This window comes from Rhizobium sp. P32RR-XVIII (assembly GCF_012641395.1).
Lineage (GTDB): Bacteria > Pseudomonadota > Alphaproteobacteria > Rhizobiales > Rhizobiaceae > Rhizobium.
This window is the reverse complement of the sequence record NZ_JABAIH010000008.1, coordinates 57,672-173,014: the sequence shown is the minus strand read 5'-3', so window position 1 is coordinate 173,014 and position 115,343 is coordinate 57,672. Positions and strand designations below refer to the sequence as shown.

Genomic DNA, 115,343 nt, shown 5'->3' with positions numbered 1-115,343 from the left:
ACGATGCCCTGGGCATTCGTCATCTGATCGGCGTCAAGGCCGTACAGCTTCCCGGCAGCAACCGCTGTTCCGAAGGCGGCAACGAGACCGGTCGGGTGAAAGCCGGACTGGTTGAGTTCGCCCTTCGCGACGGCGCCGATACGGGCGGCGACTTCGATGCCGAGGATATAGGCCAGAAGAAGGTCGCGACCGCTCAGATCGAGGTCGGCCGCCAGAAGAGCCGTCGGCAGACAACTGGACGTCGGATGCACCACGCTGACCAGATGCGTGTCGTCGTAGTCGATTCCGTGGATGAGCACGCCGTTCAAGAGTACGGCGTCGCGTATCGAAAGCCTGTTTGCGAAACCGATCGCGACACTGGATCCGCCTCCGAAGCGTAAGAGCGCCTCCAGTGTCACCTGTGCGAAATCGTAGCGGGAAGAGGCGAAGGCGATGCCGATACCGTCCAGAATGAGGTGCTTGGCGTATTCGCGCGCCTCCTCCGGGATATCCGCCCATGTGAGAGCCTGAGCGAAGGCGCCGAGCTGCTGCGAAATGGATTGATTTTCATCGCTTCGGTCAGCGAGACTGATGTCGTTCATTCCTGGAACCCCTGCGGTCGTTTCGCTACTTCGGAAATGGCAATGATCACATCTGCCGGCGATGTTGCCATCGCCGCCATATATCTTAAGCTACTGGATTTTATAGGCTTTCTTCCAGCGGTCGATGAAGCTGGCATAGTCGTCGATCAGCTTTTGGTCGTAGGGTACGACGATCAGGTTCTGCTCGCCCCCGACGTCGTCGATCAGCTTCGAAAAGGTGTAGAAGCCACCGACGTCGCTCGGCTTCACGTCGGAACGGATCGGCGTCAGCTCCTGCTCGCCGAGCGTGATTTGTCCGGTGCGGGAGAGGAAGAAATCGGCCATCAGTTTGGCGGCATTGACGTTCTTTGCTGCCGCGGTCACGGCGAGGCTGCGCGGAATGACCGTCGTTCCCTCCGATGCGAATTTCCAGCCCAGAACGTCCTTCATGTTCGGGTCGGTACCGAGCGCGTGCCAGAGCGCATTCGGCGAGACGAGATAGGCAAGCGAGTACTCGCCGGAGACGACGTTCTCGAAGACGTTACCGACGCTCTGCTGCACGCGGGACGCCGGTCCTACCGCATCATAAAAGTCGAAGGCGTTCTTTTCGCCGACATGCTGTGCGTAAGCCCAGCCGGTCGAATAACCGGTGCTTGTCAGCTGATAGGCAAAGGTCGCAATCTTGCCGTTGAAGATCGAAGGATTGGCAAGCACCTTCTCTTTGAGATCGCCGTAGCCGGAGGGAACCATGTTTTCCGGCAGGATCGCCTTGTTCCAGAAGATGACGCTGGGATCGGTCGTGATCGCGTAGAGACCCGAGACTGGCTTGCTCCAATCCGGATAGTAGGAGGCTTCCGGCGAGGCGTAGGGCTTGATCTCGCCGCGTTTGATCAGGTTTGCCCAGCCGTCGGGCGAGGACGTGATGATCATGTCCGCCGTCGCGCTGCCGGTCCCCTTTTCGGAGAGGTAGCGCTGGATCGGATCGCCTGCGCCGAGCTCGACATATTGCACGTCAATCCAGGGGTAGAGTTCCTTGAACTTGCTGATGTAGGCAGGCCAGCTATCGACATGGATGTTCGAGTAGATGAGGATCTTTTCCTCTTTCTTGGAAGCATCGACGATCGACTGATAGTCCTTCGGATAGTATTGTGGGATTCCGTTGGGGTATTCGGCATGCGCTGCCGTCGAAAACCATAGGCCGGACACGGCGGCAAGAACGATCTGCTTGAGATTTTTCATTTACTTCCTCCCAGAAGTTGTTCACCCACTCCCGTTCGCATTCAGGCCGGAGCTGGCCTTCTCGACTGTTTCATGTCTTGTGCACGGAAGATCGTCGCGCTGGCGGCATCGATGGTTATGGCAACTTCGTCACCGCTGACCTGGCGTGCGGATTCGACCCTCGCCAGCGTTTCGCCGATCGCGATTTCGTAGAGAAATTTTCCGCCAAGATAGCTCCGGCCGGTCAAGCGACCCTTGATGGGCTCGCCCTCGGAGCAATCGCGGTGGGCCGCATTCGCTGCCAGCAATTGAATGCGGTCCGGCCTCACCGCCACGAGCACGCTGTCGCCGACACCGATGCCGTTGCGAAGGTTTGCGCGAACGCTTCCCCCGCCGGCTAGCGTCACTTGTCCGTAGCCCGGCTCGCCGTCGGCGGCCATGAGCGCGCCGGGAAGGAAGTTGCTGGAGCCTATGAAATCGGCAACGAAGGGATGTGCCGGGTTCTCGTATATTTCCATGGGCGTGCCGAGCTGGACGATCTTGCCTTCGCTCATCACCGCGATCCGGTCGGAGAGAGCCATGGCTTCCGCCTGGTCGTGCGTCACATAGATCGTGGTGATCCTGACCTGCGACTGCAGCCGCGAGAGCCAGATGCGGGCTTTTTCGCGAAGCTTGGCATCGAGATTGGACAGCGGCTCGTCGAGCAGCAGCATCGCCGGCTGATAGGCGAGCGTGCGCGCCAAAGCGACGCGTTGCTGCTGACCTCCGGAAAGCTGATGCGGGAAGCGATCCATCATCTCGCCCATCTCGACCAGATCGAGCGTCTGGCGCACGCGCGCGGCAATCGCGGCCTTGCCCATCCTGCGCAGTTTCAATGGGAAGGCGACGTTGCCGAAGACGCTCATATGCGGCCAGAGCGCGTAGGACTGGAAGACGAGCCCGCAATTGCGGGCTTCCGGCGGAAGATAGATGTCTCGCGCCTGATCGAAAAAGACGGTCTCCCCCAGCCGGATTCGGCCGCCATTCGGCTTGTCATGGCCGGCGATCGCCGACAAGGTCGTCGTCTTGCCGCATCCCGACGGGCCGAGGAGCGTCAGAAACTCCCCGTCCTCGACGCGGAAATCGATGTGATCGATTGCTACTGCCGGGCCGAAGCCGCGATAGAGTCCTTCGACGGAGAGGCTAGGCAACGACGTCCCTCCGCATTCTCGCTTTCAGGACGAGCATGAGCGTGGCGACCACGGCGATCTGCAGACAGCAGAGAGCGGCGACCGGGCCGACCCGGCCGTTGCCGTAAAGGGACAGAAGCATGGTGCCGATGACCTCGCTGCCGGAGGCGTAGAGAAAGATCGCCGTCGCATATTCCTTGAAGAAGGTGATGAACATCAGCGCGTAGCAGGAGAGAATTGCCGGCCTGATCACGCCCGCGAGTACGAAGCGGCAACTCGTCCACCAGTCCGCCCCCACCGTGCGGGCGCAGCGGTCGAGATCGGGACTTGCCTGCAAAAGCATCGGTGAGATCGCGCCGAAGCCGAGCGGAATGTTCCGCATCGTATAGGCAATGACCAGCACCCATATCGTGTTGCGCAGGCCGCCTGAGGGAAGGATCACGAGCGCGTAGAAGAAGCCGAGGCTGGCAATGATACCGGGAATCGCTCTCGGAACCATCGCGAGATAATTCAGCGCCGCCTGATAGCGGAAGTCGGAGCGGTGCGCGACGAGCGCGGCGAGGGTTACGAACGCCGTGGCGATTGCTCCGCCGACGATGCTGATGATGAACGTGTTGACGATCGCGCGGATATAGACCGGTACGGAAAACAGCTCTCTGAGATTGCCGAGCGTCAGCGCCTTGTAGAGGGGGATGGCCGGGGAGAGATAAGAAACGCTGGCGCGGATGACCAGAAAGCCGATCGGCAGCAGTATGGCGCTGACGAGATAGGCCCAGACGATGACCGCTGCCACCCACTTCACCCATCCCAGGGAGATGATGCGCTGCCTGCTCGCCTTTCCCGAGATGGTGACAAACCGTTTCGAATTCCTGAGCAGTACGCCTTGAAGAAGGACGAGCAGTGCCACCAGCACCAGCAGGAGGCACGCGGCAACGCTGACGATCGCATAGTCTGGCTGGCCGACAGTTTGCATCTTTTCGAACAGAAAAGTCGAAATCAGCCTGATCCCGACCGGTTCCCCGAGAATGAGCGGGACCGACAACGTTTCCAGGGAAAGGGTGAAGTTCAGCACGGCACTATACAGGAAGGCCGGCAACATCAACGGCACGGTGATATGGATCAGCGTGCGCAGCGGTCGGGCACCGCAGCTGCGGGCCGCATTCTCCAGTGTTGCATCGATGCTGTCGGCCGCGTTGAGGCAATAGAGCATCGTCAACGGCGCCTGCGTGATCCCGGTCACCAGGGATATTCCTTGGATCGAATAGAGGTTCCACGGCACGAAGCCCAGTTTTGTCTGCGACAGCTGTGTGAGAAAGCCGGCCGGGCCGTAGACCAGGACGAATCCGAAGGCGAGCACGAGTCCGGAAATATACATCGGCCACAGGATCACGCTGCCCAGCAGCGACCGCGTCGGCAGATCGGTGCGCGAGACCAAAATAGCGGCAAAGAGGCCGATGAGCTGGGCGATGATCGTCGCGCTGACCGCCACCACGAACGTATTGATCAATGTATCGCGAAACGTTGCATCGCCGAGAAGCCTGCTGAAATTCGCGGTCGTGAAGGCCGCGTCGCTGTCGTAGAGCGGCTTGTCCAGCAGGGATTGATAGAGGATCGGCACGATCGGCGACAGGACGAGAAAGGCCGTAACGACAAGGACGGCATATTGTATCAGCTGGTCGCGTCCAACGCCCCGGTATCGGAGATAGCCGGGAAGTGCCGGCGTATGACCAAACTCGCTAATCACGAATGCCTCACATACCTTGGGTTACGGCCTTGCATCGCCGGGAGATTCAGCCTGCTTCAAAACCGAAGAGCCTAGCTGGATTGTCGACCAGGATCTTCTTCCGCGTGTCGGCGTCGGGAATCCATGTCGAAAGCAGATCGCAGAGATCGCCGTCGTTCGGCATGGCCGTTTCGATCGTGGTATGCGGCCAGTCCGTCCCCCACAGCAGCCGGTCCGGCGCAGTCTCGGCGAGGGCCTGCGCGAACGGGACGACATCGGCATGCGGAAACTCCTGCTTGGAGATCCTCATCGGCCCCGTCATCTTCATCCAGAGGCGCCCGCCGCGCAGAAGCCGCAGCAGCGCCGTGAAGAGCGTTCCGTTGAGACCCTCTTTTACCGGGATCTGTCCGAAGTGATCGATTGCGACATCCACGGGGAGCTTGTCGATTAGCCGCTCGGTGGCATCCAGGTCGTCGCTGTCGATGCGAAGCACGATGTGCCAGCCGAGATCCTTGATGCGCTGGGCAATCCGCAGGGCGCCGGCCTCGTCCATGCCGTTGGCGTTCTTGAGATTGAGGCGAAGGCCGCGAACGCCGAGCGTGTTCATGCGTTCAAGTTCGGAATCGGAGATCGTCGGCTCGACAACGGCAATTCCGCGAAGCGGAAATTCGCTCTCCGCCAGCGCGTCGAGGAGTGCCGTGTTGTCGGTCATGTAGGCGCTCGGTTGGACGAGCACGCCCCGTCCGAAGCCGAGCACCCGCAGCATATGGACGTAGTCGGGGAGCAGCGCATCCGCAGGCGTATAGCGCCGGGACGGGCTGTATTTATAGCGGGTCTGCGGGCCGAACACGTGGGCATGGCAATCGCAGGCGAGCGCTGGAATGCTGACATGCGGCTTGCGCGGGTTCGGATCCGGACCGGGGATGGTCGGGGGTACGATTTGGTTTTCGGTTGTCATCGATTGGTCCTTGGTTGCATCCAAGCCGTCGAAGCGACATGCCGAAGGGCGGATCGCTTCGACGTAGTATCCTGATGGTTATTTCTGCATCTGCTTGATGACGGCGTCGGCAAATTCCGCCGTGCCGGCCTTTCCGCCGAGGTCGGCCGTCGTATTGCCGGTTTCGACCGCACGGCGGACGCCTTCCTCCATCAGCGTCGCCGCCTTGCGGTAGGATGCCTCGCCCGTCTTCTGGAACCACCAGGTCATCAGCATTGCGGCGGAAAGGATCAGGGCGGAGGGATTGGCCTTGCCCTGGCCGGCGATATCAGGCGCGGTGCCGTGCACTGCTTGCGCCATGGCCTTGTCGGTGCCGGCATTGAGCGAGGCTGCCATGCCGACGCCGCCGGCAAGGCCGGATGCCTGGTCGGAAAGGATGTCGCCAAAGAGGTTCGTGGTCGCAACGAGCTTGTAGCGATGCGGTTCACGCGGGAAGGACGAACTGAACGTGTCGATGCGCAGGAGCTCCACGGAGATGTCGGGGAACTCAGGCTGCAGCTTTTCAAAGGCGGAAATGAACAGCCCTTCGGTCTGCGGCATCGCCGTGCGTTTGTGCGCGATGTGAAGGACGGAGTTGCCGTTTGCCTTTGCATGTTCGAGCGCGAAGCGCGCGAAACGGTCGCATGCGACGCCGGTGATGACGCGCAAGGACAATGCGACGTCCTCCGTCGGCTTGAATTCGCCGTAACCCCAGGCGAGGTTGCGATCCGGATAGAAGCCTTCCGTGTTCTCGCGGATGATCGTCACCTTGAGGTCGGGGATGAGGGGATTGAACTGAGACCACGCCTCGACGGGACGGACGTTGCCGAACAGCTTGAAATGGCGACGGAGAAAGCCGCTCGGATGACCGCGGATCGGATCGTCCTTCGGATATTCGCCGGCAAATGTCGGCCCGAGAATCCAGCCGTCGCTGGCATTGAGAACGTTGAGCGTTTCATCAGGAAGTGTGGACTTCGACTTTTCGTAGGCTTTCCACCCCACCACAGCGGGCGTCAGGGTGACGGGTGCCGAAGCAATGCCAGCCGCTGCCTCGAGAACGCGAACGGTGGCCTCCGTAATCTCCGGTCCGATACCGTCGCCCGCAAGTACGCCTAGCCTGAAATTGCTCTTGTTCGTCATGATGTTTCTTTCCTGTCGTGGATAACGGCTGAGAATTATTTCTTCCTTGGATGAAATCCTTCGCTTGCGTTTCATCTGCGGTCAAATACTATAATCTTCGTTTCTAATAACATTTAGGCATAAAGCGATGACGCTCCAGCAACTGCGATATCTCTGCGCAATCGTTGATCACGACCTCAACTTGTCGAATGCATCCGACACCCTCCACCGGTCCCAGCCAGGCGTCAGCCGCTATGTGAGGACCCTGGAGGACGAACTCGGAACACGGTTATTCGTCCGCAGCGGAAAGCGCCTCGTGGCGCTCACCAAGGCCGGAGAGGCGATCCTGGGCGTGGCGCGAAGAATGCTTGCCGATGCCGGTACGATCTCGCAGATCGGCCGGGAGTTTTCCGCAAAGGACGAGGGCGATCTGACGGTGGCGACGACCCACACCCACGCCCGCTATGTTTTGCCGAAGACCATCAAGGCGTTCATCGATCGTTATCCGAAGGTCCGTCTGAGCCTGCGGCAGGGAAACCCGACCGAGATTGCGGAATGGATCGCGGCAGGCGAGGCGGATCTTTCGATTGCCGCCGAACCGCTGACGCCGGTGCGCAATCTCATTCTGCTGCCCTGCTATCAGCTGATGCGCATCGTTCTGGCGAAGCCCGATCACGAGGTTCTGCAACTGAAGAAGGTCACGCTGGCCGACCTTGCCCAGCATCCGATGATCACCTACGATTCGCTTTTTACAGGCCGGGCGAAGATCGCCGAGGAATTCCGGCGTGCCGGCCTGTCGCCACGCATCGTCATGAGCGCGACGGATGCCGACGTCATGAAGACCTACGTCAAGATGGGCATCGGCATCGCGATCGCTGCGAGCATCGTCTATGATCCGACGCTCGATGCGAGCATCAGAATGCGGGATGTCAGTCACCTCTTCCCGCCCAACACTATTTATGTCGGCATGGCGAAGGACAGCTACCTGCGCAGCTACGCTTATGACTTCATCGAGATGTTTGAGCCCTCACTGACGCGCAAGGCGGTTGACGCCGCATTCTCGGCGGCAATTCTCTCCGAGTGAGACGCTATCCGATCGAACGCTCTGCGCGCCTTCCGGCTATGTGCCGGGGCCGAAGCAGAGCACCTTCGCCGGCTTGACGCTGCAGTAGACCTCGGAGCCTACGGGAATATCATCGGCATGCCAAACCCGCAGCTTCGTTCCCAGTGCGTCTATCAGGGATTCTATGCGGTCTCCGAGGTAGGTTTCGTCGGCGATCGTGCCGGTAAAGACATTCTCTCCGGGCGTGGGGAACTGTGAGAGAACGACGTTTTCGGGCCTGACGGCAATTGTAACAAGTCCTCCGACGTCGAGTTTCTGATCCGTGCAGGAGACGATCTCGGTTCCATCCGGCGTTTGGACCACCACCTTCCCGTCTGCCGGCGGCCGCACGACCTTGCCGTCGATGAAGGTGGCGCTGCCGATGAATTGGGCGACCCGCTTGCTGTTGGGCGAGCGGTAGAGCTCCCGCGGGGTGCCAGCCTGCTCGATGCGGCCCCGGTGCATGTAGATAACCTTGTCCGCGATCGCCATCGCCTCGTTCTGGTCGTGGGTAATATGGATTGCCGTCATGTTGAGCTTTCTGACAAGCACGCGCAGATCGGTTCGCATCTGCTCGCGCAGCTTCGCATCGAGGTTGCTCAGGGGTTCATCGAGCAGCAGAACCTTGGGCTCGACCACTGCGCTTCGCGCCAGTGCCACGCGCTGCTGCTGGCCGCCGCTCAGCGTGGAGGGAAACCTCTTCTCAAGCCCGCCCAGCCCGACGAGATCCATCACGCGCATCACCGCCTCGTTGATCTGTGCGGCGGGCGTCCGTTTTAGGACCAGCCCATAGGCGACGTTCTCGTAGATCGTCATGTGAGGCCAGAGCGCGTAGGACTGGAAGACCATGCCGATGCCGCGGCGTTCCGGCGGCACGAACAGCCCGGAGGACGACACCGTTGCTCCGTCGATCGTGACCTGTCCGCTGCTTGGCTCTTCGAGCCCGGCAACGCATCGCAACGTCGTTGTCTTTCCCGAGCCGCTGCCTCCGACGATGACGAGGATTTCGCCGGCGTCGACGGTGAACGACACGTCATCGACCGCCGTTAAAGCCCCGAATTTTTTTGTAAGGTGGCTTACCTCAATAACGGGCACGTATTCGACCTCTTCTATGAACTCTCAAGGGATGACCGCAAAATACCGAAGAAATGATTGGTGATATAAAGAACCACGAAAATCGTCGTTGATTCCACGACGGCCACGGCAAATGCTGCGGTCAGATTTCCTGCCGAAAGACTTTCCCAAAGAAGTATCGGCAAGGTTTTCGTCTGCGGATTGTAAAGCATGATGGTAACGCTGACCTCCATGAAGAAGAAGATGAACAGCATCGTCCATATCGACAGGATCGCGGGCCTGAGGATGGGGAGCATGACATCGCGGAAGGCGCGTAGCGGCGATGCGCCTGTCATGCGTGCAGCTTCGGAAAGTTCGTCGGAAATCTGGACGAATGCGGCGCGCGCCTGCCTTATCCCGTAACCGTAATACCGCGTTATGTAGGCGAGAACGAGGATCCAGATCGTTCCGTATATGGGGATCGGCAGCCAGATGTAAGTCCATACGAAGCCGACCGCGAGAACCAGTGCCGGCATGACGGTGGGGGCGAGCGCAACGTAATCCATCGCCGCGCCAGTCCAGTTTCGCGACCTGCGAATGAGGTAGGCCATGAAGATGTAAAGGAAGGTTGCCACAAAGCCGACGACGAGCCCCAGCAACAGCGAGTTTCGCAGGGGAATGAGGGCTTCCCAGCGCAGCAGCCTCGTGTAGTTGTCCAGCGTGAACAGCCTGTAGCTCAGCCGGGGCGTCACGAACTTCAGGAAGGACGAGAATACCAGCGCGGCGTACGGCAGGACGACGGAAACGAGAAAATAAAGAACCAGCACGCCCGTTGCCGCATACCGCCATTTGCCGAGCTTCGTCACGCGCGCCTGGCCGCCCTTGCCGGCGATCGTTACGTAACGGGACGAGCGATTTGCGATCCGGCGCTGCCATATCGTCCCCACAAGGGCGATCCAGAGCAGCATGGTGCCGACCGCGGCAGCAAGCGGTGGGTTGGACGGTTCCACCTGCATCTCCGTGAAGATGGTTGATGCAAGCGTCTGGAAGCCGCTGTTCGAGCCGAGAACGGTTGGAACGGGAAAATTCTCCGCGACGAAAATGAAGATCAGCAGGAACGTCGATGCGAGCGTCGGAAACACGAGCCGCACCGTCATGCGCCATGCAGTCTGAAACGGACTGGCGCCCAGCATGTATGACGCTTCTTCCAACCGTCCGTCGATGGATCGCAAGGCGGTATAGATCGGGATGAAGGCGAAGGAGGTGTAGTGCAGGACCAGGATGAGCACCATTCCCTTGAAGGAATAGATATCGAAGACCGTACGGATGCCAAACAGCGAACGGCAGATGGCGTTGATGAACCCTGCGTTCGGAGCAAGCAGCGCAATCCAGGCAAGCGTCGTCACCAGACCCGAGATCATCAGAGGAATGATCAGGAAGATTGCCAGCTGCTTGCGGCCCGGAGCATCCGTTCGCGCAACGATCCAGGCAATGACGGAACCCATAAGGATCGAAATCAGCGCGACCGTTGCCGACAGCATGACCGTATTCAGGAAAGCGATCCGGATGACCGGATCGCTATAGGCGGTTATCCAGTTACCGAAGGTAAAAACCGCCTGCGGATCGCCGGGCGATCCGCTACGGAAGGATCCGAAGAACAGAAAGGCAAGAGGCGCGATGATGAGCACGAAGCTCACGGCCATGGCGAGGGTGCTGACGATCCTGTCGAAATTCAGCCAGTGCCGGCCGGACGAAGGAAGGCTGATTTCTTCCTTCTCAACCACGCTCATTGTTTGATCCTTTCAAATATGTTCATTCCGGCGTCGCCGCGCGCTGCGCATAACGGCGCCGTTGTCTGTCTTTCCTCAACCGGAAGCCATCCGTTAGGCAAGCCATCCGCGGAGACCCCGTCTGCACGGGATCCGGGATGCGGCCCTATTTTCCGACGACATCGTGAAACTGGACGTTGACAGCGTCGCGCGCCTTCGACGCATCGGCTGGATCGTACTCGACGAACTTCGTCGGTGTCTTGTACCAGCCTTCCTTGGCGACATCGCGCTGATCGGCGAAGCCCTTTCGAACCGAAGGCCCGCCGCCGATGCTCTGCCAGGCACCGTAACCTTCTTCGGTGAACGCATATTCCTGATAGAGCCGTGCGGCATTGGGATGCGGCGCGGTCGCCGATATTGCCTGTCCGGTCGGGGTGCTGATCGCCGGCTCCGGCAGGACCCATTTGATCGGTGCGCCGGACGCCCAGGCCGGCGACAGCGAAGCGTCGTCCGCACCGAAATAGACGTCGATGTCACCGGACGAAAGGGCTGCGACTGTCGGATTGACGGCGATGAAGGCCCGCGGCTGATTTTTCTTCAACCCGTCCATGAAGGCCTGGTCGAACATCTTTGGCCAGAGGAACCAGGGGAGATAGGCCGCGCCGCCGCTCGCAGGATCCGCAACGCCGACCCGTCCCTTCCAGCGTGGATCGAGCATTCCCTTCCATGTCGCGAAGGCTTTCGCGTCGTCGTCGGAAACCGCATCCGTGTTCCAGGCGATACCCATGGTCGATGACCGGAACGGATACCAGTAGCCGGTCTGCTTCAGGCTGTCGTCATAGGCGCTGTCGTTTGTGATCTTGTAGTTGGCGATCAAGCCGTCCTTCGCCTGGCTTTCGAGCGTGCCGGGGTCGGTGTCCTGAATGATGTCAGCAATATTATGGTTCGAGCGGACCTCCGCCAGAAACCGCTCGCGACGCGGCCCGGTCTGGGTCACGAATGTCTGGACGTCCTTGATGCAGGGAAAGCGCTCCTTGAAGTGCTTGACCACATTGTCAGTCGCATCCGGCCAGGTTCCCGAATAGATCATCAGGGCTGCTTCCGCACAGGCATTCTTCAGAAGGTCGTAAGGCAGGCCCGGCATCTCCTTCTGAGCGAAGGCCCAGGAATCGGCGAGCGCCGGATCCACCGTCTGAGAATAGGCGGTCGAGCTTGCGACCGTCGACGCGACAAGAGCGCCCACAGCCATTGCAGTAACTCTGATATGTTTCTTCATGTGCATGTCTACCTCCCAGCAATTGCACGTGATCGACGTCTCGCTCCTCAACCAGACGTCGACAGGTTTGTCATTAATGCAGCAAGATCAGGGGCTTCGTTCAGTGACGAAACGTCGCTGCAGATTCTGCGGGCCCGCTCGATGCCGACGATCGGAGCCATGAGATCGAGTGCCTTGGTCTCGACCTCATCGAAATCCATCGGATTGTCGGCCGTGCCACGCACGGCATTGGCCTTTTCGCGGAGCTTGCTTCCATTCCTCAGCGTGATTTCGACATCGACCGGGCGCCGTGGAGCGAGCTTGTCCATTTCCTCGTCATAGATCAGATTGACCTTCGCTTTCTGGCGAAGCACCGCCGGATCGGACATGCGTTCCATGTCGTGGCAGCTGTCGAAGGTCACTTTTCCATCGGCCATGCGCAGGCCGAGAATGTGCTGAAGGTTAATCGTCGGGTTGTCCCGGTTGTCTACCACGTGCGCGTGATGCGAGGCTACCCGCGCATCGACCTGTACGATGTCATCCGCGGTCGCACCCTGGCGCATCAGCGTATCGAGACCGTCCAAGGGCGCCTGTATCGGCCCGCCGACGCACCATTTCTTGATGCTTGTGCGCATGATCTCGTTGTATTCGCCAAGCCGACGCAGGAGGATTGACTGGTCAGCTCCCGGCGAATGCGCGGCGAAAAAATTGAAGTCGCCGGAGAAGACATCTTCCACGCCGGTGAAGCCGGACGCCATCAGCAGGGCAAACATCACGCCGTTTCGGGCAGGGCTGCCGCCAAGGACGTGGGCTTTCTCCATATGGTCGGCGTCGCGCTGCCAAGAGCGCGAGCCGGCGGCCTGCTGGGCGCAATAGGAAAGACAGTAACGCACCTGGGCTTCGTCGAGCCGAAGGAGTGCGGCGGCGGCGGCGGCGGATCCGAAGATGCCGCCAAAGCTCGCCATGCTCTTGCCTTCGAAGAAAAGCCTGTTGCCCAGCGCTTCACCGATGCGCGCCGTGACATCATAGCCGAGCGCGACCGCCTTGATCAGTTCGGCGCCCGTTGCCTTTACCCGCTCGCCGACGGCAAGTGCCGCCGGAATGACGCAGCAGCCGGGATGGGTGATTGACGCAAGATGATGATCGTCGGTCTCGTCCGCATGGCCCATCATGCCGTTCGCCCAGGCGGCGTTGATGGCACTCGTGCTGATATTGCTGCCGACGACGGTCGCCTCCTGCGTTCCGCCTTCGCCCTTTATGAAGTTGATCGCCATGCGGCCCGGCAACAGATGAGAGCCCGACACGATCGCACCAATCGTATCGAGCAGATGATTTTTGGTCTTGGCGACAACGGCGGCTGATAGTTCCACGCTCATTGCGGAAGCGATGTGGCCGCTAAGCCGATAGATTGGCGGTGTCGTCGTCATGAATTTTCTCGTTTCTCCAATCGTTGCAAGATGAAGACATGACCTTGCGAAATCCGCACGATGGCTGGCTAAAGCTTGCAATATTGCGTTTCTGTATCGATTGCCGAGTTACCATCTGCGGTCAAATACTATAATCTGTGGTCGTAATAACTTTTACGCATAAACGCCCCTTTGGGGGCCTGCGATTGTAGGAGGACGGGGGTTACGTTGGCGAGCGGACCGAGCAGGGCGTACGTCGATATCGGCCTGGTGCCGCGTGGATCACTTCCGCGCTGAATGGCTACGCAACCCAGGAGGTGCGGCAAGGGTTCGCTCTTCCGTAGGACGGGCCGTCGATCGCTCGATAACCGCGAAGAGTCAGACAGTAGAGCATGCAACTATCTGCAAGCGAGCCCGAAAGCTCCGCCGTCGCCGCCATCTCTGGCGGTGGTTCTTGATCGCGGAGTTGGGTCGATAATTATGTTTCCGCTCCAAATCCGGGGGGGCGATAGGCGGCGGTGTTTGGCTCAAACAATTCAATCACATTTCCGGAGGGGTCCTCCAACAAGATCTGCTTCCCGCCGACGCCCTGGATAATTTCGTTGCGAAAGCGGCAGCCCGCCGATTTCAGATGTTCGACGAGCTCATCCAGGTTCTCGACGGTGAGATGAATGCGATTCCAGCCGCCCGGCGCTTGTTGCTCTCCTGACGGCATGGAAGCGCCACCACCCCGTGGGCTTGGCTGGCTAAGATAGAGGTGCATGTCGCCGCGTGAAATTTCTGCGAACGGCGGGGCAGGATGCATCTCGAGCTTGAAGCCGAGATGTTTGGTGTAGAAATCGATTGCGGCCTCGACGTTGTCGACGATGTACCGGAAGCATGCGGCCATGATCTGCACCTCCGCTATTGTCGCGTTCAGGTTACGCCTCTGTCAGCGAACCGCAAGCCTTCCTACGTGTCAGGGCAGGAGCAGTTCCATGCGCCTACGAGCCGGGAGAGGTGAGATACGAGAGAGGCCTCGCTGCTGGGGCAGGCCCATTTCAGTGACGCAAGAGACAGCCGGGATCGAAGCTAGGGCATCCGCGTCCGCTCTCAGGCGGACAAGCTATAGAAGCGCTTGCGACAGGCCGGACGTTGCGCGGAAAGCCTTGAAGGCAGCGAGGGCGCGTAGCGAGCGGCCATCGTCGATCGCGGCGAGATCGAGAATCACGGCATTTGCAATCGTCATGGGCACGACCAGTGATTGGGACTCCCCGGCTTCGCCGCGCGAGACCGAAATCTGACGATAAGGCGCGGGATCGATGCGCGCGCCGCGCAAGTCTGTCAACGCCAGCGTTTTGGTACCTCGCCGGGCGGCAATTTCCCGGACCTGGTGAATGAGCGGCGACGCTCTGCGGAAGGCGAGCAGCCACAGGACATCGTCCGCCGAAAGCGCCGTCAGCGCTTCGGGAAATTGGTGCATCTGGCTGCCGACGTCGACGGCGTCATAACCGGAGCGGTTGAGCCGCAGTGCGATAAGCGAGGATAGGGCCGCGGAATGGCCGCGCCCGAACACGTAAACCCGGCGGCAATCGCGCAGGCTTTCCGAAAATGCGCGAATGTCGATGTCGGAGACGCTGTTGCGGACCTGTTGAAGCGCCGCGATCTCGCTGTCGAGCACCGAAGCCAAAACCCCGCCTTCCTCCGCCCGGACAAGGCGGGCTGCCATGCGGGCTGCCGGACTTTCAAAATCGCCTCCTCCTTCCATGAGATTGGTCTGGAGGAAGCTTCTGAATTCAGGATAGCCCTTGAACCCGAGTCGTCGCGCTAGGCGCACGGCTGAGGCCGGGTGCACGCCCGCGCGGAAGGAAACCGCCTTGCCGTTCTCCATCGCTGCACGCAGCGGATCTTGCATCAGCACATCCAGGAGACGTGTATCTGCCTCCGTGAGCCTTGCTGAATTGCGGCTGATGAGATCGACGAGAAGTTGCGGAATTTCGTTCTGCGTGCCCATCGATTCCCTGCCGATTGTTGCCGCTAAGGCTTTAGCGCCCGGCTGCCGCTATTTCAATTCGCCGGTCTTGGGGCGCAAGATCGACGCGGCTCCCGTTCTGGTTATCGAAAAACACCGCCCGGTTCAGGTTGTAGGTCACCCAGAGGTCGCCGGCATTGCGCGGCACATCCTCACGTGCGCTTGTCAGCGTGAGGCGGCCGGCCGGGCTGTCACAATGCAGGATGATGTCGGAGCCGGTCATTTCCGACAGCATGATCCGCACGGGAAGGGCCGGTTCACGCGGCTTTTCGGCCAGAATGGACATGGATTCAGGCCGCAAGCCGACGGTTAGTCCCTGTCTGCCCTGCCAACCGGGCAATTGTTCGACAGGAATGAAATTCATGGCGGGAACACCGAGAAAACCGGCGACGAACCGATTCTGCGGCTGGTCGTAGATTGCTTCCGGGGTGTCGAACTGCAGCAGATCGCCGTCTTTCATGACGGCGATCCGGTCGGCAAGAGACAGCGCCTCGGTTTGGTCATGGGTGACGTAGACGATCGTGGCGCCGAGTTGGCGGTGCAGTTCCTTGATCTCCGTGCGCATGGCGACGCGCAGCGCGTTGTCGAGGTTCGACAGCGGCTCATCCATCAGGAAGGTCGAGCTGTTCCGCGCCATGGCTCGCCCCATTGCCACGCGTTGGCGCTGGCCGCCGGAAAGCGCTCCCGGCTTGCGGTCGAGATAAGATTCGAGCTGCAAGGTCTTCGCCACGCTTTCGGCGCGCGCGTTGCGCTCAGCCTTCGGCATGCCGCGCAACTCCAGGCCAAAGGCAATGTTTTGGCGCACCGTCATGTGCGGATAGAGGGCGTAGTTCTGAAAGATCATCGCGATGTCGCGGTCTTGGGGAGCAAGATCGTTGGCCCGTCTGCCGCCGATCTCGATATCGCCCTGTTCGCAGCGCTCGAGGCCGGCAATCAGCCGCAGCAGGGTGGATTTGCCGCAGCCGGAGGGGCCGACGATGACGATGAATTCGCCGGGTCTGATATCCATCGAGACGCCGTGCAGAATTTCAGGGCCGCCGGGATAGGACTTGCGGATGTCGCGCAGAATGATTCCGCTCATCGATTGTCTTCTCCCCGCGGGCGGTCACGCAGGGTGATCGCAAGGCTCGGCCGGTCCGTGGTGAAGACTTTCACGCCAAGGGCCAGCACCTTTTCGATCTGTTCGGTGGTATGCGCGGCCCAGCAGCCAAAATCGAGACCCGCCCCGCGGACCATCGCCATCAGAGCCGCATCGGCCGTATCCACATGCACGCCGATTTCCCGAATGTTGTGGGTACGCGCCACCTCGATGACGGCGGCCGTTCCGAGTTGGCGCAGCACCGGCGGGCTGACGAGCCAGAGCATCGGCCGGTGGGTGGCCGCGGCGAGCGCATCCAGAGAGTCGACCAGGAAAGAGGAGAAGGTCGTCCTTCCCAGCATGCCGTGACGCGCGAGCAGTTCGACCACATGCGGCACGAAATCGGCGTAAGGCCGGCCATCGATGCCGGGCTTGATCTCGCAGCGGAAGTCGACCTTGCTGTCGGCGTAGATGGCGCAGAGTTCCGACAGAGAGATCGGGTGGCCGCCGGCGCCGTAGTTAATGACCGCAGCGCGGACCTCGGCCTCGCTCAGCGCAGCAATCGCGCCGTTGCGGTCGGTGGTACCGTCGAGCGTGGCGTCGTGATGCACCATGATCGCGCCGTCGGCTGTCGGGTGGACGTCGAACTCCACTTCTTCCAACGCCATTTTCGCCGTGGCGGCGAAGCCTTGCGGCGTGCTGTCGCCGAATTCCAGAGTGCCGCCGCGATGTGAAGCGATGCGTGTCATATGCTTGTCCCTTTTCATGAATTACTTGACCGCGCCCATCGTGATGCCGCGTACGAGATGGCGCTCGACCAGCAGGAAGCCGAGGAGCACGGGCAGGATCGTGATCGTCGAGGCAGCCATCACGAGCGGCCAGTCGACCAGCCCTTCGCCGGGATTGATGTGGTAAAGCCGGGCGAGACCGATCTGCAGCGTGTAGAGGTCGTCCTTGCCGACAGCGACCAGCGGCCAGATGTAGTTGTTCCATTCGGTGATGAAGATGTAGAGACCCATCGAGAAGATCGCCGGCCGCGCGATCGGCACGATCACCCGCCAGAGCACCTGCAAGGGCGTTGCGCCATCCATATAAGCCGCCTCGTCCAGCGCCTTCGGGATGCCCTTGATGTATTGACGCAGGAAAAAGGCCGCAAAGCCGTTCGATATCGCCGGCAGGATGAGACCGGCATAAGTATCGAGCAGGCCGGCCTTTGCCAGCGTCAGGTAGTTGGGAATCAGGCTGATATGGCTCGGGATCATCAGCGTTGCGACGGTCGCGCCAAACAGCAGGTTGCCGCCGCGGAACCGGTAGCGCGCAAACGCAAAGGCGGCCATGGTCGCGACCGTGATGCCGAGCAGCGTCACGAGACCGGAGACGATGATGCTGTTCAGAAGATAACGAGCGAAATTGTATTCCGCGATCGCGCGGACATAGTTGTCGAGCGTGAATTCGTAGTTGCCGGTATAATAGGCCTGGGCCGTCTCGAAGGACATCCAGATGGAGTAAAGGACGGGCGACAGGAAGAGGAGCCCGGCAAGGAGCGCCACGCCCGTCACGATTGGGCTTTCAAGCTTCATAGTGCACCCTCCGGCCGATAACGACGGACTTGATCAGTGCCAGCACGATCAGGAAGATGAAGAGCAGGACCGCAAGCGCCGAACCCCTGCCGATATCGAAGAGGGTGAAACCCACGCGGTAGAGAAGGTTGACGAGCATGTCGGTTGCGCCAGCCGGGCCGCCATGGGTCATGATGTCGACGATGGTGAAGACCTGGAAGGCCTCGATGACCGAGATGACCAGCAGGAAGTAGGTCGTCGGCATGACGAGCGGCACGGTCACCCGCCGGAAGACGTGGAAGCGCCGGCCGCCATCGACGGCTGCGGCATCGTAGAGCTCCTGCGGCACCGCCTGCAGGCCGGCGACATAGATGACGATGTCGTAGCCGAGTTGCTTCCAGGTGTTGACGACGATCAGCACCCAGAGGGCGAGGTGTGGATCCTGCAGCCACTGCACCTTGCCGAGGCCGAGTGAGGTGAGGGCGGCGTTCACCATGCCGTAATCGGTTGCGAAGAGCCAGGAGAAGACGACGGCGATCGAGACGGTGGAGGTGACCGACGGAAGGAACAGGGCCCCGCGCAACAACCGCACCGGCAATGTTTCGCGGACGAGATAGCTTGCGATCATAAGTGCCAGCCCGAGCCTGATAGGCACGGAAATCAGCGCGAAGAGTGCCGTGACCTTCAGCGAGTTCCAGAAGTCGCGGGACTCCAGCAGCAGGCGGTAGTTCTCGAAGCCGACGAAAGGCATGGTCGGGGAGAGGAAATCCCAGTGGCGGAAGCTGAGGTTCACGCTCGTGATCACCGGAACATAAGTGAAGACCGTGATGAAGATGATCAACGGTGCGACGAGCAGATAGGGTGTGAGGGTGCGGATCATGGGACCAGATCGGTTGCGACGACGGGCCGTCCAAGGCCCGTCGTCTTGCCGGGAGAGGCTTAGTTGCTGGAACGCTTGGCTTCCTCGCGGGTCTGCGCGGCGAAGTCCTTCATCGTTTCCGTGACGTCGCGCTGGCCTAGTGCCATTGCTTCCCACATCTTGTACTCGGTCGAGCGCATCCAGGTGACGACCGGCGGACGGGCGCGGCCATGAGCGAAATCGAGCTGCTTGACGGCTACGCCGATACCCGGCTGGGTGGCAAGCGCTTGAGCGGCAACCGGCTGCGATGCGCTCTTCTTGTTGATCGGCAGGTAGCCGGTGGCGGCGAACCAGATGGCATTGGCTTCCGGCGAAGCGGCGTAGCTGATGAACTTGTAGGCGGCGTCCTGGACCTCCTTCGGGGAGGACGACAGGATGCCGATGCCGGCGCCGCCGATCGGAACGGAGCAGACCTTGTTGCAGGGCATCGGGCGGACTTCGAGCTTGTCGCCGAGCGCCTTCTTCGCGCCACCGTAATCGCCGGTCGAGTTCAGCAACATGCCGACCTTGCCGGCATAGAAAGCGTCACGGCCGACATCTTCGTCGGTAACGCCATCAGGAGAGGCGACCTTCTGCTCGTGTACCAGCGAAGCCATCCACTGATAGGCTTGAATCGTATTGGGAGAGTCGAGGAGGATGTCACTGGTCTTGGAGTCGATCAGCTCGCTGTCGTTAGACATCACGAGACCCCAGCGGGCGAACTGGCCCGGAGCGGCGATGCCGGTGATGCCTTCGGAGCCGAGCTTTTCGGTGATCGTCTTGGAAACGGCGAGGATATCGTCAAAGGTCTTGAGCGGCGGCTCCTGGGTAAAGCCGGCGCGGTCGAGGATATCCTTGTTGTAGTAGAGGACGGGCGTCGAGGAGTTGAACGGCACAATGTAGTTCTTGCCGTTGTAGACGCCGACTTCGCGTGCGTAGTCATATAGGTCGCCCTTCAGCGGGTCTGCGTCGAAATAGGGCGTGAGGTCGGTCAGCGCGCCGCGGTCGGCGAAGAGCCCGTAGCGGGTGACTTCCATGATCACGGCATCGGGGGCGCGGTTGGCCGGAATGGCCGCCTGCAGCTTGGCGACGATATCGTTGTAATCGCCGACATATTCGGCTTCGACATGGATATCGGGATTGGCCGCTTCGAAATTGGTAATGATCTTATTCAGCGCTTCACCGGAGGATTTGCTGAAGCTGTGCCAGAACTTCACCGTCGTCTCGGCATGAGCCGAGCCGACCATGGCAAACATTGAAAGGACGCTCGCCGCGACCGCACGTTGCAATTTCCGTGACATTGATCTCTCCTTTGCAAAAAAAATTGCATTCGTTTCGGCGACCTTTAGCGAGAGGTCGAGACAGTTTCTTGAAGGCTGTGCGAAGTTTTGATGACGCGGAGTGCGTCCAACATATCGAGCGGTCCGGAATTAAGGCCGCGGCCGGTGATCGATGAGGCTTGTCTGGCGCAATACGGCCGGAATCATGGAGGATGGCATCGGCTCAGGCGGCTTCGATGCAGTAATATCGACGAGCAGCTTTTCTACGGCGTGGGTGGTGCCCCATCGTTCGTGGTCCTGCTGCTCTCGAAATATCCTCCTTGGCGCCGCCGGCGGAATAACTTTGGCGATGTCAGCGCCGGGCGGTTTCCCGGTCAGGAGCATGCATTCCAGGGCAGGGGCCAGGGCAGCCGATCAGGCCGCTATCCCTGCCGCAAACATCGGACCACCCTTATGGGCCGGAAAACCGTATCCGTTGATCATCACGAGATCGATGTCGCTTGCGCGTATTGCAATGCCTTCCGATAGAAGAGTCTGGCCCTCGTCGGCCATCGCCCTCAGGAGCCTTGTCATAATCTCGTCCGCTGTGAGCGAACGCGGTTTGATCCCTTTCCTCGTCCGCTCTGTCACGACGAGGGCGGTCACGTCAGGATCGACTGTCCGTTTTCCATCGGGATAGGCATACCAGCCGCGACCGCTCTTCTGTCCGAAGCGTCCGGCCTCGCAGAGGCGGTCGGCGATATCGACATAGCGCGCATTCGGATCGCGCTTTGCCGCCTGCCGTTTGCGACGCGCCCAGGCGATCTCCAGCCCCGCCATGTCGTAGACGGCAAAGAGACCCATCGGGAACCCATAGGCTTCCATCGCCTGGTCGATCTCGTGCGGCAAGGCGCCGTCCTCAACCATCAATTCGGCCTCGCGCCGATAGGCGGAAAAGACCCGGTTGCCGATAAAGCCTTCCGTTACGCCGCAGACGATGGCGAGCTTGCCGAGACGCTTTGCAAAGGTCATCGCCGTCACAAGGACCTCGCTCTCGGTCCGTGCGCAATTCACCACTTCGACCAGTCGCATGATGTTTGCGGGCGAGAAGAAATGCAGCCCGACGACACGCTCGGGATGGCAGGTCGCAGTGGCGATGGCGTCAGGATCGAGATAGCTCGTGTTCGTGGCGAGGATCGCGTCGGTCCGCACGACGTCGTCGAGATGGCGGAAGAGGTCAGTCTTGACGTCGAAATCATCGAACACCGCCTCGATGACGAGATCGGCATCCCGAAGCGCGTTGAGGTCCGAAACGACGGTGAGCCGGCGCAGCCGCTCCTCCCGGCCAGCGGCGTCGAGCCGACCGGTTTGCACCGCTTTGTCGAGAAGCCCCGCTATGCGCTCGTGCCCCTTGGCGGCGCCTTCCTCACTCTGTTCCACGCCAATGACCTGGTAACCGGCATTCAGCGCCGAGACGGCGATACCGGAACCCATCAGCCCGGTCCCGACCACGCCGACGCATCGAATGTCTCGTGGCGTAACCTTTTCCAGCCTCTCGACCTTTCCGGCCGCCCGCTCGGCAAAGAAGACGTGCCGTAGCGCCGCCGCCTCTTGTGAATCACGCAGGCGAAGGAACGTCCTCCGCTCTTCGGCAAGACCGTCCGCGAATGGGAGCGTCATGGCGGCCTTCACTAGCCGCAAGGCCTCGACCGGTGCGGCCTGACCGCGCGCCTTGGCAAGAATTTTCGCGCCGGCAGCATCGATGTCGGCATCGCTGATCGTCTTGGCAACAAGCGCACCGGTTCTGCGAAGCTCGCCGCCTGCCATGGCGTCAACGAGGGCGCTCGCGTCGGCAACCAGAGCCTCGGCAGCGATGCGGTCGATCAAGCCGATGCCGAGCGCTTCGCTCGCCTTCAGCGAACGACCGGTACCGATCATCTCGACAGCCGCGACAAAGCCAACGAGCCGCGGCAGGCGTTGCGTGCCGCCGGCGCCTGGGACAATGCCGAGCTTGACCTCCGGCAGGCCGAAGCTCGCGGCGGACGCGGCAACACGACCATGGCAGGCTAGCGTCAGCTCGCAGCCGCCGCCGAGCGCGGCGCCGTTGACCGCCGCCACCACTGGCTTGCCGAACTGCTCGATGCGCAGATAGACATCCGGCAGCAACGGAGCCTCGGGGGGCTTGCCGAATTCCTTGATATCGGCCCCGCCGATGAAGGTCTTGCCGGCGCCTGTAATGACGATGCCGCGAACGGCGTCCTCAGCCGCCGCATAATCCAGTGCCGCCATCAGACCGGAGCGGACGCTGAGAGATGTCGCGTTGACCGGCGGATTGTCGATGGTGACGACCAGCACGCGATCGGCGATGTTACCCGAGACCGTATCCGAAAAGTGCAGGTCACCCATGATCCACCTATTCCGGAATGACGGCGGTTGCCTGGATCTCGATTTTGGCGCGCTCCTCGACGAGCGCGACCACTTGGACGGCGGCCATGGCCGGAAAATGCCGTCCGATCGTTTCGCGATAGACCTGACCGATGCCCTTCAGGTTGCCGAGATACTCCGCCTTGTCGGTGAAGTACCAGGTCATCGAAGTGATATGCTGCGGTTTGGCGCCGCCCTCGGCGAGCACGGCTACGACGTTCTTCAGCGTCTGGCGCACCTGCTCGACGAAGTCGTCCGTTTCGAACTCGCAGCGCTCGTTCCAGCCGATCTGGCCGCCGACGAAAACCATGCGGCCCGTCGCTGCCATGCCGTTGGCGTATCCAATCGGCTTCACCCAGCCTTCAGGCTGCAGGATCGTGTGCATCAGTCGTCTCCAGATGATGTGTCAATGCGGCGCGGATGTCGACCGGCCATGCGAGTGATTGGTGGGTATCGAGCGAGGTGGCGACGACGCGCTGGCGCGCAGTCCAAAGCACCTTGCCGTTTGCCGATATCGTATGCTCGAGATCGAGCGAGGAACGGCCGATACAGCGAACCGCAACGTCGAATTCGAGTTTATCGCCCTGGAAGCCAGGATATGAGAAGGTCACGTCCAGCCGCACGGTGGGGACACCGATCCGGCGGTCCTCGATCAGGGTTTTCCAGGGAAAGCCAAGCGATGCGAAGTAGTCCTCCAGAACACCGACGAGGATGTTGAGGTAGGATGGGAAATAGGCGATCCCCGAGGGGTCGCAGTCTCCGAAACGCAGCGGCTTTGTCGTTCGAAACCCCACGGCTTGCCTCAATTCGCGAATGCGGCGATGCCGGTAATGGCACGGCCGAGAATGAGGGCGTGGATGTCGTGGGTGCCCTCGTAGGTGTTGACCACTTCGAGGTTGACGAGATGGCGGGCAACGCCGAACTCGTCGGAGATGCCGTTGCCGCCGAGCATGTCGCGGGCGGCACGGGCGATATCGAGCGCCTTGCCGCAGGAGTTGCGCTTGAGGATCGAGGTCAGCTCCACCGGCGGATGGCCTTCCTCCTTCATGCGGCCGAGCCTCAGGCAGCCCTGCAGGCCGAGCGTAATCTCGGTTGCCATGTCGGCAAGCTTCTTCTGGATCAGCTGGTTGGCGGCCAGCGGCCGGTTGAACTGCTTGCGGTCGAGCACATATTGCCGCGCCGTCGCATAGCAGGCTTCGGCCGCACCCAGCGCCCCCCAGGCAATGCCGAAGCGGGCGGAGTTCAGGCAGGTGAACGGACCCTTGAGGCCCGACACGTTGGGCAGCAGGTTCTCGTCCGGCACGAAGACATTATCCATCACCACCTCGCCGGTGATCGAGGCGCGCAGCCCCACCTTGCCGTGGATGGCGGGTGCCGACAGTCCCTTCCAGCCCTTCTCCAGGATGAAGCCGCGGATCACGCCGTCCTCGGTCTTGGCCCAGACGACGAAGACGTCGGCGATCGGCGAATTGGAGATCCAGGTCTTGACGCCGGTGAGGCTGTAGCCGCCATCGACCTTCCGTGCCCGCGTCGCCATTGAACCCGGATCGGAGCCGTGGTCCGGCTCGGTGAGCCCGAAGCAGCCGATCCATTCGCCGGTGGCAAGCCTGGGCAGGTATTTCTGCTTTTGCGCCTCCGAACCGAAGGCATCGATCGGCACCATGACGAGGGAGGATTGCACGCTCATCATCGAGCGGTAGCCGCTGTCGACGCGCTCCACTTCGCGGGCGATCAGCCCGTAGGCGACATAGCCGAGGCCGGCGCCGCCATATTCCGGGTCAATCGTCGGGCCGAGCAGCCCGAGCTCGCCCATTTCGCGGAAGATATCAGGGTCGGTCTTCTCATGGCGGAAGGCTTCGAGAACGCGGGGAGCGAGCTTTTCCTGCGCATAGGCGTGCGCGGTATCCTGCACCATGCGCTCCTCGTCCGTCAGCTGCTCGGCCAGCCGGAACGGGTCGGCCCAGTCGAAGATCTCGCGGGTATTAGACATGAATAGCTCCCATCATTTGGTCTTCAGGAGTTCGCGCGCGATGATGAGCTTTTGCACCTCGGTCGCGCCCTCATAGATGCGCAGCGCACGGATCTCCCGGTAGAGTTTCTCAGTGATTTCGCCCGACCGCACGCCGCGACCGCCGAACAGCTGGACGGCGCGATCGATGACGGCCTGCGCCGTTTCCGTCGCGGTCATCTTTGCCATGGCCGCTTCCTGCGTCGTCGGCAATTGCTGGACGTCGCGTCGCCAAGCCGCCCTGTAGGTCAGAAGCGCCGCGGCATCGATCCCCGTCGCCATGTCGCCGAGGGCCGCCTGTGTCAGCTGGAGATCGGCTAGTTTTGCGCCGAACATCGGCCGCGCCCTGGCATGCCCAAGCGCCTCGTCAAGGGCACGCCGGGCAAAGCCTAGGGCGGCGGCTGCGACCGAGGCCCGGAAGATATCGAGGGTACGCATGGCGATCTTGAAGCCTTCACCCGGATTGCCGAGAAGCCGCGATGCGGGGATGCGGCAGTTCTCGAAGCGGATCGTTGCCAGCGGATGCGGCGCAATCACCTCTATGCGTTCGGCGATCGAGAAACCGGGGTCATCGGCAAAGACGACGAAGGCTGAAATGCCGCGCGTGCCCGGCGCCTCGCCTGTTCGAGCGAAGACGGTATAGACATCGGCGATGCCGCCATTGGAGATCCAGGTCTTTTCGCCATCGAGAATGTAGTGGTCGCCATCTGCGCGAGCCGCACAGGCCATGGCAGCAACGTCCGATCCGGCCTCTTTTTCAGACAGTGCAAATGCAGCGAGCCATTCGCCGCTGCGCACTTTCGGCATGACGGCGGCGCGAAGCGCGGCCGAGCCGCTGAGGCCGATCGCTCCGGTGCCAAGGCCCTGCATCGCGAAGGCGAAGTCGGCCAACCCGTCGTGCCAGGCAAGGGTTTCGCGCGTCAGGCATACCAGCCGTGAATCGATCAACGGATCGGTCTCGGAAACGCCCGTTGCTACGGTCAGGACCCCCGCATCGCCCAATGTCCGGACGAGCTTGCGGCATGCGGCATCGACATCGGCGTGATCGATCGCCGTCATCACATCCGACCTCGCGAATGCGTCCAGCCGGGCTGCGAATTCGCGATGGCTGCCTTCGAAGAAAGGCCAATCGAGATGATCCCGGGATGGACCGGTCAATGTCGCGGCGGTGCTCATCGCCTAGTTTCCCTGGAACTCTGGCTTGCGCTTGGCGGCGAAGGCTTCAAAGGCGCGGCGAAAATCCTGCGTCGCCATGCAGATGGCCTGTGCCTGCGCCTCGGATTCGATCATCTCGTCGATGCCCATCGCCCATTCCTGGTTCAGCATGGTCTTGGTCATGCCGTGAGCAAACCACGGGCCATCGGCCAGCGAGAGGGCGAGCTTGTGCGCCTCGCCGTCCAGATCGCTGCTCTGATGAAGTGCATTGTAGAAGCCCCAGGCGTTGCCTTCGGCGGCCGTCATGGAGCGGCCGGTGTACAGCAGTTCGGCGGCGCGTCCCTGGCCGATGATACGCGGGAGAATCCCGCAGGCGCCCATGTCTGCCCCCGCAAGCCCGACGCGCGTGAAGAGGAACGCGGTCTTGGCTTCAGGGGTCGCCAGCCTGAGATCGGATGCCATGGCGAGAATTGCGCCGGCCCCGGCGCAGATGCCGTCGACAGCGGCAACGATCGGCTGCGGGCATTTCCGCATCGCCTTGACGAGATCGCCTGTCATGCGCGTGAAGGCAAGGAGTTCAGGCATTGCCATGCGTGTCAGCGGCTCGATGATCTCGAACACGTCACCGCCAGATGAGAAATTGCCGCCGGCTCCGGAAAGCACGATCGCCCGCACGTCCGACGCATAGGCGAGATCGCGGAACAGGTCGCGCAACTCGGCATAGCTGTCGAAGGTCAGCGGATTTTTTCGCTCGGGCCGATTCAGCGTAATCGTCGCAACGCGGCCGTTCTCACTCACCTCCCAGAGGAAATGCCGGGCCTGATAGTCCTTGAAGGAGCGCAGGTGTCCTTGCATCGTCATGTCCTTGTCGTTCATCCCGCCAAAACCTCCCCGCCGGCCACCGCAATGGCCTGCCCGTTGATCGATGCGCTGCCGGGTGCCGCCAGCCATAGCACTGCATCCGCAACCTCTTCGGGCTTGACGAGCCTGCCTTGCGGATTGGATTTCGTGAATTCAGCGAGCGCCTGTTCGGCGCTGCGTCCCGTCTTTGCGACGATCGTCTCGATCGATCGCGCGATGATCGGCGTGTCGGTGAAGCCCGGGCAGACCGCATTGACGGTAATCCCGGTCCTTGCCAGTTCCAGCGCCAGCGACCGGGTCAAGCCAACGACGCCGTGCTTGGCCGCGACATAAGCGGAGACATATCCGTATCCTGTCAGCCCCGCGGTCGAAGCGATATTGATGATGCGCGCGCCGGCGCCCCGCGCCTTGAGATCCGGCAGAACTGCTTGGGTCACGAGGAAGACGCCGGTCAGATCGACGGCGAGAACCTGGTTCCACATGTCGAGGCTGGTCTTTTCGAAGGCTGCGCTCGGTGCTTCGCCGGCATTGTTGACCAGGATGTCGACAGGGCCGAATGCCCTCCGCGCGCTCGCCAAGCCTTTCGCGATCGCTTCTGCATTTGTCACGTCGAAAGCATCGACGACATGGACGCCCTTGGTTCCGATCTCTTCGGCGAGAGCCTGCAGCGGCTCGCGCCTTCGACCGGCGAGCGTCACACGTGCCCCATCCGAAACCAAAGCACGGGCGATCGCCGCTCCGATACCGGAACCGGCGCCGGTGACGAGGGCATGACGGCCCGCAAGTTTTCCGGAAGTGGTCATCATGCCTTGCCTATTTGCCGGGCGCTGCGGTTGCGGCGCGGGCGAGGTTGGCCTCGTATTGATATTTGCCGGACTGATATTGCTTCGGCCATGGTATCGCAGTCAGGCCGATCTTTGCCGCTTCATGCAACGACCATGCGGGGTCGGCAAGATGCGGGCGGGCAACGGCGCACAGATCGGCGCGACCGGCGGCGATGATGGAGTTGGCATGATCGGCCTCCGAGATTGCGCCGACGGCGATCGTCGGGATGCCGATCTCATTGCGAATCTTGTCGGAGAACGGGGTCTGGAACAGGCGGCCATAGACCGGCTGCTCTTCCTTGGACACCTGGCCCGACGAACAATCGATCAGATCGGCGCCCGCATCCTTGAACATCTGCGCGAAGATCGCCGCATCCTCCGGCGTGTTGCCGCCGTCCGTCCAGTCATGGCAGGAAAGCCGTACCGACATCGGCTTGTCCTCGGGCCAGACGGCGCGCATTGCGCGAAAGACCTCAAGCGGGTAGCGAGCGCGATTTTCGTGGCTGCCGCCATACTCGTCGTCGCGTAGGTTGGTGACCGGCGAGAGGAAGCTCGACAACAGATAGCCGTGGGCGCAGTGCAGCTCGAGCCAGTCGGCGCCCGTCGTAGCCGCGAGTTTCGCCGCACGGACATGATCTGCCTTGACGCGATCCATATCGGCGCGATCCATCGCCTTCGGGACCTGGCTATTCTTGAGATAAGGCACGGCGGAGGCCGAGATCAGCGGCCAGCCGCCGTCGCTGACGGGCTGGTCGATGCCGTCCCAGGCAAGCTTGGTCGAACCCTTGCGACCGGCATGGCCGATCTGGATTCCGACCTTGGCAGGGCTGTTGGTGTGTATGAAATCGACCAGCCGGCGCCATTGCGCGGCCTGCTCTTCGTTCCAGAGGCCGAGGCAACCGGGCGTGATGCGGGCGTCGGGTGAGACGCAGGTCATTTCCGCGAACACCAAGCCGGCACCGCCAAGCGCCCGCGAGCCGAGGTGGACGATATGAAAGTCGTTCAGCAATCCATCCTGTGCCGAGTACATGGCCATCGGCGAGACAACGATGCGATTGACCAGCGTGGTTCCACGCAGCTGATAAGGCGTGAACATCGGTGGCAGGCACCTGTCATTTCCGACAGCGATGCCCGATTTCTTCGCAAACCAGCGCTCGTAGCCTTCGAGCCAGGTCTTGTCGCGCAGGCGCAGGTTCTCGTGGCTGATGCGCTGCGAGCGGGTCAGCATGGAATACATGAACTGCTCCGGCTCAAGCGTATCGGCGTAGCGGCGACCCACCACCTCGAACCATTCCATGGCGTTGCGCGCCGCATTCTGGATGCGCGCCACGTCGACGCGGCGGATCTCCTCGTAGGTTTCGAGGACCGCCGGGATCTGCTCCTTGCTGTGACCGTGAATCTGGAACTGTCTCGTCAGCTCGATCGCGTCGTCGATCGCGAGCTTGGTGCCGGAGCCGATGGCGAAATGCGCGGTGTGGGCCGCGTCGCCCATCAGCACGACATTCGAGTTGCCGTTGAAATGGCTCCACTTGCCGCAGATCAGGCGATTGAAGTTCAGCCAGGCAGAGCCCCGCAGATGGCGCGAATTCGTCATTAGCGACGCGCCTTCCAGCACCTCCGAGAACAGGTTCTCGCAAAACGCGATGGAGCTGTCCTGATCCATCCTATCGAGACCGTGCGCCAGATAGGCTTCGTCGGTCGTCTCGATAATGAAGGTCGAGGTCTTGTCGTCGAACTTGTAGATATGCGCCTGGAACCAGCCATGGTCCGTCTTGCGGAAGTCGAAGGTGAAGGCGTCGTAGAGTTTGTCGGTGCCGAGCCAGATGTAGCGGTTCGGCCGCGTGATCATGTCGGGCTGGAACACTTCCGGATAGTGGTTGCGGATCTTCGAATTCAGCCCGTCGGAACCGATCACCAGATCGGCATCCGGGAAGTCGAGATCGGAGCTGACGTCGGTTTCGAAGATCAGTTCGACGCCGAGTTCCTCGCAGCGCTTCTGAAGGATGTTGAGCAGCTTCTTACGGCCGATGCCGACGAAGCCATGGCCCGAAGTGCGCTGGCGGGTGTTCTTGAACCAGACCTCGATATCGTCCCAGTGATTGAAGGCGTCCTGGATTTCAGCCGCGCTTTCCGGATCCCATTCCTGCATCGCAGCCATGGTTGCATCGGAGAAGACGACGCCCCAGCCGAAGGTGTCGTAGGGGCGGTTGCGCTCGACGACGCGGATGGAATGCTCCGGATGAAGCTTCTTCATCAAAAGCCCGAAATAGAGCCCCGCGGGGCCTCCCCCGATACAGACGATGCGCATCTTCATTCCTTCCCACTCACGCCGTGCCATGTGAGTTATTTGAAGTTTAAAATATATCGACGCAAAGCGAGGCGTCAAGCTTTAAATCCACTATGTTCTTGTAGGCGGTCGGCTCGTGGCTATTGTTACAGGGCGAGACATCCGCGCGTCGTTGCTGATTGCCGCCGCCCACCGCCGCTCGAATCCTTGAGTTGCCGAACCGTTACACCTCGGCGACCCGGTTCAGCCAGCCGGGTTCGATGCGCGGCAGAGGGATGGCATCCAGCAAGGCGCGGGTGTAGGCGTGCTCGGGTGCCGAGAAGACGCGATCGCAGGATCCTTGCTCGACCACGCGACCGTCGCACATCACATAGACCCTGTCACAGACCGCGCGGATCACCGACAGATCGTGGCTGATGAATGCCATGGACAGGCCGAGATCCCGCGAGAGTTCCTTCATCAGGTTGAGGACCTGTGCCTGCGTCGAGACATCGAGTCCCGAAACGATCTCGTCGGCCAGCACGAAGTCCGGTTCAAGCAGTGCAGCGCGGGCAATGCCGACGCGCTGGCGCTGGCCGCCCGACAGCTCATGCGGATTGCGGTCGAGGCAGGCGGTCGGCAACATGAAGCGCTCGAAGATCGCGGCGACCCGCCGTTCGGCGGCTTTCGCGTCGTCTGCCAGATGGTGCAGCAGCAGTGGCTCGACGAGAATGCGCCGGATCGTGTGGCGCGGATTGAGCGATGCCATCGGATCCTGAAAGATCATCTGCATGCGGCTGCGCAGCGGCCGAAGCGCAGCGTCAGGCATCCGGGTGATGTCAATCCCGTCGAAATGAATGGTGCCGGCCGAGACGTTGATGAGCCGCAAAAGGCTGCGTCCCAGCGTTGTCTTGCCGGAGCCGGATTCACCAACGATGCCGATCGTTTCACCGCGCCTGATGCCAATGTCGACGCCATGCAGCACCTTGCGGCCGCCACCGGGTTTGCCCAGCAGCCCGCGGGTCGCGCCATAGGTGACTTCGATGCCGGATGCCGTCAGCAGTACGTCAGACATGGGGCCTCGTATCTGTTCCGATTTCCCGCCGCAACTGGTCGAATACGGCCTGCGGAACAGGCGTCAGCCCGGCGTCCGGCCGATCATAGCGCGGGCTCGCCGCAAGAAGAGCCTTCGTATAGGCATGAACCGGGCGGTCGAGCACATCGGCCGTCGACCCGGCCTCGATGACCTTGCCAGCATAGAGCAGGGTCACATGATCGCAGATCTGCGCGACGACGCCGAGGTCGTGCGTCACGAAGATGACAGCCGTCCCGTGCTTGTCCTGCATTCCGCGGATCAGACGCAGGATCTGCTTCTGCACGGTCACATCGAGTGCCGTCGTCGGTTCGTCGGCAACGACGAGCTTGGGTTCGAGCGCAAAGGCGGCGGCAATCAGCACGCGCTGGCGCATGCCCCCGGAAAGCTCATGCGGATAGGCCTTGAGTACACGCTCGGGATCGCTGATATGCACCTCCTCCAGGAGCGCAATCGCACGTGCATGCGCTTGCCGCCCAGACATCCCCCGCGCCATTCTGAGGCCGTCGGTCAGCTGCGCCTCAATACGCCGGCCCGGATTGAGCGCTGTTTGCGGATCCTGCGGAATGAGCGCGATCTCGCTTCCCATGATCCGCCGCAAGGCCTTTGGAGGAAGGGTCAACAGATCGCGACCCTCGAACAGAACGGAGCCGCCAGTGACACGAACGGTGCGCGGCAGGATGCCGAGCAAGGCCTTTGCAATGGTTGATTTGCCGGCGCCGCTTTCGCCGACGAGACCCAGCACTTCGCCGCGCGCCAGCCTCAGCGATACGTCCCTGAGGATGGGAGCACCATCGTCGCGATCGGAAACAGCCGCCAGCCCGGTTATGGAGAGGAGAGGACCGGTGCTCATCGGCGCATCACCGGATCAAGGGCTCGGCGCAGGCCGTCGCCCAATTGATTGAACGCAAGGACCGTGGCGAACAGTGCGACCAGAGGCGCGACCATGACCCACCAGCCCTGATAGATCATCTGCCGGCCGGCTGCGATCATGCCACCCCAGGTCGGTGTGTCCGAAGAGACGGAAAGACCGACGAAGGACAGGATTGCCTCGACGATCACCGCAATGCCCATTTCCAGGCTGACGAGCGCGATAAGGACAGGCGCGACATTGGGCAATATCTCGGAGAAGAGGATGCGAGCACGCGGAAAGCCGATGGTTTGCGCGGCGGTCACATAGTCCATCTGCGCCTGAGCTTTCGTCTCGGATCGGACAACGCGACAGAACCGCGTCCAATCGATGATGACGATGGCGGCAATGACCGAGTGAACGCCGGCGCCGAAAACAGCGACGAGAAGGATTGACAGCAGGACCGGCGGGAACGCCATCCATATGTCGACGAGGCGCGAAATGACCCGGTCCGCCCAGCCGCCGTACCAGCCGGCGACAAGGCCTAGAAAGGTACCGATCACCGCCGCGAGCGTTGCTGCGACGAAGGCAACGAGCAGCGCGATGCGGGTGCCGAAGATCAGACGCGAGAGCACGTCGCGGCCGAGATCGTCGGTGCCGAGATAATAACCGGGCTCGGCCCCGTCGATCCAGGCGGGCGGCAGGGTGCCGAGCATCAGATCCTGTTCGAGCGGATCTTTTGGCGCGATCCAGGGCGAGAAGATTGCAAGGACGATGAGAATGAGGATGAAGGCGCCGCCGAGGACGACCTTTGGCTGGGCCAGAAGAGCGCGGAGCCGCCACTGGGCTGCCGTTGGATGGACCGGGTGAGACACGATATCAACCATGGCGCAGCCTCGGATTGAACGCGGCGACGAGCAGGTCGACAAGCAGGTTGACCAGAATGAACAGCACCCCGAACACCAGCACCAGCCCTTGGATCAAGGGCAGGTCGCGGTTGATGACGGCGTCGATCGCCATGTTGCCGATGCCGGGATAGGAGAAGATGCGCTCGACGATGACGGTGCCGCCGATGAGAAAGGTGAATTGGACGCCGGTCAGTGCAATGGTCGGGCCGATTGCATTGCGCAGCGCCTCCTGCAGTACAAGACGAAGCTCCGACATGCCTTTCAGCCGTGCGAGCAGGATGTAGTCCTGGACCATCGCTTCGGACAATGCCGCCTTGAGGACGCGGGCTATGATCGCGGCAAGCGGCAGCCCAAGCGCCAGAACCGGCATCACCATGTGCGCGACGACATCGCCGAACACCGCAAACCGCAGCCGGACCAGGCTTTCGATGAGATAGAACGGTGTGGCGAACTGCATGTCGATCGTCGGGTCGATGCGGCCGGAAAGCGGAAACAGCGGATAGAAGACGCCGAGCACCAGGACGAGGGCCAGGGCCCAGACGAAGTCCGGAACGGCCAGAAAGAGACCGTTCAGGGCGTCGATGATTGGTTCGAATGGGCCGTGCCGCAGCAAGGTGCCGACGACCGCGATCGCCGCCCCCAATCCGACCGCCACGAAAAGGGCCGCAATGGCGAGCTCAAGCGTTGCCGGCAGGCGCTCGCCAAGCAGGTCGAGTACGCTGCGTTTGAGGGATATCGAGGTGCCGAAGTCACCAGCCATCATGGCCTTCAGCCATAGGTCGAACTGTACCGGCAGACTCGCGTCAAGACCATAATGTGCGCGTAAGGCGGCAACATCCGCGTCGCTCGCACCCGGCGAAATCATCATGGCGATCGGATCCCCAGGGACGACACGCAACAGGACGAACACGATCAGGGCGACGCCGAACAAAGTGACGGCGGCCATGACGACGCGATTGAAGATAGAAAGCGCTATCATCAGCTCATATTTCTCGCAGGACGTTGAGTTGCCGCGAGGTTGCGGCAGCAGCGCCTGCAAAGGATGCCATTTCGGAATGCGGACGGGCCTTTCAACCCGCCCGGAGCCGGATTCATCATCCGGTTGGAAGCAGGTTTACGCCTTGGCGACCAGTATCGGCTGCAAGGCGCCCGAAACGTTCGGGGTCACCTTGAGGCTCGACTTGTAAACGATCGGCTGGGCGTATTGCAGAAGCGGGATCACGTAGCCCTCTTCGGCAATATACTTGCTGACGGCCTTCCAACCCGCAATTCGCTTTGCCTCGTCCTTTTCGCCCCAGAGCGGTCCGATCATGTTGTCGAGATCGTCGGTGTTCCAGACCGAATGCGGCGAGGGGCCAAACATTGCAAAGCCCGTCGATGTGGTCGGATCGCCGATCGCGTTGCCCCAGTTGTAGAAGGCGGCCGGCGCCAGAGTGTCGGCAGCGCGCAGCTCGTAGTGCTTGGCGATTTCGTAAACCTCGATATCCGCCTCGATGCCGACCTTGCGCCACATGCCGACGATCGCCTGGATCATCTCGTAATCCTTGGGCTTGAAGCCTCGCGTCGTCTGGATCTTGAACTTGGCCGGCTTTGCCGACGAGTAACCGGACGCGGCGAGCAGCTTCTTCGCCTTCTCAGCATCGAAGCCGACGACGATCGACGGATCAAAGGCGTCGTACTCCGGTGCCTCCAGCGTGTCGATCGGCACACCGTAGCCGCGCAGCAGGCGGCCAACGATCGCCTTCTTGTCGATCGCGTGGTGAGCCGCCAGACGCACGTTCTTGTCCAGCATCACGTCGATGTTGTTGATGAATATCATGCCGATATCTGAGATCGGTGTTGCGACGCCGGCAAGTCCAGACTTCTTCTTCAGGCGATCGAAATCCTCGTAGGGAATCTCGAGCGTGAGGTCGGAAGATCCGGATTCGATTTCAGCAACGCGGCTTGTCGTATCGGGCACGAACTTGAAGACGACCGTGTCGAAGGCCGGCTTGCCGCCGAAGTAGTTCGGGTTTGCCTTGAGGCGCAGGAAGGCGTTGCCCTCATAGGCATCGACCATGTAGGGGCCGGTGCCGATCGGCTTCTTCTCGAAGCCTTCGGCCCCGACCTTCTCATAATAGGCTTTGGGCAGGACGTAGCCGGTAAGAAACGCCATCCACTTGAAGTAGGTCGGCTCGAAGCGCAGCACATCGCCGGTGATGCGCTTGCCGTCAATCTTGTAATTGCCGGCCGTCGACCAGATGAAGGAGATCGGATTGCCACCCTTCTGGTCAGCCGCACGCGTCAGCGACCAGACGACGTCTTCCGGGGTAAACGGCGAGCCATCGTGCCAGGTAACGCCTTCGCGGACATCCATCCAGACCTTGGTTTTGTCCTCGTTCCAGCCCCAGTCCGTCAGCAGGCCAGGTTGAAACTTCAGGTCCGGCCCTTGGCCGATGTATTGGTCAAAGATCGACCGATAAATGGCCTGGATGCTCGGATTGACCGCCGATGGGCCGGTCGTGGGATCGAAGGATGGCAGGTTGACGTTGAAGGCTATCGTCAGCGTGCCGTTTTCGGCAGCAGAGACGATATTTCGACCTGCGAGAATCCCAGTAATGAAAGTTGCTGCGCCGAGGCTCAATGCCTCGCGCCGAGTAAGTGTCGTCATAGTTTTCCGTTCCCCTGTTAGCGGAAGGAGGCTTTGCACCGGCCTCGGCTGCCGCTGGCAATTTATTATCGGAATGTTTCAACCTTAAAATAAGTAATGCGAACCGGCAAGCATTTTGCTGAAGCTTGGACAATCCCTCAATCATATGCTGTAGCATATATTGATGGGCGCTACTCATTGGGTGCGTCGGCGCGAGCCTACAAAGGTGTCAGCTGGGCAAGCATTTGCTGATTGACAGTGCTGCGTCAGCCGAAATATGCTTTTGCAAATGAATATAAAAGCAGTCCGCATGGACGGAGGGGAATGCCATGGCCGAACGCTCGTTTGCGCGTGAAGTCGAGGATCTGAAGCGGGGGGAAGGAGAAATCTTCCGCGGCGAAGGCATCCTCGCAATCACCAAAGCCCTCCTGCAATCCGGTGTATCCTATGTCGGCGGCTATCAGGGATCGCCCATCTCGCATTTGATGGACGTGCTTGCCGATGCCAAGGACGTGATGGAGGATCTGGGCGTTCATTTTGAGACTTCGGCGTCTGAAGCGGCCGCCGCCGCCATGCTTTCCGCTTCGGTGATGTATCCGCTGCGCGGAGCGGTCACCTGGAAGTCGACGGCCGGAACGAACGTTGCCTCGGATGCGCTTTCCAATCTCTCCTCCGGCGGCGTGACGGGCGGCGCTCTCATCATCATCGGCGAGGACTATGGCGAAGGCTCCTCGATCATGCAGGAGCGCAGCCATGCCTATGCGATGAAGTCGCAACTGTGGCTCCTCAATCCGCGGCCGAATCTGCCCTCGATCGTGGACGCCGTGGAAACCGGCTTCGAACTGTCGGAAGCCTCCAATACGCCCGTCATGCTGCAGGTCGGCATCCGCAGCTGTCACATGCATGGGCAGTTCGAGGCCAAGAACAACAAGCGCCCCGAATTCACGTTGAAGCAGGCGCTCGAAAATCCGGTGCGCGACGTCAACCGTATCGTTCTGCCGCCGGCCTCCTTCCTGCACGAGAAGGAGAAGCTGGAGAAGCGCTGGCCGGCCGCCGTCGAGTTCATCAAGAGCCGTAAGCTCAATGAATATTTCGGCCCGTCGGAGGGCGAGGTCGGTATCATCCTGCTTGGCGGCGCCTACAACGGCGTCATGCGCGCGCTTCAGCAGCTCGGCCTTGCCGACGTCTACGGCAATTCCTCCATTCCGCTCTACGTGCTGAACGTTGCCTATCCGCTGATCGACGACCAGGTGGCCGAGTTCTGTGCGGGCAAGAAGGCGGTGCTGATGGTCGAGGAGGGCGCGCCCGAATATATCGAGCAGTCGCTCAACACCATCCTGCGCCGCCGCGACATCCAGACGAAGGTGTCGGGCAAGGACGTGCTGCCGATGGGCGGCGAGTACACGGCACCGGTGCTGGTCAAGGGCATCAAGACCTTCATCGAGATGCATCAGCGCCTCCTGCTCGGCAACCAGCCGCCCATCCCCGATCCGACGCCTGTTCTCAACGATCCGAAGGTCAAGGCCCTTGCCGAAGTCGTGCCGCCACGTCCGGCGGGCTTCTGCACCGGCTGTCCCGAGCGGCCGATCTTCGCGGCCATGAAGCTGGTCGAAAAGGAGCTGGGCGAACACCACGTCTCGGCCGACATAGGCTGTCATCTGTTCTCGATCCTGCCCCCCTTCAACATCGGCGGTACGACGATGGGCTATGGGCTCGGTCCGGCCTCGGCTTCCGCCTTCAACGTGGAAGCGGACAAGCGTTCCATTTCGGTCATGGGCGACGGCGGCTTCTGGCACAATGGCCTTGCGACCTCGGTCGGCAACGCCGTCTTCAACAAGCAGGACGGCGTCATTCTCGTCGTGGACAACTATTATTCTGCTGCAACCGGCGGACAGGACATCATGTCGTCGCGTGCGCTGAACCCGCGGCGCAAGACCAATAATTCCATCGTCAACGCGGTGAAGGGGATTGGCGCAACCTGGGTACGCCAGATCGACCGCACCTACGACGTCGCCAAGATACGGGACACGTTGCGCGAGGCGCTGACGACGAAGGAGCCAGGCCCGAAGATCATCGTCGCCTCGTCGGAATGCATGCTCAACAAGCAGCGCCGCGTGAAGCCGCAATTCGCCAAGGCGGTGAAGGACGGCAAGCGCATGGTCAAGGAGCGCTTCGGCGTCGACGAGGATGTGTGTACCGGCGATCACGCCTGTATCCGGCTTTCCGGTTGTCCGTCGCTGTCGGTCAAGCATACTGATGATCCGCTGAAGGACGATCCGGTCGCGGCGGTCGACAACACGTGCGTCGGCTGCGGCAATTGCGGCGAGGTGGCGGAAGCGGCCGTCCTCTGTCCGTCGTTCTATCGCGCCGATGTCATTCATAACCCGACGGGCTGGGATCGCTTTGTCGCACGCATGCGCAGCCGCGTCATCGGCTGGCTGCAGGCGCGCCGCCAGGCAAGCCGCATCGTCTTCGCCGATTGAGGAGCGCGACTGTGAACGAACAAGTGAGCCTCAACGAGCGTCTTTCGACCGACAAGCCTATTTCCGTCGCTATCCTCGCCATGGGCGGGCAGGGCGGCGGCGTGCTTGCAGACTGGATCGTGGCGCTTGCGGAAGAGCAGGGTTGGATGGCGCAGACGACGTCGGTCCCCGGAGTGGCTCAGCGCACCGGCGCCACCATCTACTATCTGGAAATGCTGCCGGCCCGCGACGGCCACGCACCGATCTTCTCGCTGATGCCGACGCCGGGTGATGTCGACATCGTGCTTGCCGCCGAACTGATGGAAGCCGGCCGTTCGGTGCTGCGCGGGCTCGTCACTCCGGACAAGACGACGCTGATCGCCTCCACGCATAGATCGTTTGCGGTCGGCGAAAAGGAAAAGCCCGGCGACGGCACGGCCAATCCTGTTGTCGTCACCGATGCCACCGATTTCGCCGCCAAGCGCATCATCGCTTTCGACATGGAGACGCTGGCGACCAGCAATGGCAGCGTGATTTCCGCCTCGATGTTCGGGGCGCTCGCCGGATCCGGTGCATTGCCTTTCGGCAAGGAGGCTTTCGAAGCGACCATCCGCGCCGGCGGCAAGGGGATCGAGGCCAGCCTGAAGGCCTTCAACGCGGCCTTCGAATGCACCTCCGGCAAGCCCAACGATGCCGTATCCGCAACGCCGCACAAGCGTCTGGACGCGCTGCCGGAAACGGCGGGGCATCCGGATCTCGACCGGCTGGTCAACCGCATTCGCGCCGAGTTTCCGGAACAGGCAAGGCCGCTGCTCTTTGCCGGCGTCAAAAAGCTCACCGATTTCCAGGATCCCGCCTATGCCGGCGAATATCTGGATCGCGTTGCCGCATTGCGCGCGCTCGACCGTAAGGCGGGCGGCGAGGCAAAGGGTTTCGCCTTTACCACGCAGGCGGCGAAGTACGTGGCTGTCGCCATGGCCTATGACGACGTCATTCGCGTTGCCGACCTCAAGGTTCGCGGTTCGCGTTTCGAGCGCGTGCGCAAGGAAGTCGGCGTCAGATCGGACCAGATCCTCTACATGACGGAATACATGCATCCGCGCATGGAGGAAATCTGCGGCACGCTGCCGAAGGCGTGGGGCCTGTGGATCGAAAAGCGGCCGTCGCTGTTCAACCGGCTCGACCGCATGGTCAACAAAGGGCGGCGCGTGAAGACCGGCACGCTCTTCTGGTTTCTCAGCCTCTACGCGGTTTCGGCGCTGCGGAAGACGCGTCGCGGTACGCTGCGTCACATGCGCGAGACGGAGCACCGCGAAGCCTGGCTCGCGGCCGCAACCGGTCTCCTCGCCACCAACTACGCTCTTGCCGTCGAGGTGCTGAACAATCGCCGGCTGGTGAAGGGGTATTCCGATACGCATGCTCGCGGGCTGTCGAAATTCGACCGCGTCATGTCGGCGCTCACGATGCTGCGCGATCGCGAGGACGGCGAAGCCTGGATGCGGCGGCTGCGACAGGCAGCACTGCTCGATGAGAGCGGCATTGCGCTCGACGGTGCATTGAAGACGGTGGCGACGCTCTGAACCCTTTCTGCCTCGGTCTCACGCGGGCTTCTAGGTAAATAGTTTAAGCCTAAAATTATTGCTTTAAGCTTAAAATTAATATATTCATACCGCCGCGGTCGCGCCTTTGAGCTGCGTCCGGCGCCGGTTCATGCATGGGAGCGGAATCCGGTTTTTCAAAAAGGGGAGGTTGCATGGATAGTCTCAAGGGAGTAGGCGCCGGAGCGAAAGCCCATGGCGCAAAAGAGATTTCTCCTGGCAAAAGTCTGCTCGTGGTCCTGCTCTGCTGGATCGCGATCTTTGCAGAAGGGTATGACGTCGGCGTTCTCGGGGCCATTCTGCCGTCGCTGGCAGCCGACACCGCCTGGAATCTTACGCCGATACAGCTCGGCGCGATGGGCAGCTACACGCTGTTCGGCATGCTGATCGGCGGGATCGTCATTTCAACTCTCAGCGACGTATATGGCCGCAAACCGATGTTCCTGATGTGCCTGACACTGTTTGCCGCTTGCATGATGGTGACCGCCTGGTCGCCGACGCCAGCCTGGTTTGCGGTCAGCCGCTTCGTCGCCGGTCTCGGGCTTGGCGGGATCATCCCGGTGGCGGCCGCACTCACCGTCGAATACTCGCCGTCGAGCCGAAAGAGCCTCAACTACGGCATCATGTATTCCGGCTATTCGCTGGGTATCCTCGCCGCTGCTCTCGTCGGTCGCGAGCTGGTGGCCGATCACGGCTGGCGCGCCGTCGTGCTGGTCGGTGCCGCGCCGCTCGTCTTCGTGCCGCTTCTCGCCTGGCTACTGCCGGAATCCCTGGATTACCTCGTCGGTCAGAAGCGCAATGAAGCCGCGCGCAAGCTTGCCGCGCGCCTGGGCGTCGAAGTACCGGCGACCGTGCAGAAGCCGGGGGCCAAGACCGGCTGGCGGGAAGTTCTCGGCGAGATCTTCGCGCCGCGCAACGCCTTCATGACCATCTGCTTCTGGGTGGCGCTGTTCTCCGGTCTTCTCTTGGTCTACGGCCTCGCACAGTGGCTGCCGCAGATCATGCGCAAGAGCGGTTACGATCTCGGTGATGCCTTGCTGTTCCTGGCCGTTTTCAGCTTTACGTCGGCGATCGGCGGCATCGTGCTCGGGAAGTGGGCTGACCGCTTCGGTCCGCGGCGTACCGTCGCGCTGGCCTACATTGCCGGGGCTTTCGGTATCGCCGCCATGGCCTTCCAGAGCTCGATCTGGCTGAACTATACCTTCGTCGCCATCGCCGGTTTCGGCACGGTGTCGGCATCGCTGGTTCTGACCGGCTATCTCGCCTCGCATCTGAAGCCTTTCGTCCGCGCGGCGGGCACGGGCTGGGCCTTGAGCTTTGCCCGTATCGGCGCGCTCAGTGGACCGTTGCTCGGCGGCTATATCGCCAGCCTCAACGTCGGGCCTCAGTGGAACTTCTATGTCTTTGCCGGCGTAGCACTGGTCGCGGCACTAGCTACGCTCCTCATTCCTGCCAAAAGGGCGGACTGATCGAAAAACGAGCTCAGCTCGCCACAGGTCACGCATTTGGAAAGCCGCGCGTCGAAAGATGCGCGGTTTTCACTTTGAGCCGGCTGCCGCATTCGGCCCGTTACGGTTGTAGCGCCTGCCGGCGGGACGGCCGTCAGATCTCGTGCTTGCGGATATTGTGCAGCACCTTGTGCAGCGTCGAGATGAACACGCGATATTCGCTTTCGTCGACGCCATCGAACATCTGCAGGAAGAGGTCGTACATCGTCGGCCAGATCTTCTCAAAGACAGCACGGCCTTCCTCGGTGATAGACACGTCGCGGACGCGCATGTCCTCGGGCCGCGGCTGGCGGCGGATGTAGCCCTGCTCTTCGAGCGAATCCAGGGTGCGGCTCATCGTCGACTGTTCGGTAACGGCAAAGATGGAGAGTTCGTTGATGGTGACGGAGGTGGATACGGCCAAGACCGCCAGCGCCCTCATCTTGGCGGTGGTGATATCATGCTGCTTGAGCTCCTCGGCCATGTTGGCATTCCAGCGAGTCATGATCCGGTTCATGAGGTAGGGGGCGAAATGGTTGAGCCCGATTTCACCCATGGCCGGCCGTGTTTCGTAGCCGTCCTGCTTGCGTCTCAGTACCGTGCCCGAAAAGCGCTCCGCCATGGTTTCTCCTAGGTTTTCCTTATGTCAGGGAGGATGCGAGAAGGAACCCTGATCCGCCGCTAAGTCCCGGGCCGGGATGGGTCGAGGCGCCGATGTGGTACAGTCCCGAAATGTGGGTGCGGTGGTTAACAGAAGACTTGAAGGGCCGCCACAGGAAAAACTGGTCGATCCCGCAGAAGCCGCCATACGGGTCGCCGCCGACGAGGTTCATGTTCATCGCCTCGAGATCGGCCGGAGAATAGGCGCGGCGCTTGATCTTGATGCTATCGAAATTCTCGATATGGCGCGACAGCAGCGCCTCCACGCGATCGGCGTAGCGCTCGCGCACCGTTTCGTTCCAGCATCCGTCGGCCGGCGTTTCGATTTCGCCGGCGGCATCGCCCTTGAGAAACCGCGGCGCTTCGGGAAGCTGCAACCACAGGATTGATTTACCCTCAGGCGCGCGGCTCGGATCGAAGGAGGCCGGCTGTCCGACGCAGACGGAAGGTTCGGCCGGCAGCAGGCTGCGCTCGCATTCGTTGCTGGCGCGCGACACCCCGTCGAGACCGGTAGTCAGATGCAGGAGGGCAACCTTGGCGAGCTCGGGATTGGCCTTCCAGCGCGGCGGCTCGGAAAGCGCGTAGTGGATCTGCATGTTGCCCTTGCCGTAACGATAGCGGGCAACGCCTTCGTTGACGGTTTCCGGCAAGGGGGTGGGCCAATCTTGTGTCAAACGTCCGTAAAGTTGGTTCGGCGTGGTCGAGCAGATGACGCCGCTCTTGGCGCGCCATGTCTCGCCGTTCGCGAGCCGGACACCGCCTGCGCGATTTCCGGGGCCAGGAACGACGCGCTCGACCTCGGCGCCGGTGCGGATCTCTCCGCCCTGATCGGCGATCAGCCGCTCGAAGGCGGCGGTCAGCGACGCGGCCCCGCCCTTGGCGACCGGGCAGCCGGCAAGTTCGATGGCAAAGCCGATGACCCTCAGCATTTCCGCCGAGTAGGCGCTTTCCGGCCCGAGGCCGCAGTGCAGCACCCAGGGCGCCCAAAGCGCCCGGATGTCGTCCGACTGGTAATTGGTTTCGAGATAGCCGCGGGCGGGCGCCAGCGCCTCGCCGAACCAGGCGGCAAGGTCGCGCAGGCCGCGGCCCCAGCCCTGTTTTGCAATGGTCTTCAGCGTTGTCCCGGACCAGAGCGCGCCGCCGAGCAGAGCAAACAGGAACGGCGCGTCCGCGCCGAGCCTGTCCATGTCGCGCGCATAAGCCTTTCCGTCTTCGGGCGAAAGGGCTTCAAAGGTCGCGATGTTGCGCTTGCGGTCCTTTGAAAAGATGACGTGCGCGCCATCCGGCTTGAGCACGCCAGTCGGCAGGTCGGCATGCGCGAATTCAAGCCCACGTGCCTCCAGATCCTTGCCGAGCGTGCCGTAGGCGGGCGAGGTCAGGAAGAGCACCATGGTCGTCGCCATGACGTCGTGGAGGAAGCCGGGCGCGGTGATCTCTTCCGTGCGCAGGCACCCGCCGACGCGGTCGTTGCGCTCCAGGACAAGGACCTTGCGGCCCTTCTTGCCGAGCATGGCGGCGGCGACCAGCGCGTTGATGCCGCTGCCTACGATAATATAGTCATAATCGCTCATCGGCGGTGGCGTTCCAGTAGTGAATAACCCTTGAAAGCGGACGCGATTGAAGGGACATGCGTAGTCGCGCCAAAAGAAAGGCCGGGGCGCTTCGGCGACCCGGCCTAGTAAGATCACTTAGCGATCAGCGCCAGCGCGCGTACCGGCGAGCCGGTGCCCTTGACGAACTTCAGCGGTGCAGCGATCAGCACGGCGCCCTTGGCGGGCAGCTGGTCGAGGTTGCTGAGGCTGGCAAGGCCGTAGCGATTGTTCTTGTGCATCAGGTTGTGCGCCGGGAAGGGCGGGTTCATGCCCCCGGCCGAACCGGCGTCGGTGCCGATGGTTTCCTGGCCCCAGCCGATGACACCCTTGTCGACCAAATACTGGATCGCCTCGGCGGTCGGGCCGGGCGAGTGCGGCCCGTTTTCGTCGGCGTTGAGGAAGGCTTCGGTCGAGCCGTTGCGCTTGTACCAGTCGGTGCGCAGCAGAACCCAGGTGCCAGCCTCGATCTCGCCGTGCTCGGCTTCCCACTGCTTGATGCTGTCGACAGTCAGGAGATAATCAGCATCGGCCGCGGCTTCCTTGGAGCGGTCGATGACATTGACCGGCGCCACGAAATTCTGCGGCGGGATGGTGTCTGTGGTGTTGTTAGGGTTGTCCTTGCCGGTGATCCAGTGGCAGGGCGCATCGAAATGCGTGCCGGTGTGCTCGCCCAGTTCCAGCCAGTTCCAGGCCCAGAACGGACCGTCCTGATCGTAGTGCGAAATGGTGTGCACCTTGACGGATGGGGTGTTCTTGCCGAACTGCGGCGGCAGGTAGAGCACCGGCGTGTCGGGGCCGAGTGGCGCGGTAAGATCGACGACCTTCACGGCGCCGGAGATGAGTGCGGTTGCGAGGTTGGAAAGAGCGGTAGAAGACATTTTCAGGGTTCCCCTTGGCGAGATGCCAGCGCGACAGTGCAAAGGGCTTTTGAGGCTTCTTGTCTATTGCCCGCAGCGACTGGATGAAGGGAGCCTATGTTACGAAATATGATATTGCAAGTATTTGGAGCCAGCGAAAGCGATATGCCCGGTGCATGCTCAGACGCGGCAAAGAACAAGGTATTTCTGCCTGAGGCCAGGCATCTTAGGACGTTCGACCAGGTCGCCAGTACTTACATCCTGGCCCCGCAAACCCTTGAACAGGCTCTTCGAAGATGTATGCATGTGCGAATAAAAAAGTGAATTAAACAAGGGGTTCAAGCATGAGCTACGATGCAGTGGTGGTCGGCGCCGGCCACAATGGACTTGCAGCGGCGGTCCACCTGGCGGCGAAGGGATGGAAAGTTGCTGTGGTCGAGGCCAAGGCGGAGGCGGGCGGCGCCGTCAAGACGCGCGAGCTGACCGTTGCTGGTTTCCGCCACGATGTTGCCGCCATGAACCTCTCCATGTTTGCCGGCTCCGCCTTCTTTGCCGAATATAAGGACGCGCTGACGGCGCACGGCCTTGCTTTCGTGCCCGCTGCCGATTGTTTTGCAACCGTGTTTCGCGACGATACCTTCCTTGGCGTCAGTTCCGATCTCGAAAAGACCAGTGCGGGTATTGCAGCGCTTTCGTCGGCGGACGCTGTCGCCTGGCGGGCAATGCTTGCGGAATTCGGCTCCGATGCGCCCCATATTTTCGGTCTTCTCGGGGCACCTATGCCGTCCCTGGCGGCCGCCAAGGTTGTCTGGAAGGCATGGCGGCAGAAGGGAACCGGATGGCTCTATGATACGCTGCGGCTTCTCTTTGCCTCGCCGCGCGATTTTCTCGACGCGCGGTTCAAGCATGTGAAGCTCAAGACGATGATGGCCGCCTGGGGGCTGCACCTCGACTTTCCCCCTGACGTCGCCGGCGGGGCCTTGTTTCCCTATCTTGAATCGATGGCAAGCCAGGCGTTCGGCATGGTGATCGGCAAGGGCGGTGCCGACACGATCATCACAGCGATGACAAGCCTTCTCACGGCAAAAGGCGGGGAGTTGATCCTTAACGCTCCGGTCGAGAGCATCAGAGTGTCCGGGGGCCGGGCGACCGGCGTCGCGCTGGCGGACGGGCGTATCCTGGAAGCGCAGAAAGCGGTGATCGCCAACATTCATCTCAAGATCCTGTTTGGTCGCCTCGTTGCGGCCGACGAGGCGCGCGCCGATTTTGATCGCAAGGTCGGTCAGTTCCGCGCCGGGCCGGGAACGATGATGATCCACCTTGCACTCGAGGATTTGCCCGACTGGCGTGCGGGCGAGGCACTCAAGCGCTTCGCCTATGTTCACGTGGCGCCGGACCTCGAAATGATGTCGCGCGTCTATGCCGAGGCCGCCGCCGGACTACTCCCGACCGAGCCCGTGCTGGTCGTCGGCCAGCCAACCGCGATCGATCCGACCCGCGCGCCGGAGGGCAAGCATGTCCTTTGGGTGCAGGTGCGTGTTCTGCCGGCAGAATTCCATGGCGACGCCGCGGGAGAAATCACCGCCCGGAATTGGGATGATGCGAAGGAAGCCTATGCCGAGCGCGCTCTCGACATTATCGAGCGCTATGCGCCGGGGCTACGGTCGAAGGTGCTTGGACGTGCAATATTCTCGCCGACGGACCTTGAGCGTGAGAACCCGAACCTGATCGGCGGCGACAATTTATCGGGGAGCCATCACCTCGACCAGAACTTCATCTTCCGTCCGGTTGCCGGCTACTCGCGCTATGCCACGCCGGTGAAGTCGCTCTATATGTGCGGCGCCTCGACTTGGCCGGGCGCCGGCACGGGCGCCGGTTCCGGTTTCATGCTTGCGAAGATGCTTTCCCGGCGATAGCGGCGTTTGCCGAAAGCTATTCCTTTGACATTTCAAATATTGATGCATAGACCATCGAGACTTGTTTAGAACGGTTCGAGCGGAGTGAAATGGCAGAGGCGGACGTCGATACCGTCGACCTGGAGACGATCGTTCAGGGAGCCCATGAAAAGCAGGAGCTTAGGCTCTGGCTGCGCATGCTTTCCACGACGAAACTCATCTCGCAGGAGGTTCGCCGGCGCCTGCGAAACGAGTTCGGCGCAACCCTGCCGCAGTTCGATCTGATGGCCCAGCTCTACCGCGAGCATAGCGGGCTTCGCCTTGGCGAATTGTCCAAGCGCACGATGGTGACCAACGGCAATGTAACCGGGTTGGTGGAGCGGCTTGAGGCAGATGGCCTCGTCGTTCGCGAGACCCCGGACGACGATCGCCGCGTGACCGTTGCCAAGCTGACAGCCAAGGGGGATGACCTTTTCGCCACCATGGCCGCCGCTCACGAGAGCTGGGTGCGCGATATGATGGCCGATCTCGACCCGGCGGACGTCGCAGCCCTCTGGTCCCGGATCGGAGCTGTCAAGGCTTCCGTCAGCAACCATCTTTCCGGCGCGGACTTCGACTAGCCGATACGCCGTGGCGGCTCAGCGGGTCTTTTCAGCCTGGAAGCGCTTCTCTAGCAGGCTGACCAACCGAACCATCGGCCACAGGAATATGATATAGACCAGTGCTGCGCCGATCAGCGGCGTCGGGTTGGCATAGAGCGCCTGCGCGTCGGTTGCTTCTTTGAGCAGTTCCGGCAGCGCCACCGTCGAGGCGAGCGAGGTATCCTTGAACATCGAAACGCAGTTGCTGGTGGTCGGCGGAATGACGATGCGCAGCGCCTGTGGCAGAATGACCTTGCGCAGCGTTACCAGGAAGGGAATGCCGAGAGCGGCCGCCGCTTCGAACTGGCCGCGCGGGACGCTTTCGATGCCGGAGCGGAAGATTTCGGCCGAATAGGCGGCCATGACGATCGAGAAGGCAAGAACCGCCGAAGCCCAGGACGAGAGGCGGATGCCGAGGAACGGCAGCGCATAGTAGATCAGGATCAGAACCACAAGCACGGGAACCGCGCGAAAGACGTCGATGTAGATCGTCGTCAGCAGGCGAAACGGCTTTGGCGCGTAAAGCCGGATCAGGCTGACGACCAGCCCGGCGGGAACGCCGACGGCGATCGCAAGAAGTCCGAGCAGGAGCGTGTTCCACAGACCGCGAAGGAGTGCCGGCAGGCTGGACAGCAGGACATCGGCGTTGAAGAAGGTCTCGACCAGCGACATGGGCATTCCTTGCAAGTACAGAGTAAGGCATCACGCCGGCCAGAGGCCGGCATGACGAATTCAAACTCGGTTGCGAGCTTATGCCTTCGGGATCGGCCGTTCGGTGATCGTTGACGAACCGGCCGGTGCATCGCTGCCGAACCACTTCTTGTGGATCTTGGCGAGCGTGCCATCCTTCTTCATGTCGGTGATTGCACCGTTGATCTTCCCGAGCAACGGGTGATCCTTGGACATCATCAGGCCGTACTGTTCGCCGGTCTTGATGCGATCCTTGACGGTAAAGCCCTTCATCTTGACGAAGAGGTACTCCATGCCCGGGATGTCGCTGATGACGGCATCGACGCGGCCAGCGCCGAGGTCCAGGAACATTTCCTGCTGAGCGTTGTAGCCCTTGACGTCACCAAAACCGTTGGCTGCGGCATTGTCCTTGACCCACTTGTCGCCAGTCGAGCCGGAGAGCACGCCAATTGTCTTGCCCTTGAGGTCGCCAAGCCCCTTGATGGTGCTATCAGCCTTGGTGGCGACACCCATGTCGGAGTCGTAGTAGGGCTGCGTGAACGACTGAGACTTCAGGCGATCCGGCGTAATGGTGATCGAGGAAATCGCGACGTCGATCCGCTTCGAAGTCGTGCCTGCAAAGAGGGCCTGGAAGCCGTAGTCGGCGATTTCCGGCTTCAGGCCGACGCGCTTGGCAGCTTCGGTGACAATATCGACCTCAAAGCCTTCGAAGGCACCGCTGTCGTTCTTGTATTCGAAAGGGGGGTTGCTCGGATAGGAACCGACGTTCAGGACATCGGCGGCATAGGCGGTGGATATTCCACCGGCAAGGCCGATGGCGGCCGCAAGGGCCAACAGGTTTCGACGGGTCAGGCTCATTTTTTATCTCCCTCTGGTTTATCGGCCTGCGCCGGGTTTTGCCGGCGCCGGTATTTCCCGTTCCGCCCTGCGGCGGAGCGTCATTTCATCGCGTCGACCATGCGATCAAGCGCAATTCTTATCTGTTCGATGTCGCGGAATACGCACATGCGCAAGAACGCCGCGGAAGAATTGCCGAAGAGATGGCCCGGCGCCAAACCGACGCGGGCCTTTTCAAGGATATCCGCACAGGCTTCGCGCGCGTCGGCGCGACCCTCGAGAGCAAAGAACGCATACATGCCACCCCGCGGCTTGTCGGGCAGGATCATGCCAGGGATTTGGCCAAGGCGCTCGTAGGCGAGATCGAGACCAGCCTTCGCCTTGCCACGGATTTCCGCCACAAGCGGTTCACCTTCGGTCAAGGCGGCAACGGCGCCGGCCTGGATCATCCCCGCCGTGCCGCTGTTCATATACTGCGTCATGGCCGCAAGCTGATCGGCAATGCCAGACGGATGAGAGAGCCAGCCGATCCGCCAGCCGGTCATCGCCCAGGCCTTGGAGAAGCTGTTGATCGAAATTACACGATCGGTATCGTCGGCGATCTGCAGGATCGAGGGCGCGACATTGCCCTCGAAATAGAGGCGGCCGTAGACTTCGTCCGATATGATCCAGATGCCGGTGCGTCGGCTGAATTCGAGGAGGGCCTGCATCTCGTCCGCACTGGCCGTCCAGCCCGTGGGATTGGCCGGGGTCGACAAAAAGATTGCCCGCGTGCGGGCATCGCAGGCGGCAAAGAGCTTGTCGAGATCGAGGCGCCAATCGGTATCGAAGTCGAGCGAAACAGGGCGTGGCTCGCCGCCAATTAGATGGATCGCATTGTGGATGTTCGGCCATTGCGGCGCGACATAGACGACGTTGGTGCCGACATCGACGAGAAGCTGCAGGGCAATATAGAGCGCCTGCATGCCGCTCGGTGCCACGGTCGTCCGTTCGACAGGAATCGGTCGGCCGTGCAGGTCCGACTGATATCGGCTGAGAGCCTGGTTCAACGCCTCAAGGCCACGCATGTTCGGAATGTAAAAGGTCAAACCGTCATCCAGCGCCGCCTTGGCAGCCTCGCGGATGAAGGCCGGCGTCACCATATCGCCTTCGCCGTACCAGAGCGGGATGACATCCCCAAGTTCGCGGGCGCGCATCGCCAGCGCTGCGATGTTCTCCGTTCGGAGGTCGCGAATCTGTGCGCGGATACCCTCGAAGGCGTGGCGGGCCTTCGCTGTTTCCGCGGAAAGTGGTGACGCCAAAAAAGACAAGGATCAGTCCTTACATTTCTGGCCGAACGCCTGCTGCTCGGAAGCAAGGATCGACGTTCGGCGGGGAAACGTTATTCGAACTCGGGCGCAATTCAAGAGAAATTTTAAGTTTCAAAGGTCTCGCAGCGCCCGAGACGGTTTTGTGGTCAGCGGCTTCCCGCTAGACTTTCCGCTTTGCAAGAACCTCGCCCAGTACTTTATCGAAGCGGGCGATTTCCTCCATCTTGTTGTAGTGAACGAGCGAGACACGGATGGCGCCGTGCTCCATCGACAGACCAAGCCGCTTCATCAAACGCGGCGCAAACATATGACCGTCGCGCAAACCGATGCCGGCCTCTCCCATATCCGCTGCGATCTGCTGCGGCGTGACACCGGGAATGTTGAAGCAAATGGTCGGAACGCGTTGGGAAAGCCGCTCTTCGTCGGAGATCCCGTAGATCACGGCGCCGTGCTTCTTCAGGACGGCGATCATTTCGCGAGACAGAGTCAATTCGTACTCACGGATCGCGCCCATCGCAGCCGCCAGCGCCTCGCGGCGCGAATGACCGGTGCCGGACAGGAAGCGGCGACCGAGGGCTTCGAGATACTTCACGGCAGCATTCATGCCCGCGACGTTCTCGTAGGTGAACGTCCCGACTTCGATCTTGTAGGGCGGCACATCAGGGATGAAGTCTTCCTTGAATGTCGGAAGCTTGCAGAGCGCGTCGTAGCGTCCCCAAAGGAAACCCATGTGCGGGGAGAAATTCTTGTATCCGGAGCAAACCAGATAGTCGCAATCCCATGCCTGAACATCGATCAGGCCATGCGGACCATAGTGGACGCAATCGAGAAACACCTCGGCGCCGGCGGCATGTGCGAGCTTGCCCACGGCTTCAACGTCGACAATGGTGCCGATCGAATGCGCCGTGACCGTGCAAGCGACGAGACGGGTCTTGTCGTTCAGGAGCGGCTTCAGATCCTCGACGTGCAACCTCCCGTCTTCGCGCATGCGCCACCAGACCACCTTGGCTCCGTCCGCTTCAAGCGCAAGCCAGGTGGCGATATTGGCGTCGTGGTCCATGTCTGTAACGACGATCTCGTTGCGCTCCTGCAGCATCTTGGCGATGCCGAGGCTGACGAGCCGGATGAAAGACGTCGCGTTGAGGCCGAAAGAGATTTCTTCCGGGCGAGAAGCGTTGACGAGGAGCGCGACAGTTTCGCGGGCCTCATCGAGATTGCGGTCGACGCCTTGGCTGTGCTGGTATTTCGCCATCCGCTGGACGTTGAAGTCGACGAGATGGGTCGCAACGGCGTCAACGACGGCCTGGGGAACCTGTGCGCCACCGGCATTATCGAGGAAAATGAAGTCTCCCGCCTTCTGTATGGCAGGGAACATGGCGCGGACTTCGTCGACGGGGAAGCTGTTCTGGCCTGTGAAGCCCTTCGTGGAAACCGATACACTCATAATCGCTCCTGCAATGCCGATGATATGGAACTGTCGCGGATGCGAATGCCCTGGCGTCAGTGTTTGATCATTTGATCACAAAATATTTGATGGTTCAACTAATTTTGGAAAACAAACCACGCTCGGTTCGGATCTCTGGGCTAGGGGAGGGCTAGTCGCGACTTCCGCCGCAGAAATTTCTAAGGATCTCATGCGTGTGTCGGATGTCGTCTGCGACGGCTTGGCGAGCAGCGGGGAAATCCCCGGCTTTCAGAGCCTCGATGATAACACCGTGGAACCCGGCCGGATCGAGCTCCCCTTTGCTGATCAGCGGACCGACGGAGCCCGCGAGCAAGCGCATATAAGGACCGAGCCGAAGCCAAAGCGTGTCGATCAGCTGCAACAGAACCTCGGATCCCGACGCACGATAGATGGTGAAGTGGAAGCGTTGGTTCATTTCGATGAGTTCGTAGACGTTCTCTCGCGCTGTGGCATGCTGCTGATTGATAATGGATTCGAGCAGCGCGATGTCGACGGGTGTCAGCCGCGGGCCGCCGAGCTCGGTGGCAAGGCCCTCGACCGCTATTCGAGCGCGCGCAAGATCGTCCAGCCGCGCAGCGGTCACCGGCGGGATGCGCGCCGAGCCGTTCGGAGCAACCTCAAGCGCATTTTCTGCTGCCAGGCGACGCAGCGCTTCACGAACCGGCATGTTGCTGGTGCCGAATGTTTCCGCGAGCGAGGCTATCGTCAACGTCTGTCCGGGATCAAACCTACCGGTCATGAGGGCATTGCGCAGTTGTTGGTAAACTGCCTCCTGGATCGTCGTCCGCGATGAAACAGGGCCAAGGGCCATCCGCACTATCCTATTCTTCTTGCAATGGAGTTTTGATCCGAGGGGCCGATCCTATCCGCGCTTGAAACCCTTCTTCAAGCATCCTCCGATCGTTCACTGTCTGTAGCCGGCCTGTATCAGCAGCGGCAGGACGCGATCGCAGAAGAAGGGCAGCTCCTGCGTATAGTTGACGAAGGAAAGCGCGATACCGGCGTAGCCCTGCTGTGAGATGGCGATCATCTCCTCGGCGATGCGCTCCGGTGTTCCAACGAGCGGATAGCTGCCGGCACCACCGGCAAAGCGCTGACGATAGCGATCGTAAGCCTCGCGGTCATGCGATTGCGAGAACTCCTTCTTGCTGGCCATATGGACATCGACCGCCTCGTGATCGGCCAGTGTAACGGCGTAGCGATGATAATAGTCGTCGGCCTCGGCCTGCGTCTCCCGGCAGACGACGTGGCACACCGTATATACGCCGACCTCGCGTTTATTGGCTTCTGCGCGGGCGCGGATGTCGGCTACATGTTTTCCTGCTTCGCGGATCTCCGAGAAGGTCGTGAACAGGTAGTCGCAGCTCCTGGCTGCAAAATCCCGCCCCGGTCCGCCGAAGGCCGCGTTCATCGTGACCGGACGGGGGCTTTGCAAGCTCGCCGGACGGCTGATGGCCTGCGTCAGCTTGTAATAGGTCCCGTTGTAGTCGAACGGCGCATCCGACGCATAGGCCTGCTCCAGCACCTGAAGCCATTCGTCAGCCTGATCATATCCTTTTTCGACTAGCGACGTGCCGAACATCGCGAATTCCTTGGGATTCCAGCCGCAGACGATATTCAACCCAGCACGTCCGCCGCTGACATGATCGACGGTTGCCAGCGCCTTGGCGGCATAGAGCGGGTGGACAAGGGGAACATGCACGGTCATGAACAATCCGATCCGCTCGGTGGATGCCGCTAGGGCGGCTGCCCAGGTGAACGTCTCAAAGGACCACTCGCGCACCCGGTTCTTGCCCCCGAATCCACGCCAGCGGGCGATTGGAAGCAAGAACTCCAGACCGGCGCGATCGGCAATCTGAGCAGCCGTCAGATTGTCGGCCCAGCCCGCGGTCCAGCGCTCGGGGACGTCCGTGATCGCAAGGCCGCCATCGGCGTTCGCAGAAAAAACGCCGAGTTTCAGGCGATTTGCGCCTTTGAGCGGATGCTGCTTCACGATACTGCTTCCTCTGTGTCGAGCAGCTTCGCGCGCTGCCTATGCCTTAGCTTGACCATGTTTTTGGCTTGAGCGCAAATTGCTTTATGTTTAAACCTTCTCGATCACGGACCACGGAAGCCGACCGGAGATGCTGAGATGAATGATTTTCGTACGCAGTGCCTCAATCGGGCGTTGCTCGTCGGCACCTTTTCAGCGATCCCGCATCCGGTGGCCGTCGAGGTGATGGCCCAGTCCAGGCCTGATTTCATCTGCATCGATTGGGAGCACGCCCAGATCGGCCGCGAGCGGATCGAGGATCTGGTGCGTGCGGCGGATGTCCATTCGGTTACGGCGCTGGTGCGCGTTCCCGGTCATGCGCCGGAAGCGATTGCGGCCGTCCTCGATGCCGGCGCCGGGGGCGTCCTCGTTCCCAGGGTTTCGACCGCCGAACAGGCCAAGGCCGCCGTGTCTGCCACGCGCTACCCGCCGATCGGCAACCGCGGCGTTGGCCCCGGGCGCGCGGCGGGTTATGGCTACCGCATCCCGGACTATCTGGCCAAGGCCAACGAGACGCTGGTGCTGGCGATACAGGTCGAGACGGCCGAGGGGCTGGCCAACATCGAGGAGATTGTTGCCGTTGAGGGCGTGGATCTGATTTTCATCGGTCCCGGCGATTTGTCGGTTTCTATCGATGCCATGGGATCGGACGGCCAGGAAAAGCTGGACCGTGCGATCGGGACGATCACGTCAGCGGCTTTACACGCGGGTCGTACCGTCGGCATCTTCCGGCCGTCGCCCGCCGATGTAGGCAGATGGCGGCGGGTAGGGATCAGCTTCTTTGTTCTTGCCAGCGACACCATGTTTCTCGGTGCGGCTGTTTTCGATAATCTGGCCGCAGCACGCAAGGCAGGCTCGTCAGCTGATTAACGAATTTTGTTCGGGCGGATTGAGCCGTCATCGTCAGCCTCCCATAGCCGGTGGAAATCTCGCTGTCGAATAATGGTCGCATAGTTCCTTCGGGTGATCTGATCGTATGGATCACGATAGCTGTCCCACGTTCTATGTCGTGACGGTATCTCGCCAGCTCGGGCCGAGCCGGTACCCGAACTGCATTCGGCGCCTCTTTATCCTTCGCCCCGGCGCAACTTAATGCTCTACGAGCTGATCTTCCCGGTCGGGCTGATGATCACGGGCCAGATCGGCACGTTGATTGTGCCGGTCTTCGGCTGGAAATCGCTTTTCATCGTCGGCGGCATCTTCGCCTGCTGATTGCCTATTTGCTCTACCCGCTTCCCGAATCGCCGCGTTGGTTGATCGGCCAGAGCCGGCTCGACGGAGCGGAGAAAGCCGAAGAGAGTGCAAGGCGCAAGGATCCCGGCTATTCTTTCGTCGATCGCGCCTACCACGAAGCGACATTGGCGCTCGGCGGCAAGGTTCAGGCCGCGCCGCGGACGCGAAGCCGATGGCGTGAACTATTGTCCCCGACCTTCCGCGTACGCACCATCATCGCCTGATGGCTTGTGGGCCGATGCCGGATCCGAGCAGTCCGGACTTGGCCAGTCTCAACTAAACGCGGGAAACGAACCACCGTCGGGCAGAGATGGGTGACAACGTCGTTGGGTGATGATCGGCGGCAGCGGCTGGGGAAACGGCTCGATATCTTACGCAATCCGGGCGAACAACGTGGTCTCGGAAAAAAAACGGGCCGTCGTCCGGCCCGTGATGTCGTCCTGAACGCAGGCTGTCAGCCGTCAGTCCTTGCCATGTGTAGCATACTTATCCCACATATCGAGTAGGCGCTTGCCGAGCGCCGGGTCGGAGGAGTCCGAGATGACGATCTTGGCGTCGGCCGGCATATACGGATGTGGAATGGTTACCGGGCCACGATATCGCTCGGCGGTATATCTCTGGCTTTCGTCGGAAAGCACCCAGTCGCACCAGAGGGCCGCGGCATAGGGATGCGGCGCGTTCTTGTTGATGATCATCACGCCGGCGGTCGCCTGGACGGGAGCCGACCAGACCGGCTGGAACGGCGTGGACGGGTTCTCCTTCTTCATCAGAAGGCCCTGATAGAGATAGTTGTCGCCCTGGATCGCGTAGTCGCCGGCGGCCATCAGTTGGACGCGCTGGGTATGGCCGCGCTGGATGATCGGATCATTCTCGCCGATGCATTTCATCCAGTTCTCGATCTTGTCGGGGCCAAGGATGGCGTACATGCCGAGCAGGAAGCGCACTTCCGGCGGATCAAAGGAAATCTGGCCCTTATATTCCGGCTTGCAGAGATTCTCCCAGGACTTGGGCGCCTGTTCGGGTGTCAGCATGTTGCTGTTGTAGGAGATGCCGTGTTCGCTCCAGTAAAAGGGAACCCAACGGTTATCCGGATCGAGGAAGCCGTTGTATTGCGGCAGGATGGCCTTGGTGGCAGGTGTTGGATAATGGGCAAAGAGCTGCCGCACGCCACTACTGTCGCCTAGTGACATGTTGATCGCATCCGTTAGATGGCGGCCTGCGGTCTCTTCGGCGAGCAGCCGGTCGGCGGCATCCTGCGAACCGATATCGATGAGCTCGACCTTGAGGAAGGGATATCTCTTCTGAAAAAGCTTCAGATGATCGCGGGACAGTTCGCCACGCCAGGTATGAATGAGGGAAAGCTCGCCCTCGGCCTTGGCGCCTTCCTCGATCTTTTTCTGGCGCTCCGCCGGATCGAGCTTGGCTAGATCGGCATAGATCTTTTCGTCCGCGGTTAATTCCTGCGCGAATGTGCGGCTTGCAGCACCTGCCGTCAGCCCCACGGTGACAGCCAGCAAAATTCCCATGCTCTGCACGCGCTTCATGATCTTCATTGGGTTCCCCTTATTGTCAAGTTCGTGGTGTTTCGACGCATAAGGTTGTCAAATGTATTAAGGGCATTGTCAAATATTTTATGACGTGCTAGCCCTTCGAATGTCAAACAACAAATATCAGCAGGGGAACTGCTATCATGCATTATGGCGTTCAGTGGCCGCAGCCGAAGCTGCGTTGGCCAGAGGATAAACTCGTTTGTTGCACATTCCGCGTTGCCTACGAGGCCTTTCAGAAAAGTGGGCGTTTCAAGAAGTCGCCAAAGATACCGGTCAACGTCTCGTCGCTCTCGCACGCCAATTATGGTGGTGCGGTCGGCATCTGGCGGTTGATGGATATATTTGACAGACACGATGTCCGTGCTTCGATCGGCGTCAACGGTTACGCCGTCGAGAAGTGGCCGGACACCGTCAAGGCGCTTCATGCCGCCGGTCATGAGATCTGCAGCCATGGCATGACCAACGATCACCACATGACGGATCTGACGCCGGAGGAGCAGCGCGAGGAAGTACGCGGCTGCACCCGCATCATCACCGAGTGCACCGGCGAACGCCCGGTCGGTTGGGCCGGCCCAGGCAATCTGGTAACGGCCGAAACGCTCGGCATCGTGGCCGACGAGGGCTATACTTGGTTCGGCGATGCGTTCGACGACGACGTGCCCTATATCGCCGAGGTCTCCAGCAGGCAGATCGCAGTGATCCCGAAACTCAACTACGCCAATGACTGGCGCGCCTGGTCAAACGGGCTCGGCAATGCAACCACCTATTTCGAAGGCTTCAAGACTTCCTTCGACTATATCTATCAGGAAGCGTTGCGTGGGCGGCCCGGCGCCGTCGACGTCATCGTCCACGCCGAACTCGGCGGCCGGCCGAATATCGCCACCGCGCTCGAAGCGATGATCCGCTACGTCAAGCAGTATCAGGGCGAGGTGTGGATCCCCCGGCGCGCCGAAATGGCGGACTACATCCTGAAATCGTCTGGTCTGAAGCCCGAAGCCTACCGGCCGCTGGATTAAGGTTCTCCATTATGCACGTAGCAATGATTACGGGCGGCGGGAGCCTGATCGGCGAAGCTATAGCCCAATGTCTGAATGAAGCCGGATGGCATGTCGCCATCACCGACATCAACGTCGACCATGCCAACCAGGTGGCCGCGGGCCTTCCCGAACCGGCCCGGTCGGAAGTCCATCGTATGGACGTGACGAAGCCGGACGAAGTCGCTGGCGTTATCGAGGCCATCAAGGCGCGCCATGGCGGTTTCGATGCGCTCGTCAACGTCGCCGGCGGCGGACGCGGCATCGGCATCCCGAAGAAGGACTTCATCGATTTCACGATCGAGGAGCAGGACCGCATGCTGGAGATCAATCTCAAGGGCGTGCTGAACTGCTGCCGCTCGGTGCTGCCCGACATGATCGCCCGCAAGCGCGGCGGCATTGTCAGCATCACGGCAGCCCGCGGCCTTCGTGGTGGGCCGCAGGCCTCGATCTATTCGGCATCCAAGGCAGCGATCATCGCCTTCACCCAGTCGCTGTCTCAGGAGGTGGGACGGCACGGCATCCGCGTGAACACGGTGGCGCCCGGCAATACGGCGGCACGGTGGAAGAAGGATATCGACAGCGAGACGCGCTCGCCACTCGGCACGCCGACAAGCCCGCGCGATGTCGGCAATGCCGTCGCCTTCCTGCTCTCGGAGCAGGCAAGCCACATCACGGGCAGTTGCCTCGATGTCTCCGGCGGCACGGCGCTGCACTAGCAACCTGGATAGTGGATCAATGACTGCAGTCGAAAAAATGGCGCCTTCCGATCAGGTGTCGCGCAGACCGACGATGGGCAACCCGGCCATAAGCTGGCGTGGCGTCGTCTTCGTTCTGGTCATGCTGGTGCTCGTCTATCAGGTCGTGCTGCCATTCATCATGATCGTCTGGACAAGCTTCAAGACGATGCGGCCGGGGGAAGAGGGCTTCCTCAGCCTCACCACCTTCAGCTTCGACAATTACGTCAAGGCCTTCGGCACCTCGGAATTCTGGGGCGCGACCTACGAGACGCTGACTTTCTCACTCGCCTCGACGCTGCTTGCCTTTGTCTTCGGCGCCTTCATCGCCTGGGTGGTGGAGCGGACGAACACGCCCTGCGCCAAGCTGATCGGCACGATCATGTTGGCCCGCATCGTCATTCCGAGCATCCTGATCACCATCGTCTGGATCCTGCTCGCAAGCCCGAACATCGGCATCCTCAATGCGCTGATCAAGAATGCCACAGGCATCCGCAATTTCCTCAATGTCTACAGCTTCGGCGGCATGGTCTGGATCCATGCGATCGAGATGGTGCCGCTCGCCTATCTGCTGCTGTCCTCGGCCTTTCAGGCAATGGACCCGCGCCTCGAGGAAGCCTCGACCATGACGGGGGCGGGGACTTTCCGCACCTTGTTCCGCATCTCGTTGCCGCTTGCGCTGCCTGCCGTCGGCGCCGCCCTGCTGCTGCTCTTCATCACCACGGTCGAGACCTTTGAGGTGCCGCTGCTGATCGGCGGGCGCGCCGATATCAAGGTCTATTCGACGGAGATCTTCTTCAACACCTCGCAGACACCAGTCGATTGGGGCCTTTCCGGCGCCTATTCGATGGCGATGCTGGTGCTGGCGATCGTGTTGCTCGCCTTCTATTTCAGGCTGGTGCGCCATGGCGAGCGCTACCAGACGATCACCGGCAAGGACTTCAAACCGCGCAAGACCGATCTCGGCAAATGGCGATACCTGACCTTCGCCATCTCGCTGCTGCTGGTTTTCATGATCACCATCTTGCCGTTCCTGATGATGGTCTATGTCTCGCTGTTGCCCTTCTACCAGCCGCCGAGTGCGATCGCCTTCGAGACGATGACACTGAAGAACTATGCCGATCTCTTCGAGGACGACTACCTCATCAATCCGATGATCAACAGCACTATCCTTGGTGTGGTCACCGCGACCTTTGTTGTGCTCTTCGTGACGCTGATTGCTTATTTCGCCCACAAGAGCCGCATGCCGGGCCGCAGGGTCCTGGATTTCCTGGCCTTCGGCTCGATCGCCATCCCGAGCGTCGTACTCGGTGCCGCCTTCATGTGGTTCTACCTGCTGGTGCCGCTTCCCGTTATCGGAACGCTGACCATCATCTTCCTCGCCTATGTCACGAAATTCATGCCCGTCTCGCTGCGTTTCGTGTCGACGTCGATGGGCCAGATCCACAGCGAGCTCGAGGAAGCGGCCCAGGTGGCCGGCGTCTCCTGGGTGCGGAACTTCTTCAAGATCATGCTGCCGCTGCTGAAGCCCGGCCTGCTCGGCGCCTGGTTCTGGGTCATGGTGCATGCCTATCGCGAACTGACGCTGGCCCTCATGCTCGCCCGCGCCGACAATCGCACCGCGGCTGTCGTCATCTACGATCTTTGGGAACAGGGCTCCTTCATGAGCGTCAGCGCCTTCGGCGTGCTGATGTTCCTGGTGCTGATGATCCTGGTTTCGATCTCGAATGCCATCGGCCGACGCTACGGCGTCAAGGAGCAGCTCTAATGTCGGCCGGTCCCGCTTCCCATTCCGAATATCCATCACCGCGTCAGATCAGGCGAGGAGCGAAATGATTACCATCGAACAGCTCAAGAAGGGCTTCCCGACCGGTTCCGAAAGTATCTTTGCGGTCAGCGGCGTCAGCCTGAATGTCGACCGCGGCGAGATGGTGACGCTGCTTGGCCCCTCCGGCTGCGGCAAGACGACGACGCTGCGCTGCATCGCCGGTCTCGAACGCGCCAGCAGCGGCCGCATCGTCATCGACGGCCAGACGGTCGCGGATCCGCAAGCCGGCATCTTCGTGCCGCCGAACCGGCGCTCACTCGGCATGGTCTTCCAGTCCTATGCCATCTGGCCGCATATGACGGTGCTCGAAAACGTCGCCTATGCCCTGGAAGGGCGGGGCATACCGAAGGCGGAACGCCGCAAGGTTGCCATGGAAGCACTGGAGGTCGTGCGCCTGGCGCATCTCGCCGACCGGCCGGCGCCGCGCCTTTCCGGTGGGCAGCAGCAGCGCGTCGCCATAGCCCGCGCGCTGGTCGGCAAGCCGAAGGCGCTGCTATTCGACGAACCCCTCAGCAACCTCGACGCCCAGTTGCGCGGCGAGATGCGTGCGGAACTCAGCCGGCTGCAGCGCCAGATCGGGCTGACGTCCATCTATGTCACGCACGACCAAGCGGAAGCGCTGGCGATGTCCGATTGGATCGTCGTCATGAAGGACGGCAAGGTGGTCGAACATGGCCGCCCGACACAGATCTACCGCAAGCCGCGCAATGCCTTCACCGCGAGCTTTATCGGCACCACCAATTTCGTCTCCGGCAGGATCCTTGAAGTCGATGCCGCCTCGCATGTCGTGCTGGTCGACACGCCGCTCGGCAAGTTTCGCGGCACCGATCCGACCGAAAGCCTGAAGATCGGCGATGATGCTCAGCTCAGCCTGCGTCCGGAGGACCTGCGTGTCGCATCGGCGATCAACACATCGGGGATCAACCACTTCTCCGGAACGATCGATTTTGCCCTCTTCGTCGGCGCCGTGATGGAGGTCGACGTCCAGGCGAACGGCATCAAGGTTCGGTGCCTAGTCGGCCGCGGCGCTGATCCTGCCATCGGCGATCCGATCACGCTCGAAATCGCGCCGGAGGCCTGCATCGTTCTGCCGGCCAATGACCGGCTTTCCTAAGATTATTGGAGGATAGAATGGAAACCTCGCTCAAGAACCAGGAATGGCGGCCGCCGACCGATGTCAGCCGCGATGAACTCCTGAGGCTGTCGGACGAAGTGCTGGCAAAGCCCGATCTCCCGCTCCGGCAGACGGAAGACATCTTCCGCATCAGCGCCCTCGGCCTCGACTGGGACATGGGCGTGACTGTCTACGAGCCGGAAGATGAAGCCCAGGCGGCACGCGGCGCCGACGGCAAGAAGATCGGCATCTTCCTTCTCCATGGCGGTTCCGGCGACTACAAGTCGATGGAACCGATGGCGAAGACCTATGCCGCCAAGTTCGGGCACAAGGCGGTCGCCATGACTTTCCCTGGCCGTCTCTATTTCGACGATCCAAACCACGACTGGCCGGGCGACACGATCATGGCCGACGGCACCGTGCGCACGCCGATGTGGCTGCGCGGCGAACATATCACGCCGGACCAGTATGAAGTGATCCGCGACACGTCGATGCGCATGCGCTACGGCACGCGCACCGTCGCCCGCGCCAAGCCCGGCTCGCGCTTCTACGACCGCATGGCGGCATGGCCCGTCGCCTTCGAGGAAGGCATGAAGGAGGCGATGCGCCGGCACTTCCCGGAAGCCGACTATTCGATCTATGTCACCGGCCATTCGACCGGCGGGCCGATGGTCTTCATGATCTCCCAGCGCGTGCCGAATATCGCGGGTGTCATAGCCGTCGAGAATTCGCCCTTCGGCTTCATCCAGGAGCAGCAGCACCACTGGTCGGGTGCGCTTGGCAAGATCTCCGGCTATGAGCGTGTCACCAAGAAGGCTGCACCACGCAGCGACCCCTTCAACGAACTCTATATCCGCACCTGGCGCGACCGTGCCCGCTATGCCGGCCCGGAAGCGCTCGGCCAGGAAGGGCCGAATGCGCTGATGCGCCTGCCGTGGCTGATCGAGGACATCCTCGACTGGTGGGACCGCACCAAGGCTCGCCCGCAGTTCAAGGCGGAATATACGATCACCCACAATATCGTCGCCTCGCTGACAGCCGCCGCCGAAGCGGTCGCCGACCGGTTGAAGCTGTCGGGCGAGGAACGCGCCAAGCTGATCGAGCATTACCGCGGCTTCCCCTATCCGCAGACGGGACCGGGGACCAAGCCGGTTCCGCCCGTGCTCTTCATCATCGCCAAGGACAGCCGCGACCACAATCCCGAGGTCTACGAGGAGGTGGTGATGCCGATGTTCGCCAAGATCGAGCCGGCACCGAGGGTCAAGCTCATCCGCTTCGGCGCGGGTGTCCATACCTACAACAAAGCAGAGCCGGGCCTGCCGCTCGGCATCGTTCCGCCGGCCGCCGCCGTCTATCACGCGGCGATCACTCACGGCTACTTCCTTTAAATGTCTGAAACTGTCGGGGTAATATCATGAGCGCAATTGCGGAAGATAAGAAGACGGCCGGCGACGTGCCCGAAACGGTATCGAGGGCGGATGTCATTGCCTCCTCGAATGCCGTGCTGGCGATGCCCAACGTGCCGCTGGACGAGCGCGAGGATATCTTCCGCGTCGAGACCGTCGGCATGGAATGGGATATCGGCGTGCGCGTCTACGAGCCGCAGCCGGCGGATTCGATCAAGCGGGGCGCCGACGGCAAGAAGGTCGGCATCTTCCTGCTGCACGGCGGCTCGGGCGACTACAAATCGGTGGAAAAGTTCGCGCTGCTCTTCGCGCAGAAATTCGCCTTCAAGGTTGTTACCATGACCTTCCCCGGCCGTCTCTACCTCGACGATGAGAGCCGCGACTGGCCAGCCGACACGATCAATGCCGACGGCACGGTGCGCACGCCGATCTGGCAGGCGGGCGAATATGTGAGCCCCGACCAATACGAGCTGATCCGCGATCGCTCCAAGCATATCAAATACGGCACGCGCACATTGGCGCGCGCCAAGCCCGGCAGCCGTTTCTACGACCGCATGGCCGGCTGGCCGATGGCCTTCGAGCTTGGCATGAAGACGGCCTGCGCCCGCCATTTTCCCGAAGGCGAGTTCTCGATCTATGTGCACGGCCACTCGACCGGGGGGCCTTACGTCTCGATGCTGTCGCAGCGCGTGCCCAATATCGCCGGCGTCATCGCCATCGAGAACTCGACCTTCGGTTATATCAACGAGCGCAAGCACCTCTGGAGCGGCCATGTCGGCAAGATCGAGGGCTTCAAGCGGGTTTCCGAGAAAGGCGATCCGTGGAAGGACCCGTTCAACGATCTCTACATCCGCACCTGGCGCGACCTTGCCCGCTATCGCGGCCCGGAAGCACTCGGTCAGGAAGGGCCGAATGTGATGATGCGCCTGCCCTCGCTGATGGAGGAGATCCTGGAGGCCTGGGAGGTTGCGCGCAAGCGGCCGCAGTTCAAGGCCGAATACATGATCACTCACAATATCGTCGGCGCGCTCGAAGAGGCGGCTCGGGTGACCGCCAAGCGCCTCGGCATGAACGAAACGGCGACGCAGGAACTGGTCGATCACTATACCGGCCTGACGCATGAGCTGACCGGTCCCGATGTCAAGTCGGTGCCGCCCTTCCTCTTCGTCATCACCAAGGACAGCCGCGACCACAGCCCCGAGGTCTACCGGGAGGTGATCATCCCGATGTTCCGCGAGATGAAGCCTGCGCCGCGCACCGCCGTCTGCCGCTTGGGGGCTGGCGTCCACACCTACACCAAGCCCGAGGCCGATCTGCCGATCGGCGTCGCGCCCTGTGCCGCCAAGCTTTACCACGACGCCATCGTCAACGGCTTCTTCGTGGTCTGAGACTTTCCAAGGAGCGAATTCATGCGAACCAAAATTCAATGGCCGGGCAACAAGCTGGTCTGCGCCACCGCAACGGTTGCCTTCGAAGCTTTCGTACGAGGAGGGCATTTCAAGAAGGCCAAGGGGCTGGAGATCAACCTCGTTTCGGTCTCCCATTCCAACTACGGCGGCAATGCCGGCATCTGGCGCATCATCGAAGTATTGGAGCGCACCGGCTTCCGCGCCACGATCGACGTCAATGGTCTTGCTGTCAGACGCTGGCCGGAAGCCATCCGCGCCCTGCATGATGCCGGTCATGAGATCGCCGGGCATGGCACGACGAACGACATCAAGATGATCGACCTCAATCCGGATGAGCAGCGGGCGGAGATCGGGGAGGTGACGAAGATCATCGCGGATGTGACAGGCACGCGCCCCGTCGGCTGGGTCAGCCCCGGCGGCTACCACACCCGCGAAACGCTCGGCATCCTCGCGGAAGAGGGCTATACTTGGTGTGGTGACCAGTGCGACGACGACCTGCCATACCTCGTCGAGGTCGACGGCAAGGTCATCACCATCATTCCAAAGCACTGGTTCTTCAACGATTTCCGCGCCTGGAACGGCGGGGCGAGCAGCGGCCGCATGGCGCTCGAAGGCTTCAGCGACGCCTTCGACTTCGTCCTGGAAGAGGCAAAGCGCGGCAAGCCCGGCCGCATCGACGCGCTCGTCCATGCCGAGCTCGGCGGCCGTCCCTACATGGCCTATGCATTCGAAAAGATGCTGAGCCTGATGGCGGAACGCGAAGAGGTATGGCGCCCGACCCGCGCCGAGATCGCCGATTTCATGTTGAAGTCAGACATGGTGCCTGAGCTCTACCAGCCGGTCGCCTGAACCGAAAATTCATGGGAGCCTTCAGTTGACGCCGAGCACCTCGACGGCGTCGAATGCCTCTGGCGGCAGGCGGCGGTGCCATGTCGCTATCTCGGCAACGAAAGCCCGGCGGCATTCGCGGGCGAGATCGTTCGGCACGTCCATCAGCCTGTTTTTCTCGTTGGAAAGATAGAGTTCGCGACTATATTGCGCCGGTAGCATCACCCAGGCGATTTTCTCCATGTCAAAATAGAGCCGCGCGAGGCTGAGCGGCGTGATGACGGCCCATCCGAAGCCCTGTGCCACGAGATCGAGTGTCGCGCCGGTCGAAAGACAGTCAGTGCTGCGGCTGATGACGACGTCGTTTTCGTCGAAATAGCGCTTGGTCAGTGCCAGCAACTGCGCCGGCACGCCGTTACTGAGGAAGGTCAGCCGCTGGGCGATCTCGGCGATGCTGGTGGTGGACCGGTAGACCTCAGCTGGAACGATGGCGATCAGGCGCTCGCGGAAGAGCGGCTGGCTCTCGATGTTGGGAATATGGGAGAGATCGTCGGTGGAGATCAGGATATCCCAGACTCCACGCAAGAACTCCTCGATATAGTCCGAGCGCGGTGTCGACTGGACCGAGAGATCGCCGACCATATCGCTGAAGGAGGTGATAAGTGTTGGCAGCAGCACCTTCGCGACCGTTTCACGAACGCAGATGCGCAGCCTCGGCAAAGCAAGGTTCCGGTACCCGTCCAGCGTCTCGAGCATCTCCTCCCCGACTTCGAGCAGGATCGACGCATGACGGCGCAACGCGGCTCCTGCCGGAGTCAGTCGGATGCCGTGCGAGCTGCGCTCGAGTAGGGCAACACCGAAATCGCGCTCCAGCCGGGCAATCGACTGCGAAATCGCCGCGGGGGAGACGCCGAGACGAACTGCCGCTGCCTTCATGTTGGGGGCATTGCACACGATCATATATTGGGAAAGCGAACGCAGATCAGGGAACTTTGTCAGGATACACTCCTCGATATCCAAGCGGGCAATATGCACTTCATCGTGTTGAACCGCCCCCCGCCACTCCCAAGCAGGAGGGATGAGGAAGTCTACATCAGTCCGATCGGCGCACCAGTGAAAAATCCGGAGTTTCCCCGCGAAGAACTGTTGTCGTTTAGCCTGGCATGACAAATCGGCGGCGTAATTGAGCTATGGAGCGGAAGCCAATGCCCGCGGCGAGCCCGTTACATCATGGAAAGCGAATATAATATCCAGCTTAACGCCGAAGCGCCTAAATATTGGGCATATTTTACATTTCATCCCAATAAATTTGACAAAACCGGGGCCTGAAGCGCCCTTTGTCAAATTTGACCTAAAAATCGCATTGCAGGCTCGTCAAATCTCATGCGATAATGCTGATACTGATTAAGTCAGCAATTAATCGCTTTGGATGGAACTTCGTGGAGACGATTGCAAAGAGCGCCATGGTAGAAACGCATGCCAACTTTGACGAGTTGGCGGACGGCGCTAGCCAGTGGGAGTTCGATCTCGGGCTTCGCTTGAAGCAGGCCCGCATAGCAGCGCACCTATCCCAACGTCAACTTGCCTTGAGGGCGGATATATCGAATACGACGATTTCATTGATCGAACAGAACCGTACGAGCCCATCCGTGGCTATGCTGAAGCGCATCCTTGCTGCGCTACCCGTCTCTTTGTCGGACTTCTTTGATGGCACTGCGGCCATTGCGCGGAAATCGATCTATCGTGCGGCCGAGCTGGCGGAGGTTTCATCCGGGTCCGTGACCACGCGTCGGCTCGAACTACCGGGCGAGGGGGCGGCGCAGATCATGCACACTTTCTATCAGCCCGGTGCCGACACGGGAAACCGCGTTAGCACCAGCGAGAGCCTCCAGGGCGGGGTGATCGTCCGCGGCCATCTTCAGGTGACAATCGACGGCGTCCGCAGCGTTCTCGGTCCCGGCGATGCCTACTCGCTCCAGGGGAGCCTGTCACACCGTTTCTGCAATACCAACAGGATCGAGTGCGAAGTGGTCAGCGTGTTCTCGACGCAGCCGGCCTGAATGCCCGGAGGCGAGTCCGTCCTGTTTTATTCTAGTTCACCTTTCCCGAGGCAAAGAATTTATGTTCTGGGTGAGAAACTGGAATGGCTTCCCCCAAGCGCAAAAGCCAATACGCGTTGGCTCTAAATGCGGGCTATTGGTTCGAATACCTTCAGAACGAGGGCTCGGTCGACAGTAGCCAGGGATTCCCAAGCTGCCGAGGAAGCCATGCGTGCTCAGCAGACTCCCGTACCGAGGGCAGAAACCACATTGCCTATCGCGAACGGGGATCGAGCGCGTCGCGCAGGCCATCGCCGAGCAGGTTGAACGACAGCACCGTCATGAAAATCGCCATGCCGGGCCAGAGCGCCATCCAGGGTGCGTTGCCCAGGAAGCGCTGGGCGGAATTGAGCATCGAGCCCCAGGAAGGCGCCGGTGGCTGCAGGCCGAGTCCGAGGAAGGACATGCTGGCTTCCGCTATGATCGCCGACGCAATCGTCAGCGTCGCCTGAACCATGAGCTGCGGCAGGATGTTCGGCAGGATATGCCGGACTGCGATGCGCCATTGCGGATTGCCGACCGCGCTTGCCGCCTCGACATATTCCTCGGCCTTGATGGAAAGCACCTGGCCGCGCGTCAGCCGGATGAACAGCGGCATGGCGGTGATGCCGATCGCCAGCATCGCATTGGTCAGGCTCGGTCCCAGGAAGGCCGCAAAAGCGATCGCCAGGATCAGGAAAGGACAGGCGAGCATGGCGTCTGTGAAGCGGCTGATCAAGCCGTCGACGAGGCCGTCAAGGAAGCCTGCGGCAAGCCCGAGCGGCACGCCGATCGCCATGGCGATGCCGACCGATGTCAGACCCGCCATCAGCGAAGCGCGGGCTCCCCAGACGATGCGGGAGAGAATGTCGCGGCCGGCTTCGTCGGTTCCCATCCAGTGGAGGGCGGACGGTGCCTTGCGCACCGCGGTCCAGCTTTGTGCGGCCGGATCATAGGGGGCGAGAACCGGCGCGAAGACCGCGACGAACACCATGAAAAGCACGACGACGAGGCCGACGAGTGCGCTTTTGCGTTTCGACAGCCGCCGCCACAGGCGGCTCCGAAAGAAGCTCGTTACGGAATTGGTCGAGGTTTGGGTTTCCGAAATCGTCAGCACGGTCAGCCTCTCAATCGGGGGTTGACGAGGATATATCCGATATCAGCCAGCAGGTTGAGGATGATGTAGAAAAGCGAGGTCACGAGAACGACACCTTGGACGACGGGATAATCGCGGGTAAAGACCGCATCGACGATCAGCTTGCCGAAGCCGGGAATCGTAAAGATCTGCTCCGTCAACACAGCGCCCGAGAGCAGTGCGCCGAATTCGAGCGCGCCGAGTGTGATGATCGGCGTCAGCGCGTTGCGCATTGCATGCTTGAACACTACGACCCACTCGCTCAAGCCCTTGGCGCGTGCCGTTCGTACGTAGTCGCTCTCGAGCGCCTGCAGCATCGCTCCCCGGGTATGGCGCATGATGACGCCGGCGATCGCCATGCCGAGCACGAAGGCAGGCATGACCGTCGTCGAAAGGCTCATCCGCCAGTCCTCCCAAGGACTGACGAAGCCGGACGCCGGCAGCCAACCGAGATGGACCGAAAAGAACAGGATCAGCATGATGCCGAGCCAGAAGTTCGGTACCGAAATGCCGGCGAGCGACACGACGTTCGTCGCATAGTCCACGGCTGTGTTCTGCTTCAGCGCCGAAATGACGCCGCCGGTGATGCCGAGGATCAGGGCGACGACGATACCCATGACCGCGAGCTGCAGCGTGACGGGCAGCTTCAGCAGGATCAGGTCGAGGACAGGGCGGTTGTGGCGCATGGATTCACCGAGGTCGCCGGTCAGTACGCCCTTCACCCAATAGAGATACTGGACGAAGATTGGCTGATCGAGGTGATATTGCGCCCGGATTGCCGCGAGCGTCGCCTCGTCCGGATTGTCGCCGGCGAGCACCAGCGCCGGATCACCGGGCAGCAGGTGCTGAAGCGAAAAGATGATGAGCGACAGGAGGACAACCGTCGGAATGAGCTGCAGGAGGCGGCGCGCGAGAAGCGAGGACATGGCTTAGCTTCCTGTGACTGTCTGGGCCGACCGCGCGGCCATGGCCTCGAAGGCTGCGAACAGCTTTTCAAGCTTGGGATTGCGGGGCTCGCGAACGCTTTCTGCCTCGTCCTGCGCCGGCAGATCGCGCCAGAAGGCGCAGGCGTTGGCGTGACCGTTCTCTTCGGTTTCGAGCCTCATGCTGACCGTCTGGCACTCCGGCCGGGTATGCGGACAGCGCGTGTGCAGCCGGCAGCCCGGCGGTGGGGATAGCGGGCTCGGCAGGTCGCCGTGCAGCCGCGCGGCGCGCGGCCGCTGATGGCTGGGAGGTGCGGCCACTGGAATCGCCGAAAGCAGGGCGCGGGTGTAGGGATGACGCGGCGCGTCGAATATCTCGTCGGACGTGCCGATCTCGACCACCTTGCCGAGATACATGACCGCGACGCGATCGGCGATATGCTTTACGACGCCGAGATCGTGCGAGATGAAAACGAAAGCGAGACCGAGCCGGTTCTGCAGGTCCTTCAGGAGGTTGAGAATCTGAGCCTGGATCGACACGTCGAGCGCCGAAACCGCTTCGTCGCAGATGATCGCCTTCGGCTCGGGGGCGAGCGCGCGCGCAATCACCACGCGCTGGCGCTGGCCACCGGAGAACTCGTGGGGATAGCGGCTTGCCTGGTCGGGGCGCAGGCCGACCATTTCCAGCAGTTCCGCGACCCGCTTGGAGCGCTGGCCGGGCGGCACGATGTTGTGCAGCATCAGGGGTTCGGCGATCGTCTGGGCGATCGTCATGCGCGGGTTGAGCGATGCGTAAGGGTCCTGGAAGATGAGCTGAACATGCCGGCGCTGCTGACGCATCGCCCTGTGGCTGATGTTCGTGACGTCCTGTCCGTCGATGAAGACTTCGCCCGCAGTCGGCCTGATGAGGCGCATCAGCAGCCGGCCGAGAGTCGACTTGCCGCAGCCGGATTCTCCGACGATCGCGAGCGTTTCGCCCGGCATGAGGGAAAACGTGACGTCATCGACGGCGCCGACCTGCGCCAGTGGGCGGCCAAGGATGCTTCGCTTGACGATGAAGTTCTTGCCGAGCCCGCGGACTTCGATGATCGGCTTTGCCGTGAAGGAAGAGGAAAGGGCTTGGTTCACGGAACGATGTCCTCCATCGGCGCCCGCCAGCAGCGGCTGAAATGACCCTGCGACACCTCCCTGAGTTCGGGCATATTGGCGCATTGCTCGACGCGGAAGGGGCAGCGCGCCTGAAAGCGGCACCCGCTCGGCGGATTGGCCATGTCGGGGACGGTGCCGGTAATCGCCACAAGCCGCTCCCGCTTCTCGTCGAGGCGCGGCAGCGAACCGAGCAGGCCGACGGTATAGGGATGCTGAGGGAAGGTGAAAAGTTCCTCGACCGAGCATTGCTCGACGACCTGGCCCGCATACATGACGATGACGTCGTCGCAGGATTCGGCAACGACGCCGAGATCATGGGTGATGAGGATAATGGCCGCGCCGGTCTTTTGCTGCAGCTCACGCATCAGCTCGAGCACCTGCGCCTGGATCGTCACATCCAGTGCCGTGGTCGGCTCGTCGGCGATCAAGAGCTCCGGATCGCAGGCGAGCGCCATGGCGATCATCACGCGCTGACGCATCCCGCCGGAAAGATTGTGCGGATATTGGTAGTAACGGGTTTCGGGGGAAGGGATGCGCACCAGCCGGAGCATGGCGATCGCCCGTTCCGTCGCCTCTTTCTTGGACATCCGCCGATGCCGCAGGATGACTTCGTTGATCTGCTCGCCGACCGTGTAGGATGGGTTGAGCGAAGTCATCGGCTCCTGGAAGATCATCGCCAGCCGGTTGCCGCGCAAGCTGCGCATGGCGCTCTTCGTTTCATCGAGCAGCTGACGGCCGTCGAAATTGACGCTGCCGGAAATGCGTGCCGTGTGCTCGGGCAAGAGCCGCATCACGGCAAGCGAGGTGACGCTCTTGCCGCTGCCAGATTCTCCGACGATCGCAAGCGTGCGTCCCTTCTTGACAGAAAAACTCACTCCGTCGACCGCGGTGACAGTCCGCGTGTCGCCCTCGAAGACGACGCGCAGGTCCGAGACATCAAGCACGGACGGGACGGGATCGTCAGCCCGATTGGATCGGGCTGACTGGTCGTGAACCATATGGTGAGGCGTGCTCATCGAAGCTTGGTTGCCGACTTAGTTCTTACGGCTGACGCCGGCGAGACGGATGATGCCGTCCGGAGCGGGCTGGAAGCCGGTGAGGTTGGAATTGTGCGCGAAGATCCACTGCGAGTGATACAGATAGACGATCGGCAGATCCTTCAGCAGGATTGCGATAGCCTTGCCGTATTCGACGTTGCGGGCCCCGGTGTCGGTGAGCGCGCGGGCCTTGGTCAAGATCGCATCGAGGTCCTTGTTGCAATAATGCGCATCGTTGCCGGCAGCGCCACAGGCCAGCATCGGAGTGATGTTGAGGTCGGGATCGACACGACCGCTCCAGCCCACGAGATGGGACTCAAACTTGCCCTGACGGGCGACGTCGAGGAGGGTCATCAGTTCGGTCGGCTTGATCGAGACGTTGATGCCGATCTCTTGAACCATCGCCTGAATGAGCTGGGCTACCTGCTGGCGCTCCGCATCCGTGGGAACGAGAAGTTCGAGGTTGACGGACGTCACTCCGGCTTCTTCCATCTTCTTTTTGGCGGCGTCGAGGTCACGCGCCGGAACCGGGAAGCTCTTGTCATAGAAGGGGCTCGAGGGCGGAAAGGGCTGGTTGCCGGTGCTTGCCTGACCGTCGAAGACGACGCTGTTGATCGCGTCACGGTCGATCGCGAGGCTGAAAGCTTCACGGATAGCGGCCTTTTTGCCGGCATCGAGGTTTGCGCCTTCACCGGTGATATCGAAGGTGATGCCATAATAGCCGAGCCCGACCACTGGGTCGACGGCAAGCGCGCTATCGGCCTTGACCGCTTCCACGTCGGTCGCGGCAAGGCGCTCGATCAGGTCGAGCTGGCCGGAGCGTAGGTTCAGCAGGCGGACGTTGGAGTCCGGCATGCCGCGATAGATGAGCTGATCGAAATGGAACTGGTCGGCGTTGTAGTATTGCGGGAATTTCTCAAGCGTGATGTGGTCCTGCGTCACGCGTTCCACGAACTTATACGGGCCGGAGCAAACCGGGGCATCTGTGAACTTGTCGCCAAGCGCCTCGCCGGCCTTCGGGCTGATGATCATGCCGGCGCGGTCGCTAAGCGCGGCAAGCAGCGGAACGGAGGGTTCCTTGAGGTTGATCTTGACCGTGTAGTCGTCGACCACCTCGACGTTGCTGATCGCACTGATTTCGGCCTTGCGGCGGGAGATCTTGAGGTTCAGGTCGCGTTCGAGATTGTACTTGATCGCAGCCGCATCCACCTTGGTACCGTCGTGGAAGAGGGCGTCCTTGCGCAGTTTGAGCGTCAGCGCGGTGCTGTCTGCGTTCCATTCCCAGCTCGTCGCGAGCATCGGCACGATCTGGCCCTTGTCGTCGATATCGACGACCTTGTCGCAAAGCGACTGCAGCACGTGGCGGCCGACGAAACTCCAGTTGGAGGCGGGATCGAGTGTGTCCGGATCGTCCTGCAGGCCGATCTTCAGAACCGACTGGGCCGCGGCCGGAGCAGCGGTGGCCGCAAGGCCGCTCAGGGCCAGGCCGGCTGCAAGTGCGAGATACAATGGTTTCATCAATCTTCCCTCTCTTTAGTTTTGATTGGTTATTTCTGAGTCAGCGGGCGACGGCGTATCCCTGCACGCCGCGCGGATTGGCGCCGGCCTTTACCAGCTGCGTCTCGCCGTCCATCTCTCTCGCGACGGCGGAAAGCCTGCCTTCCGACCAGGCATCGCCAACGGTGATCTTGTGTCCGCGTGCTGCCAGTTCCTCCCGCATCGCTTCCGGGAAACGGGATTCCAGCGTGATCGCGCCGAGACTGATCTCGCGTGGCCAGAAGGAGCTCGGCAGATGGTCGGTGTGGAAGGAAGGCGCGTCGATCGCCTCCTGCAGATTCATGTTGTTGTGGATGTGGTGCAGCAGCATGATCAGCTGCCACTGTTCCTGCTGGTCGCCGCCCGGCGTGCCGAAGGCCATGTAAGGCCGGCCGTCGCGGAAGACCGTCGACGGCGTCAGCGTCGTACGCGGCCGCTTGGACGGCATCAGCGTGGAATTCAGGCCTTCCTCGAGCCAGAACATCTGCCCGCGGGTCGTGAGGCTGAAGCCAAGGCTCGGAATGACCGGGCTCGACTGGAACCAGCCGCCGGAAGGCGTTGCCGAGACCATGTTGCCCCAGCGGTCGACAGCGCTGACCTGCACGGTATCGCCGCGCTGTGCGCCCTCACGGGTGAGGGCCGGTTCGCCTTCTTTGTCGTTCGGTAGTACGGGCTCGCGCGCCACGGTAGGCTCGCCGCCGCCGAGGCCGGGTTGCGGAATGGTGCCGACCGCCCGCAGCGGCGGCAGATTGGGATTGCGGCCGTCCGGTGAGCCGGGGCGCACCTCCATCGAGGCCGTGCTGCCAATCAGCGCACGTCGAGCGTCGGCATAGCTTGAGGATAGCAGCGTCTTGAGCGGTACGTCCGAGCTGTCGCCATACCAAGAATCACGGTCAGCCATAGCAAGCTTGGCGGTCTCGACGACGAGATGCACAAAATCGGCGCTCATCGGGTCGAGATCGGCGATATCGGTGCCCTTCAGGATCTGCAGCATCTGCAGAAGCACGGGGCCCTGCGACCAGGGTCCGCATTTGAAGACCTCGTAGTTGCCGTAGGTGACGGAAACCGGCTCCTCGACCAGCGGCTTGTAATCCGCCATGTCCTGAGCGGTAATCAGGCCCTTGTGGTGGCGGCCCGAGACGTCCCATGCCTCCTCGGTCGCGCAATATCCCTCGATGCGTTCGGCCACCGGTCCGCGATACCAGAAATCAAGTGCCGCATCGATGCGTGCCTCGCGGTTCTTGCTGGACTTCGCGTGATCGAGGATCTGCTGGTAGAGCGCGGCAATCTTCGGGTTGCGGAAGAGCTTTCCCGACTGGGGAGCCACGCCGCCCGGCAGATAGACCTCGGACGAGCTCGGCCAGTGGGTTTCGAACAGCTCGCGCATCGACGCAATTGTATTGGCGATGCGCGGCACCAGCGGATGGCCGGTCTTGGCGTAATAGATTGCAGGCGCCAGCACGTCTTCGAGTTCCGCCGTGCCGTAATCGCGCAAGAGCGTCAGCCATGCGCCGAAAGCGCCGGGAATGCAGGCCGCGAGCAGACCGGTTCCGGGAATGATGTCGAGACCGAGATCCTTGAAATACTTGACCGTCGCTTTGGCGGGGGAGGGGCCTTGGCCGGAGATCACGGTCGGCTTTTCGGCGCCGGCCGGCGTCACGATGATCGGCACTTCGCCGCCGGGGCCATTCAGATGCGGTTCGACGACCTGCAGCACGAAGCCGGCCGCGACCGCTGCGTCGAAGGCGGTGTGGCCCTTTTCGAGAATCGACATGCCGACGGTAGATGCCAGCCAATGCGTGGAGGAGACAGCGCCGAATGTGCCCCTGAGTTCCGGACGCGTCGTAAAGGTCATTTCAATTCCTGCTCCCTATCGGCCGCCGGAGCCGACCCGAATGATACTTCGTTCCAGAGTTGTGTCGACAATGTCAGCCTTTAGAGGCCAGATTATATACGCGTCTTGATGGCTTTGACGCGCCAGAGACTATTGTCACGCGGTTCCTGTAGACATATTGTATATTCGTAACGCGCTTGGCAAGCGGATTGTGTAAATTGTGCGCGCTTGCATAATCAAAAGGGCAGGCGGGAGGAAAAGCGCCGTGGGGCAAAGGACGAGAAGATGCTGGATGAAGCGGCGCCCGCTAAGAAAAGTCGCAGTGATTTCATTGCCGAACAGCTCGAAGAAGCTGTGATCAACGGTGCGATCCCGGCGGGCTCGCGTCTCGACGAGACCTCGATTGCCGCGCAGTTCGGCGTATCGCGCACACCGGTGCGCGAAGCGCTGCACATTCTCTGCGGGCGCGGGCTTGCCGAGCGGGAGCCCTACAAGGGGGTCGTTGTCACGCAGATTTCGACGCAGCGCATCGACGAAATGTTTGAAGCCATGGCCGAACTCGAAGCCACCTGCGGTCGTCTGGCATCTCACCGGATGACGATGAGCGAGCGGGCAGAGCTGGAGAGCATGCATCACGAGATGAATGTGCTGGCCGATGAAGGCGATCACGTCGCCTATAACGAGCTCAACACTCGTTTTCACAATCTCCTCTTCCAGGGCAGCCATAACAGTGACCTGATCGCTGCGGCCCAGACATTACGGCTGAAGCTTGCGCCTTTCCGCAAGTACCAACTCAAAGACAAGGGACGCCTCAAGCGCTCCTGCAGCGAGCATCAGCAGATCGTCGATGCAATCCTCAACCAGGATCCCAAGGCGGCGGAAAATGCATTGCGCAGGCATCTCGTTTCTGCGGCGCAGGAAGTTCTGATCAAGCGTCAGCGGCAGGAAGAAAACACTGTCGCCAAAACAAACCTTATCGAGGAGGCATGAGTTCGAAATGTCCGTGAACGCAGATCAGGATGCTATCCGCACCGTCATCGCCGACATGGAGGCGGCCTGGAACCGCGGGGATTTCGGCGGTTATATGGCAGGGTTTGCCAATCCGGATGTCGTGTTCGTTTCGCGCGGCCGCATCCAGAAGGACTGGCAGGCGACGCTGGATCACTACGTCGCCGATTATGGCGGTTCCCCGGGGTCGCAGGGGCAACTCGCCTTCTCGAATATCCGCATCGAGATGCTCGCGCCCGACGCCGCGCAACTCATCAGCGACTACAATCTCGTGCGTTCCGCCGGCAATCAGACGGGCGTCAATACCCGCCTGATGCGCAAGCGCGATGGCAGATGGGTGATTGCGCTCAATCACGTTTCGCAGATCGAGAAATGACGATGCCAGGCCGCGCCTTAGACCGGAGGCGCATCACGCAAAGGGTTCGGTCGGGCCCTTCGCCGGCTTGGTGAACCACTCAGGTCCGGTTTCGGTCATGTGGATGTGATCTTCGAGCCGGATGCCGAAGCGACCGGGGAAGACGATCATCGGCTCGTTGGAGAAGCACATGCCGGGCTCCAGCATGGTGGCGTTGCCGCGAACGATATAGGGCTCTTCGTGGATTTCCATCCCGAGGCCATGGCCGGCGCGGTGTGGTAGGCCGGGCAGGGCGTAATCTGGACCGAGGCCATGTTTGGCCAATACCCGGCGTGCGGCGTCGTCCAGACTGCCGCAGGCGGCGCCGAGGCGGGCCGCCTCGAACACGGCCTGCTGGGCCTCGCGCTCGATTGCCCAGGCGTCAGCGAATTCCTTCGTCGGCTCCTCCAGCACATAGGTGCGGGTGAGGTCCGAATGATAGCCGTCGAGCCGGCAGCCGGTATCGACGAGGACCACATCGCCCGGTGCATAGATCTGGTCGCCATCGGCGCCATGAGGAAGCGAAGTCGCCAGCCCGAAGGAAACGATGCAGAAGCTCGAGCCGCCCTCGGCGCCCAGCGCCCGGTGCTGTTCATCGATATGACGCACAACGTCCGAGGCCCTGACGCCCGGCTTGATGAAGGCATGCGCGCGGCGATGCACTTCCAGTGTCAGGCCCATGGCATATTCGATGAGGGCGATTTCGGTCTTGGATTTCCTGAGACGCAGGTCGCGGATCATTCGACCGCCATCGACGAGCCGGTCGGCGCCGAAGACGCGCGCGAGCTGGTGGTAGACGAACAGCGGCAGGGCATCGTCGAGCGCCAGTCTGGCATTTGCCGGAAGCATCGAGGCGATTAGCGCTGCGCTTGACTGTTCCTCCTGCCAAACGACGATTTCGCCCGGTAGATGCGGCAGGCTTTCGACCCTGCTCTCTTCGAAGCCTGGTGCGATGTAGCGGACATCCTTCGGCGTCACCAATGCGCCAAGCAGCCGTTCGCTCGGATGCCAGTCGAGACCGGTGAAATAGCGAAGGCTCTCCGTCGAGCCGAGCAGGCAGCCATCCAGAGCCTTGTCCTCGAGCGCGGCCTGAAGGCGCGCAAGGCGCTGGCGCCGCTCATCATCGGTGATCTTCGCAACGGGATGGGACCAGGACATGTCGACGTTTCCTTTTCGCGGAGCCTGAGGGCGAGTCGCTCTATACGATCATGTCGTCAGATTGTCGACAGGTCACACGTCGGCATTGCACCCGAAGCCGGTCGGTCCTTGGCGGGCATAGTCGTTTCTTTCCTTTTCCAGGAAATGGGATGGCCTCAATGGGCCGAAAGATCGATCGGGTCGGAGAGATCGCGGGCGAGATAATCCTGGACCTGCTTGACGATCTGTTCCGCGTGCTTGGTGGCAAGCTTGTCGGCAAGCTCGACGTCACGTCCCTCGATCGCCGCGATCATCTCTTCGTGTTCGTCGACATATTGGCGGGGGAGGCGATCGTCGAAGGTGCGGTAATAGAGGCGCAGGATGCGCCGCCCTTCGTCAAGAAGCCGGCTAAAGAAGGTAGTGTAATAGGCGTTGCCGGCGAGCTCCGCGATCGCCACGTGGAACTCCCGGTTCGCCTCGATCATCGCGAAGGCATCGCGGGCGGCCACGGCGGCGGCGAATTCCTCCTGCCGTTTGCGGATGTTGGACATGGCCGCAGGCGTTGCGCGCTGCGCGGCGCCACGAGTGGTCACGCGGTACATCAGCGTCAGCGCATCGAAATAGGTGGGCAGTGCGGCGAAATCTATCGGCGCAACGATCGAATTGCGGTTGGGTAGAGTCGTGACCAGGCCCTCGCCGGAGAGCCGCAGGAGTGCCTCGCGGACCGGCGTGCGCGACATGCCGAAACGCTCCGAAAGCCGGACTTCGTCGAGCGGGCAGCCGGGCGGCAGCGTCATGGCTAGGATTTCCCCGCGCAACGCCGCATAAACGCTTTGGGTGCCGGTGCCGCGCGCGCGGCGGAAGTCGCTTTCTTCTGGTTCGATATGCGCCATAGCCTATTCTTCTTCTGGGAGACGACCACCGGATCGGGGCAGCTTGTCGACGACCAGGGCACCTTAGTCAAGCAGACGCCCCGGTGAAGTCAAGGTGTCCGCCCGCCTCATCCGCCGTACATCGAATTTCTTGTCGACAAATAGAATACAAGGCGCTATGACCTAGCCGAGGCACGGTTTTTCTGTGCGAACGATCGTCAGGCTGGCAGGCCAATAGGAGTTTGAATGAAAGCCAAGATTTTTTCCGGAGTCATTCCGGCGCTCATGACCCCTTGCAAGAAAGACCGCAGCCCGGACTTCGACGGGCTCGTGCGCAAGGGCAAGGAACTCATCGCGCAGGGCATGTCGGCCGTCGTCTACTGCGGCTCCATGGGGGATTGGCCGCTGCTCAGCGACCAGCAACGCATGGAAGGAGTGGAGCGCCTGGTCAAGGCGGGTATTCCGGTCATCGTCGGCACTGGCGCCGTCAACACTGCTTCGGCCGTTGCTCATGCGGCCCATGCGCAGAAAGTCGGCGCCCAGGGCTTGATGGTGATTCCGCGCGTCCTGTCGCGTGGCTCGGTGATTGCGGCCCAGAAAGCGCACTTCAAGGCAATCCTGTCGGCTGCCCCCGATCTTCCGGCGGTCATCTACAACAGCCCGTACTACGGTTTTGCCACGCGGGCCGATCTGTTCTTCGCGCTGCGCGCCGAACACGCCAACCTCGTGGGCTTCAAGGAATTCGGCGGCCCGGACGACTTGCGCTATGCCGCCGAGAACATCACCAGCCGCGATGACGGCGTTTCGCTGATGATTGGTGTCGATACGGCCGTTTTCCACGGCTTCGTCAATTGTGGCGCCACGGGCGCCATCACCGGCATCGGCAACGTGCTGCCGAAGGAAGTGATCCATCTTTGCAGCCTTTCGCAGGCTGCTGCCGCCGGCGATGTCGATGCACGTCAACGCGCTCAGGAATTGGAACAGGCGCTGGCTGTCCTTTCGTCATTCGACGCAGGTCCGGATCTCGTCCTCTACTTCAAGCATATGATGGTGCTGAAGGGCGACAAGGAATACACGCTCCATTTCAACGAGACCGACGCGCTGACCGAGAGCCAGCGCGGCTATGTCGAAGCTCAGTTCAAGCTCTTCAACACCTGGTATGCCGAATGGAGCAAGCTTCCAGGTGCCGTGCAGAAGTGGAAGTCCTGAGATCGAAGAGATCGAGGATTGAATGAAGTCCCGCCTCGGCGGGCCTTTTGTTTGAAATATGCCGGAAGCAAATTGAGGACCGGTGACTACCTCGACGGCATCCCGCCCGTAGCATCTATAAGTCGAGGCTTGGAGTAACCCCGCCGAGATTTACCCTGTGCCTTCCGTCTTGCAAACAAGCGGATGTGTGCTGTGCCCAAAATGGCTTTAGGCGGGACGGGTAGCGAACAATCGTACGCCGCTAATGACAACGCCTAAAGCAGCAAACCCAGCCCCGATGCCGAGGCATTCCAACGCCGCGTCGGCCCCTCTTGACGCGAAGATCAGAGCGACGAGCGCTGATCCCAAGGACCATCCCACCGTTCGAGCGACAGCAACCATGGCACTGGCGGCCGCATTGCGTGTCACAGGGCCAGCCGTCATCAAGGCGGTATTGTTCGGCGTCTGGAAGAGGCCGAAGCCGATGCCGCAGAGCGCCATACGCCAGGCAATGTCGAGATCGCCGGGGAGGGACGGCAGGGCGGCCAGGAGCAGAAGCCCGGCGGCAAGGAGCGTCAGGCCGATGCTGCCAAGCAGAGACGCCGGATAGCGTGTCGAAAGACGTCCGGCGACGGGAGCGGTAAATGCAACCAGTACTGGCCAGGGTGTTATCAGCAGTCCGGTCGCTACCGCCGAGCGATGGAGCACCGTCTGGAAAAGGAAGGGCAAGGAAACGAACGCCATGATCTGTGCGATGTAGGAGCAGACCGAGGTGGCCGCCGACAGCGCGAACACCGGAATACGCAGCAAATCAAGCGGCAGCATCGGCGTGACGCGTTGCCGCTGTTGAAGGATGAACACAGCAAAACAGACGAGGCCGGCGCAAATCTGAAGGAGACTCGCTACCGTGTGTTCGCCGCTCAGGCTCCCCACGCCGACCACGATCAGCCCGAAAGCCAGGGCGTTCAGCACGGCGCCGGAATAGTCGAACGGCTTCTTCTGCCCCGGAGTGGCCGGCGCAATGGCCTGGAAGAGGGGCACGGTAACGAGGCAGAAAGGCACGTTGACCAGAAACAGCCAAGGCCACGACGCGATGGACAGGATCAGGGCTGCAACTGTCGGCCCCAGAGCCGCTGATACAGCAACCATGAGGGCAAGCAGCGCGAACCCGTCTGCTATGAGGCGGCGTGGATAGATAGACCGGATCATTGCCGGAGAGAGAGCCGCGAGGCACGCTCCACCGATCCCCTGGAAGAGACGCGCGGCGATCAAGATATCGATGTTCGGCGACAATGCGCAGCCCAAGGAGGCCAAAGTGAACATGACAAGGCCGAAGACGTAGACGCGCTTCAATCCGAAGATCTCACCCATCGCGGCTGCCGGCAGCAGACAAACGGCGACCGTCAGCTGGTAGATGTTGACCACCCAAACAGTGGCTCCCTCACTGGTCCCGAAGCCATGCGCGATCGTGGGCAGCGCGACATTTGCGATCGCCGCGTCGAGGTTCGTCAAGGTCGTAGCAAGCAAGATGCAGACCATAACCCAATAGCGCTGCGGTGCCGCCAAGCCGTCGGCCACATTTTGCGTTGCTTGCACTTCATTCTCCGGATGTGCCGGTTAATCGATGGGCTCCTTGAATCTCATAATGCGGGATTTTGCAACGGAACATTTCACTGCAGCGTCTATTTGGGTCCGTGTTGTGTTGCCGCAGCAGCACCGCCGCCATTGATCGCGGCCCAGGTGGCATGCGCCACGTCGGCATGGCCTTGACGTCCGGCCCCATTCCGAACCGGAATAAAGATTAGTCCCCCGCCAAGACTGGAAAACTGGCGGATAATTCGAGATCTAGCTTGTTGAAGATTGGCAGCGATGTGAGTGCCACGCTGGATACGGCCGCTCAGTCACATTGAGATCTGGTTCAGAAATGGTGCCGGACGCTTGCTGCCGAGGCACGGGAAAATTGGGATTTGATCACCATGTTCGACGATCGCGGCGACGACGAGGTCACCTTTTATGCACGTTTACTCCCCGGCTCAGCCGCACCAATAACCGTCGAGCCTAATCCCGACCGGGTCGTGGTCTTCCTCTCAGGGCGACTGATCGCCGACACGAAGAATGCGCTCACGGTCTACGAAGCCGGCCACAGGCCCGTACAGTACATCCCTCGAACGGATGTCCGAATGGACTTCCTCGTCCGCGGGAAGTCACCTGTAGATTCCGATGCCGTCAACTACGACGCCGCTACTCCGTCGGGCGTAAGCACCAATGTTGCTTGGTCCTTTGAAGACCGGCACCCTGTCATTCAAGAACTCAGGGGATATGTCGCGTTCAGGTCGGAACTCGTCGACCTGCGTGAACTTCCAGCCCTCAAGAGCAAAAGCGGGTCTTCCGTCAGAACCTGATCTTTTCGCCAATCGGGTCTGTTCGCGCTGCCTTATGCCGCACACAGGCTAACAGCATGGCATGCGTGTCCCACTATGAAGGAAACCCACCCCCGTACCAGACAGATGCTCGACGCGATCAACTCGACCTTCGCTCTGCCTTGTTGCATCTTGAAAACCTTCTAGGCAGCCAGTGTAGCTGAATGCCTAAAAAGCCATCGGGATCGAGACAGGGCGGAAGTCGAACCTCCGCCCCGTCGTCCCCTCAGTACTGTGAGACGCCACCGTCGACATCCAACTCGACGCCGGTAATGTAGGCGCTGTCGTCGGAGGCCAGGAAGACCGCGACTTTCCCCATATCCTCGGGCGTGCCCAGACGACCAAGGGGGATTGTGCCGACCAGACCCTCATGGGCCTCTGCGGGAAGTAGTCCAGAAAGACCGGGGGTCAGCGTATGACCAGGGCTCAGGATGTTGATGCGGAACCCGCGTTCTTTCGTATCGATCATCCAGCCGCGCGCGAGATTCCGCACCGCGGCCTTCGTCGAAGAATAGACGGACATGCTGGGGATGCCCTTCGAGCCGGCGATAGACCCGATCAAGATAATGGAAGCGCCGTCGTGAAGCAGCGGAAGTGCCTTCTGGAATGCGAACAGAAGACCCTTGACGTTCGTGTTGTAGGTTTTGTCGTAGTGCTCTTCAGTGATCTCGCCGAACTTCATGAATTCATAGAAGCCCGCGTTGAGGACGAGCACGTCAATGTGACCATTGTTCTTGCGGACTGTGTCGTACACCCGGTCGATGTCGGTTAAGTTCGAAGCATCCGCTTGAACCGCGATCGCACCGTGCCCGATTTCGGCAACCGCCTTGTCAAGTTCGCTCTGACGCCGGCCTGTGATGTAGACAGTGGCGCCTTCGCGCGCCATTTGCTTTGCAATGCCAAGCCCGATGCCGGCGCTGCCCCCGGTTACCAGCGCGACCTTTCCATCCAACTTCATGCTCATGTTTAATCGTCCTTCGAAAACCCATTGGCCTGCCTCGTTCTTCTGATTGGTGGCGACGCAGGAGGCGCCGGTCCGGCGCCGGGTTCTCAAATAGAAGCAATGTTGGCGGCGCTGTAGCAGTTGGAACGGACTATTCTTTATTCCTGATTGGAATGAGGGTTCGGCTTGCCGAACACTATCCGGCCGTTAGCCCGTCGCCTTGGATGGCCGATCTGCCGAAAATATCGCGTTAATCGGGGTAGGGGAGGACCAAAGCTCGCGAGACCCCCAAGCGCCCGCGGTAATGCCAGGGTAGGTCTGGAAGAATTCCGGGAGCCGGGGAATTGCCCATAGCCGGCCGCCGCATGCGATTCCTTTGCCTTTTTATCGCATCCTCGAATTGGTTAGGACGCGAGCCACTCGCGCGGCCCGCGTCCTAGCACTCTCGATTTCGTTGGGCCTGTGGTCAGGCGTTCTTGACTTCCAAGCCGAGGGTGATGAGGGACTGCTTCGCGTCGCCGAAAAGCATGGACGTCTTCGGGCTGACGAAAAGGTCGTTCTCGACCCCAGAGAAGCCAGCGCCACGGCCGCGCTTCATGGCGATGACGCTCTTCGACTCTTCTACCTTCAGGATGGGCATGCCGTAGATAGGCGATTTTGGATTTGTCCTGGCCGCCGGGTTCACGACGTCATTCGCACCGACCACGAGAGCGACATCGGCCTCCGCGAATCTGTCATTGATGTCTTCCATGTCGAGCAGCTTGTCGTAGGGGACGCCTGCCTCTGCGAGCAATACGTTCATGTGCCCGGGCATGCGACCGGCCACCGGATGTATCGCAAAACGAACATCGCCACCGCGCTTTTCGATCAAATCTGCGAGCTCACGGGCCTGGTGCTGGGCTTGCGCCACCGCAAGGCCATACCCGGGGACGATGATGACCTTCTCGGCATAGGCCATGCGAAGTGCAGCGTCCTCGGCAGAGATCGGCACCATCTCACCGCCCGTCGGAGATGGTCCGCCCGCGTCGGCAGAAGGTGCCGACCCGAACGCTCCGAACAGGACGTTGGCGAAAGACCGGTTCATCGCCTTGCTCATTGCAACGGAAAGGATGAAGCCGGACAGGCCATCGAGCGCCCCGACAATTATGAGGATATTATTGTCGATGGCGAAGCCCGTTGCCACTGCCGCGAGGCCCGCATAGGAGTTCAGCAGACTGACGACAACGGGCATGTCAGCACCACCGATAGGAAGAACCAGAAGAACACCGACAATAAGGCTGACCGCAAGCATGACGGCGGCGACCGTCACGTTCATCGGATCTGCGACGAGCCACACGAGGCTCGCAACACCAACCGCGAGGACGGCGAGGTTGAAGGCGTTCTGACCGCGAAAGGTAATCGGCTGCCCGGGCAGGATGTCCTGTAGCTTCCCGAATGCCATTAGACTGCCTGTAACAGTGAGGCCGCCGAGCAGTACCTCGAACCCCAACGCCAGCACATGGCCCCGTGTGAGTTCCCCGACGGAGAGGCCGTTGTGATACTCACCGATACCAACCAGCGTAGCTGCAAGAGCGCCGAGTGCATGGCTAAGTGCGATGCGCTGTGGCATCGCCGTCATGGGGACCCATTTGCCGAGCGGGTAGCCCGCGACCGCTCCGACAACGCCGCCGATGGCGATCCACTCGTAAGAGACGATGCGTGAATTGAAGAGGGTTGCCGCGATGGCAACCGCCATACCGAAGGCCGCGAGTTGTATGCCCCGGCGCGCCGTGTCGGGTTTGCCGAGGGCGCGCAATGCGGTCAGGAAAAGAAACGCGGCGAAGAGATAGGCGAGTTGGATGAGAGTGTCGCTCATTGGGCAGAAGCGCTGGATGCGCCCTCCTTGTTCCGGGAATTGTCGCGTTTGAACATCGCCAGCATTCGGTCTGTGATCAGGAATCCGCCAACGACGTTGGCCATGGCGGCAGCAACCGCAACCGTCCCGAGAACAGTCGCCAGTAGTCCGTGGTCAGAGCCAGCCAACACCAGTGAGGCAACGAGGGAAATCCCCGATATGGCGTTAGTCGCGGCCATCAGGGGCGTGTGCAAGAGCGGTGGGATGCGGCTGATGCTCTGAAAGCCGACGAATCCTGCCAAAAGAAACACGAAAAGCTGGATGAGAGTTGTGGTGTTCATATGGGAGCCCTTTACTTACGCTGCCGTGCGGAGGACCGCGTCTACGCCGAGCAGAGGGCCGACGATGGGATCCTCTGACTGCAAGAGCACGCCGGTCTCGTCCGGGATGAGGTATTCGAGCAAAGCGCGAATATTGCCGCTGAAAAGCCTGCTTGCATCAGCGGCCATCTGACTCGGCAAATTCACCGACCCGATAATCGTCACGCCATTGAACCGGATCGTTTCGCCCGGCTTTGTACGGCTCGTGTTGCCGCCCGTTTCTGCCGCCAGATCGACGATGACTGTTCCGGGCGTCAGCGACGATAGCGCTGCGTCGTCGATCAGCAGCGGGGCGGTTCGCCCGGGGATCTGTGCGCTGGTGACGATCAGTTGCATCTGCGCAAGCGTTGAAGCAAGCGCCTGCCTCAATCTGGCCTGTTGGTCAGCGGATTGTTCCCCTGCATAGCCGTTGGCGACGTCCTGCGACTTCAATGCGTCGCCAAGGGAGACAAACCGCGCGCCAAGGCTTTCGATCTGTTCCCGGGCAGCCTCACGCACATCGAACCCGTGCACCATTGCTCCAAGCCGGCGCGCTGTGGCGATCGCTTGCAATCCGGCAACCCCGGCACCGAGTGCAATCATTTTGGCCGGCTTCACGCTTCCAGCCGCGGTCGTGAGCATGGGCAGGAATACATCGAGTTCACGCGCGCCCTCGATGACCGCCGCGTAGCCAGCCACAGTGGCCTGTGATGACAAGACGTCCATTGCTTGCGCGCGCGTCGTACGCGGCAGGCGTTCGAGACCGAGATGTTTGATATCCCTTTCCAGAACGGCGTCGAGGACATCTATGTCTCGGCCCCCCAGGGAGATCAGAATTTTTCCCTTGGGCAAATCCGAAAGATCGATGGGCGCGCGCACGCCCAAAAGAATGTCGGACGAAGACTTCAAGTCGGTGCGGTCAACAATGGCGGCACCTGCCTCCATGTAAGCCTGGTCGGAGTATCCGGATTTGGTTCCTGCGCCTCGCTCGACGATGAACGTCACGCGATTTGCCATCCGCTTGATGTCGGCGGGAACGATCGCGGCACGACGTTCACCGTCGTGACGTTCCGACAAGAGCCCGATGATCGGCCGAGGGTTCGTATCTGTCATGTTACGCTCCACAAAAAATGCTTGGCCATGGAATCTCCCGCTCGGGGTCGTGCCGTGGCGCTGCTGTGAATAGTGGTTGGTGTCAGGAGGACCCGCCCATGCGGTCGGCTCTCGCCGGAGATGGGTCAGGCCAAAGGTGCTACTGAGGCCTTTGATGCGTTAAGCAGCAGGCACGAGCGCGGTAACTCGCTCGACGCCCCGCTTAACCGCCGGTCGGGCATCAACTTCGTTGTACCAGCGAGCGATGTTGGGGGTTTTCTCGAAGTCGATGCCTGCGAATTCGCGGCGCCAGAGCCAGCCAAAATGGACGATGTCGGCAATTGTGAATTCATCACCAGCGACATACTTGCGACGGCCGACGACACCCTCAAGAACGGCGAGCACCCGTTCCGATTCGGCCTGGAACCGGGCTATGGCGAACGGGATCTGCTCCGATGCTTGCCGCTTGAAGAAGCCGAGTTGCCCGAAAGCAGGCCCGATCCCTGTGAGATGGAAGAACATCTGCTCGAAAACCCGTGCCCGCGCCACGCCATCCTTCGGCAGAAGCTTGCCGCTCTTCTCGGCAAGGTAGACGAGGATCGCGCCTGACTCCGTCAGCGTTATTGGTTCGCCGCCGGGGCCGTCGTTGTCCACGAGAACCGGTACCTTCCCGTTGGGGTTCATCGCAAGATGCTCGGGAAGCTTCTGTTCGCCCTTCCTTACATTGACCGGTCTGAGTTCGTAGCTCAGACCCATCTCTTCGAGCGCAATTGGTACACGAACGCTATTCGGTGTGGAAAATGCATACAATTCAATCATGTGTTCTTTCCGTGCTTATTAATGAACAGAGGGATTACGTCGGCTTTGCATGAAGACCGGGAACGCTTGGTTTGCCTCCGCCCTGCTGTAGGCAACGAAGCCCGGCGAGGATGTCTGATGGTTCGATCCGATTGGTAAAATCGCTATCCAGGTAGGAGAACACGATCGTTCCCGAGCTATCGACGATGTAGACTGCCGGTATCGGCAGCTCCGTCGCATTGTTTTCGCCGGCAGGGCGCCCGAGAGCGGCGTAAGTCTCGTCCATCTCGGAGACCGGCGTGAGAGCAATACCGAACAGTTTGGCGACGGCTGCTCCTGCATCCACGAGCAGCGGAAACGAGACGTCCGCCGTAGTGATCCGACGGTCATGCGCAGGCTGTGGGGCAATGGCGACCATTGTGGCGCCTAGTCTTTCGACCTCGCTCGCAACCTCCGCAAGAGCGGCCAGTGCCAGCCGGCAGAAGCCGCACCAATCTCCCCAATAGAAGCAGAGCACGACCGGCCCCCGCTGTAGAAGCTTGTTTAGGCCTACGATCGATCCGAGGTCATCCGGGAGTTCGAAGTCCGGTGCCGAATTTCCAGCCCTCAGCGCGACCTCGCGTCTGCCCGGCTGCTCAAACGCAGCTGCTTCCAAACGTAGCCGTGTCAGCGCGCCCGAGGGAAGATCGCTCTCGAGCGCGAGGCGCAGCGTGGCGAGTTTCTCTTTCAGGGACATAATTCAGGTCTCACGTTTTGCCGATTATCTACCGGCGTTGATCGAACCTATTTGCGCGTCCGCACTTGACGATGGTAGGCGGCAGAAGGACATATGCTTCATTCCAAGGAGGAATGACGATGAATCGGCTAGCAGCCATGGACGCGTTTGTGCGTGTCGTTGACACTGGATCCTTTACCGGGGCGGCCCGACAATTGCGGCTTGGGCAGCCGGCGGTTTCCAAGATGATTGCCCAACTCGAAGAGCGTGTCGGAGTAAAGCTCTTGCTGCGAACGACACAGGGGCTGACGCCGACTGAGGCCGGTGAAAACTTCTATGGACATGCCAAGCGGGCTGTCGAGGAGGCGGACGAAGCCGAACTGAAAGCAAGGGGATCCGGCGCCGCCCTGAGTGGTCGGCTGCGCGTCAGCGGTGCGGTGACCTTCTCCAGGCTTTACGTTGTTCCCCGCCTGCCCAAGTTTCTATCGATGCATCCCGCCCTGGACATTGAAGTCTTTCTCGATGATAGGAACGTAGATCTCGTCGAAGCAGGCATCGATGTCGCCTTGCGTATGGGCGAATTGCAAGATTCCTCGCTGACGGCACGGAAGATCGGGCAAAGCCCCCGTGTGGTCGTGGGCTCACCCGAGTATTTCGCGACTGCTGGCGAGCCAACGACGCCTGCAGAACTCGTTGCTCATGAGGCCGTCGTCTATGATCTTCGCGGGGGAGGAGCGGTCTGGACTTTCACACAAGGAACAGCCGAGAGTGCTGCGACCATCAAGGGCCGAGTCCGCTTGACGGCTGCCGAGGGCGTTCGGGAAGCGGTATTTGCAGGCATGGGATTGGCCGTCGCATCGGAATGGATGTTCGCGCCTGAGATAAAATCCGGCAAGGTGCGGCGAGTCTTGAATGATTGGCGGCTGCCGCCAGTTGACCTTTGGGCAGTCTTCCCGACCGGGCGAAACGTAAGTACAAAGGCACGAGCCTTCGTTAATTTCATCGAGCAGGAACTCGCTCAGGATTTCCAAGATAACGCTGGGGAAGCTGACATGACTACGAGCGAACTGGTTTCTAAGGTAAGTGAGCTCGGATAGGCTTTGCGTTCGGCCCCCGTGTCAATTCAAGCGCCCGCTCTCAGCGAACCCAACGCACTCACGGTATTCCAGCTAGGAATGATTTTCATTCCAGTCACCTGTCTTACGCACATGCCTTCAAGATTCCATTTGTTGCCACAGCCGCCGTCATCCGGGCGGCGACGAAAGGAGAAAATCGTGTCTAGTCTTGAAGGAAAAGTCGCAGTCGTCACCGGCGGTTCGAGCGGAATTGGCCTGGCAACTGCCAAGCGTTTTGTCGCAGAGGGCGCATATGTATTCATCACGGGTCGCCGCCAGGCGGAGCTTGAGAAGGCAAAGGCTGAAATCGGAAAGAACGTAACGACCGTTCAGGGCGACGTTCAGAATCTGGCTGACCTGGACAGGCTGTATGCACAGGTGAAGGCCGAGAAGGGCGTCGTTGATATCGTCTTCGCAAACGCTGGTTTCGTCGAACATGCCCAGATCTTCGACCTCACCGAAGAGCACTACAACAAGACCATGGACATCAACGTCAAGGGTGTCGTGTTTACGGTTCAGAAGGCTCTGCCGCTCATGACCCGAGGTGGCTCGATCATCGTGAATGCCTCGGTTGTGGGTGTCAAAGGCATTCCGGCGCATGGGATCTACGCCGCGACGAAGGCAGGCGTCCGCGCACTGGTACGCACCTGGGTTCAGGAACTGAAGAGCAAGGGCATCCGCGTGAATACTCTGAGCCCCGGCGCTACGGAAACCCCGATCATCCGCGGCCAATTCGACAGCGATGCAGCGTCCGAGGCGGCGAAGAAGGTCTTTGCTGAGGCTACGCCGCTCGGTCGTATCGGTCGTGCGGAAGAGCTTGCGAATGCAGCGTACTTCCTGGCGTCCGACGAGAGCAGCTATGTCAACGGCATCGACCTTCACGTCGATGGCGGCCTTGCACAGGTCTAATCGAGAGCGCTGAGCAGACTACCTCAGCCTCAGATCTCACCGGCCATCGAGGACTAGATGGCCGGTGAAACTGCCGCAGCGTTTGAACGCGGGTCGCCTTCGAAGATTATCAAATGCGAACCCGTTTGGTTTGCGTCATAAATTGGTCCTCGAGGATCGAGGCGTCTTGGATGACCGGAACGCTTTCCTTTGTGGTATTGGTTGCCATTGACTCCGGTGCATCACGCACTCGTTACCTCCTCGCCTGTAACAAGGCTCTCTCCGCTTGCGAGTAGCTGACGTGCCCCAATGAAGAGGGGCGTCAACGAGCAACGGAGAACACGAATGTTGAAGACTTCCATCAGCGCCGCCCTTCTTGCCGGCGCAGTCACGTCTGCCCTCGCCACGATGGCAAGCGCCGCGCCACTGACCAAAGCCGAAGCCGCCGCCGCGGTCGCAGCGCACAAAGAGAAGTGCTTCGGCGTTGCGCTCAAGGGCCAGAACGATTGCGCCGCCGGACCGGGCACGACCTGCCAGGGAACCTCCGTCAAGGACTTCCAGGGCAATTCCTGGAAGTTCGTTCAAGGCGGTACCTGCGCATCGCTTGAACTGCCTGGCGGCCGCCATGGTTCGCCGAAGCCGCTGACGCGCGACATCTAAACGGCAGAATCAGGAAAGCGGAGGCGAACATGGCCAACGTCAAGGTGACGACCGACCTTCCCATGGAGACGGAAAGCACCCTCCGCTTTCCGACGATTTCAGTTGCCGGACAGGCCGGCACCAGCTTCAAGCCGGAGCATCTTCTCTCAATCGCCGCGGAAGCCGGGCCCCAAGGCTTCTTCGAGGTCCACGCCGAGAATTACATGGGCGCCGGCGGCCCTTCCCACCGAGCGCTGGAAAAGGTGCGCCGCGACCATCCCATATCCCTGCACGGAGTCTGCATGTCGCTCGGTGGGCCACAGCCGCTGGACAAACAGCATCTTCACCGTTTCAGGAGTCTCGTCGACCGCTACGAGCCGGCATTGGTCTCGGAACATCTGGCCTGGTCGACGCACGCGGGCACCTATCTCAACGACCTTCTGCCGCTGCCCTATACCAGCGCGACACTGGCATATGTCTGCGATCATGTGGACGAGATGCAGAATGCGATCGGTCGTCCGATCCTGCTCGAGAATCCTTCGACCTATGTGCTCTTCGCGGAGTCCTCGATGAGTGAGACCGACTTCATCCGGGAAATCTCCCGACGAACTGGATGCGGCCTGCTTCTCGACATCAACAACGTCTTCGTGTCGGCGACCAATCACGGCTATTCCGCGCTCGAGTATCTTTATGATTTTCCGCTCTCAAAGGTCGGCGAGATTCACCTCGCTGGTCATGCCGAAGAGGAAGACGACGAAGGAGAGCTGCTGCTGATCGACAGCCACGACGGACCGGTGGCAGACGCGGTGTGGCGGCTTTATGAGATTGTGATCGATCGGTGCGGGCCGATCCCTACCTTGATCGAGTGGGACAGTAAAATCCCGGAATGGCCGGTGCTTCGCGCCGAAGCGCTCGCCGCACAGGCGATTCTCGACAGACACGCGGCGCGAAGGAAGACCTCCCATGCCGTCGGCTGAAGTCATAAAGATCAGCCGGGAGTTCCCGGATTTCACCAGCCAGTTCTCGGCCCCGCTGCTGGTGCCCGACGCCCCGGCGCCGGCGCTCGTGTCGGGTCCGCGCGGCAAGCAGGCGGACAAACGCTACAATGTCTACCGCAACAACGTCACGGTGAGCCTCATCGAGGCGCTCGCTTCGATCTTTCCGGCCGTGCAGCGCATCACCGGGCCGGAGTTCTTCCGCGCCATGGCGCGCTTCCATATCCGCGAGACGCTGCCGAGCTCGCCGCTGCTGTTCGAATACGGCCGGGAGTTTCCGGCCTTCATCGATCGATATGAGTACGCGCAGGACATGCCATGGCTTGGCGACGTGGCGAGGATCGAGCGCGCTTGGCTGGATTCCTATCATGCAGCGGACGCGCCCGTGCTGCGAGGAGAAGAGCTTGCAAGCGTTTCACCCGACCGGCTCGAAGACCTGAGGTTCAAGCCGCATCCGGCTACGCGCATGATCTCGTCGGAATATCCCGTCGTGACCATCTTCGCCATGAACCGCAACGCAGGCCCTGTCGGCCGCGTTGAAAGCCTTCCAGAAGATGGGCTGATCACGCGCCTGGCGGACGAGGTCGTCATCCGCCTTCTCCAGCCGGGCGGCGCAGCCTTTCTTAACAGTCTTGTCGCCGGTGCGTCGCTTGGAGCGGCGGCTGCGGCGGGACTGGACGCCAATCCCAGCTTCGACCTGTCGGGAATGATCGGACAGATGATCGAGGCCGGCGCCTTTTCCAATATCGAGATGGAGACCTCAGATGTCGAACACGCTTGATTCCCTGCCCGACCGCGGCGCCTTCTCTTTCTTGGCAAGGCTGATGGCGACGGCCAGCGGGCTCGTCCGGGCGGTCGCTCAGCCCGACTTCGTCCAAGCTGTCGTCCGCTTGGCGCTTGCCGTACCCTTCTGGCGGTCCGGCATCCTCAAGTGGGACGGCTTCCTTCAATTGAACGACACCGCTGTCGATCTCTTCACACAGGAATTCATGCTGCATCTTCCGGGCGGCCCGTATCCTTTCCCCGCGCCGGCGACGATGGCGTTTCTGTCGGGATGCGGCGAGATCGTCTTCTCCACGCTTGTCGTTTTAGGCTTGGGGACGCGCTTTGCAGCTCTTGGTTTGCTGTTTATGACGCTCGTCGTCGAACTCACCGTTCCTGACGGCTGGCCCATCCACATCACTTGGGCGGCGATGGCGCTTTCGATAATGCGATGGGGGCCGGGCCGGCTGTCGCTCGACCATCTGATTGCGCGGACAGCGGGAGCTCCCAATCTTTAGAATGAACGTCGGTCCTGGCTATAGTCTCGTCGTCTGGCTCAAAATCGAGCCGGGCGGCCTTTGCGTTTTGTTGCCGCGCTGCCCCTTGCCGTTTGTTCTACAATGCGCTCAATAGACGCCGACGTCCGCCTCGCCTCCATTGCCGTGTAAGCAGAATTTTCGAGGCGAGCGTAACAAACACGTGGCCGCGTGCGTAGGGGTTAATGGCGGATGAAATATTCGGCCCGTGAAGAGGAATGGGCAGCCTGGATGCGCGCGGCGATGGCCGGCGACACCCAAGCCTACGACCGATTTCTGAAGGCCGTGACACCCTATCTCCGGTCGATCGCCCGGCGGCGGTGCGATCAGTTCGGTGCTCCGCCAAGCGAGGTCGAGGACGTGGTGCAGGAAGTTCTATTGGCAGTACATCTCAAACGCGGAACCTGGGACGTTTCGCGCCCGATCGGCCCGTGGCTGTCGACCATTGTGCGGAACAAGCTCGTCGATAGCCTTCGCCGGCGTGGCCGTCGTTCTAGCGTGCCCATAGAGGATGTCATGGAGACGCTCGAAGCGGATCATCGTGACGAGCGAGTGGATCGCGTCGATGTCGATCGCATGCTGGAGGGGCTTAGGGATCCGCAGCGCGACATCGTGCGTTCCATCTCGATCGGCGGCGCTGGTATCCGGGAGACGGCCGAGCGGCTACATATGACAGAAGGCGCCGTGCGGGTGGCGCTGCATAGGGCACTGAAAGGGCTGGCGGCCCTCTATCGGAGCGAAGCACGTGAAAACGGATGACTTGATCAACCTGCTTGCAAACGATGCGCGTGTGCGCGTCCGCTTTGGTCGCGCATTCCTGATCGCGCTGGCCGTCGGGGTGCTGGTGTCCGCCGTCCTGTTGCTGTCCACAATTGGCCTCCGCTCTAACATGGAACAGGCCATTCAGACGCCACGCGTCATGTTCAAGATCGGCCTGACCCTGCTTCTTGCGATCGTCACAACAAGGGTGGCCTTCAGGATCGGGAGGCCTGGCGCTTCAGTCCGATCAGCGGCCATGGCGCTCGCCTTGCCCCTCGTGATCCTGGTCGTCGGGATTTTTACCGAGCTTCTGTCAGTTCCTCAGGACGCGTGGGGGCCGAACATGAAGGGGCACTTCTCGGGGTTCTGCCTGTTCTTCGTTCCGACACTTTCGATCGCCCCCCTTGCATGCATTCTGTACTCCCTCAGGCAGGGTGCTCCGGAAAACCCAGGAACGGCTGGGGCCGTGGCAGGTCTCGCTGCGGGAGGCATCGCTGCTGCCATCTACGCCTGGCACTGCCCTGACGACAGTCCGCTATTTCTGGCAACCTGGTATTCCATCGGGATCTCGATCGCTACCGTGGCCGGATTTCTTGTAGGACGGCGAATTCTTCGCTGGTGAGACTGAGATGCTCGTCGGCATCGCTTGATGTCAAACAGAACGCGTTGACAAGAACCTCCTCCGGAGTAGCATCTCCTACCAATGCCATGGTCGGACGAGGATCCGATTAAACGCAGCGCATCATCGCCACAGGTTGATCCTGTCGAGGGTTGAGCAATGGGACTGTCCTGGCAACAAGGTCCGCTATCTCCGGGAGCAATTGGCCGGTTTCTTCTGCCAGAACCGCTGCCAGAGAGACTATTGTACGTGGAACGTCTTCGCCGGCGCATGCGCGTGCGCTTTGGCGGGGCCTGGGTCGCCGATAGCCAGAACGTCGTCGTGCTGTTCGAACCGGGGCGTTATCCCGTGGCTTACTTTCCCGAGAGCGACATCTCCCCGGATGCCCTCCAGCGTACGGAGCATACCACTCGGCATCGAGACCTCGGCCTCACGGCTTGGTACACAATACGGCTAGGCGACGAGAGCGCTCAGCGGGGGGCGTGGCAGCATATCGAACTGCCGGAACACGCGAAAGAGTTGCAGGGGCGGGTGGCTTTTGCGTGGCCGGCAATGGACGCCTTCTACGAGGAGGAAGAACGCATCCTCGGCCATGCCGCCGACAGCTACCATCGAATCGACATTCGGCAGACCTCCCGTAAGCTGATCGTTCGTCAGGCAGACCGCATCATTGCCGACACGGAAAAGCCACTGGCGTTGTACGAGTCAGGCTTTGCGCCGCGGTGGTACGTCCCACGCGCCGACGTGGACGAATCCGCCTTGACTGCTGTGGAACTCAAGACCTTCTGCCCTTACAAGGGGCTGTGCAGCTACTATGACATCGGCGACGCCAAACGGGCTGCGTGGTCTTATCGGGAGGCCTACCGCGAGGTCAGCCGCATCTCCGACTTCGTGTCGTTTGAGCCCGACATCCTTTCTGTTCAGCTCGATGGGGTTCAGCTTCGTCTTGAGCCGGGTCAGTCTGTGGTTCCTCACGGGCCCGATCGCGACCTCACCGTCGATGAGGCGCTGCCTCCGCATACGCGCTCATGACAGGCGTACGCCATGCTGACGACCACGTTTCGCCAAGATAAGAGGTGAGGGGAGGCTGCCAGCCGCCAAGAGAGCAAGGGTGCTATGGCTCAACTATTATCGGTAAATGTCGGACTTCCGCGCGACATTGAGTGGAAAGGCCGCACAGTACATACAGGGATATGGAAGAAGCCGGTGAACGGCCGCTGTCGGGCCGGTAAGCTGAATCTTGAAGGAGATGGGCAGGGCGATCTCGCCGGGCATGGCGGGGAGCAGCGCGCCGTTTTCGTCTATCAGATCGAATCCTATCGATATTGGCAGGAGCAGTTGAAACGGACTGACTTCGTGCACGGCGAGTTCGGCGAGAACTTCACCATCGAAGGCTTGCCCGACGATACCGTTTGCATCGGCGATCGCTATCAGATCGGAAGCGCGCTGTTTGAGGTCACTCAGCCTCGCGTCACCTGCTATCGCGTCGGTATCCGCACGAACGAGCCCCGAATGCCCGCGTTGCTGACCGGCAGTGGGCGGCCGGGATTTTACTTCCGTGTGTTGCAGGAAGGAATGGTGGGCGCTGGCGACGAAATCGTCAAAGTGGGAGAAGCCAAGGAGCGCATGACCGTTGCGGAGATCAACGCACTCCTCTATTCGCCCAACCACCCGCGCGACCAACTGAAGCGGGCGATCGCGATAGAAGCGCTTTCACCGGGATGGCGTTCCTCGTTCGAGGCCCTCTTGCAGAGCGGAACCTCTCCCGCCGAGAGTGGCAATGCTGGTCTTATCCCGGCGGCTGCGGCACATCCCGTCAAATCAGGATTTCGGCGGCTGGTGGTGACGTCAACCGATCAGGAATCTGCGGATGTGCTCTCGCTGACGATGAAGAGCTCGGACGATCAACCGTTGCAGATGGCGCTGCCGGGTCAGTATGTCGTCTTGCGTCTGCAAGGAGCGGGCGGATCACCGCTCTATCGCAGCTATTCACTCTCTGGTTCTCCTTCAACGAAGGAATATCGCGTCAGTGTCAAACTTGAGCCGAACGGAGCGGCCGGAGCCTATCTGAAGGAGCATGTGAGGGTTGGCGATGTTCTCGACGTCAGCCTGCCGCGCGGTAACTTTCTTCTACAACCCGGAGAGCGGCCAATTATACTGATCAGCGCGGGGATTGGCGCGACGCCACTGCTTGCAATGCTGCATGAGTTGGCTGGCACGCGATCGGCAAGGCAACTCGTGTGGATCCATGGAGCTCGCGATCGCGAGCATCATCCCTTTGCCGGCGAGGTTCGTCGGCTCATGCGCGCGCTTCCACACGGCCGAAGTGTTATTTATCACAGCAGACCTGGGCTGGACGAGAAAACGAACGAAGACTTCGATGCGGCAGGGCACCTGTCGCTATCGGTCTTGAGAGAGATCGGCGTCCCTGGAGATGGGGATTTTTACCTATGCGGGCCCGCGTCTTTCATGTCGGAGATGAAGGGGGCGCTTGCAAGCCTCGGAGTCCCGCCTACTCGGATTTACCTCGAAGTTTTCGAGGGAGGCGAACCGCTGACGCCGGGCATCGTCCGTGCGCCGACGCGGCCTCCCCATGTTCCCGAAAACGATGCGAAAACCGGTCCGCTCGTTTCGTTCGCGCGCAGCGGGATTGCCGCGCATTGGAATGGCTCGTTATATCAAAGCATTCTGGAATTGGCGGAAGCGTGTGACGTGCCGGTGCGCTGGTCCTGTCGTACCGGCGTCTGTCACAACTGCGAAAGCGGCCTCGTCTCGGGCACCGTAAGCTACATGCCCGATCCACTTGATCCACCGGCGAGCGGAAACGTTCTGATCTGCTGCTCCCGGCCGCAGAACGACGTCGTGGTCGACATTTGATGAGGTCAGACGTGGCCGCGTTCCTGCAAGGTCCAGGTGTTGCCATCCGGATCGGCAAAGTGGGCAAAGCTGGCGTAGTCGCGACGCTGCGGATCCAGTCCTTCGCTCCATCCGCCTGCCCAGGCTTCCACCGGGCTCTTGTGCCGCATCTTTCCGACCGCGACACCACGACTGATCAGCTTCCTGCGCTCGGCCTCGAGGTCATCGGTAACGAGGTAGAGGTTACGCACGCGGTCAGACGAGGCTGCGGCAACCAACTGCACGGAGCATGCCGATCCGGGCGGCGTAAGCTGGACAACGCGGAACGCAGGCGAGAGGCGGTAGTCGACGTCCAGGTTGAAACCGGCCTGCTCCGTGTAGAACGCAAGAGCGCGATCGATATCCGAGACAGGTAGCGGACCAGCCTCCAGCGTAAGCATCGTTGGCCCCTAAAGCTTGCAGCGAATGTTCGGCGTTGCAGTGCTCAACAGCCATCAATCTATCGCGAAGGCTATGATCGGTCCATTCCGAAGCCGATATACAATTCGCCGGCGCAACTGCCCGCATGGAGACAGGGTAATGGGGCCTATTTGCTAGGAGCCTGAGGTCGCACGTACAAGATCAGAGCGCAGCAAATCAATCCAAATCCGATCAGGGGAACGAACGGCGATATCAAGGCCGCGGCCACGAATATTGCGAGAGCGGCAATCGACCTGCACCGGGCCAGACGACGGGCCTTTTCGGGCATTCTGGTGGGATCAGACTGAGCGAAGACTTCCCTTTCAAAGCCCAGATAGGCGACTTCGACAAATACGAAAATCGCGGCGTAAACCGCGACGGGAGCGGGGGCCAGATGTGATCGCGCCAGCCAGGCAGTGGCAAACGGAAGTAAAGATACCGCGAACAAATGGACGAAGTTGACCCAAATCAACCGCGGCGTCGCATCTTGAACAAACCGCAATAGATGATGGTGGTTCACCCAGATGATCGCAACGAAGAAGTAGCTCACGCCATAGCCGATGATCGTCGGCCAGAGCGGCGCGAGAGAATCGAAACTCGAATCTTCGGGAGCTTTAAGTTCCAGAGCCATGATCGTGATGATCACCGCCATGACCGCATCCGAAAAGGCGGCAAGGCGATCGGCCGTTATCCTTTGATCATGCATGCGCTAATCCTCCCATATAAAGGCGACGAACTCATCTGTTTGTCGGATATTCTCCATGGCTTCCTAGTTAAAGCCCCTCGATTGATAAACTCTCCGCGTCTCCAAGCAAAGCCGCATCAGGGCAGCCAGGCAGAGCCAGTTCTCTGGCCGAAAAAGAGGCGACCTTCCGAGAAGCCCCGACCGCGGTCGTCGCCCAGCAAAGGCATTGGACATACGGGGTTCGCGCCTGAGACGCTGCTCCCAAACGAAGGTCCTAATGCACCGTCAGAGGCGGCGAAACTGGTGGGCCCACCCAGCCGAACAGCCAAGCAAGCAGAAACGCCAGTGCCACGGCCAAAGCTATCAATATCCACACGCCCAAGGTACGCCGTGGAGGTCTGCCGGAATATCGATCAGGATCGCTCATTGGTCACTCCCGAAGGTGTTCGGGAAACGGTGACTGCGCGGGTGCCAGGACGAAGGGTTTCATCGCTGGCGTTTAACAGGAAGACGCCGCGCGGCCATGCTGATAACCAGTCAACACCGGCAAACGTTCCAGTCAGCTAGCGTACAAAAAAAGCTCGGCCGGAAGGGGGCATTTGCGATGAAGAATGACGCCGCGCGGCTCTGGTTCGAACACAAATCCCACGCCAATAGTACGGTGGGAATGTTACCCAGCGTCCCTCGCGAGCTCTACCGGATGCGCTGACGGGCGCCGGAAATGAGATTCTCGGTTTCTTTTGAAGTAACTCCCTGGGCGAGAGCGACATTGCAGCCCCGCCATAGGGCATCGCGCTCCACTCAAATTATACCCATAGAGTATGAAGTTTAACTTTTTTAGTTTTGGACCAGCCAAGCCCAGAACGCTAATTTCCTATGGACCGCTAGGAGAATAAGACAGTGACGGCTGACATCAGCATCCTTGCAATCGAAGCTATTATACTCGATTTGCCCATCATGCGCCCGCACCGCTTGTCGATGACGACCATGAATCGACAGAGCATGACGATCGTTCGGGTGCGTTGCTCGGATGGCGTCGAGGGCGTGGGTGAGGGAACCACGATTGGCGGCCTTGCCTATGGGCCAGAAAGCCCGGAAGGCATCAAGCTGACGATCGACCAGTATATCGCCCCTTGTCTAATCGGCGCCGATGCCACCCGTATTCAGCTGGCCATGAGCAAAGTCGGCAAATCGGTCAAAGGCAACAACTTTGCGAAATGCGCTGTCGAAACTGCCCTGCTCGATGCCCATGCCCGTCGCCTCAACGTTCCCTTGTCGGAACTCCTCGGAGGTCGCCAGCGCGACCGCCTGCCAGTGGCTTGGACGCTCGCTTCGGGAGACGCCGGCCGCGACGTCGCCGAAGCACAACAGATGCTGGACCTGAAGCGGCACAAGCATTTCAAAATAAAGATCGGCCGCAAGTCGATTGAAGAAGACATCGGCCATGTCGCGCAGATCAGGAAGGCTTTGACGGACAACGCGACCGTGCGTGTCGACGTCAACATGGCATGGCGCGAACGTGAAGCGATCAATGCCGTGGCCGCTCTTGCAGATATTGGCTGCATATTGGTGGAGCAGCCCGTATCCGGTATTGCGCCCCTCGCGCGGGTTGCCCGCGCCTCCTCGATCGCCTTGATGGCCGACGAGGCCCTGGTCGGTCCGCAGAGTGCGCTCGAAGCAGCCTCGGAGCGGGCTGCGGACGTCTTCTCGATAAAGATAGAACAGGCGGGTGGACTGTTTGCGGCATGGCAGGTGATCGCAGTCGCTGCGGCGGCCGGGATCGGCATTTATGGTGGCACCATGCTCGAGGGACCCATCGGGACAATCGCAGCGGCACATCTGTTTGCGGGCGTCGAAGACTTGCAATGGGGCACGGAACTCTTCGGGCCGCTACTTCTGACCGAGGAAATTCTGACCGAGCCGCTCGTTTATCGCGACTTCGAGCTTGAGTTGCCTGACGGCCCCGGTCTTGGCGTCACCCTGAACGAGGCAGCAATAGATCGGTTCAGGCGCGATGCCCAACCGGTCCCCAATCTGCGTATGGCGAGGTGAACGCGATGCTGTTCCATGTTGAAATGACTGTCAATCTCCCGCACGACCTTCCCAAGGATGTGGCCGACAACCTCAAGGCAACAGAGAAGGCGAGGGCGCAAGAACTGCAGCGCTCGGGCAAGTGGCGTCACCTCTGGCGGATCGCCGGCCGATACGCGAATGTCAGCATCTTCGACGTCAGCGACACCACGGAGCTGCACGACATTCTTTCCACGCTGCCGCTCTTTCCGTTCATGGCCATCGAGGTCACACCATTGTGCAAGCACCCATCGGCGATCGCAGAGGATTCAAACTGATCGAGACGACGGCCGTCAGCCCCAGGGTTGCCAGCCTGAATGAATACACGGTGGCCCCAACATTTTGTGAGGCTGCCCAGCCACAGGAGGAGAAAATGGCAAAAGGTATCATCGAAAGAAGCGTTATCGAGGATCTGGCAAGTCGTGCCAGCGGGCTCGACATCCAAGGAGGTGACCGGCGCATCAAGGAGATCATGAACCGGCTTCTTGTCGAACTGTTCCAGGCCATCGACGACCTCGACATCAGCATGAATGAAGTCTGGAGTGCCGTCGGCTACCTCGGTGCGGCCGGACGGAGCAACGAACTCGGGCTCATTGCGCCGGGTATCGGACTTGAACATTTCCTCGATCTCCGGCTCGACGAAGCCGAGCGCCGCGCCGGGCTTGCCGGTGGTACGCCGCGGACGATCGAAGGTCCGCTTTATATTGCCGGCGCCCCGATCTGTCACGGAGCCGGGCGCCTCGACGACGGATCGGACGAGGGCGAAGTCCTGTTCATGCAGGGCCAGGTGCGCGACCAGAACGGCAAGCCGGTTCCAGGCGCGATCGTCGACGTCTGGCACGCCAATACCCGCGGGAACTACTCGCATTTTGACCCGCAGCAAGCGCCATACAATCTTCGCCGCCGCATCGAGACCGATGCCCAGGGTCGCTATCAATTCCGTACGATCATGCCGAGCGGGTATTCCACGCCTCCGGGTGGCTCGACCGAGCAGCTTCTGTCCGCGATCGGCCGCCATGGGAACCGCCCGGCGCACATCCACTTCTTCGTCGAAGCCCCAGGTTTCCGCCACCTGACGACGCAGATCAACATCGAAGACGATCCCTACCTCTTCGACGACTTCGCTTTCGGCACGCGTGACGACTTGATCCCCCCAGTCGCCCGCATCAGCGATCCGAAGCTGATGGCCGAAAAGCAGGTGCAGAGCCCCTATGCATCGATCGACTTCGACTTCGTGCTGACGCCGGCTGCGGAAGGCCTGGTCGATACGATCGTCGAACGCGAACGCGTAGTGGCCTAACGTCAGATCAATATCCATGGGAGGCGTCTGAGGAGGCGCCTTGCCAGACGCCATAGGAGGAGAGCCATGCTCGACACGAACGCGAATGATCGCATTGAGGAAAAACTCTACAACGCTGTTGTCGACGATGTAGATGCGGGCACGTATCGGTGCTGCCGCGACATCTTCACGGACCCCGATCTATTTGAGCTCGAAATGGAGCATATCTGGGAGGGAAACTGGATTTATCTTGCTCACGAGAGCCAGATTCCGAACCCAAACGACTATCTAACCGGCTATATCGGGCGTCAGCCAATTGTGATTTCCCGGGATCGGAGCGGCACACTGCACTGCTTCCTGAATGCCTGTTCGCATCGGGGTGCCCAGATCTGCCGCCACAAGCGCGGCAACAAGGCGACATATACTTGTCCGTTCCACGGATGGTCTTTCTCCAACACCGGCAGGCTACTGAAGGCAAAGGACCAGGATGGCGCAGGATATCCGGAACAGTTTAACAAGAACGGCTCCCACGACCTGACCAAGGTTGCCCGGTTCGAGAACTACCGCGGCTTCCTGTTCGGAAGTCTCAACGCTGACGTCCTGCCCCTCGAGGAGCATCTCGGCGAGGCGCGGAAAATCATCGATATGATCGTAGACCAATCGCCCGACGGCCTCGAGGTGCTGCGCGGCAGTTCCACTTATGTCTATGACGGGAATTGGAAGTTGCAGACCGAAAACGGTGCCGATGGCTACCATGTTTCATCTGTGCACTGGAACTACGCTGCCACGACCAACCACCGCAAGGATGCGATCGCCGCTGCCGCTGGCCAGGACGTTACCCGTGCGATGGATGCCGGAAACTGGGCAAAGCAGGGCGGTGGTTTTTATTCCTTCGAGCATGGCCATCTCCTGCTCTGGACACGCTGGAGCAACCCTGAGGATCGGCCGCTGGCAGAGAAGCGTGATGAACTGACGGCGCGCTTCGGCCAAGCTTGGGCGGACTGGATGATCGACCGATCGCGAAATCTCTGCCTCTATCCAAACGTCTATCTGATGGACCAATTCTCCTCACAGATACGGATGTATCGACCGATCGCCGTCGATAAAACGGAGGTGACGATCTACTGCATTGCCCCGAAGGGTGAAAGTGCAGACGCGCGCGCGCGCCGCATTCGTCAGTACGAGGATTTCTTCAACGCAAGTGGCATGGCAACTCCCGATGACCTGGAAGAATTCCGATCCTGCCAGATTGGATATCAGGCGCGTCATGCGGCTTGGAATGATCTTAGCCGAGGTGCGACACATTGGATTGACGGTGCCGACGAAGGCGCGGCTTCCATCGGCTTGAAGCCATTGCTGTCCGGCGCGAAAACCGAGGACGAAGGTCTCTTCGTTATCCAGCATGGTTACTGGAAAGAAGCATTGGTGAAGGCGATCGGGCGCGACCCGTCGCGCTGAATGTTGCGAGGCCAGCAGAGCCGCACCTCGCCGTCATTTCGAAATATCCAGATTGAGCGGGCTGAGGAGCGGTCCGCCGGAGGAGATGTCATGACTATTTCACGCCAGAAGGTCGAGGAATTTCTCTATCGCGAGGCCCGTTATCTTGACGACCGCGACTGGGACAACTGGCTTGCCCTTTATGCACCGCATGTCGAATTCTGGATGCCGGCTTGGGACGATGACGACAAGCTAACCGAGGATCCGGAGTCCGAAATCTCGCTGATGTATTACGCCAGCAAGCAGGGGCTTGAAGATAGAGTGTTCCGGATCCGAACGGATCGGTCGAGCGCGACAAGCCTGCCGGAACCCCGCACGGTGCATCACATCTCAAATGTCGAGATCCTGTCTCAGACCGAAGGTCGCGTCGAGATCCGCTTCAACTGGATGACGCAGAACTTCCGCTACAAGACGACCGACACACACTTTGGCACTACTTTTTATACGCTCGAAGTCGCGGGCGAAGAGATGAAGATCGCCCGAAAGAAGATCGTCCTCGTCAACGATTACATCCATCACGTCATCGACATCTATCACGTCTGAAGTCCGAGGAGGTTCCGACGATGCCCAGGATTGCCCTTAATTTCGAAGACGGCGTTACACGTTTCGTCGAATGCGTCACGAACGAACGCCTGGTCGACGCAGCATATCGCGCGCGGCTCAATATTCCGATGGATTGTCGCGATGGCGTCTGCGGGACCTGCAAATGCCACTGCGAATCCGGCAGCTATGACATGGATTCCTATATTGATGAAGCGCTCACAGAGGACGAAGCGGCGCAGGGCTTTGTGCTTGCCTGCCAGATGCGGCCGCGCAGCGATTGCGTCGTCAACATTCCAGCGACATCGGCGCTATGCAAAAGCGGGGCTCTGACCTTCGCAACCCAGCTCACCGACGTCCGCCGGCTTTCCGATAGCACGATCGGCTTTACACTCGCGCTTGAGGAGCCCGACAGCCTTTCGTTTCTGCCGGGACAATACGTGAAGGTCTCGGTTCCGGGCACGGAGCAAAGCCGGGCATATTCCTTCTCCTCCCGGCTCAATGACGGTCGTATCGATTTCCTGGTTCGCAATATTCCAGGGGGGCTGATGTCCACCTATCTTTCGGAGCAGGCCACGCCTGGCGACCAACTGACGATACACGGGCCGTCCGGTGCCTTTTATCTTCGCGACCTCAATCGCCCGGCGATGTTCCTTGCCGGGGGGACTGGCCTGGCGCCATTCCTCGCCATGCTCGACCACCTGCGCGAAAAGGGCGATTCAACGCCGCCCATCCGATTGCTCTATGGCGTCACCAGGGATGCAGACATGGTCGAGGTCGGCAGGCTCGAGGAGTTCGCCGGGGCACTACCCAACTTCACCTTCGATGTCTGCGTCGCCGATACTGCGAGCACCGCCGACCGCAAAGGCTTCGTTACCGACCATCTCGGACCGGAAGACTTTCATGGTGGCGACACCGATGTTTATCTGTGCGGCCCGCCGCCTATGGTCGAAGCCGTGCGAAAACACTTCGACATAATCGGCATCAAGCCGGCGTCCTTCCATTACGAAAAGTTCAATGCTTCCGAGGCAGCGTGATGAGGTCGGACCGCTTTGCGGAGAGGGTGATGGTTGTGACCGGTGCCGCGCAGGGCATCGGGCGCGAGGTGGCGGTCCGCGCCGCGACCGAGGGCGCGCGCCTCGCTCTTATCGACCGATCTGATCACGTTCACAAGGTTGCAGAGGGCATCGAGGCCGCCGGTGGCACCACGACCGCCATTCTGGGCGACCTGGAGAATTGGGATGGCGCCCAAAGGGCCATTGCCCATGCCGAGCAACACTTCGGCCGCATCGACGTTCTCGTGAACAATGTCGGTGGGGCGATATGGATGCGGCCATTCGAGTATTTTGACGAGCGGCAGATCGAGGCTGAAATCAGGCGTTCGCTGTTTCCGACGCTATGGTGCTGTCGAGCCGTTCTGCCGTCGATGATCAAGTCGGGCCGCGGTGTCATCGTAAACGTCTCGTCTATCGCCACGCGCGGGATCAATCGCGCGCCATATTCGGCGGCAAAGGGAGCCGTTAACGCCCTGACCATTGCGCTTGCCATGGAGAATGCAGAGCGCGGAATCCGGGTGAACGCGATCGCACCAGGCGGCACCGTAGCGCCGCAACGCGTCATACTGCGCAACAACGATGACCAGACGGAAGACGATCGGCGTTGGATGGAAGAGGTCGTGCAGCAGACGACGCAATCCAGCCTGATGAAGCGGTACGGCACGCTTGAAGAGCAGGCGAATGCGATCTTGTTTTTGGCATCGGAGGAGGCGTCCTACGTGACTGGAACCATCCTTCCAGTCGGCGGCGGCGATACCGGATAAATGCCTGAATGCAAACGTCGTTGGCCGAGGAAAATCGGTGAACGGCAAGCCAATCCAAGGGAGGAACTATTATGCAGCGGAGAATTGTCGATGTTCAGGAGGTGTTCGATGCACACCCCCTGTCGAAGTACCAGAAGATCGTGATCGTACTGTGCTTTCTTGTTGCCGCCCTAGACGGCTTTGATACCGCAGCCGTGGGATTTATCGCGCCCATGCTGAAGACTGAATGGGGCGTGTCGCCGGTTGAATTGGCCCCCCTTTTCGCCGCAGGCCTGTTCGGCCTCATGACAGGGGCATTTATCTTCGGACCGCTCTCTGACCGGATCGGCAGAAAGCCGGTACTCCTGGTGACCACCGTGTTCTTCGGCCTCGCCACCTGTGCATCGACCTTTGCGACAGATATCGAGATGCTGACGGCTATGCGCTTCATCACCGGACTTGGTCTTGGCGGGGCGATGCCGGCATCGGTGACAGTCACCGCTGAAATCAGCCCTCAGGCAAGGCGAGCCACCCTCGTGACAATGATGTTCTGCGGTTTCACCATCGGGTCGGCTGCGGCGGGACTTGCCGCTTCGCATATCATGGCCGTTTGGGGCTGGCAGGGGCTTCTTGCCCTTGGCGGCGTGCTGCCCCTCCTGCATTTCCTTCTCCTATGGGCATTGCTGCCTGAATCGCCACGCTATCTCGCACGTCACGGTGCTGCGCCCGACAGGATCGCCGCATTGCTGAAGCGCCTGGTGCCAGCAGCCAATCTTGAACAGACGGAGTTTGCCGTTCCCGTTCGTGCCCCCGGATCGCCAGTCCGGCAGTTGTTCGGACGGGGATTGGCCATGGGCACAATCCTGATCTGGGTGACCTTTTTCATGAGTCTGCTGGTCTTCTATTTGCTATCGAGTTGGTTGCCGCTTCTGATCACGTCCGCCGGGTTCTCCATGGGAAGCGCTTCTGCAATGGGTGCGATGCTTGCTATGGGTGGCACTATCGGCGCCATCGTGATCGGGAGAATGATGGATGCCTTCGAGCCCCACAAGGTATTGGCCGGAGCCTACATCGTGGCTAGTCTTTTTGTTGTCATCCTCGGCCACGCCGTGACGGTGCCTTGGCTCCTCGTCGTCGCGATCTTCGGCGCCGGTTTCGGGGTCGCGGGAGCACAGGTCGGAATCAACGCGCTCGCCGCGGGCTATTATCCGACCGAAAGCCGCGGTACCGGTGTCAGTTGGGCGCATGCGGTGGGTCGTACAGGGTCCATTTTGGGATCGGTGACTGGAGGCGTCCTGCTGTCGCTTGGCTGGGACCTTTCCACAGTCTTCGCCGTTGCCGCGTTATCAGCCCTGGTCGCTGCATTGGCAATGCTTGCAAAGGCGCCGCGATCTACCCGCACAGCCGTCCAATCTTCGCCGTCGAGAGCCGAATGAACGACATGCTCATCGACCTTGACGATCTCACCATGTACCTGCGGGCAGATGGCCCGCAGGACGCACCGGTTCTCTTGATGCTACATTCGCTTGGAACAGATCATGGGGTCTGGGACCCGCAGGCAGAGGTGCTTTCTCAATATTTCCGCGTCCTCCGCCCTGATCTGCGTGGCCATGGCAAGTCCTCTGCTACCTCGGGCCCTTACAGCATCGAGGGTCTGGCTCTGGATATACTGTCCGCGATGCATCGGCTGGGTATCAGGCGTGCGCATGTCGCCGGCCTGTCCATCGGAGGCATGGTCGCTCAGGCCCTGGCGGCGGCTGCACCTGACGTTGTCGCTTCGCTTGTGCTTTCTGACACCGCCACCTCAATTCCCCCTGCTAGTCTCTGGCGAGATCGGGCCAAGACTGTCCGTCTGTCGGGCATGACTGCGATTGTTGATGGCGTTCTTGCCCGCTGGGTAACGCCGGCTTTCCTCGATGCTCCGGAAACCCAGCGGCTCAGGTCAATGCTTCTGAATACGGCACCAGAAGGATATGCATCGGCGGCCGAGGCAATCGCCGATGCGGACCTTTCAACAAAAATTCAAGGGTTGCGAATTCCGGCGTTGATCCTCGTCGGTGATCAGGATACCGCGACCCCGATATCGAGCGCGAAGCAGCTCGCCGACAGCATTCCTGGGGCGGAGTTCAGGCTGATAAAAAACGCTTCCCACATACCGACGTTCGAACGTTCGCAAGACGTTACAAAATTGATCCAGCACTTCCTCTGTGGGCACCTGGAGACGAGGCAAGAAAGTACCTGAAACAAAGTAGATCGCTGCAATGGACCGGGAGAAGATCTGACAAGCAATCGTCCGATTGCTTGTCTTCCACCTTGCTGTGATCGCTACGTGATCATCCTCAGTGTGACGACGGTAAGCGAATATTTGATAGTTGCAGCCATGGCGGGTTGGCGGCGTACATCTCACTGATTAGCTGCTTGACTTGCTTGATCCGTCCATTCGCGTCGGCGCGCCGGTAGCTCATGATGATCGGTGACGTTGCGTTTTCATCCGCGATCATCCTGTAGCAGACATCATCCGGCCTCTGCCTTTGCGAGGCGGCAGGAATGATGCAGAGCCCCATGCCCGCCGCGACCATTCCCAACGCGGCCTGGATTTCTCGAACTTCCTCCACTGAAGCGGGAACGACATCCAACTCGCCAAGGAGGTTCAAGATCTCATCGGCAAAGCTTGGTCGGGGTGTCGAAGGATAGACAATCAGAGGTTCATCCTGCAGCTCGATGAGCGCGATCGGGTCCTTCGGTAGTGATTTTGCATGGCCTTTCGGCAAAGCTACGACCAGTCGCTCTTCACGAAGCGTCAGCCGCTCCACCTCGCGATCGTTGAAGCGCACCCGGCCGAAACCAACGTCGATTCGACCATCCTTCAATGCGGTGACCTGTTCTGTCGACATCATTTCGCTGATCTCTATGTCCAGTTCCGGCCACTGAGCGCGCATGCGTCGGACAAGGTCCGGAATACCACCATAGAGCGTCGAGCCGACGCAGCCGATGACGAACCGTTCACGTTGCGACCGGCCAATTCGCTGGGTTTGTTCCTTGATGTGATCGATATTGACAAGCGTCCTCGTCGCTTGTTGATAGAGAAATCGCCCTGCTTCAGTGAGAGTGAGAGGTCGTTTTGACCTATCGAGGAGATTGACGCCAAGCTCTTCCTCCAGCTGTTGGATCTGACGGCTAAGTGGCGGCTGGGCAATATGCAGTTTGTCCGCGGCGCGCGAAAAATTCTGCTCGCGGGCGACCGCAACAAAATATCGAAGCTGGCGCAGATCCACGCTACTATACCTCCTCGGTATGGAAATCGACCATTATAGTTTTGGACCGGATTTAACGCGAGAGCTAGTGTTCTTCTCCCGAGGGGAGGCGTTTGTTTTTGTCTCAAGCGCACGTGTCGTGTCTCGAATGGTCGCCACCTGCCAAACAAAAATGCCCCGAAAGATATGAGTAAGCGAGGGCGGCTTCGACACCGCCTGCCTAAGCAGGAGATCAGACATGGATACTGGTAAGTCGTCGGAGCGTCGAGAGCTGAGTCGAGTATCAACTGACAGGGGCGCCTCGGAAGCAGCGCTCTGGAGCTGGAGTGCGGTGGAGCTCGCAACGGCGATACGTGAGCGCAAGATCAGTAGCCGTGAGGCCACGCTCAGTGCTCTTGAGAGGGTTGCTTCCGTCAATCCAAAGGTCAATGCAATTGTCGATCTCCTTGCAGATGAGGCGTTGGCTGCAGCCGACATTGCCGATATTGCCATCAAGGAGGGGAGGGCCGTTGGCAGCTTGCATGGCGTGCCGGTGACCATAAAGATCAACGTCGACGTCAAGGGACGCCCGACGACGGAAGGCGTTGTGGCGCATAGGGACAGAATTGCGGAGGACGACAGTTCCGCGGTTCGAAACTGGCGCAAGGCGGGAGCCGTGATCATCGGCCGCACGAACACACCGGCGATGTCATTCCGTTGGTTCACCGAGAATGACCTCCACGGCCGAACCTACAATCCTTGGGACCGGCGCCTTACGCCAGGTGGTTCCAGCGGCGGCGCCGGTTCGGCAGTCGCGGTCGGAATGGGTGCGCTTGCCCACGGAACGGACATCGCCGGCTCTGTTCGCTACCCCGCATATGCGTGTGGCGTCTGCGGAATCCGACCATCATTTGGCAGGACTCCCTCACGCAACCTTCAAGGGGGGCCTATCAGTGCAGCGCTGATGGCCGTCCAAGGCGTGCTCGGCAGGAGCATCACAGACCTTCGACTTGGGCTCGAAGCTCTCTCCGCACCTGATCCTGGAGACCCCTGGTGGACGCCTGCTCCCCTTCACTGGCCCGGCTCGGCGAGCAAGCTGAAAGTCGCATTCTTCTCGCATGCGGAAGGCTACAAGCCGGCCCCATCTGTCGTTGCGGCACTCGAAAGCGCAGCCAAAGCCCTCATGGCTGCAGGCTACATCGTCGAAGAAAAGGAACCGCCGCACTTCGCAGAAGGTGCACAGCTCTGGTCTCGCCTCGTGATCAACGAGCGTCGGCAAGAGCTGAGCGTTGGCATGGAGAAATTTGGAGACGATCGTCTCCGGAATTTCGTTGGAGCATGGCTGAAGGTCACGCCGGAAGCTGATATCTACGACTTCTCACAAGCGATGAAACGCCGTGCTGCGATCGCGGCAGCCTGGGACCTTCTATTTGAGGAATATGCGGCGGTTGTCATGCCAAATTCTTGGGAGCCACCATTCCTGAACGATCGCGATCAGGGTGGGCCGGAGGCGGTGCGAGAGATCCTCCACGCACAGTCCCCGATGCTGCTTCCTGCGGTATTGGGCGTGCCGGGACTTTCAGTTCCGACTGGGGTGCTGGAGGGCGTGCCGACGGGCGTCCAAATAGTTTCACGGCGATTCCGAGAGGATCTATGCTTCGCAATTGGAGAGGTGATCGAGAACGCGCACCCTATGCCGGTACCCATCGATCCCAAAGGCTAGTTCAGCAATTTACTGGGTCGCCGAGTGCTGAGACTACCTTAAAATTTCGATCCCGGTCAGCCTATAACCAGTTCGGTAATGTGATCTCCTTCCAGCCTGATGGACATGGTTCCTTCACCGTTGAAACCATCGCTTCTGACGGCGCCTGACTGGATATCCTTCAACCTTCATCCAAAAGGCGGAGTGGCCCTCATCTTTGATTATGACCGCAGCGACTATAGGTACGTAGAGCGTGAAAATGTGCAGGTTTTCTAAAATGGAAAGCTGATGCAGAATGACGTGCAGCATTCCGTCTCCGGGGCCGGTCAAAAGGGAGAGAGCTATGTCGTCAAGCGAAGAACGGTACCCGCAGCTCAATCATGCGCGGCGTCATTCCTCGGTCTGGCTGCTCTGCTACGGTTGCCAGAGTTGCGGCGATGGGTGCTCTTGCGGCGACGATATTTCCTTCGTTCAGCGCTCAAGCCCAGCAGGGTGGCAATCAGGGCGGCAACCAGCAGGGAGGTAATCAGGGCGGCGATCAGCAGGGCGACGGTCGCGGCGGTTCCAGGTGCTTTCTCCGTGGCACCTCTGTTCTGACCCCGACAGGTGAGATTTGCGTCGAGGATCTTCAGATCGGCGATCTTGTCGAAACCGTGCGGGGCAAAGCCATGTCGGTGAAGTGGATCGGTCGTAACCTCTACAAGCGAAGCGGCCCATTCTGGAATCCCGACATCGCGCCGATCCGTATCTCGCGGTATGCGCGGGACGATCGGACCCCTCACAGGGATCTTTATCTTTCCCCCGGGCATGCTCTGTTCATCGATGGCGTCCTCATCCTGGCGAAGGATCTCGTCAATGGGACCTCCGTTGCGTCGGCCCCTCCTGCCGACGGGGAGGTGATCGAATATTTCCACGTGGTGCTCGAAAGCCATGAAGTGATCCTCGCCGAAGGAGCGCCTCCCGAGAGTTTCCTTCTCTGGGTGCACGGATCGGAAGTTTTCGGATTGGGGTCTGGCGAAGTTGCCGTCTATGCAGTGGTTGACGTGTGACGGACGGATTTCGAGCGTGCACATGCCAACATGCGATTGAGGACAGCGCAGCCGATGGCGACCTCGTTCTGTTGCGCTTGGAAAGAACGCGCCCGCAGGCGGCGGCCGATGATGGATTTGTATCTGCCGATGGCGGTTTCGACCAGTGAACGCTTGCCGTAACCGGTGGCGGTTTGCCACTTCATCCGGCCGTTTGTGTTGATCGCGACGATATGACGGTCCCGCTGGCTCGAGGGTTCTATTTTCGACCGAGCGACGGCATTGGCGCGGGGCGGAATCACGATTGCCGCATTGGCGCTGTGGTTGTTGACGGCGTCATATGTCGGTTTGCAGTCATAGGCGCCATCAGCGGTAAACTGGCGGATCGGGACGTCGATCTGGTCGAGCAGCGGCTCCACCTGTGAGGTGTCGCCGGCATCCTGGTCAGTCAAGACGTGTGCGATGATTTCGCCGTTATCGGCATCCAGCGCAAGATGCAGTTTCCGCCAACCTCGCCGCGACCTGGCACCGTGCTTTTCCCTCAGCCATTGGCCGGCGCCGTAGATTTCAAGCCCGGAGCTGTCGATGAGAACGTGCACAGGTCCTTCTGCTGAAATCGAGCGGCATTGCCATCTGTCAGACGATCGCCTTGTCCGTGCCCGTCGGCTCAATGTCGTGTGATCGGGCACAGCGATATCCAGTCCGGAGGCCAGAAAGCCCTCCGTCTGGCGCAGCCGCAGACCGAACACCATCCCGAGCGTCAAAGTGGTCTCGATCGCCAGATCGGAATAACGCTGCTGGCCGCCGCGGCTCGTACGCTTTGGCGCTTGCCACTGCGACAGAGCTTCCGCGGTCATCCACAGCGTCAGGCTGCCGCGTCGGCGAAGGCCGGCCTCATACTCACGCCAGTTCGCCACCTTGAACTTCATCTTCCCGATACGTTGGCGGCCGTTGGCATTCTGTTTAAATGGCATCGCTGTGACAGTCGGCTATTTCGATCCCAGACCGATTACAACACGACCGATAAACGATCCATGCACCAATGCCAACCGCATATCAACGGCATCACCACGTGGGGCTTGAAGTGAGCGGCCACCTTACGAAATCTACCGAGTTCCCTGAACGAGATTAGAAGGAAACGAAGCGATATGAGCGATCACGTGTACAAAAAGGTAGAACTCGTAGGCAGCTCGAAAGTGTCCGTCACCGAAGCGATCGAGACGGCGATCGCGCGAGCGTCGAAGACGATGCGCAACCTCGATTGGTTCGAAGTCGACCAGGTCAGGGGGCATATCAAGGACGGCGCTGTCGAATACTACCAGGTGGTGATGAAAGTCGGATTCAGAATTGACGGCTAACGCGAGCAGTACGCCGACTGCAGAGGCGACCATTTCAGCGATCGATCGCGCAACCGAAAGACGGAGTGGATTCAATCCGGCTTATCTGGCGTAATGCGCCGATGGCAAAGCCTCCGCATTCTCAGCCACTCGTTACGTCTGGGGAACCATTCCGCTGCAGGTCCCGCAGACCGCGCGTTCCGTCGCAACCACGTCTTCCACTCGATCCCATGAAGCACACCCTTTTAAGCGGCTGCGCTCCTGGACATTGCAGTCGGCCTTGGATCAGGGACAGCTCGTCGTCAGTTGCGACTACTGTCGCATGACCCATCGCTACCTTCCTGCGGACCTGCTGACGTTCTCGGGCGACTAACGCTCGATCGTCTGCTCGGCCGGTTTCGGTGCGAGACGTGCGGCAAAAAGCATTACCTGCGCATGACGTTGCACTTTCCCCACGGGAGCGAATATGGAGCACTGGCGGTGAGGCGGCTCAAGAATGTCAGGACGATCAGAATTCCAGTCTGGGTCGACGACGTCCTAAGATGACCCGCCGACTTCATCGCTCTTACATAGTAAGTATGCTATTGATGCGCCGAGAGGTGGGTCATGGTCCTCACGCTCATCGCCGAACTTCGGCTTGTACGAGCTCGCGTGCAGCCGCTGGAAAAGCATGGAAAGCTCCGGATTTCCCGCCAGAGTGCTTATCGCGCCTAGTTGTCCGCCCTGACGGCAGAAAACTGCGCAACTAGGTACCAACTGCCACCAAACTCGGGTCGCCTAGGCGCATATAGAGACCTTATCCCTCCAGCATACGTGCGAGCATATGTCTGATATGGTCCTGCGCGCCGTAGAAAATTGCAGCAATAATGATCCTGCGACTACTTTCTACCGGCGAGAACCAGATCGCCGCCTTGTTTCGCCGAAGAAACCGAATTCCAGGGTAAAGGTCGGCCCGCAATGTCCCGATATAAGGCGTATCGACGAAACGATCGATTTCGAGACGCAATTTACGGATTCGTTCAGCGGTACGCTCCAAAGCCTCGTCCGGCGAGTCTCCGAGTTCGACATAGGAGTCGAAAAGATGATCGAAAATCAACTCAAAATCGCGTTCGGCATCCTCGGAATATTCAAGCGTCCACACGAACAGCCCGTCGCTTCCGCTCGATCATTGTCTCGACGCGGCTTTCCATTTCCGTCGTGGAAATCATCGGGCCTTTCAAACGCCGCTGGACCAATTCGCGAAGCGCTGCCGTTTCGACGGTCTCAGTTTCCGTTTTTTGGCGGAGGAGTTCCAAGCCCTGCTGAAGAACGGAACTCATGCTGGAATACCGGCCGCTCTCCACCAGCGAACGGGCAAACGCGTCCTGCTGGTCGGTCAGCGAGATCGACGATTTAACACTCATCGGTTTATCTCCATTGAGCCGAGTTTGCTACTCAGTAGCACACTTGTCAATCTGCCGGAACCCCTCCCTCTATTCGTCATGAAGGTGACGGCCATAGGCCGAACTCCGTTGATGATGTTGTAATAGCTATTTTAATTCGAACACCTAGGCCGCTATTGGTGGTCTTTGCTACCTAATGCCGGAAAACTGTTTGTGGCTGGACCGTCTCATCGGATATATGACGACATTTGCTGCCGAAACCGCACAGATGGACGATCCGAGTTTCTCGGCATCATGTAGCCGACGCACGTCAGGGTGCCCGTCTGCAAAGCTCGCAACCGGCTAGAACGTGGGGCATGAGCACAAGACTGGCCCGCACCGACACCTTCGAGCACACGATCTCAGGACTTCTGAAGAAGCGAGCTGACCTATTCGGCGAGGCAGAGCTCCGGCGCGACCGCATGGCGGAGATCAGGAACGACATCCGCGCGATAGACAGGGTGTTGCAGTCCCTGGACTACGCTGGCACCTCGCCGCCGCGATGCCTCGTCAGAACCGGGACGTCATCTTCGGACGCGGGAAGCTGACGTGCGCCATCCTGCCAGAGCTTCGGGACAGCGACAGTCCTTTGTCCAGCAGGGAGATAGCGCAGAGCATCGTGGTGCTGCGCGGCGACGATGCCAAGGATCGGAAATACGTCTCCGATCCGGTGAAGCGTGTATCGAAGGCACTCCAGCGCGACGAGGGAAACGTCCGATACGCAACGGATGACAGAGGCAATCAGGTCTGGGCGAGAAGAACACGGTAGGCCGTTCTCAGCGCAAGCGACAGCTTTGCGCCAAAAGTCACCGTGGCGCAGCACGTCGCACCCAGCCGCGCTTGTCACTGGCTCATGCCAGTGGTCAGGTTCTGACACAGTTTTTCCTGTCTATGGTTGAGTTCGTTGTTGGACGTCGGTCTGAGGATTACCACTGTTTTCCTGTTTAGTGCGCCCGGTGGATCACTACGACGGCCTGTTGCTGATGCGCGCGTAGGTTTATAGGCCATCCGCCACTCACTTGCACCGAGCTGTCAAGTGGATCATAATTTCACCGTGAGATTGGCGGTAGGCAGGCGGTTGTTGCTGTTCACGACCGCCCGATAGTTCGACGGCTGACAGCGGATCATCTTGACTGCCCCCCAACCGCAATCCGGGACAAGTTGCATCGATGGGAGGACCAACCATGAAGCCGCGATTCTTCATCGCGCGCCGTATCGGCGTGCTTATGTTCTCACTGTGTGCTTTCGGGCTGATGACGTCAGCCTCAATGTCGGCAGATGGACAAATTCGTCATCGATCCGGTGGTTGAGAAAAAGGTGAAGGAACTGCCTTCCGGACCGTTGTACTGGCGGCTGGAAAATTTCCCAACGCTGACACAGGCCCAGGCCGCTGCGGGTCCGACCTCGCTGGCGGCGGACGTCGCAGGCAAGGTCTGGCTGTTCACGCTCGGACCAAAGGAGGGCTCTACGCCCGGCGGAACCGAGGTCGTCGAGATCGGACCCCTCCCGTCGATCGGCGCAACCGAGTATTTGCTGCGCGTCAACCGCGCCGGTGGAGCGCTCGGCGTGAAGTCGGCGATCCATACACATCCCGGATCGGAGGCCTTTTATGTGCTGACAGGCAAGGTCGGCCAGAGAACACCCCACGGGGTGACCCAATGATCGGACACGGGGCCGACACGCCGATGGAGGTGTTCAGCGCCGGCACGACCGATCTCGATCAGATGGCCATTTTCGTGGTGGACGCCAATCGGCCGTTCTCGTCGCCGGCCAAGCTCGACTAGGGGGCTTACGTATCACCGGCCGCGCATGTTTGGTGCTAACTGAGACGGCAAGACTCCAGAAATTTGGATTTTCGCCGACAGGCATCACGGTCGGCTCAATCACAGGTTTCGGGAGGGAAGTCGGTCCGTCAACTCGTCTAGAGCGGTTCTTGTTCTTTCGGAATCGGCATAGGATTCCCAAATCTGAGGCACGTTTCCAGGAAGACCGACGGGGGTGGCGGACGCTCGAGACACGCGGCGATCCGCTCACCCGTCATGGCGGAAGGCAGCATAGGGCAGCCGCGACAATCGCCGCGGCGTGGACACTCGGCCGGGACGCCGGCCTCGCCGTTCGGTTTGCACATGGTTCTTCTCCGGAAATTCTCCTCGATGCCGCGGACGGAGCCTCGATCCTCCGTGCGCAGCAGCCTTCTCAGGCCGCCAGCTTCAGCGCGTCGGCAAGCTTAGCAAAGTCGCTGGCCGAAAGCCCCGGACGGACGGCGAAGTCGATGACCGCCTGGAAGATTTCCGGCGGCGCATCCTTCTTCATGGCGCCGAGAAGTGCAGCACGCTCCGCCGGATTGATCGCCGGGATCATGATGCGCATGAAGGCCATGCTCTTCTCCGGTGGCAGGGAGCCGATGATGCGCATCTCGATGCCGAGGATTTCCTGGTCGTTGAAATTGCGCCACAGCAGAGGGCCGGTCACCGCCTCCTCCTCATGCATATGCGCGAAGTCGTCGGCGATATAGGCGGCAAAGGCCAGATAAAGCTTGCGGCCGCAGGCGGCCTTGTGCAGCGGCCAGGCGTTTTCCCAGGCGACAATCAGCTCGTCCAGCTCACGGAAGGCGGTGCGGTGGTCGTCGTGCTGCTCGTCCAGCGTGACGGTCGAGACGCCCTTGTCGGCCAGCGCCGTGTGGATGTTGTCGTCTTCGTGAGTGACGTGGGAGGCGGCAAGCATCAGGTAATGGCGCAGGTCGCCGATCAGGAAGACCGTCTCCTCGACATTCTGGAAATCGGCCGTGCCGAGGCGTCCGAGCAGGTCGCAGCCTGCCTTGCGCAGGCCCTTGTG

108 protein-coding genes (2 of these 108 cut by a window edge) are annotated in these 115,343 nt (G+C 60.7%); 45 read left to right on the top strand and 63 right to left on the bottom strand.

Annotated elements, in window-relative coordinates:
* From HGP14_RS22305 to HGP14_RS22280, 6 genes are all read right to left on the bottom strand, one after another.
* Positions 1-581 carry the 5' end (the start) of an MmgE/PrpD family protein gene (locus HGP14_RS22305; RefSeq protein WP_168832074.1) on the bottom strand. 826 nt of this gene lie to the left of the window's left edge, so the window shows 581 of its 1,407 coding nt (coding positions 1-581); the start codon lies at positions 579-581; its stop codon lies off the left edge, out of view.
* 90 nt (positions 582-671) lie between these two features.
* A complete protein-coding gene (locus HGP14_RS22300; RefSeq protein ID WP_168832073.1) occupies positions 672-1,799 on the bottom strand; it encodes an ABC transporter substrate-binding protein in 1,128 nt (375 codons plus the stop codon).
* Positions 1,800-1,840: 41 nt separating this feature from the next.
* Positions 1,841-2,968 carry an ABC transporter ATP-binding protein gene (locus tag HGP14_RS22295; RefSeq protein ID WP_168832072.1) on the bottom strand — a complete coding sequence of 376 codons (1,128 nt, stop codon included), beginning with the start codon at positions 2,966-2,968 and terminating at the stop codon, positions 1,841-1,843.
* Positions 2,961-4,691: an ABC transporter permease gene (locus tag HGP14_RS22290; RefSeq protein WP_168832071.1), complete on the bottom strand. Its 1,731-nt coding sequence runs from the start codon at positions 4,689-4,691 to the stop codon at positions 2,961-2,963. The genes HGP14_RS22295 and HGP14_RS22290 overlap by 8 nt, the downstream gene beginning before the upstream one ends.
* Positions 4,692-4,737: 46 nt before the next feature.
* The gene (locus HGP14_RS22285; RefSeq protein WP_168832070.1) at positions 4,738-5,628 is read right to left on the bottom strand and encodes an amidohydrolase family protein; all 891 of its coding nucleotides are present in this window, start codon (positions 5,626-5,628) and stop codon (positions 4,738-4,740) included.
* A gap of 78 nt (positions 5,629-5,706) precedes the next feature.
* Positions 5,707-6,786 carry an isocitrate/isopropylmalate dehydrogenase family protein gene (locus tag HGP14_RS22280; protein WP_168832069.1) on the bottom strand — a complete coding sequence of 360 codons (1,080 nt, stop codon included), beginning with the start codon at positions 6,784-6,786 and terminating at the stop codon, positions 5,707-5,709.
* Between the two features lie 127 nt (positions 6,787-6,913).
* On the opposite strand from HGP14_RS22280, the gene HGP14_RS22275 reads away from it, so the two are divergent.
* On the top strand, positions 6,914-7,849 hold the full coding sequence (locus HGP14_RS22275) for a LysR substrate-binding domain-containing protein (protein ID WP_168832068.1): 936 nt from the start codon (positions 6,914-6,916) through the stop codon (positions 7,847-7,849).
* Between the two features lie 36 nt (positions 7,850-7,885).
* Here HGP14_RS22275 and HGP14_RS36475 read toward each other — a convergent pair whose 3' ends face one another.
* From HGP14_RS36475 to HGP14_RS22155, 24 genes are all read right to left on the bottom strand, one after another.
* Entirely contained in the window at positions 7,886-8,899 is a 1,014-nt protein-coding gene (locus HGP14_RS36475; RefSeq protein WP_168832067.1) for an ABC transporter ATP-binding protein, read from the bottom strand.
* 77 nt (positions 8,900-8,976) lie between these two features.
* Positions 8,977-10,710 carry an ABC transporter permease gene (locus tag HGP14_RS22265; protein WP_168832066.1) on the bottom strand — a complete coding sequence of 578 codons (1,734 nt, stop codon included), beginning with the start codon at positions 10,708-10,710 and terminating at the stop codon, positions 8,977-8,979.
* A gap of 145 nt (positions 10,711-10,855) precedes the next feature.
* On the bottom strand, positions 10,856-11,971 hold the full coding sequence (locus HGP14_RS22260) for an ABC transporter substrate-binding protein (protein WP_168832065.1): 1,116 nt from the start codon (positions 11,969-11,971) through the stop codon (positions 10,856-10,858).
* 41 nt (positions 11,972-12,012) lie between these two features.
* Positions 12,013-13,371, bottom strand: a complete 1,359-nt coding sequence (locus HGP14_RS22255; protein ID WP_168832064.1) for an MmgE/PrpD family protein — start codon at positions 13,369-13,371, stop codon at positions 12,013-12,015.
* 457 nt (positions 13,372-13,828) lie between these two features.
* A complete protein-coding gene (locus tag HGP14_RS22250) occupies positions 13,829-14,239 on the bottom strand; it encodes a VOC family protein (RefSeq protein WP_168832063.1) in 411 nt (136 codons plus the stop codon).
* A gap of 216 nt (positions 14,240-14,455) precedes the next feature.
* On the bottom strand, positions 14,456-15,343 hold the full coding sequence (locus tag HGP14_RS22245; protein ID WP_168832062.1) for a MurR/RpiR family transcriptional regulator: 888 nt from the start codon (positions 15,341-15,343) through the stop codon (positions 14,456-14,458).
* Positions 15,344-15,374: 31 nt separating this feature from the next.
* On the bottom strand, positions 15,375-16,442 hold the full coding sequence (locus tag HGP14_RS22240) for an ABC transporter ATP-binding protein (protein ID WP_168832061.1): 1,068 nt from the start codon (positions 16,440-16,442) through the stop codon (positions 15,375-15,377).
* Complete coding sequence (locus HGP14_RS22235) at positions 16,439-17,188, bottom strand: glycerophosphodiester phosphodiesterase family protein (RefSeq protein ID WP_168832060.1); 750 nt, start codon at positions 17,186-17,188, stop codon at positions 16,439-16,441. The genes HGP14_RS22240 and HGP14_RS22235 overlap by 4 nt, the downstream gene beginning before the upstream one ends.
* Before the next feature lie 21 nt (positions 17,189-17,209).
* The gene (locus HGP14_RS22230; RefSeq protein WP_168832059.1) at positions 17,210-18,019 is read right to left on the bottom strand and encodes a carbohydrate ABC transporter permease; all 810 of its coding nucleotides are present in this window, start codon (positions 18,017-18,019) and stop codon (positions 17,210-17,212) included.
* Positions 18,009-18,878 (bottom strand): carbohydrate ABC transporter permease, encoded by an 870-nt coding sequence (locus tag HGP14_RS22225; protein ID WP_168832058.1) that lies wholly within the window; start codon positions 18,876-18,878, stop codon positions 18,009-18,011. The genes HGP14_RS22230 and HGP14_RS22225 overlap by 11 nt, the downstream gene beginning before the upstream one ends.
* A 59-nt stretch (positions 18,879-18,937) precedes the next feature.
* A complete protein-coding gene (locus HGP14_RS22220) occupies positions 18,938-20,197 on the bottom strand; it encodes an ABC transporter substrate-binding protein (RefSeq protein WP_168832057.1) in 1,260 nt (419 codons plus the stop codon).
* Positions 20,198-20,590: 393 nt separating this feature from the next.
* A complete protein-coding gene (locus tag HGP14_RS22215; protein ID WP_168832056.1) occupies positions 20,591-22,561 on the bottom strand; it encodes a 3-hydroxyacyl-CoA dehydrogenase NAD-binding domain-containing protein in 1,971 nt (656 codons plus the stop codon).
* 7 nt (positions 22,562-22,568) lie between these two features.
* Positions 22,569-22,964 carry a RidA family protein gene (locus tag HGP14_RS22210; RefSeq protein WP_168832055.1) on the bottom strand — a complete coding sequence of 132 codons (396 nt, stop codon included), beginning with the start codon at positions 22,962-22,964 and terminating at the stop codon, positions 22,569-22,571.
* Positions 22,942-23,373, bottom strand: coding sequence for a thioesterase family protein (locus HGP14_RS22205; protein WP_168832054.1), 432 nt, complete (start codon positions 23,371-23,373; stop codon positions 22,942-22,944). The genes HGP14_RS22210 and HGP14_RS22205 overlap by 23 nt, the downstream gene beginning before the upstream one ends.
* An 8-nt stretch (positions 23,374-23,381) precedes the next feature.
* Positions 23,382-24,569 carry an acyl-CoA dehydrogenase gene (locus HGP14_RS22200; protein ID WP_168832053.1) on the bottom strand — a complete coding sequence of 396 codons (1,188 nt, stop codon included), beginning with the start codon at positions 24,567-24,569 and terminating at the stop codon, positions 23,382-23,384.
* A 12-nt stretch (positions 24,570-24,581) separates the two neighbouring features.
* Positions 24,582-25,763: an acyl-CoA dehydrogenase family protein gene (locus tag HGP14_RS22195; RefSeq protein ID WP_168832052.1), complete on the bottom strand. Its 1,182-nt coding sequence runs from the start codon at positions 25,761-25,763 to the stop codon at positions 24,582-24,584.
* Positions 25,764-25,766: 3 nt separating this feature from the next.
* Positions 25,767-26,618: an enoyl-CoA hydratase family protein gene (locus HGP14_RS22190; RefSeq protein WP_168832051.1), complete on the bottom strand. Its 852-nt coding sequence runs from the start codon at positions 26,616-26,618 to the stop codon at positions 25,767-25,769.
* Positions 26,615-27,409 (bottom strand): SDR family NAD(P)-dependent oxidoreductase, encoded by a 795-nt coding sequence (locus HGP14_RS22185; RefSeq protein ID WP_168832050.1) that lies wholly within the window; start codon positions 27,407-27,409, stop codon positions 26,615-26,617. The genes HGP14_RS22190 and HGP14_RS22185 overlap by 4 nt, the downstream gene beginning before the upstream one ends.
* Before the next feature lie 7 nt (positions 27,410-27,416).
* Positions 27,417-29,735, bottom strand: coding sequence for a bifunctional salicylyl-CoA 5-hydroxylase/oxidoreductase (locus HGP14_RS22180; RefSeq protein WP_168832049.1), 2,319 nt, complete (start codon positions 29,733-29,735; stop codon positions 27,417-27,419).
* 202 nt (positions 29,736-29,937) lie between these two features.
* On the bottom strand, positions 29,938-30,768 hold the full coding sequence (locus HGP14_RS22175) for an ATP-binding cassette domain-containing protein (RefSeq protein WP_168832048.1): 831 nt from the start codon (positions 30,766-30,768) through the stop codon (positions 29,938-29,940).
* Positions 30,761-31,639, bottom strand: a complete 879-nt coding sequence (locus HGP14_RS22170; RefSeq protein ID WP_168832047.1) for an ABC transporter ATP-binding protein — start codon at positions 31,637-31,639, stop codon at positions 30,761-30,763. Before HGP14_RS22170 ends, HGP14_RS22175 begins: the two co-directional genes overlap by 8 nt.
* Positions 31,636-32,523: an ABC transporter permease gene (locus HGP14_RS22165; RefSeq protein ID WP_168832046.1), complete on the bottom strand. Its 888-nt coding sequence runs from the start codon at positions 32,521-32,523 to the stop codon at positions 31,636-31,638. The genes HGP14_RS22170 and HGP14_RS22165 overlap by 4 nt, the downstream gene beginning before the upstream one ends.
* Positions 32,516-33,523, bottom strand: coding sequence for an ABC transporter permease (locus HGP14_RS22160; RefSeq protein WP_168832045.1), 1,008 nt, complete (start codon positions 33,521-33,523; stop codon positions 32,516-32,518). The genes HGP14_RS22165 and HGP14_RS22160 overlap by 8 nt, the downstream gene beginning before the upstream one ends.
* Before the next feature lie 135 nt (positions 33,524-33,658).
* Complete coding sequence (locus HGP14_RS22155) at positions 33,659-35,194, bottom strand: ABC transporter substrate-binding protein (protein WP_168832044.1); 1,536 nt, start codon at positions 35,192-35,194, stop codon at positions 33,659-33,661.
* 308 nt (positions 35,195-35,502) lie between these two features.
* Between HGP14_RS22155 and HGP14_RS22150 the strand changes: the two genes are divergently transcribed.
* The 3 genes from HGP14_RS22150 (at position 35,503) to HGP14_RS22140 (ending at position 40,702) form a co-directional block, all read left to right on the top strand.
* Entirely contained in the window at positions 35,503-37,656 is a 2,154-nt protein-coding gene (locus HGP14_RS22150) for an indolepyruvate ferredoxin oxidoreductase subunit alpha (protein ID WP_168832043.1), read from the top strand.
* Positions 37,657-37,667: 11 nt separating this feature from the next.
* Positions 37,668-39,215: an indolepyruvate oxidoreductase subunit beta family protein gene (locus HGP14_RS22145; protein ID WP_168832042.1), complete on the top strand. Its 1,548-nt coding sequence runs from the start codon at positions 37,668-37,670 to the stop codon at positions 39,213-39,215.
* A 173-nt stretch (positions 39,216-39,388) separates the two neighbouring features.
* A complete protein-coding gene (locus tag HGP14_RS22140) occupies positions 39,389-40,702 on the top strand; it encodes an MFS transporter (RefSeq protein WP_168832041.1) in 1,314 nt (437 codons plus the stop codon).
* A gap of 133 nt (positions 40,703-40,835) precedes the next feature.
* Here the strand turns inward: HGP14_RS22140 and HGP14_RS22135 are convergent, their stop codons facing one another.
* From HGP14_RS22135 to HGP14_RS22125, 3 genes are all read right to left on the bottom strand, one after another.
* Entirely contained in the window at positions 40,836-41,342 is a 507-nt protein-coding gene (locus HGP14_RS22135) for a MarR family winged helix-turn-helix transcriptional regulator (RefSeq protein WP_168832040.1), read from the bottom strand.
* A 19-nt stretch (positions 41,343-41,361) separates the two neighbouring features.
* Positions 41,362-42,951: an NAD(P)/FAD-dependent oxidoreductase gene (locus HGP14_RS22130; RefSeq protein WP_168832039.1), complete on the bottom strand. Its 1,590-nt coding sequence runs from the start codon at positions 42,949-42,951 to the stop codon at positions 41,362-41,364.
* Between the two features lie 113 nt (positions 42,952-43,064).
* Positions 43,065-43,850, bottom strand: coding sequence for a cyclase family protein (locus HGP14_RS22125; protein WP_168832038.1), 786 nt, complete (start codon positions 43,848-43,850; stop codon positions 43,065-43,067).
* 323 nt (positions 43,851-44,173) lie between these two features.
* Here HGP14_RS22125 and HGP14_RS22120 point away from each other — a divergent pair, with 323 nt between their 5' ends.
* Both HGP14_RS22120 and HGP14_RS22115 read left to right on the top strand, forming a co-directional pair.
* Positions 44,174-45,745 carry a phytoene desaturase family protein gene (locus HGP14_RS22120; protein WP_168832037.1) on the top strand — a complete coding sequence of 524 codons (1,572 nt, stop codon included), beginning with the start codon at positions 44,174-44,176 and terminating at the stop codon, positions 45,743-45,745.
* A gap of 89 nt (positions 45,746-45,834) precedes the next feature.
* The gene (locus HGP14_RS22115; RefSeq protein WP_168832036.1) at positions 45,835-46,344 is read left to right on the top strand and encodes a MarR family winged helix-turn-helix transcriptional regulator; all 510 of its coding nucleotides are present in this window, start codon (positions 45,835-45,837) and stop codon (positions 46,342-46,344) included.
* Between the two features lie 18 nt (positions 46,345-46,362).
* Here the strand turns inward: HGP14_RS22115 and HGP14_RS22110 are convergent, their stop codons facing one another.
* The 6 genes from HGP14_RS22110 to HGP14_RS22085 all read right to left on the bottom strand — a co-directional run bounded on the left by HGP14_RS22110 (position 46,363) and on the right by HGP14_RS22085 (position 52,663).
* Positions 46,363-47,037 (bottom strand): amino acid ABC transporter permease, encoded by a 675-nt coding sequence (locus HGP14_RS22110; protein ID WP_168832035.1) that lies wholly within the window; start codon positions 47,035-47,037, stop codon positions 46,363-46,365.
* 78 nt (positions 47,038-47,115) lie between these two features.
* Positions 47,116-47,913, bottom strand: coding sequence for an ABC transporter substrate-binding protein (locus HGP14_RS22105; RefSeq protein ID WP_168832034.1), 798 nt, complete (start codon positions 47,911-47,913; stop codon positions 47,116-47,118).
* An 80-nt stretch (positions 47,914-47,993) separates the two neighbouring features.
* Positions 47,994-49,202: a pyridoxal phosphate-dependent aminotransferase gene (locus HGP14_RS22100; RefSeq protein ID WP_168832033.1), complete on the bottom strand. Its 1,209-nt coding sequence runs from the start codon at positions 49,200-49,202 to the stop codon at positions 47,994-47,996.
* A 160-nt stretch (positions 49,203-49,362) separates the two neighbouring features.
* Positions 49,363-50,646: a cysteine desulfurase-like protein gene (locus HGP14_RS22095; RefSeq protein ID WP_168832032.1), complete on the bottom strand. Its 1,284-nt coding sequence runs from the start codon at positions 50,644-50,646 to the stop codon at positions 49,363-49,365.
* A 151-nt stretch (positions 50,647-50,797) separates the two neighbouring features.
* Positions 50,798-51,478, bottom strand: coding sequence for a GntR family transcriptional regulator (locus tag HGP14_RS22090; RefSeq protein ID WP_168832031.1), 681 nt, complete (start codon positions 51,476-51,478; stop codon positions 50,798-50,800).
* A 93-nt stretch (positions 51,479-51,571) separates the two neighbouring features.
* Entirely contained in the window at positions 51,572-52,663 is a 1,092-nt protein-coding gene (locus tag HGP14_RS22085; protein ID WP_168832186.1) for an LLM class flavin-dependent oxidoreductase, read from the bottom strand.
* A 135-nt stretch (positions 52,664-52,798) separates the two neighbouring features.
* Here HGP14_RS22085 and HGP14_RS22080 point away from each other — a divergent pair, with 135 nt between their 5' ends.
* Positions 52,799-53,569: an HpcH/HpaI aldolase family protein gene (locus tag HGP14_RS22080; RefSeq protein WP_168832030.1), complete on the top strand. Its 771-nt coding sequence runs from the start codon at positions 52,799-52,801 to the stop codon at positions 53,567-53,569.
* Positions 53,570-53,919: 350 nt separating this feature from the next.
* Entirely contained in the window at positions 53,920-54,156 is a 237-nt protein-coding gene (locus tag HGP14_RS35605; protein ID WP_246704533.1) for a sugar porter family MFS transporter, read from the top strand.
* Positions 54,157-54,393: 237 nt separating this feature from the next.
* Here HGP14_RS35605 and HGP14_RS22070 read toward each other — a convergent pair whose 3' ends face one another.
* The gene (locus HGP14_RS22070) at positions 54,394-55,485 is read right to left on the bottom strand and encodes an ABC transporter substrate-binding protein (RefSeq protein ID WP_168832029.1); all 1,092 of its coding nucleotides are present in this window, start codon (positions 55,483-55,485) and stop codon (positions 54,394-54,396) included.
* A 137-nt stretch (positions 55,486-55,622) separates the two neighbouring features.
* Between HGP14_RS22070 and HGP14_RS22065 the strand changes: the two genes are divergently transcribed.
* From HGP14_RS22065 to HGP14_RS22035, 7 genes are all read left to right on the top strand, one after another.
* The gene (locus HGP14_RS22065) at positions 55,623-56,498 is read left to right on the top strand and encodes a polysaccharide deacetylase family protein (RefSeq protein ID WP_168832028.1); all 876 of its coding nucleotides are present in this window, start codon (positions 55,623-55,625) and stop codon (positions 56,496-56,498) included.
* Positions 56,499-56,509: 11 nt separating this feature from the next.
* Positions 56,510-57,235: an SDR family NAD(P)-dependent oxidoreductase gene (locus HGP14_RS22060; RefSeq protein WP_168832027.1), complete on the top strand. Its 726-nt coding sequence runs from the start codon at positions 56,510-56,512 to the stop codon at positions 57,233-57,235.
* A 19-nt stretch (positions 57,236-57,254) separates the two neighbouring features.
* Positions 57,255-59,021 (top strand): ABC transporter permease, encoded by a 1,767-nt coding sequence (locus HGP14_RS22055; protein ID WP_168832026.1) that lies wholly within the window; start codon positions 57,255-57,257, stop codon positions 59,019-59,021.
* Positions 59,022-59,085: 64 nt separating this feature from the next.
* Positions 59,086-60,195 carry an ABC transporter ATP-binding protein gene (locus tag HGP14_RS22050; RefSeq protein WP_168832025.1) on the top strand — a complete coding sequence of 370 codons (1,110 nt, stop codon included), beginning with the start codon at positions 59,086-59,088 and terminating at the stop codon, positions 60,193-60,195.
* Positions 60,196-60,212: 17 nt separating this feature from the next.
* Positions 60,213-61,583 carry a lipase family protein gene (locus tag HGP14_RS22045; RefSeq protein ID WP_168832024.1) on the top strand — a complete coding sequence of 457 codons (1,371 nt, stop codon included), beginning with the start codon at positions 60,213-60,215 and terminating at the stop codon, positions 61,581-61,583.
* Positions 61,584-61,609: 26 nt separating this feature from the next.
* Positions 61,610-62,989, top strand: a complete 1,380-nt coding sequence (locus HGP14_RS22040) for a hypothetical protein (protein WP_168832023.1) — start codon at positions 61,610-61,612, stop codon at positions 62,987-62,989.
* A gap of 21 nt (positions 62,990-63,010) precedes the next feature.
* Positions 63,011-63,859, top strand: coding sequence for a polysaccharide deacetylase family protein (locus HGP14_RS22035; RefSeq protein ID WP_168832022.1), 849 nt, complete (start codon positions 63,011-63,013; stop codon positions 63,857-63,859).
* Positions 63,860-63,880: 21 nt separating this feature from the next.
* Here HGP14_RS22035 and HGP14_RS22030 read toward each other — a convergent pair whose 3' ends face one another.
* Entirely contained in the window at positions 63,881-64,798 is a 918-nt protein-coding gene (locus HGP14_RS22030) for a LysR family transcriptional regulator (RefSeq protein WP_281408112.1), read from the bottom strand.
* Between the two features lie 479 nt (positions 64,799-65,277).
* Between HGP14_RS22030 and HGP14_RS22025 the strand changes: the two genes are divergently transcribed.
* On the top strand, positions 65,278-65,898 hold the full coding sequence (locus tag HGP14_RS22025; RefSeq protein ID WP_168832020.1) for a helix-turn-helix domain-containing protein: 621 nt from the start codon (positions 65,278-65,280) through the stop codon (positions 65,896-65,898).
* 253 nt (positions 65,899-66,151) lie between these two features.
* Here the strand turns inward: HGP14_RS22025 and HGP14_RS22020 are convergent, their stop codons facing one another.
* Genes HGP14_RS22020 through HGP14_RS21995 form a run of 6 tightly spaced genes read right to left on the bottom strand, consistent with a single transcriptional unit; the run spans position 66,152 to position 73,551 of the window.
* Positions 66,152-67,033 (bottom strand): ABC transporter permease, encoded by an 882-nt coding sequence (locus HGP14_RS22020; protein ID WP_168832019.1) that lies wholly within the window; start codon positions 67,031-67,033, stop codon positions 66,152-66,154.
* 2 nt (positions 67,034-67,035) lie between these two features.
* Entirely contained in the window at positions 67,036-67,977 is a 942-nt protein-coding gene (locus HGP14_RS22015; protein ID WP_168832018.1) for an ABC transporter permease, read from the bottom strand.
* Between the two features lie 3 nt (positions 67,978-67,980).
* The gene (locus HGP14_RS22010) at positions 67,981-69,102 is read right to left on the bottom strand and encodes a dipeptide ABC transporter ATP-binding protein (RefSeq protein ID WP_312862165.1); all 1,122 of its coding nucleotides are present in this window, start codon (positions 69,100-69,102) and stop codon (positions 67,981-67,983) included.
* Complete coding sequence (locus HGP14_RS22005; RefSeq protein WP_246704538.1) at positions 69,099-70,121, bottom strand: ABC transporter ATP-binding protein; 1,023 nt, start codon at positions 70,119-70,121, stop codon at positions 69,099-69,101. The genes HGP14_RS22010 and HGP14_RS22005 overlap by 4 nt, the downstream gene beginning before the upstream one ends.
* A 36-nt stretch (positions 70,122-70,157) precedes the next feature.
* Positions 70,158-71,678 carry an ABC transporter substrate-binding protein gene (locus HGP14_RS22000; RefSeq protein WP_168832015.1) on the bottom strand — a complete coding sequence of 507 codons (1,521 nt, stop codon included), beginning with the start codon at positions 71,676-71,678 and terminating at the stop codon, positions 70,158-70,160.
* Between the two features lie 40 nt (positions 71,679-71,718).
* Positions 71,719-73,551 carry a gamma-glutamyltransferase family protein gene (locus HGP14_RS21995; protein ID WP_168832014.1) on the bottom strand — a complete coding sequence of 611 codons (1,833 nt, stop codon included), beginning with the start codon at positions 73,549-73,551 and terminating at the stop codon, positions 71,719-71,721.
* A gap of 264 nt (positions 73,552-73,815) precedes the next feature.
* Between HGP14_RS21995 and HGP14_RS21990 the strand changes: the two genes are divergently transcribed.
* The gene (locus tag HGP14_RS21990; RefSeq protein WP_168832013.1) at positions 73,816-74,520 is read left to right on the top strand and encodes a GntR family transcriptional regulator; all 705 of its coding nucleotides are present in this window, start codon (positions 73,816-73,818) and stop codon (positions 74,518-74,520) included.
* 7 nt (positions 74,521-74,527) lie between these two features.
* Positions 74,528-74,914 (top strand): SgcJ/EcaC family oxidoreductase, encoded by a 387-nt coding sequence (locus HGP14_RS21985; protein ID WP_168832012.1) that lies wholly within the window; start codon positions 74,528-74,530, stop codon positions 74,912-74,914.
* A 33-nt stretch (positions 74,915-74,947) separates the two neighbouring features.
* Here HGP14_RS21985 and HGP14_RS21980 read toward each other — a convergent pair whose 3' ends face one another.
* Both HGP14_RS21980 and HGP14_RS21975 read right to left on the bottom strand, forming a co-directional pair.
* Complete coding sequence (locus tag HGP14_RS21980; protein ID WP_168832011.1) at positions 74,948-76,090, bottom strand: M24 family metallopeptidase; 1,143 nt, start codon at positions 76,088-76,090, stop codon at positions 74,948-74,950.
* A 155-nt stretch (positions 76,091-76,245) separates the two neighbouring features.
* A complete protein-coding gene (locus HGP14_RS21975; protein WP_168832010.1) occupies positions 76,246-76,962 on the bottom strand; it encodes a GntR family transcriptional regulator in 717 nt (238 codons plus the stop codon).
* A gap of 225 nt (positions 76,963-77,187) precedes the next feature.
* Here HGP14_RS21975 and HGP14_RS21970 point away from each other — a divergent pair, with 225 nt between their 5' ends.
* Entirely contained in the window at positions 77,188-78,150 is a 963-nt protein-coding gene (locus tag HGP14_RS21970; RefSeq protein WP_168832009.1) for a dihydrodipicolinate synthase family protein, read from the top strand.
* A 207-nt stretch (positions 78,151-78,357) separates the two neighbouring features.
* On the opposite strand, the gene HGP14_RS21965 is transcribed toward HGP14_RS21970, so the two are convergent.
* Entirely contained in the window at positions 78,358-79,725 is a 1,368-nt protein-coding gene (locus HGP14_RS21965; RefSeq protein ID WP_205927275.1) for an MFS transporter, read from the bottom strand.
* A 380-nt stretch (positions 79,726-80,105) separates the two neighbouring features.
* Between HGP14_RS21965 and HGP14_RS21960 the strand changes: the two genes are divergently transcribed.
* On the top strand, positions 80,106-80,531 hold the full coding sequence (locus tag HGP14_RS21960; RefSeq protein ID WP_168832008.1) for a DUF427 domain-containing protein: 426 nt from the start codon (positions 80,106-80,108) through the stop codon (positions 80,529-80,531).
* Between the two features lie 244 nt (positions 80,532-80,775).
* On the opposite strand, the gene HGP14_RS21955 is transcribed toward HGP14_RS21960, so the two are convergent.
* The 6 genes from HGP14_RS21955 to HGP14_RS21930 all read right to left on the bottom strand — a co-directional run bounded on the left by HGP14_RS21955 (position 80,776) and on the right by HGP14_RS21930 (position 86,311).
* Entirely contained in the window at positions 80,776-81,513 is a 738-nt protein-coding gene (locus HGP14_RS21955) for an SDR family NAD(P)-dependent oxidoreductase (protein ID WP_168832007.1), read from the bottom strand.
* 445 nt (positions 81,514-81,958) lie between these two features.
* Positions 81,959-83,347, bottom strand: coding sequence for an NAD(P)(+) transhydrogenase (Re/Si-specific) subunit beta (locus HGP14_RS21950; RefSeq protein WP_168832006.1), 1,389 nt, complete (start codon positions 83,345-83,347; stop codon positions 81,959-81,961).
* Positions 83,344-83,667: an NAD(P) transhydrogenase subunit alpha gene (locus HGP14_RS21945; protein ID WP_168832005.1), complete on the bottom strand. Its 324-nt coding sequence runs from the start codon at positions 83,665-83,667 to the stop codon at positions 83,344-83,346. Before HGP14_RS21945 ends, HGP14_RS21950 begins: the two co-directional genes overlap by 4 nt.
* A 15-nt stretch (positions 83,668-83,682) precedes the next feature.
* Complete coding sequence (locus HGP14_RS21940) at positions 83,683-84,798, bottom strand: NAD(P) transhydrogenase subunit alpha (protein ID WP_168832004.1); 1,116 nt, start codon at positions 84,796-84,798, stop codon at positions 83,683-83,685.
* 159 nt (positions 84,799-84,957) lie between these two features.
* The gene (locus tag HGP14_RS21935; RefSeq protein ID WP_168832003.1) at positions 84,958-85,596 is read right to left on the bottom strand and encodes a glutathione S-transferase family protein; all 639 of its coding nucleotides are present in this window, start codon (positions 85,594-85,596) and stop codon (positions 84,958-84,960) included.
* Between the two features lie 34 nt (positions 85,597-85,630).
* Positions 85,631-86,311: a peroxiredoxin-like family protein gene (locus tag HGP14_RS21930; RefSeq protein WP_168832002.1), complete on the bottom strand. Its 681-nt coding sequence runs from the start codon at positions 86,309-86,311 to the stop codon at positions 85,631-85,633.
* Between the two features lie 119 nt (positions 86,312-86,430).
* On the opposite strand from HGP14_RS21930, the gene HGP14_RS21925 reads away from it, so the two are divergent.
* From HGP14_RS21925 to HGP14_RS21880, 10 genes are all read left to right on the top strand, one after another.
* On the top strand, positions 86,431-87,387 hold the full coding sequence (locus HGP14_RS21925; protein WP_168832001.1) for a LysR family transcriptional regulator: 957 nt from the start codon (positions 86,431-86,433) through the stop codon (positions 87,385-87,387).
* Between the two features lie 177 nt (positions 87,388-87,564).
* Positions 87,565-88,314, top strand: coding sequence for an SDR family NAD(P)-dependent oxidoreductase (locus HGP14_RS21920; protein ID WP_168832000.1), 750 nt, complete (start codon positions 87,565-87,567; stop codon positions 88,312-88,314).
* A gap of 324 nt (positions 88,315-88,638) precedes the next feature.
* On the top strand, positions 88,639-88,953 hold the full coding sequence (locus HGP14_RS21915; protein WP_168831999.1) for a DUF2282 domain-containing protein: 315 nt from the start codon (positions 88,639-88,641) through the stop codon (positions 88,951-88,953).
* A 62-nt stretch (positions 88,954-89,015) separates the two neighbouring features.
* The gene (locus HGP14_RS21910) at positions 89,016-89,909 is read left to right on the top strand and encodes a DUF692 domain-containing protein (protein WP_409527096.1); all 894 of its coding nucleotides are present in this window, start codon (positions 89,016-89,018) and stop codon (positions 89,907-89,909) included.
* A complete protein-coding gene (locus HGP14_RS21905; RefSeq protein ID WP_168831997.1) occupies positions 89,896-90,708 on the top strand; it encodes a DNA-binding domain-containing protein in 813 nt (270 codons plus the stop codon). Before HGP14_RS21910 ends, HGP14_RS21905 begins: the two co-directional genes overlap by 14 nt.
* A 43-nt stretch (positions 90,709-90,751) precedes the next feature.
* Positions 90,752-91,207 carry a DoxX family protein gene (locus tag HGP14_RS21900; protein ID WP_409527095.1) on the top strand — a complete coding sequence of 152 codons (456 nt, stop codon included), beginning with the start codon at positions 90,752-90,754 and terminating at the stop codon, positions 91,205-91,207.
* Between the two features lie 210 nt (positions 91,208-91,417).
* Positions 91,418-91,984 (top strand): sigma-70 family RNA polymerase sigma factor, encoded by a 567-nt coding sequence (locus HGP14_RS21895; protein WP_168831995.1) that lies wholly within the window; start codon positions 91,418-91,420, stop codon positions 91,982-91,984.
* Positions 91,971-92,606, top strand: a complete 636-nt coding sequence (locus HGP14_RS21890; protein ID WP_168831994.1) for an NrsF family protein — start codon at positions 91,971-91,973, stop codon at positions 92,604-92,606. The genes HGP14_RS21895 and HGP14_RS21890 overlap by 14 nt, the downstream gene beginning before the upstream one ends.
* A 246-nt stretch (positions 92,607-92,852) precedes the next feature.
* The gene (locus tag HGP14_RS21885; protein ID WP_312862164.1) at positions 92,853-93,635 is read left to right on the top strand and encodes a DUF427 domain-containing protein; all 783 of its coding nucleotides are present in this window, start codon (positions 92,853-92,855) and stop codon (positions 93,633-93,635) included.
* Positions 93,636-93,719: 84 nt separating this feature from the next.
* The gene (locus HGP14_RS21880; protein ID WP_168831992.1) at positions 93,720-95,480 is read left to right on the top strand and encodes an MOSC and FAD-binding oxidoreductase domain-containing protein; all 1,761 of its coding nucleotides are present in this window, start codon (positions 93,720-93,722) and stop codon (positions 95,478-95,480) included.
* A gap of 5 nt (positions 95,481-95,485) precedes the next feature.
* On the opposite strand, the gene HGP14_RS21875 is transcribed toward HGP14_RS21880, so the two are convergent.
* Both HGP14_RS21875 and HGP14_RS21870 read right to left on the bottom strand, forming a co-directional pair.
* A complete protein-coding gene (locus HGP14_RS21875) occupies positions 95,486-95,899 on the bottom strand; it encodes a VOC family protein (protein ID WP_168831991.1) in 414 nt (137 codons plus the stop codon).
* 146 nt (positions 95,900-96,045) lie between these two features.
* Complete coding sequence (locus tag HGP14_RS21870) at positions 96,046-96,624, bottom strand: TMEM175 family protein (protein ID WP_168831990.1); 579 nt, start codon at positions 96,622-96,624, stop codon at positions 96,046-96,048.
* An 879-nt stretch (positions 96,625-97,503) separates the two neighbouring features.
* On the opposite strand from HGP14_RS21870, the gene HGP14_RS21865 reads away from it, so the two are divergent.
* The 9 genes from HGP14_RS21865 to pcaD all read left to right on the top strand — a co-directional run bounded on the left by HGP14_RS21865 (position 97,504) and on the right by pcaD (position 106,029).
* On the top strand, positions 97,504-98,655 hold the full coding sequence (locus HGP14_RS21865; RefSeq protein ID WP_168831989.1) for a muconate/chloromuconate family cycloisomerase: 1,152 nt from the start codon (positions 97,504-97,506) through the stop codon (positions 98,653-98,655).
* Between the two features lie 5 nt (positions 98,656-98,660).
* Positions 98,661-98,951: a muconolactone Delta-isomerase gene (catC, locus tag HGP14_RS21860; RefSeq protein ID WP_168831988.1), complete on the top strand. Its 291-nt coding sequence runs from the start codon at positions 98,661-98,663 to the stop codon at positions 98,949-98,951.
* Positions 98,952-99,046: 95 nt separating this feature from the next.
* Complete coding sequence (catA, locus tag HGP14_RS21855) at positions 99,047-99,973, top strand: catechol 1,2-dioxygenase (RefSeq protein ID WP_168831987.1); 927 nt, start codon at positions 99,047-99,049, stop codon at positions 99,971-99,973.
* A 66-nt stretch (positions 99,974-100,039) separates the two neighbouring features.
* A complete protein-coding gene (gene benA / locus HGP14_RS21850) occupies positions 100,040-101,410 on the top strand; it encodes a benzoate 1,2-dioxygenase large subunit (protein ID WP_168831986.1) in 1,371 nt (456 codons plus the stop codon).
* Positions 101,411-101,500: 90 nt separating this feature from the next.
* A complete protein-coding gene (gene benB, locus HGP14_RS21845; protein WP_168831985.1) occupies positions 101,501-101,992 on the top strand; it encodes a benzoate 1,2-dioxygenase small subunit in 492 nt (163 codons plus the stop codon).
* Positions 101,993-102,012: 20 nt separating this feature from the next.
* Positions 102,013-103,026, top strand: a complete 1,014-nt coding sequence (gene benC, locus HGP14_RS21840) for a benzoate 1,2-dioxygenase electron transfer component BenC (protein ID WP_168831984.1) — start codon at positions 102,013-102,015, stop codon at positions 103,024-103,026.
* Positions 103,026-103,808 (top strand): benzoate diol dehydrogenase BenD, encoded by a 783-nt coding sequence (gene benD, locus HGP14_RS21835; RefSeq protein WP_168831983.1) that lies wholly within the window; start codon positions 103,026-103,028, stop codon positions 103,806-103,808. The genes benC and benD overlap by 1 nt, the downstream gene beginning before the upstream one ends.
* Before the next feature lie 71 nt (positions 103,809-103,879).
* On the top strand, positions 103,880-105,223 hold the full coding sequence (locus HGP14_RS21830) for an MFS transporter (RefSeq protein WP_168831982.1): 1,344 nt from the start codon (positions 103,880-103,882) through the stop codon (positions 105,221-105,223).
* The gene (gene pcaD / locus HGP14_RS21825) at positions 105,220-106,029 is read left to right on the top strand and encodes a 3-oxoadipate enol-lactonase (protein ID WP_168831981.1); all 810 of its coding nucleotides are present in this window, start codon (positions 105,220-105,222) and stop codon (positions 106,027-106,029) included. Before HGP14_RS21830 ends, pcaD begins: the two co-directional genes overlap by 4 nt.
* A gap of 97 nt (positions 106,030-106,126) precedes the next feature.
* Here pcaD and HGP14_RS21820 read toward each other — a convergent pair whose 3' ends face one another.
* Positions 106,127-107,062 (bottom strand): LysR family transcriptional regulator, encoded by a 936-nt coding sequence (locus tag HGP14_RS21820; protein WP_168831980.1) that lies wholly within the window; start codon positions 107,060-107,062, stop codon positions 106,127-106,129.
* A gap of 217 nt (positions 107,063-107,279) precedes the next feature.
* On the opposite strand from HGP14_RS21820, the gene HGP14_RS21815 reads away from it, so the two are divergent.
* Positions 107,280-108,743 carry an amidase gene (locus HGP14_RS21815; RefSeq protein ID WP_168831979.1) on the top strand — a complete coding sequence of 488 codons (1,464 nt, stop codon included), beginning with the start codon at positions 107,280-107,282 and terminating at the stop codon, positions 108,741-108,743.
* A 416-nt stretch (positions 108,744-109,159) separates the two neighbouring features.
* The gene (locus tag HGP14_RS21810) at positions 109,160-109,771 is read left to right on the top strand and encodes a Hint domain-containing protein (protein ID WP_168831978.1); all 612 of its coding nucleotides are present in this window, start codon (positions 109,160-109,162) and stop codon (positions 109,769-109,771) included.
* On the opposite strand, the gene HGP14_RS21805 is transcribed toward HGP14_RS21810, so the two are convergent.
* On the bottom strand, positions 109,750-110,724 hold the full coding sequence (locus HGP14_RS21805) for an IS5 family transposase (protein ID WP_168831977.1): 975 nt from the start codon (positions 110,722-110,724) through the stop codon (positions 109,750-109,752). The genes HGP14_RS21810 and HGP14_RS21805 overlap by 22 nt on opposite strands.
* Before the next feature lie 174 nt (positions 110,725-110,898).
* On the opposite strand from HGP14_RS21805, the gene HGP14_RS21800 reads away from it, so the two are divergent.
* Positions 110,899-111,108 (top strand): dodecin, encoded by a 210-nt coding sequence (locus HGP14_RS21800; protein ID WP_168831976.1) that lies wholly within the window; start codon positions 110,899-110,901, stop codon positions 111,106-111,108.
* Positions 111,109-111,883: 775 nt separating this feature from the next.
* On the opposite strand, the gene HGP14_RS21795 is transcribed toward HGP14_RS21800, so the two are convergent.
* Positions 111,884-112,234: a type II toxin-antitoxin system RelE/ParE family toxin gene (locus HGP14_RS21795; protein WP_205927290.1), complete on the bottom strand. Its 351-nt coding sequence runs from the start codon at positions 112,232-112,234 to the stop codon at positions 111,884-111,886.
* A complete protein-coding gene (locus HGP14_RS21790; RefSeq protein WP_168831974.1) occupies positions 112,215-112,490 on the bottom strand; it encodes a type II toxin-antitoxin system ParD family antitoxin in 276 nt (91 codons plus the stop codon). The genes HGP14_RS21795 and HGP14_RS21790 overlap by 20 nt, the downstream gene beginning before the upstream one ends.
* Before the next feature lie 335 nt (positions 112,491-112,825).
* Between HGP14_RS21790 and HGP14_RS35600 the strand changes: the two genes are divergently transcribed.
* The 3 genes from HGP14_RS35600 to HGP14_RS36265 all read left to right on the top strand — a co-directional run bounded on the left by HGP14_RS35600 (position 112,826) and on the right by HGP14_RS36265 (position 114,292).
* The gene (locus HGP14_RS35600) at positions 112,826-113,056 is read left to right on the top strand and encodes a hypothetical protein (protein ID WP_246704532.1); all 231 of its coding nucleotides are present in this window, start codon (positions 112,826-112,828) and stop codon (positions 113,054-113,056) included.
* A 730-nt stretch (positions 113,057-113,786) separates the two neighbouring features.
* A complete protein-coding gene (locus HGP14_RS35595) occupies positions 113,787-114,170 on the top strand; it encodes a hypothetical protein (protein ID WP_246704531.1) in 384 nt (127 codons plus the stop codon).
* The gene (locus HGP14_RS36265) at positions 114,167-114,292 is read left to right on the top strand and encodes a hypothetical protein (protein WP_281408111.1); all 126 of its coding nucleotides are present in this window, start codon (positions 114,167-114,169) and stop codon (positions 114,290-114,292) included. Before HGP14_RS35595 ends, HGP14_RS36265 begins: the two co-directional genes overlap by 4 nt.
* A 412-nt stretch (positions 114,293-114,704) precedes the next feature.
* On the opposite strand, the gene HGP14_RS21775 is transcribed toward HGP14_RS36265, so the two are convergent.
* A protein-coding gene (locus HGP14_RS21775; protein ID WP_168831973.1) for a hypothetical protein crosses the window boundary here: on the bottom strand, positions 114,705-115,343 show its 3' portion. It continues 69 nt past the right edge of the window; 639 of the gene's 708 nt are visible here — the last part of the coding sequence; the start codon falls outside the window, past its right edge; the stop codon is at positions 114,705-114,707.

Coding starts and splice junctions, on each gene's coding strand:
- HGP14_RS22300 (WP_168832073.1), bottom strand. CDS start 1,799: ATGAAAAATCTCAAGCAGATCGTTCTTGCCGCCGTGTCCGGCCTATGG.
- HGP14_RS22285 (WP_168832070.1), bottom strand. CDS start 5,628: ATGACAACCGAAAACCAAATCGTACCCCCGACCATCCCCGGTCCGGAT.
- HGP14_RS22280 (WP_168832069.1), bottom strand. CDS start 6,786: ATGACGAACAAGAGCAATTTCAGGCTAGGCGTACTTGCGGGCGACGGT.
- HGP14_RS22275 (WP_168832068.1), top strand. CDS start 6,914: ATGACGCTCCAGCAACTGCGATATCTCTGCGCAATCGTTGATCACGAC.
- HGP14_RS22265 (WP_168832066.1), bottom strand. CDS start 10,710: ATGAGCGTGGTTGAGAAGGAAGAAATCAGCCTTCCTTCGTCCGGCCGG.
- HGP14_RS22260 (WP_168832065.1), bottom strand. CDS start 11,971: ATGCACATGAAGAAACATATCAGAGTTACTGCAATGGCTGTGGGCGCT.
- HGP14_RS22255 (WP_168832064.1), bottom strand. CDS start 13,371: ATGACGACGACACCGCCAATCTATCGGCTTAGCGGCCACATCGCTTCC.
- HGP14_RS22250 (WP_168832063.1), bottom strand. CDS start 14,239: ATGGCCGCATGCTTCCGGTACATCGTCGACAACGTCGAGGCCGCAATC.
- HGP14_RS22245 (WP_168832062.1), bottom strand. CDS start 15,343: ATGGGCACGCAGAACGAAATTCCGCAACTTCTCGTCGATCTCATCAGC.
- HGP14_RS22240 (WP_168832061.1), bottom strand. CDS start 16,442: ATGAGCGGAATCATTCTGCGCGACATCCGCAAGTCCTATCCCGGCGGC.
- HGP14_RS22235 (WP_168832060.1), bottom strand. CDS start 17,188: ATGACACGCATCGCTTCACATCGCGGCGGCACTCTGGAATTCGGCGAC.
- HGP14_RS22230 (WP_168832059.1), bottom strand. CDS start 18,019: ATGAAGCTTGAAAGCCCAATCGTGACGGGCGTGGCGCTCCTTGCCGGG.
- HGP14_RS22225 (WP_168832058.1), bottom strand. CDS start 18,878: ATGATCCGCACCCTCACACCCTATCTGCTCGTCGCACCGTTGATCATC.
- HGP14_RS22220 (WP_168832057.1), bottom strand. CDS start 20,197: ATGTCACGGAAATTGCAACGTGCGGTCGCGGCGAGCGTCCTTTCAATG.
- HGP14_RS22215 (WP_168832056.1), bottom strand. CDS start 22,561: ATGGGTGACCTGCACTTTTCGGATACGGTCTCGGGTAACATCGCCGAT.
- HGP14_RS22210 (WP_168832055.1), bottom strand. CDS start 22,964: ATGCACACGATCCTGCAGCCTGAAGGCTGGGTGAAGCCGATTGGATAC.
- HGP14_RS22200 (WP_168832053.1), bottom strand. CDS start 24,569: ATGTCTAATACCCGCGAGATCTTCGACTGGGCCGACCCGTTCCGGCTG.
- HGP14_RS22195 (WP_168832052.1), bottom strand. CDS start 25,763: ATGAGCACCGCCGCGACATTGACCGGTCCATCCCGGGATCATCTCGAT.
- HGP14_RS22190 (WP_168832051.1), bottom strand. CDS start 26,618: ATGAACGACAAGGACATGACGATGCAAGGACACCTGCGCTCCTTCAAG.
- HGP14_RS22185 (WP_168832050.1), bottom strand. CDS start 27,409: ATGATGACCACTTCCGGAAAACTTGCGGGCCGTCATGCCCTCGTCACC.
- HGP14_RS22180 (WP_168832049.1), bottom strand. CDS start 29,735: ATGCGCATCGTCTGTATCGGGGGAGGCCCCGCGGGGCTCTATTTCGGG.
- HGP14_RS22175 (WP_168832048.1), bottom strand. CDS start 30,768: ATGTCTGACGTACTGCTGACGGCATCCGGCATCGAAGTCACCTATGGC.
- HGP14_RS22170 (WP_168832047.1), bottom strand. CDS start 31,639: ATGAGCACCGGTCCTCTCCTCTCCATAACCGGGCTGGCGGCTGTTTCC.
- HGP14_RS22165 (WP_168832046.1), bottom strand. CDS start 32,523: ATGGTTGATATCGTGTCTCACCCGGTCCATCCAACGGCAGCCCAGTGG.
- HGP14_RS22160 (WP_168832045.1), bottom strand. CDS start 33,523: ATGATAGCGCTTTCTATCTTCAATCGCGTCGTCATGGCCGCCGTCACT.
- HGP14_RS22155 (WP_168832044.1), bottom strand. CDS start 35,194: ATGACGACACTTACTCGGCGCGAGGCATTGAGCCTCGGCGCAGCAACT.
- HGP14_RS22150 (WP_168832043.1), top strand. CDS start 35,503: ATGGCCGAACGCTCGTTTGCGCGTGAAGTCGAGGATCTGAAGCGGGGG.
- HGP14_RS22140 (WP_168832041.1), top strand. CDS start 39,389: ATGGATAGTCTCAAGGGAGTAGGCGCCGGAGCGAAAGCCCATGGCGCA.
- HGP14_RS22135 (WP_168832040.1), bottom strand. CDS start 41,342: ATGGCGGAGCGCTTTTCGGGCACGGTACTGAGACGCAAGCAGGACGGC.
- HGP14_RS22130 (WP_168832039.1), bottom strand. CDS start 42,951: ATGAGCGATTATGACTATATTATCGTAGGCAGCGGCATCAACGCGCTG.
- HGP14_RS22125 (WP_168832038.1), bottom strand. CDS start 43,850: ATGTCTTCTACCGCTCTTTCCAACCTCGCAACCGCACTCATCTCCGGC.
- HGP14_RS22120 (WP_168832037.1), top strand. CDS start 44,174: ATGAGCTACGATGCAGTGGTGGTCGGCGCCGGCCACAATGGACTTGCA.
- HGP14_RS22115 (WP_168832036.1), top strand. CDS start 45,835: ATGGCAGAGGCGGACGTCGATACCGTCGACCTGGAGACGATCGTTCAG.
- HGP14_RS22110 (WP_168832035.1), bottom strand. CDS start 47,037: ATGTCGCTGGTCGAGACCTTCTTCAACGCCGATGTCCTGCTGTCCAGC.
- HGP14_RS22105 (WP_168832034.1), bottom strand. CDS start 47,913: ATGAGCCTGACCCGTCGAAACCTGTTGGCCCTTGCGGCCGCCATCGGC.
- HGP14_RS22095 (WP_168832032.1), bottom strand. CDS start 50,646: ATGAGTGTATCGGTTTCCACGAAGGGCTTCACAGGCCAGAACAGCTTC.
- HGP14_RS22090 (WP_168832031.1), bottom strand. CDS start 51,478: ATGGCCCTTGGCCCTGTTTCATCGCGGACGACGATCCAGGAGGCAGTT.
- HGP14_RS22080 (WP_168832030.1), top strand. CDS start 52,799: ATGAATGATTTTCGTACGCAGTGCCTCAATCGGGCGTTGCTCGTCGGC.
- HGP14_RS22070 (WP_168832029.1), bottom strand. CDS start 55,485: ATGAAGATCATGAAGCGCGTGCAGAGCATGGGAATTTTGCTGGCTGTC.
- HGP14_RS22065 (WP_168832028.1), top strand. CDS start 55,623: ATGCATTATGGCGTTCAGTGGCCGCAGCCGAAGCTGCGTTGGCCAGAG.
- HGP14_RS22060 (WP_168832027.1), top strand. CDS start 56,510: ATGCACGTAGCAATGATTACGGGCGGCGGGAGCCTGATCGGCGAAGCT.
- HGP14_RS22055 (WP_168832026.1), top strand. CDS start 57,255: ATGACTGCAGTCGAAAAAATGGCGCCTTCCGATCAGGTGTCGCGCAGA.
- HGP14_RS22050 (WP_168832025.1), top strand. CDS start 59,086: ATGATTACCATCGAACAGCTCAAGAAGGGCTTCCCGACCGGTTCCGAA.
- HGP14_RS22045 (WP_168832024.1), top strand. CDS start 60,213: ATGGAAACCTCGCTCAAGAACCAGGAATGGCGGCCGCCGACCGATGTC.
- HGP14_RS22040 (WP_168832023.1), top strand. CDS start 61,610: ATGAGCGCAATTGCGGAAGATAAGAAGACGGCCGGCGACGTGCCCGAA.
- HGP14_RS22035 (WP_168832022.1), top strand. CDS start 63,011: ATGCGAACCAAAATTCAATGGCCGGGCAACAAGCTGGTCTGCGCCACC.
- HGP14_RS22030 (WP_281408112.1), bottom strand. CDS start 64,798: ATGATCGTGTGCAATGCCCCCAACATGAAGGCAGCGGCAGTTCGTCTC.
- HGP14_RS22015 (WP_168832018.1), bottom strand. CDS start 67,977: ATGTCCTCGCTTCTCGCGCGCCGCCTCCTGCAGCTCATTCCGACGGTT.
- HGP14_RS22005 (WP_246704538.1), bottom strand. CDS start 70,121: ATGGTTCACGACCAGTCAGCCCGATCCAATCGGGCTGACGATCCCGTC.
- HGP14_RS22000 (WP_168832015.1), bottom strand. CDS start 71,678: ATGAAACCATTGTATCTCGCACTTGCAGCCGGCCTGGCCCTGAGCGGC.
- HGP14_RS21995 (WP_168832014.1), bottom strand. CDS start 73,551: ATGACCTTTACGACGCGTCCGGAACTCAGGGGCACATTCGGCGCTGTC.
- HGP14_RS21990 (WP_168832013.1), top strand. CDS start 73,816: ATGCTGGATGAAGCGGCGCCCGCTAAGAAAAGTCGCAGTGATTTCATT.
- HGP14_RS21985 (WP_168832012.1), top strand. CDS start 74,528: ATGTCCGTGAACGCAGATCAGGATGCTATCCGCACCGTCATCGCCGAC.
- HGP14_RS21980 (WP_168832011.1), bottom strand. CDS start 76,090: ATGTCCTGGTCCCATCCCGTTGCGAAGATCACCGATGATGAGCGGCGC.
- HGP14_RS21975 (WP_168832010.1), bottom strand. CDS start 76,962: ATGGCGCATATCGAACCAGAAGAAAGCGACTTCCGCCGCGCGCGCGGC.
- HGP14_RS21970 (WP_168832009.1), top strand. CDS start 77,188: ATGAAAGCCAAGATTTTTTCCGGAGTCATTCCGGCGCTCATGACCCCT.
- HGP14_RS21960 (WP_168832008.1), top strand. CDS start 80,106: ATGTTCGACGATCGCGGCGACGACGAGGTCACCTTTTATGCACGTTTA.
- HGP14_RS21955 (WP_168832007.1), bottom strand. CDS start 81,513: ATGAGCATGAAGTTGGATGGAAAGGTCGCGCTGGTAACCGGGGGCAGC.
- HGP14_RS21950 (WP_168832006.1), bottom strand. CDS start 83,347: ATGAGCGACACTCTCATCCAACTCGCCTATCTCTTCGCCGCGTTTCTT.
- HGP14_RS21945 (WP_168832005.1), bottom strand. CDS start 83,667: ATGAACACCACAACTCTCATCCAGCTTTTCGTGTTTCTTTTGGCAGGA.
- HGP14_RS21940 (WP_168832004.1), bottom strand. CDS start 84,798: ATGACAGATACGAACCCTCGGCCGATCATCGGGCTCTTGTCGGAACGT.
- HGP14_RS21935 (WP_168832003.1), bottom strand. CDS start 85,596: ATGATTGAATTGTATGCATTTTCCACACCGAATAGCGTTCGTGTACCA.
- HGP14_RS21930 (WP_168832002.1), bottom strand. CDS start 86,311: ATGTCCCTGAAAGAGAAACTCGCCACGCTGCGCCTCGCGCTCGAGAGC.
- HGP14_RS21925 (WP_168832001.1), top strand. CDS start 86,431: ATGAATCGGCTAGCAGCCATGGACGCGTTTGTGCGTGTCGTTGACACT.
- HGP14_RS21915 (WP_168831999.1), top strand. CDS start 88,639: ATGTTGAAGACTTCCATCAGCGCCGCCCTTCTTGCCGGCGCAGTCACG.
- HGP14_RS21910 (WP_409527096.1), top strand. CDS start 89,016: ATGGAGACGGAAAGCACCCTCCGCTTTCCGACGATTTCAGTTGCCGGA.
- HGP14_RS21905 (WP_168831997.1), top strand. CDS start 89,896: ATGCCGTCGGCTGAAGTCATAAAGATCAGCCGGGAGTTCCCGGATTTC.
- HGP14_RS21900 (WP_409527095.1), top strand. CDS start 90,752: ATGGCGACGGCCAGCGGGCTCGTCCGGGCGGTCGCTCAGCCCGACTTC.
- HGP14_RS21895 (WP_168831995.1), top strand. CDS start 91,418: ATGAAATATTCGGCCCGTGAAGAGGAATGGGCAGCCTGGATGCGCGCG.
- HGP14_RS21880 (WP_168831992.1), top strand. CDS start 93,720: ATGGCTCAACTATTATCGGTAAATGTCGGACTTCCGCGCGACATTGAG.
- HGP14_RS21875 (WP_168831991.1), bottom strand. CDS start 95,899: ATGCTTACGCTGGAGGCTGGTCCGCTACCTGTCTCGGATATCGATCGC.
- HGP14_RS21870 (WP_168831990.1), bottom strand. CDS start 96,624: ATGCATGATCAAAGGATAACGGCCGATCGCCTTGCCGCCTTTTCGGAT.
- catC (WP_168831988.1), top strand. CDS start 98,661: ATGCTGTTCCATGTTGAAATGACTGTCAATCTCCCGCACGACCTTCCC.
- catA (WP_168831987.1), top strand. CDS start 99,047: ATGGCAAAAGGTATCATCGAAAGAAGCGTTATCGAGGATCTGGCAAGT.
- benA (WP_168831986.1), top strand. CDS start 100,040: ATGCTCGACACGAACGCGAATGATCGCATTGAGGAAAAACTCTACAAC.
- benB (WP_168831985.1), top strand. CDS start 101,501: ATGACTATTTCACGCCAGAAGGTCGAGGAATTTCTCTATCGCGAGGCC.
- benC (WP_168831984.1), top strand. CDS start 102,013: ATGCCCAGGATTGCCCTTAATTTCGAAGACGGCGTTACACGTTTCGTC.
- benD (WP_168831983.1), top strand. CDS start 103,026: ATGAGGTCGGACCGCTTTGCGGAGAGGGTGATGGTTGTGACCGGTGCC.
- HGP14_RS21830 (WP_168831982.1), top strand. CDS start 103,880: ATGCAGCGGAGAATTGTCGATGTTCAGGAGGTGTTCGATGCACACCCC.
- pcaD (WP_168831981.1), top strand. CDS start 105,220: ATGAACGACATGCTCATCGACCTTGACGATCTCACCATGTACCTGCGG.
- HGP14_RS21815 (WP_168831979.1), top strand. CDS start 107,280: ATGGATACTGGTAAGTCGTCGGAGCGTCGAGAGCTGAGTCGAGTATCA.
- HGP14_RS21810 (WP_168831978.1), top strand. CDS start 109,160: ATGGGTGCTCTTGCGGCGACGATATTTCCTTCGTTCAGCGCTCAAGCC.
- HGP14_RS21805 (WP_168831977.1), bottom strand. CDS start 110,724: ATGCCATTTAAACAGAATGCCAACGGCCGCCAACGTATCGGGAAGATG.
- HGP14_RS21800 (WP_168831976.1), top strand. CDS start 110,899: ATGAGCGATCACGTGTACAAAAAGGTAGAACTCGTAGGCAGCTCGAAA.
- HGP14_RS21790 (WP_168831974.1), bottom strand. CDS start 112,490: ATGAGTGTTAAATCGTCGATCTCGCTGACCGACCAGCAGGACGCGTTT.
- HGP14_RS35600 (WP_246704532.1), top strand. CDS start 112,826: ATGAGCACAAGACTGGCCCGCACCGACACCTTCGAGCACACGATCTCA.
- HGP14_RS35595 (WP_246704531.1), top strand. CDS start 113,787: ATGGACAAATTCGTCATCGATCCGGTGGTTGAGAAAAAGGTGAAGGAA.
- HGP14_RS36265 (WP_281408111.1), top strand. CDS start 114,167: ATGATCGGACACGGGGCCGACACGCCGATGGAGGTGTTCAGCGCCGGC.